The sequence below is a fragment of the Mesorhizobium sp. Root102 genome, from assembly GCF_001425625.1.
In the GTDB taxonomy this organism is placed as follows: domain Bacteria; phylum Pseudomonadota; class Alphaproteobacteria; order Rhizobiales; family Rhizobiaceae; genus Mesorhizobium.
Map to the genome: position 1 here is coordinate 224,658 of NZ_LMCP01000044.1, position 115,343 is coordinate 340,000.

The 115,343-nt window shown below is 59.6% G+C and carries 102 protein-coding genes and 6 pseudogenes (2 of these 108 cut by a window edge); 42 read left to right on the top strand and 66 right to left on the bottom strand.

Going from position 1 to position 115,343, the window contains the following annotated elements:
* From ASD12_RS25745 to ASD12_RS25795, 12 genes are all read right to left on the bottom strand, one after another.
* Positions 1-4,989: the 5' portion of an STY4851/ECs_5259 family protein gene (locus ASD12_RS25745; protein ID WP_162252285.1), read on the bottom strand. 342 nt of this gene lie to the left of the window's left edge; the window shows 4,989 of its 5,331 coding nt (coding positions 1-4,989); it begins with the start codon at positions 4,987-4,989; its stop codon lies off the left edge, out of view.
* A complete protein-coding gene (locus ASD12_RS25750; RefSeq protein WP_244482971.1) occupies positions 4,986-6,875 on the bottom strand; it encodes a 3'-5' exonuclease in 1,890 nt (629 codons plus the stop codon). The genes ASD12_RS25745 and ASD12_RS25750 overlap by 4 nt, the downstream gene beginning before the upstream one ends.
* A 215-nt stretch (positions 6,876-7,090) precedes the next feature.
* Positions 7,091-7,600, bottom strand: a complete 510-nt coding sequence (locus ASD12_RS25755) for a hypothetical protein (protein WP_200953721.1) — start codon at positions 7,598-7,600, stop codon at positions 7,091-7,093.
* Positions 7,601-7,716: 116 nt separating this feature from the next.
* Positions 7,717-9,390, bottom strand: coding sequence for a DNA methyltransferase (locus ASD12_RS35590; protein ID WP_348271736.1), 1,674 nt, complete (start codon positions 9,388-9,390; stop codon positions 7,717-7,719).
* Positions 9,391-10,695, bottom strand: coding sequence for a site-specific DNA-methyltransferase (locus ASD12_RS35595; RefSeq protein WP_244482972.1), 1,305 nt, complete (start codon positions 10,693-10,695; stop codon positions 9,391-9,393). It abuts the gene before it with no gap.
* Positions 10,696-10,717: 22 nt separating this feature from the next.
* Positions 10,718-11,101 (bottom strand): hypothetical protein, encoded by a 384-nt coding sequence (locus ASD12_RS25765; protein ID WP_156398651.1) that lies wholly within the window; start codon positions 11,099-11,101, stop codon positions 10,718-10,720.
* A complete protein-coding gene (locus tag ASD12_RS25770) occupies positions 11,098-12,138 on the bottom strand; it encodes a hypothetical protein (RefSeq protein ID WP_056593087.1) in 1,041 nt (346 codons plus the stop codon). Before ASD12_RS25770 ends, ASD12_RS25765 begins: the two co-directional genes overlap by 4 nt.
* A complete protein-coding gene (locus ASD12_RS25775; protein ID WP_056593095.1) occupies positions 12,138-12,728 on the bottom strand; it encodes a hypothetical protein in 591 nt (196 codons plus the stop codon). Before ASD12_RS25775 ends, ASD12_RS25770 begins: the two co-directional genes overlap by 1 nt.
* A gap of 9 nt (positions 12,729-12,737) precedes the next feature.
* Positions 12,738-13,544, bottom strand: coding sequence for a PD-(D/E)XK nuclease family protein (locus ASD12_RS25780; protein WP_056593097.1), 807 nt, complete (start codon positions 13,542-13,544; stop codon positions 12,738-12,740).
* Complete coding sequence (locus tag ASD12_RS25785; protein ID WP_056593100.1) at positions 13,537-16,575, bottom strand: DEAD/DEAH box helicase family protein; 3,039 nt, start codon at positions 16,573-16,575, stop codon at positions 13,537-13,539. The genes ASD12_RS25780 and ASD12_RS25785 overlap by 8 nt, the downstream gene beginning before the upstream one ends.
* Positions 16,576-16,984: 409 nt before the next feature.
* Positions 16,985-19,105, bottom strand: coding sequence for a hydantoinase/oxoprolinase family protein (locus tag ASD12_RS25790; protein WP_056593102.1), 2,121 nt, complete (start codon positions 19,103-19,105; stop codon positions 16,985-16,987).
* Positions 19,106-19,109: 4 nt separating this feature from the next.
* Positions 19,110-20,765 (bottom strand): hydantoinase B/oxoprolinase family protein, encoded by a 1,656-nt coding sequence (locus ASD12_RS25795; protein ID WP_056593105.1) that lies wholly within the window; start codon positions 20,763-20,765, stop codon positions 19,110-19,112.
* A gap of 85 nt (positions 20,766-20,850) precedes the next feature.
* On the opposite strand from ASD12_RS25795, the gene ASD12_RS25800 reads away from it, so the two are divergent.
* The gene (locus ASD12_RS25800) at positions 20,851-21,732 is read left to right on the top strand and encodes a LysR substrate-binding domain-containing protein (RefSeq protein WP_056593108.1); all 882 of its coding nucleotides are present in this window, start codon (positions 20,851-20,853) and stop codon (positions 21,730-21,732) included.
* 38 nt (positions 21,733-21,770) lie between these two features.
* Here ASD12_RS25800 and ASD12_RS25805 read toward each other — a convergent pair whose 3' ends face one another.
* From ASD12_RS25805 to ehuB (ASD12_RS25830), 6 genes are all read right to left on the bottom strand, one after another.
* Entirely contained in the window at positions 21,771-23,171 is a 1,401-nt protein-coding gene (locus tag ASD12_RS25805; protein WP_082525680.1) for an amidase, read from the bottom strand.
* Entirely contained in the window at positions 23,158-23,373 is a 216-nt protein-coding gene (locus ASD12_RS25810) for a hypothetical protein (RefSeq protein WP_056593113.1), read from the bottom strand. Before ASD12_RS25810 ends, ASD12_RS25805 begins: the two co-directional genes overlap by 14 nt.
* A 29-nt stretch (positions 23,374-23,402) precedes the next feature.
* Positions 23,403-24,173: an ectoine/hydroxyectoine ABC transporter ATP-binding protein EhuA gene (gene ehuA / locus ASD12_RS25815; RefSeq protein ID WP_162252286.1), complete on the bottom strand. Its 771-nt coding sequence runs from the start codon at positions 24,171-24,173 to the stop codon at positions 23,403-23,405.
* Positions 24,170-24,820: an ectoine/hydroxyectoine ABC transporter permease subunit EhuD gene (ehuD, locus tag ASD12_RS25820; protein WP_200953723.1), complete on the bottom strand. Its 651-nt coding sequence runs from the start codon at positions 24,818-24,820 to the stop codon at positions 24,170-24,172. The genes ehuA and ehuD overlap by 4 nt, the downstream gene beginning before the upstream one ends.
* Positions 24,820-25,479: an ectoine/hydroxyectoine ABC transporter permease subunit EhuC gene (gene ehuC / locus ASD12_RS25825; protein ID WP_056593444.1), complete on the bottom strand. Its 660-nt coding sequence runs from the start codon at positions 25,477-25,479 to the stop codon at positions 24,820-24,822. Before ehuC ends, ehuD begins: the two co-directional genes overlap by 1 nt.
* A gap of 82 nt (positions 25,480-25,561) precedes the next feature.
* Positions 25,562-26,446 carry an ectoine/hydroxyectoine ABC transporter substrate-binding protein EhuB gene (ehuB, locus tag ASD12_RS25830; RefSeq protein WP_056593122.1) on the bottom strand — a complete coding sequence of 295 codons (885 nt, stop codon included), beginning with the start codon at positions 26,444-26,446 and terminating at the stop codon, positions 25,562-25,564.
* Between the two features lie 284 nt (positions 26,447-26,730).
* Here ehuB (ASD12_RS25830) and ASD12_RS25835 point away from each other — a divergent pair, with 284 nt between their 5' ends.
* The 15 genes from ASD12_RS25835 (at position 26,731) to ASD12_RS25905 (ending at position 41,305) form a co-directional block, all read left to right on the top strand.
* Entirely contained in the window at positions 26,731-27,882 is a 1,152-nt protein-coding gene (locus tag ASD12_RS25835; protein ID WP_056593126.1) for an aminotransferase class I/II-fold pyridoxal phosphate-dependent enzyme, read from the top strand.
* Positions 27,883-27,889: 7 nt separating this feature from the next.
* Positions 27,890-29,017: a 4-oxalomesaconate tautomerase gene (locus ASD12_RS25840; protein WP_056593130.1), complete on the top strand. Its 1,128-nt coding sequence runs from the start codon at positions 27,890-27,892 to the stop codon at positions 29,015-29,017.
* On the top strand, positions 29,014-29,730 hold the full coding sequence (locus tag ASD12_RS25845; RefSeq protein ID WP_056593134.1) for a PIG-L deacetylase family protein: 717 nt from the start codon (positions 29,014-29,016) through the stop codon (positions 29,728-29,730). The genes ASD12_RS25840 and ASD12_RS25845 overlap by 4 nt, the downstream gene beginning before the upstream one ends.
* A complete protein-coding gene (locus ASD12_RS25850) occupies positions 29,727-30,434 on the top strand; it encodes a 4-carboxy-4-hydroxy-2-oxoadipate aldolase/oxaloacetate decarboxylase (protein WP_056593136.1) in 708 nt (235 codons plus the stop codon). Before ASD12_RS25845 ends, ASD12_RS25850 begins: the two co-directional genes overlap by 4 nt.
* 11 nt (positions 30,435-30,445) lie before the next feature.
* Entirely contained in the window at positions 30,446-32,566 is a 2,121-nt protein-coding gene (locus ASD12_RS25855; RefSeq protein WP_244482973.1) for a hydantoinase/oxoprolinase family protein, read from the top strand.
* On the top strand, positions 32,563-34,113 hold the full coding sequence (locus tag ASD12_RS25860) for a hydantoinase B/oxoprolinase family protein (RefSeq protein ID WP_056593142.1): 1,551 nt from the start codon (positions 32,563-32,565) through the stop codon (positions 34,111-34,113). The genes ASD12_RS25855 and ASD12_RS25860 overlap by 4 nt, the downstream gene beginning before the upstream one ends.
* Positions 34,110-34,628: a thiamine pyrophosphate-binding protein gene (locus ASD12_RS25865; RefSeq protein ID WP_056593144.1), complete on the top strand. Its 519-nt coding sequence runs from the start codon at positions 34,110-34,112 to the stop codon at positions 34,626-34,628. Before ASD12_RS25860 ends, ASD12_RS25865 begins: the two co-directional genes overlap by 4 nt.
* Entirely contained in the window at positions 34,625-35,236 is a 612-nt protein-coding gene (locus ASD12_RS25870; RefSeq protein WP_056593146.1) for a thiamine pyrophosphate-dependent enzyme, read from the top strand. Before ASD12_RS25865 ends, ASD12_RS25870 begins: the two co-directional genes overlap by 4 nt.
* A gap of 41 nt (positions 35,237-35,277) precedes the next feature.
* Positions 35,278-36,705, top strand: coding sequence for an aldehyde dehydrogenase family protein (locus ASD12_RS25875; protein WP_056593149.1), 1,428 nt, complete (start codon positions 35,278-35,280; stop codon positions 36,703-36,705).
* A gap of 121 nt (positions 36,706-36,826) precedes the next feature.
* Positions 36,827-37,702 (top strand): ectoine/hydroxyectoine ABC transporter substrate-binding protein EhuB, encoded by an 876-nt coding sequence (ehuB, locus tag ASD12_RS25880; protein ID WP_056593155.1) that lies wholly within the window; start codon positions 36,827-36,829, stop codon positions 37,700-37,702.
* A gap of 54 nt (positions 37,703-37,756) precedes the next feature.
* A complete protein-coding gene (locus ASD12_RS25885; protein ID WP_056593158.1) occupies positions 37,757-38,155 on the top strand; it encodes a RidA family protein in 399 nt (132 codons plus the stop codon).
* A 223-nt stretch (positions 38,156-38,378) separates the two neighbouring features.
* Positions 38,379-38,993 carry an urea carboxylase-associated family protein gene (locus tag ASD12_RS25890; RefSeq protein ID WP_056593162.1) on the top strand — a complete coding sequence of 205 codons (615 nt, stop codon included), beginning with the start codon at positions 38,379-38,381 and terminating at the stop codon, positions 38,991-38,993.
* A complete protein-coding gene (locus ASD12_RS25895) occupies positions 38,990-39,772 on the top strand; it encodes an amino acid ABC transporter ATP-binding protein (RefSeq protein WP_056593165.1) in 783 nt (260 codons plus the stop codon). Before ASD12_RS25890 ends, ASD12_RS25895 begins: the two co-directional genes overlap by 4 nt.
* A gap of 59 nt (positions 39,773-39,831) precedes the next feature.
* A complete protein-coding gene (locus ASD12_RS25900) occupies positions 39,832-40,476 on the top strand; it encodes an amino acid ABC transporter permease (protein WP_056593166.1) in 645 nt (214 codons plus the stop codon).
* Between the two features lie 28 nt (positions 40,477-40,504).
* Positions 40,505-41,305 (top strand): transporter substrate-binding domain-containing protein, encoded by an 801-nt coding sequence (locus ASD12_RS25905; protein WP_027049115.1) that lies wholly within the window; start codon positions 40,505-40,507, stop codon positions 41,303-41,305.
* Between the two features lie 110 nt (positions 41,306-41,415).
* On the opposite strand, the gene ASD12_RS25910 is transcribed toward ASD12_RS25905, so the two are convergent.
* From ASD12_RS25910 to ASD12_RS25925, 5 genes and pseudogenes are all read right to left on the bottom strand, one after another.
* A complete protein-coding gene (locus ASD12_RS25910) occupies positions 41,416-42,030 on the bottom strand; it encodes a glutathione S-transferase family protein (RefSeq protein WP_056593169.1) in 615 nt (204 codons plus the stop codon).
* Positions 42,027-42,815 carry an FAD-binding protein gene (locus ASD12_RS35900; protein ID WP_348271735.1) on the bottom strand — a complete coding sequence of 263 codons (789 nt, stop codon included), beginning with the start codon at positions 42,813-42,815 and terminating at the stop codon, positions 42,027-42,029. The genes ASD12_RS25910 and ASD12_RS35900 overlap by 4 nt, the downstream gene beginning before the upstream one ends.
* Before the next feature lie 122 nt (positions 42,816-42,937).
* Positions 42,938-43,594, bottom strand: a pseudogene (locus ASD12_RS35905) (FAD-dependent oxidoreductase); the annotation flags it as partial.
* Between the two features lie 69 nt (positions 43,595-43,663).
* Positions 43,664-44,152, bottom strand: coding sequence for a VOC family protein (locus ASD12_RS25920; protein WP_082525681.1), 489 nt, complete (start codon positions 44,150-44,152; stop codon positions 43,664-43,666).
* An 18-nt stretch (positions 44,153-44,170) separates the two neighbouring features.
* Complete coding sequence (locus tag ASD12_RS25925) at positions 44,171-45,319, bottom strand: Xaa-Pro peptidase family protein (protein ID WP_056593447.1); 1,149 nt, start codon at positions 45,317-45,319, stop codon at positions 44,171-44,173.
* A gap of 182 nt (positions 45,320-45,501) precedes the next feature.
* Here ASD12_RS25925 and ASD12_RS25930 point away from each other — a divergent pair, with 182 nt between their 5' ends.
* Both ASD12_RS25930 and ASD12_RS25935 read left to right on the top strand, forming a co-directional pair.
* Positions 45,502-46,407 (top strand): NAD(P)-dependent oxidoreductase, encoded by a 906-nt coding sequence (locus tag ASD12_RS25930; RefSeq protein ID WP_056593174.1) that lies wholly within the window; start codon positions 45,502-45,504, stop codon positions 46,405-46,407.
* 9 nt (positions 46,408-46,416) lie between these two features.
* The gene (locus tag ASD12_RS25935) at positions 46,417-47,139 is read left to right on the top strand and encodes a GntR family transcriptional regulator (protein ID WP_082525682.1); all 723 of its coding nucleotides are present in this window, start codon (positions 46,417-46,419) and stop codon (positions 47,137-47,139) included.
* Between the two features lie 544 nt (positions 47,140-47,683).
* Here the strand turns inward: ASD12_RS25935 and ASD12_RS25940 are convergent.
* The 6 genes from ASD12_RS25940 to ASD12_RS35600 all read right to left on the bottom strand — a co-directional run bounded on the left by ASD12_RS25940 (position 47,684) and on the right by ASD12_RS35600 (position 52,397).
* Positions 47,684-47,917 carry a hypothetical protein gene (locus ASD12_RS25940; RefSeq protein WP_156398653.1) on the bottom strand — a complete coding sequence of 78 codons (234 nt, stop codon included), beginning with the start codon at positions 47,915-47,917 and terminating at the stop codon, positions 47,684-47,686.
* Positions 47,918-48,664: 747 nt separating this feature from the next.
* Positions 48,665-49,177 (bottom strand): hypothetical protein, encoded by a 513-nt coding sequence (locus ASD12_RS25950; protein ID WP_056593183.1) that lies wholly within the window; start codon positions 49,175-49,177, stop codon positions 48,665-48,667.
* Positions 49,178-49,191: 14 nt separating this feature from the next.
* Entirely contained in the window at positions 49,192-49,374 is a 183-nt protein-coding gene (locus ASD12_RS25955) for an AlpA family phage regulatory protein (RefSeq protein ID WP_056593187.1), read from the bottom strand.
* Positions 49,375-49,460: 86 nt separating this feature from the next.
* Positions 49,461-50,117: a hypothetical protein gene (locus ASD12_RS25960; RefSeq protein WP_156398654.1), complete on the bottom strand. Its 657-nt coding sequence runs from the start codon at positions 50,115-50,117 to the stop codon at positions 49,461-49,463.
* A 28-nt stretch (positions 50,118-50,145) separates the two neighbouring features.
* Entirely contained in the window at positions 50,146-51,354 is a 1,209-nt protein-coding gene (locus ASD12_RS25965) for a site-specific integrase (protein WP_082525683.1), read from the bottom strand.
* Between the two features lie 449 nt (positions 51,355-51,803).
* Positions 51,804-52,397, bottom strand: coding sequence for a hypothetical protein (locus ASD12_RS35600; protein WP_244482974.1), 594 nt, complete (start codon positions 52,395-52,397; stop codon positions 51,804-51,806).
* Positions 52,398-52,489: 92 nt separating this feature from the next.
* Here ASD12_RS35600 and ASD12_RS33635 point away from each other — a divergent pair, with 92 nt between their 5' ends.
* The 3 genes and pseudogenes from ASD12_RS33635 to ASD12_RS25980 form a co-directional block, all read left to right on the top strand.
* A complete protein-coding gene (locus ASD12_RS33635) occupies positions 52,490-52,705 on the top strand; it encodes a helix-turn-helix transcriptional regulator (RefSeq protein WP_082525684.1) in 216 nt (71 codons plus the stop codon).
* 304 nt (positions 52,706-53,009) lie between these two features.
* Complete coding sequence (locus ASD12_RS25975) at positions 53,010-53,900, top strand: FHA domain-containing protein (protein ID WP_056593192.1); 891 nt, start codon at positions 53,010-53,012, stop codon at positions 53,898-53,900.
* 332 nt (positions 53,901-54,232) lie between these two features.
* Positions 54,233-54,574 (top strand): annotated as a pseudogene (locus ASD12_RS25980) (integrase); the annotation flags it as partial.
* A 75-nt stretch (positions 54,575-54,649) separates the two neighbouring features.
* Here the strand turns inward: ASD12_RS25980 and ASD12_RS25985 are convergent.
* The 3 genes and pseudogenes from ASD12_RS25985 to ASD12_RS25990 form a co-directional block, all read right to left on the bottom strand.
* Positions 54,650-55,681: an HD-GYP domain-containing protein gene (locus ASD12_RS25985; RefSeq protein ID WP_056593195.1), complete on the bottom strand. Its 1,032-nt coding sequence runs from the start codon at positions 55,679-55,681 to the stop codon at positions 54,650-54,652.
* Between the two features lie 444 nt (positions 55,682-56,125).
* Positions 56,126-56,326, bottom strand: coding sequence for an AlpA family phage regulatory protein (locus tag ASD12_RS33640; RefSeq protein ID WP_057142440.1), 201 nt, complete (start codon positions 56,324-56,326; stop codon positions 56,126-56,128).
* 119 nt (positions 56,327-56,445) lie between these two features.
* Positions 56,446-56,829 (bottom strand): annotated as a pseudogene (locus tag ASD12_RS25990) (Ti-type conjugative transfer relaxase TraA); the annotation flags it as partial.
* 86 nt (positions 56,830-56,915) lie between these two features.
* On the opposite strand from ASD12_RS25990, the gene ASD12_RS25995 reads away from it, so the two are divergent.
* Positions 56,916-57,233 carry a hypothetical protein gene (locus ASD12_RS25995; protein WP_156388893.1) on the top strand — a complete coding sequence of 106 codons (318 nt, stop codon included), beginning with the start codon at positions 56,916-56,918 and terminating at the stop codon, positions 57,231-57,233.
* Positions 57,234-57,319: 86 nt separating this feature from the next.
* Here ASD12_RS25995 and ASD12_RS26000 read toward each other — a convergent pair.
* Positions 57,320-57,625, bottom strand: a pseudogene (locus ASD12_RS26000) (substrate-binding domain-containing protein); the annotation flags it as partial.
* A 37-nt stretch (positions 57,626-57,662) separates the two neighbouring features.
* On the opposite strand from ASD12_RS26000, the pseudogene ASD12_RS26005 reads away from it, so the two are divergent.
* Positions 57,663-58,243, top strand: a pseudogene (locus ASD12_RS26005) (glucoamylase family protein).
* A gap of 62 nt (positions 58,244-58,305) precedes the next feature.
* Here ASD12_RS26005 and ASD12_RS26010 read toward each other — a convergent pair.
* From ASD12_RS26010 to ASD12_RS26045, 8 genes are all read right to left on the bottom strand, one after another.
* Positions 58,306-58,752 (bottom strand): pyridoxamine 5'-phosphate oxidase family protein, encoded by a 447-nt coding sequence (locus ASD12_RS26010; RefSeq protein WP_056593223.1) that lies wholly within the window; start codon positions 58,750-58,752, stop codon positions 58,306-58,308.
* A gap of 341 nt (positions 58,753-59,093) precedes the next feature.
* Complete coding sequence (gene nuoB, locus ASD12_RS26015) at positions 59,094-59,633, bottom strand: NADH-quinone oxidoreductase subunit NuoB (RefSeq protein ID WP_056593224.1); 540 nt, start codon at positions 59,631-59,633, stop codon at positions 59,094-59,096.
* A gap of 11 nt (positions 59,634-59,644) precedes the next feature.
* A complete protein-coding gene (locus ASD12_RS26020) occupies positions 59,645-61,159 on the bottom strand; it encodes a nickel-dependent hydrogenase large subunit (RefSeq protein WP_056593225.1) in 1,515 nt (504 codons plus the stop codon).
* Between the two features lie 20 nt (positions 61,160-61,179).
* Positions 61,180-62,631 (bottom strand): hydrogenase 4 subunit F, encoded by a 1,452-nt coding sequence (locus ASD12_RS26025; protein ID WP_056593226.1) that lies wholly within the window; start codon positions 62,629-62,631, stop codon positions 61,180-61,182.
* Positions 62,628-63,290, bottom strand: coding sequence for a hypothetical protein (locus ASD12_RS26030; protein WP_056593227.1), 663 nt, complete (start codon positions 63,288-63,290; stop codon positions 62,628-62,630). Before ASD12_RS26030 ends, ASD12_RS26025 begins: the two co-directional genes overlap by 4 nt.
* Positions 63,290-64,246, bottom strand: coding sequence for an NADH-quinone oxidoreductase subunit H (locus ASD12_RS26035; protein ID WP_056593232.1), 957 nt, complete (start codon positions 64,244-64,246; stop codon positions 63,290-63,292). Before ASD12_RS26035 ends, ASD12_RS26030 begins: the two co-directional genes overlap by 1 nt.
* Positions 64,237-66,258, bottom strand: a complete 2,022-nt coding sequence (gene hyfB / locus ASD12_RS26040) for a hydrogenase 4 subunit B (RefSeq protein WP_156398655.1) — start codon at positions 66,256-66,258, stop codon at positions 64,237-64,239. Before hyfB ends, ASD12_RS26035 begins: the two co-directional genes overlap by 10 nt.
* The gene (locus ASD12_RS26045; protein WP_056593462.1) at positions 66,255-66,569 is read right to left on the bottom strand and encodes a helix-turn-helix transcriptional regulator; all 315 of its coding nucleotides are present in this window, start codon (positions 66,567-66,569) and stop codon (positions 66,255-66,257) included. Before ASD12_RS26045 ends, hyfB begins: the two co-directional genes overlap by 4 nt.
* A gap of 270 nt (positions 66,570-66,839) precedes the next feature.
* On the opposite strand from ASD12_RS26045, the gene ASD12_RS26050 reads away from it, so the two are divergent.
* Complete coding sequence (locus tag ASD12_RS26050) at positions 66,840-67,610, top strand: fused MFS/spermidine synthase (protein WP_056593239.1); 771 nt, start codon at positions 66,840-66,842, stop codon at positions 67,608-67,610.
* A gap of 57 nt (positions 67,611-67,667) precedes the next feature.
* On the opposite strand, the gene ASD12_RS26055 is transcribed toward ASD12_RS26050, so the two are convergent.
* The 6 genes from ASD12_RS26055 to ASD12_RS26075 all read right to left on the bottom strand — a co-directional run bounded on the left by ASD12_RS26055 (position 67,668) and on the right by ASD12_RS26075 (position 72,031).
* Positions 67,668-68,138: a BA14K family protein gene (locus tag ASD12_RS26055; protein WP_056593247.1), complete on the bottom strand. Its 471-nt coding sequence runs from the start codon at positions 68,136-68,138 to the stop codon at positions 67,668-67,670.
* Positions 68,139-68,248: 110 nt separating this feature from the next.
* On the bottom strand, positions 68,249-68,413 hold the full coding sequence (locus ASD12_RS33645; protein ID WP_082525686.1) for a DUF3309 family protein: 165 nt from the start codon (positions 68,411-68,413) through the stop codon (positions 68,249-68,251).
* 304 nt (positions 68,414-68,717) lie between these two features.
* Positions 68,718-68,891 carry a CsbD family protein gene (locus tag ASD12_RS26060; RefSeq protein WP_056593465.1) on the bottom strand — a complete coding sequence of 58 codons (174 nt, stop codon included), beginning with the start codon at positions 68,889-68,891 and terminating at the stop codon, positions 68,718-68,720.
* 402 nt (positions 68,892-69,293) lie between these two features.
* Positions 69,294-69,674: a response regulator gene (locus ASD12_RS26065; RefSeq protein ID WP_056593253.1), complete on the bottom strand. Its 381-nt coding sequence runs from the start codon at positions 69,672-69,674 to the stop codon at positions 69,294-69,296.
* Positions 69,658-70,713: an HWE histidine kinase domain-containing protein gene (locus ASD12_RS26070; protein WP_056593256.1), complete on the bottom strand. Its 1,056-nt coding sequence runs from the start codon at positions 70,711-70,713 to the stop codon at positions 69,658-69,660. The genes ASD12_RS26065 and ASD12_RS26070 overlap by 17 nt, the downstream gene beginning before the upstream one ends.
* Positions 70,714-70,924: 211 nt before the next feature.
* Positions 70,925-72,031 carry an HWE histidine kinase domain-containing protein gene (locus ASD12_RS26075; protein ID WP_156398656.1) on the bottom strand — a complete coding sequence of 369 codons (1,107 nt, stop codon included), beginning with the start codon at positions 72,029-72,031 and terminating at the stop codon, positions 70,925-70,927.
* Between the two features lie 797 nt (positions 72,032-72,828).
* Between ASD12_RS26075 and ASD12_RS26080 the strand changes: the two genes are divergently transcribed.
* Positions 72,829-73,134, top strand: a complete 306-nt coding sequence (locus ASD12_RS26080; RefSeq protein WP_280139600.1) for a cupin domain-containing protein — start codon at positions 72,829-72,831, stop codon at positions 73,132-73,134.
* 108 nt (positions 73,135-73,242) lie between these two features.
* On the opposite strand, the gene ASD12_RS26085 is transcribed toward ASD12_RS26080, so the two are convergent.
* The 3 genes and pseudogenes from ASD12_RS26085 to ASD12_RS26095 all read right to left on the bottom strand — a co-directional run bounded on the left by ASD12_RS26085 (position 73,243) and on the right by ASD12_RS26095 (position 76,577).
* The gene (locus ASD12_RS26085; RefSeq protein WP_280139599.1) at positions 73,243-75,201 is read right to left on the bottom strand and encodes an ATP-binding cassette domain-containing protein; all 1,959 of its coding nucleotides are present in this window, start codon (positions 75,199-75,201) and stop codon (positions 73,243-73,245) included.
* A 226-nt stretch (positions 75,202-75,427) separates the two neighbouring features.
* Positions 75,428-76,168: pseudogene (locus ASD12_RS26090) on the bottom strand (YoaK family protein); the annotation flags it as partial.
* A gap of 136 nt (positions 76,169-76,304) precedes the next feature.
* A complete protein-coding gene (locus ASD12_RS26095; RefSeq protein WP_056593278.1) occupies positions 76,305-76,577 on the bottom strand; it encodes a helix-turn-helix transcriptional regulator in 273 nt (90 codons plus the stop codon).
* A gap of 99 nt (positions 76,578-76,676) precedes the next feature.
* Between ASD12_RS26095 and ASD12_RS26100 the strand changes: the two genes are divergently transcribed.
* On the top strand, positions 76,677-76,889 hold the full coding sequence (locus tag ASD12_RS26100) for a hypothetical protein (RefSeq protein WP_056593281.1): 213 nt from the start codon (positions 76,677-76,679) through the stop codon (positions 76,887-76,889).
* Positions 76,886-77,098, top strand: coding sequence for an alkylphosphonate utilization protein (locus ASD12_RS26105; protein WP_056593284.1), 213 nt, complete (start codon positions 76,886-76,888; stop codon positions 77,096-77,098). Before ASD12_RS26100 ends, ASD12_RS26105 begins: the two co-directional genes overlap by 4 nt.
* Before the next feature lie 650 nt (positions 77,099-77,748).
* Here ASD12_RS26105 and cyoD read toward each other — a convergent pair.
* From cyoD to ASD12_RS26135, 6 genes are all read right to left on the bottom strand, one after another.
* A complete protein-coding gene (gene cyoD, locus ASD12_RS26110) occupies positions 77,749-78,150 on the bottom strand; it encodes a cytochrome o ubiquinol oxidase subunit IV (protein ID WP_056593286.1) in 402 nt (133 codons plus the stop codon).
* Positions 78,147-78,818 (bottom strand): cytochrome (ubi)quinol oxidase subunit III, encoded by a 672-nt coding sequence (locus tag ASD12_RS26115; RefSeq protein WP_082525687.1) that lies wholly within the window; start codon positions 78,816-78,818, stop codon positions 78,147-78,149. Before ASD12_RS26115 ends, cyoD begins: the two co-directional genes overlap by 4 nt.
* Positions 78,815-80,818 carry a cytochrome o ubiquinol oxidase subunit I gene (gene cyoB, locus ASD12_RS26120; RefSeq protein WP_056593290.1) on the bottom strand — a complete coding sequence of 668 codons (2,004 nt, stop codon included), beginning with the start codon at positions 80,816-80,818 and terminating at the stop codon, positions 78,815-78,817. The genes ASD12_RS26115 and cyoB overlap by 4 nt, the downstream gene beginning before the upstream one ends.
* A 1-nt stretch (position 80,819) precedes the next feature.
* On the bottom strand, positions 80,820-81,770 hold the full coding sequence (gene cyoA, locus ASD12_RS26125; RefSeq protein ID WP_082525688.1) for a ubiquinol oxidase subunit II: 951 nt from the start codon (positions 81,768-81,770) through the stop codon (positions 80,820-80,822).
* 133 nt (positions 81,771-81,903) lie between these two features.
* Positions 81,904-83,130 (bottom strand): oxalate decarboxylase family bicupin, encoded by a 1,227-nt coding sequence (locus tag ASD12_RS26130; protein WP_056593293.1) that lies wholly within the window; start codon positions 83,128-83,130, stop codon positions 81,904-81,906.
* Positions 83,131-83,396: 266 nt separating this feature from the next.
* Positions 83,397-84,065: an HdeD family acid-resistance protein gene (locus tag ASD12_RS26135; protein ID WP_244482975.1), complete on the bottom strand. Its 669-nt coding sequence runs from the start codon at positions 84,063-84,065 to the stop codon at positions 83,397-83,399.
* A 343-nt stretch (positions 84,066-84,408) separates the two neighbouring features.
* Between ASD12_RS26135 and ASD12_RS26140 the strand changes: the two genes are divergently transcribed.
* From ASD12_RS26140 to rpoH, 4 genes are all read left to right on the top strand, one after another.
* Complete coding sequence (locus ASD12_RS26140) at positions 84,409-85,800, top strand: ATP-binding protein (protein ID WP_162252287.1); 1,392 nt, start codon at positions 84,409-84,411, stop codon at positions 85,798-85,800.
* Complete coding sequence (locus ASD12_RS26145) at positions 85,800-86,468, top strand: response regulator (protein WP_056593302.1); 669 nt, start codon at positions 85,800-85,802, stop codon at positions 86,466-86,468. Before ASD12_RS26140 ends, ASD12_RS26145 begins: the two co-directional genes overlap by 1 nt.
* 115 nt (positions 86,469-86,583) lie before the next feature.
* On the top strand, positions 86,584-86,958 hold the full coding sequence (locus ASD12_RS26150) for a response regulator (RefSeq protein ID WP_244482976.1): 375 nt from the start codon (positions 86,584-86,586) through the stop codon (positions 86,956-86,958).
* 135 nt (positions 86,959-87,093) lie between these two features.
* Positions 87,094-88,044: an RNA polymerase sigma factor RpoH gene (rpoH, locus tag ASD12_RS26155; RefSeq protein WP_082525696.1), complete on the top strand. Its 951-nt coding sequence runs from the start codon at positions 87,094-87,096 to the stop codon at positions 88,042-88,044.
* A 300-nt stretch (positions 88,045-88,344) separates the two neighbouring features.
* Here the strand turns inward: rpoH and ASD12_RS34440 are convergent, their stop codons facing one another.
* Positions 88,345-88,560, bottom strand: coding sequence for a hypothetical protein (locus ASD12_RS34440; protein WP_162252288.1), 216 nt, complete (start codon positions 88,558-88,560; stop codon positions 88,345-88,347).
* A gap of 361 nt (positions 88,561-88,921) precedes the next feature.
* On the opposite strand from ASD12_RS34440, the gene ASD12_RS26165 reads away from it, so the two are divergent.
* Positions 88,922-89,218: a hypothetical protein gene (locus tag ASD12_RS26165; protein WP_156388896.1), complete on the top strand. Its 297-nt coding sequence runs from the start codon at positions 88,922-88,924 to the stop codon at positions 89,216-89,218.
* Positions 89,219-89,342: 124 nt separating this feature from the next.
* On the opposite strand, the gene ASD12_RS26170 is transcribed toward ASD12_RS26165, so the two are convergent.
* From ASD12_RS26170 to ASD12_RS34445, 4 genes are all read right to left on the bottom strand, one after another.
* Positions 89,343-90,848: an efflux transporter outer membrane subunit gene (locus tag ASD12_RS26170; protein WP_244482977.1), complete on the bottom strand. Its 1,506-nt coding sequence runs from the start codon at positions 90,846-90,848 to the stop codon at positions 89,343-89,345.
* 41 nt (positions 90,849-90,889) lie between these two features.
* Entirely contained in the window at positions 90,890-92,404 is a 1,515-nt protein-coding gene (locus tag ASD12_RS26175; RefSeq protein ID WP_244482978.1) for a DHA2 family efflux MFS transporter permease subunit, read from the bottom strand.
* A gap of 68 nt (positions 92,405-92,472) precedes the next feature.
* Positions 92,473-93,774, bottom strand: a complete 1,302-nt coding sequence (locus ASD12_RS26180) for an HlyD family secretion protein (protein ID WP_082525689.1) — start codon at positions 93,772-93,774, stop codon at positions 92,473-92,475.
* Positions 93,775-94,157: 383 nt separating this feature from the next.
* Positions 94,158-94,685, bottom strand: coding sequence for a hypothetical protein (locus tag ASD12_RS34445; RefSeq protein ID WP_056593322.1), 528 nt, complete (start codon positions 94,683-94,685; stop codon positions 94,158-94,160).
* A 207-nt stretch (positions 94,686-94,892) separates the two neighbouring features.
* Here ASD12_RS34445 and ASD12_RS26190 point away from each other — a divergent pair, with 207 nt between their 5' ends.
* The 4 genes from ASD12_RS26190 to ASD12_RS26210 all read left to right on the top strand — a co-directional run bounded on the left by ASD12_RS26190 (position 94,893) and on the right by ASD12_RS26210 (position 102,033).
* Entirely contained in the window at positions 94,893-96,065 is a 1,173-nt protein-coding gene (locus tag ASD12_RS26190; protein ID WP_056593325.1) for an efflux RND transporter periplasmic adaptor subunit, read from the top strand.
* Positions 96,062-99,202 (top strand): efflux RND transporter permease subunit, encoded by a 3,141-nt coding sequence (locus tag ASD12_RS26195; protein WP_056593328.1) that lies wholly within the window; start codon positions 96,062-96,064, stop codon positions 99,200-99,202. The genes ASD12_RS26190 and ASD12_RS26195 overlap by 4 nt, the downstream gene beginning before the upstream one ends.
* 1,352 nt (positions 99,203-100,554) lie before the next feature.
* On the top strand, positions 100,555-101,463 hold the full coding sequence (locus ASD12_RS26205; protein ID WP_056593334.1) for a hypothetical protein: 909 nt from the start codon (positions 100,555-100,557) through the stop codon (positions 101,461-101,463).
* Positions 101,464-101,700: 237 nt separating this feature from the next.
* The gene (locus ASD12_RS26210; protein WP_156398657.1) at positions 101,701-102,033 is read left to right on the top strand and encodes a hypothetical protein; all 333 of its coding nucleotides are present in this window, start codon (positions 101,701-101,703) and stop codon (positions 102,031-102,033) included.
* Positions 102,034-102,443: 410 nt separating this feature from the next.
* Here the strand turns inward: ASD12_RS26210 and ASD12_RS26215 are convergent, their stop codons facing one another.
* On the bottom strand, positions 102,444-102,617 hold the full coding sequence (locus ASD12_RS26215; protein ID WP_156388899.1) for a hypothetical protein: 174 nt from the start codon (positions 102,615-102,617) through the stop codon (positions 102,444-102,446).
* Between the two features lie 271 nt (positions 102,618-102,888).
* On the opposite strand from ASD12_RS26215, the gene ASD12_RS26220 reads away from it, so the two are divergent.
* The gene (locus ASD12_RS26220) at positions 102,889-103,947 is read left to right on the top strand and encodes an AraC family transcriptional regulator (RefSeq protein ID WP_056593343.1); all 1,059 of its coding nucleotides are present in this window, start codon (positions 102,889-102,891) and stop codon (positions 103,945-103,947) included.
* A gap of 25 nt (positions 103,948-103,972) precedes the next feature.
* Here the strand turns inward: ASD12_RS26220 and ASD12_RS26225 are convergent, their stop codons facing one another.
* From ASD12_RS26225 to ASD12_RS26235, 3 genes are all read right to left on the bottom strand, one after another.
* Positions 103,973-104,911 carry a 2-hydroxyacid dehydrogenase gene (locus tag ASD12_RS26225; RefSeq protein WP_056593345.1) on the bottom strand — a complete coding sequence of 313 codons (939 nt, stop codon included), beginning with the start codon at positions 104,909-104,911 and terminating at the stop codon, positions 103,973-103,975.
* 304 nt (positions 104,912-105,215) lie between these two features.
* Entirely contained in the window at positions 105,216-106,742 is a 1,527-nt protein-coding gene (locus tag ASD12_RS26230; protein WP_056593348.1) for a Do family serine endopeptidase, read from the bottom strand.
* Positions 106,743-107,009: 267 nt separating this feature from the next.
* On the bottom strand, positions 107,010-107,306 hold the full coding sequence (locus ASD12_RS26235) for a hypothetical protein (protein ID WP_056593351.1): 297 nt from the start codon (positions 107,304-107,306) through the stop codon (positions 107,010-107,012).
* A gap of 639 nt (positions 107,307-107,945) precedes the next feature.
* Here ASD12_RS26235 and ASD12_RS26240 point away from each other — a divergent pair.
* Genes ASD12_RS26240 through ASD12_RS26255 form a run of 4 tightly spaced genes read left to right on the top strand, consistent with a single transcriptional unit; the run spans position 107,946 to position 112,160 of the window.
* Positions 107,946-110,390, top strand: a complete 2,445-nt coding sequence (locus ASD12_RS26240) for a PAS domain-containing protein (protein ID WP_056593354.1) — start codon at positions 107,946-107,948, stop codon at positions 110,388-110,390.
* Positions 110,387-111,034: a response regulator gene (locus tag ASD12_RS26245; RefSeq protein WP_056593357.1), complete on the top strand. Its 648-nt coding sequence runs from the start codon at positions 110,387-110,389 to the stop codon at positions 111,032-111,034. The genes ASD12_RS26240 and ASD12_RS26245 overlap by 4 nt, the downstream gene beginning before the upstream one ends.
* Positions 111,031-111,420 carry a response regulator gene (locus tag ASD12_RS26250; protein ID WP_056593359.1) on the top strand — a complete coding sequence of 130 codons (390 nt, stop codon included), beginning with the start codon at positions 111,031-111,033 and terminating at the stop codon, positions 111,418-111,420. Before ASD12_RS26245 ends, ASD12_RS26250 begins: the two co-directional genes overlap by 4 nt.
* Before the next feature lie 2 nt (positions 111,421-111,422).
* Positions 111,423-112,160, top strand: coding sequence for a response regulator transcription factor (locus tag ASD12_RS26255; protein WP_244482979.1), 738 nt, complete (start codon positions 111,423-111,425; stop codon positions 112,158-112,160).
* A gap of 304 nt (positions 112,161-112,464) precedes the next feature.
* Here ASD12_RS26255 and ASD12_RS26260 read toward each other — a convergent pair whose 3' ends face one another.
* On the bottom strand, positions 112,465-112,683 hold the full coding sequence (locus tag ASD12_RS26260; protein ID WP_056593362.1) for a hypothetical protein: 219 nt from the start codon (positions 112,681-112,683) through the stop codon (positions 112,465-112,467).
* A gap of 272 nt (positions 112,684-112,955) precedes the next feature.
* Here ASD12_RS26260 and ASD12_RS26265 point away from each other — a divergent pair, with 272 nt between their 5' ends.
* Positions 112,956-115,343: the 5' portion of a winged helix-turn-helix domain-containing protein gene (locus tag ASD12_RS26265; protein ID WP_162252289.1), read on the top strand. The gene runs 402 nt beyond the window's last position; only the first 2,388 of its 2,790 coding nucleotides appear in the window; it begins with the start codon at positions 112,956-112,958; the stop codon falls past the right edge of the window.

The following is a 115,343-nucleotide window of genomic DNA, read 5'->3' on the forward strand; positions in this document are numbered from 1 at the left end:
CCGGATGAATCCTAGGCTCTGAAATATCGATGAAAGGGCGGGTTCCAGATCGCAAACCGCGGATATCAACGCAATCATCCGCTCTCCGCACAGTTTCAACCGCAGATCATCTGCGAGACCCGAAATTGCGCTTTCGTATGTGTGATACTCCGCCGTTAACGCCGCCTTCCATGAATCCTTCGGAAATTGCAGCCAGAGGAATGGAAGCTGATTCTGGAGACTCCAAATCAAGTTTCGCTCTACGTCATCTCGGCAGCCCAGCAATAGCCGGATCAGGGCGACGGGAGATCTCGGCAACAGCCGAAGCACATCGAAGGCGGAAGCGGGCAAGCCATTCAGATGTGCGATCAGTTCGGTCAGCCAGTTGATGTCTAAGGTTGCCGACGTGCTCCCTGCAATATCAGCCAGCGCCGACAGGACTGCGGTCTGGCGTTCCGCATGCGCGGATTTTGCCATTGCAGTCAGCAATATGCTTGAGGATGGCATCGCCTCGCTCTTTCCGATGACAATCGGCTTCGAAATGACCTCCGTTCCGTCACGCAGATAGACAAGGCACGGACCAACGCATCTCTCCGGGAGCGTCCACGTGTTGTCGCCAGCCGGGTCAAGCGCGTGATCGTGTCTCGGGGAGAGGATCATGCGAGCGACAGGGCGGGTCGTGTCGTTCAATCCAAACGTGCTGAAGCGGATCTGCCCATCAACATATGCCGGGGGCGGATAGCGGTAGCGGCCGATCCGGAAAGGCATCTGCTGGCCAAGGAAGACCATTTCTGCCACGGCGTCGTGTTCTGTCGCTCCAGCCAGAATTTCGTCGATCCCATTGCGCAAAGCGCCGAGGGGATATTCCTCATCGACCTGCACAGTGAGGCCGGACGAGCGAGACCCTTTGAGCGTGACGTCAAGAGCCGTGCGGGAGGGCGATACCGCCACGGCCCCGCGGAGCATGCCGATGTCGATCGACTGACCTGCAGCCAGAACAGTGCCATCGGAAAGGACGATTGCGGCATCGCGACCGGCAATCTTTAGCCAGACTGAGAATCCGTGTCCCTCTGGCGGGATGAGAACCGCTCGTATCCGGTAGGCTGGTCGGCTCCGAAACCGCATCTTCATCTGATTGGCAGATGTTACAGATTGCTCGAAGAGATCTTGCGGGAACTGGATTGTCCAGTCGTCTAGGCCCCTTACCGATATCTCGCACGCCTGCGCGGAGGTCATGCGCCCCGATATGCCCGCAAGCGGTGTTATCATGGCGACTTGGCGCTTTTCGAGCTGAATGCTCGCTTCCGGATCCCTCCATGAGACGTCAATTCGACCGACTGCCTTGATAGGTCGCACATATTCCGTCCACTTGTCCCCCGGTCGCCGCCAGAATATCTCTCCCTTCCGTGGCTGCCTCAGACCCCCGTTCTCGACGATCGAGGGCGCAAGCGGACCTTCTATCAGGTCACAATCCGGATCCGCGCTTTCGAATTGCCCAGACGGCTTGCCGCCGAGATCAAGTTCCGCATCACGTTCGTCAGAGTTGGGTTCAACGCGATATCGCGCAGCGCCGCTCTCGCCACTTTCAAAATAAGTGGCGCCTGAAATCGTGGCGAGACACCGGTGCAAATGGGGAAGGAGTTCGATGTCTGGAATTGTGTCCGGATCGGCGGGCCGAACGGCCCATCCTTCCGGATATAAAACATACAGTCTGTGGGCACTGCTCCGGTGTGATCCCCTGCCAGCAAGGCTCAGCGCCTCCGCGCTGCCGGCCTCCGTTGGGACTTTCCGCAACACCAATATCTCGGAGTTGACGGCCTCGCCTCGTGGCCAGACGATAGGGCAGTTGACTCCATTCGTCGTCAGGTTTGCCAATATCGGCATCGAGAACGGGATATCCGGAATTATTTTGTCGAGCCGAACGAGCGGCCGTACACGCCAGCGCTTTTGTGTGCCAGAGGGGGGTTCGAACAAGGCGAACTCGCCGGAGACCTTATTGGCCAGCGCGCCCGATGCGACCGCGCGCAATCGGCCAAGTCCGGTCGACGCATGTGGTATTCGAGCTGCCGGCATATCTCCGTCGGCCCGGATCTGGATTGCGGGTTGCCACATACCGTCGATCTTCACGAGGAATCGGGTGGCTTCTATTCCAGAGGTGGGGAGCCCAGCGGCGGGCTCATTCATTAGTCCGGAAAGGATTTCGCTCGCGATCCCGGTTTCGCCTGCGGGAATGTATAGTGGCAGGTCCTCTCGCCATTCGGGATGCTTCAAGTCGAGCAACTGGGCATGGGGGAGATTGGCCTGGGCCTCGCTTTCGGCCTTTCTCCGCCAAAACAGTATCCGTTCGACCAATTCAGCGCACAGCGCGACAAACTCGTTGTGGCGGTAGCTTTTGCGCATTTGCCCCTTTTCTTCATGGGCAATACTCTCGATTTCACTGGTCTCGGGTTGCAGTAGGCCCAGTGCTCCTCGGAGAATCGATCGCAAGTATTCCTTCAGCCACCCGCGCGATGACTCATCCAAAAGCCGGACCGGAAATCCGCCCTCGAGTGCGAGCGTCAGCAGATACTCATGCGTTGAGCCGTTCATGCGTAGGTCGCGCCGCCAATGGATGAGCCCGCGACTCGTCAGATCGGCCTTTTTATTTTGAGCCAGGGTATCGAAAATGTCGGGCGCAAGGTCGTTCCAACGCAGGAAGGTGGAACTGCTTTCGCGCCGAAACCATTCTGCACAGTAGATGACAAAAAGCGCACCGGATCGATCGTCTGGCCTGTTCAGCCTTCCGTCGCGGCCAAGCTTGACGAGCGTTGATTTGGCCTTGGCGTATTCCTCATCCGACATGCGGTACCGATAAAGCGGCCTCCCGTCGGCATATGTTAGTCCCCGCGCCGACAGGAACTCGCGGATCCAGTCACGCACAGGACCGCTTCCTGTGGCGACGATCGCCGGACGCTGCTGACGATTGTCGAGATGGCGCAACTGGCGCAGTGCTTGCTGGACCTCGATGTGCAGATCGCTGGCCGCATCCGAGTTGCGCGATTTGAGTACCTCGTTCAGCTTCCGCAACTCTTCTGAACTTTCACGGTGCATTACGAAATGCTGTGCGAGCCCTAAATCCGAAAGCCTGGACAGATCGAAGGGTGTTGAAGATTCAGAAGTAGACCACGCGATTTGAGGGGCGGCGGACGCCTCAGCTTCAGACGCGTCGAGCGAAGTCCCTACTGGTTCATCAATTTCACCAGCGAGTTCATCCGGATTATCGGTACTTTCGATTAAGTGGGAAAGCTCATCTTCTTCAGGGGATTCAAAATCTGCCGCGTCGGAGATCTCTGTTGCAGGCGCGTCAAATGAAGAGCCTGTGTCATATGCGGCGGACTGGATGTCGACGCCGCCTTCATCAAGTTCCGAAACTGAGGTTGCAAGGGTGGGGGAGTCCGGCTCCTCCGGCGACAGGGGATCGAGAAGTCGCAAGGCACCTGTCGACGCGTGATCGGCGAGGGCAGCCTCTTCGGAGGCAGTAGGCCTGACCGCAAGCTGTTCGTTGTCAGCGTCACTTTCCTGATCCGCCCAACTCGTAGTAAGGCGAGGAGACGTTGCACTTTCGTCCGTCGGTTCGGCAACAATGACGTCCAAGTTGGCCGAGTGTCCCGAAGGTCCAATCGATTCTTCAACGTTTGACGGCGAAAGTCCGTTGTCTTCCAGCAGATCCCGGGATTCGCTCCGGTCGAAATGCTCGTGGCGTGCGGCAGTCAGCTCGGCTGGAATACTTTCGCCTGCGCTTGTTAGTACCGCCTGCTCTGAGGTTTCTGGCGGCACATCCTCGGGATCGTCAACCTTGGCAGGACTGGCGACCTCCGTGTCCTTGGGGACCGGGAGCACTTCTTCTGTGGGCGTAGGGAGTTCGTCCTCAATGAAAGCACCGTCTATCGCCTCGACGAGGTCGGGTGCTTTCCTTTTCAATTCTCCTGCGGAGACAAGCTCATCAACCCCGAGGTCGTCGATCGCCTTCTTGAGGCGCTGGAGTTCGAGCCACTCGGGCAGTCGGTGCATTTCGGCTGCCATTCGCTCGAATCGAAACGCGACCTTGTCGAGCCGGGCGGCTGAAAACTCCGACGCTCCGAAGAACGCGAGCGGGTCAAGGCTATACGCCTTCGCAAGAATGCTCAGCTCGCGTTCAATCCTGGCACTCTGATCTTTGAAGTAAGAAATCGACTTCGCGACAATTTCGCGTTTCGCGCTCAAGGCAATCAGCTTGAGCGGATTTGGCAGCAAGCGTGTGCTATCCAGTGATGCGACCCAATCGCAGGCTGCAGCTACCTGTTCAAAATCCGTGGCTTCTCCACGGTAGTGCTGGCCAAGCGTCCGCTCCAGAAGCGTTTCCTGTTGCGAGAGGACGGATTTCGCGGCCTGGATTGCAGCCAATCGCTCTACGAGACCAATTCGGTCAAGGGCGGACGCAGGCAGCCGACCGTTCAGATGAGAAGCAAGTTCCATGCTCGCGTGGCGGTAGGCTGGACCAATGCGCCGGATCAACGAGGATCGCCCTGCCTCCAGCGGCTTGCGAAGGTGCACGATCTCAGCCACGTGTGCCGATCGCTGAAAAATCGCCTGACTTTGGTTGTACAGAACTCGCCAGGCTATTCCCGCCGCGGCGGCGGCAGCGATTTCCCGGTGCTTTCCGCTGTTGACGATACGTATAAGCAGGTCATGATCAAGGTCGGCACCACTTGCGGCAAGCCGCAATATTGGGTCCAAGCGGGCGATCGCTGCGAGGGTCGGCGCGGTTGCGATTTTAAGAAACGATCCCACTTTCTCGTAGTTCGTGAGAAGCGCGCCAATGCGCGTTACAAGATTCCGCTGACGTGTCTGTAGACCGTCCCTTTCAACAACATCGACGCTGGATGCGTATACGCCATTGAACGGGTGGTCGTCAGGCGCTCCCCAATTCTGCAGCGCCAGCGCATACCGCCCGAGTGCGTCGGCTATTTCCGTTGCTCGTGTCACTGTCACGTCTGCAAATCATCCAGAAACTCCGAGCCCGGCATGATGCCGGACACGAACAGCATGTCTCGCGCCCGCGTCGCGGCCACATAGAGAAGTTGTCGCTCCGTCGCGATGACCTCGTCGAGTTCGAACTCGTCGGCCACGTCCGCCACCCGGGCAGCGAGTGGCAGAACACCTTCGTCGCAGGCGACTACAAGGACGGCCCGAAACTCCAGTCCCTTGGCCAGGTGCATGGTCCCGACCAGCGCCGCTGCATCTTCGCCGAGCTTTCCGGAAGACAACGTCCGATAGGGCAACGCCGCAGCCTCGGCGATGGCACGGGCGCGAGGAAGCTCGGCGGCGGAGCGGACGAAGATAGCGATCTGGTCTGCGGGGATGCCGTCTTCGATCGCTTCGCGGATGAAGGCGGTAGCTGCCTTCCGCTCTGCGTTTTGATCATTGGCGATGACGACCGTCGGCTCCAGCCCTTCGAAGACGGACACAGTGCCCCGGCGGTCTTCTTCGAGCCCATCGATATCGCGGATCGTCTTCGGGATCAGCCGATCAGCCATCGCTCGGATCTGCTGCGATGTGCGGTAGTTGACCTTCAACGTGGATGAGCGGCCGCGCACGTCGATCCCCAGTCCTTTCCAGGAGAATGGCTGCTGGAAGATCCGCTGGCCGATGTCGCCGGCGAAGAAGAGCGCGTCAGGCCTGTGGGGGGCGATCGCCGCGAGGAAGCGTAGTTCCGGCACGCCGAGATCCTGTGCCTCGTCGACGACAATGTGGGTGAAGGGTTTTTCGGTTCTTTCGGAATAGGTCTCGGTCACAGCGGCGAATAGCGAAGCGGGCGTGAACAGCGCCTGCTGCCTGAGGGCATCGTGGACGTGCAAGAAGACCTGCCACAGCCCCTCGCGTTGCTTCTGACCTAGGCGGTTCTTGCGACCCATGCGCGGCACCTCGGCGTAGGCATCGGCGCTGCCGATCCGCCAGGCGTCGATCACGTTCTCCCATTCGGAGATCAAGAACCGCAGGGAGAATTCCCGCACGCCCGCATCGTCCGCCGCTCTCTCGATCATCCCGCGTACCGTATCGCGCTTCGCAATATGCGCCTTGCGCCCCGTAGAGAGCGCAAACAGTTCCTCTGCGATCCTACGGAAGGAGGCGACAGTGACGCGGTTCTCAATTTCGGCGCGACCGCCGGAGAGCACCGCCAGCTTATGCTGGAGTGCGGCCGCCAGTGGATCGGAGAAGGTGGTCAAGAGGACGCGAGCATCTGGATCAACCCGAAGAATCCGCATCACCCGGTGAAGCGCGACGACCGTCTTGCCCGTGCCGGCCGATCCGGCGACGCGCGCTGGGCCGGAATAGTCGCGCTCGACGACGCCGCGCTGGAGAGGGTGCAGGAAAACCGCCCACTTCTCGAACGGCGCGTCGAGGGCGGCCTGCAATTCCTCGAGCCCTTCGAGAACGCGGAAGCGGCGCATCGTGTCCGGATGCGCCATCGGGTCTTCGACGTGCGCCGCTGCGGGTTTCAGGATTCCAGTCGCGGCGTATTCGAGCAGTGCCTCGGCCGCCTCCTGTGGCAGGCGGGCAGCAAGCGGGAAGAAGGTATCTTCGGTCGCCACGGCGACGTCGGAAAGCCAGTCGGCTGGAACCCCGACGGAGAGCAGGTCGCCCTGCGCCAGTTTCGCGAAGATCGGTGCGGCGGATACAGCGGGGTCTCCTCCTATAGGGGCTACACCGAAGGGCAGGTCGGCCTGTTTGAACGCAGTCGTTGCGGGCGGCGCGATCTCCTCAACCAGTTCCCGCACCTCGACCATCTGCATTGCACCAGTCGTCGGGTGCGTCTCGATGCGTCGCCGTTCCGCCCAGGAATAGGCGTCGTCGTGATGGCCGACATAGGCGAGCATCAGGCTTCCGCCGGCCTTGTGCACGATGATGCGGATATCGCGGCTGACCCGGACCGACCAAAAGTTCGGATCCTTCGACTTGTCGATACGATGGAACTGAAGACCCGGCTGATCGGGATTCGCTTGCAGGTCGAACGCCGTTAGCTTCGCCTGCTTCTGCTCGTCATTGGCGAGTTTGGCCAGCGCGGTGGTGAAGCTGTCTGCGAGGATTGTGGTCATCTATGCCTTCGTACTTGCGGGCGAACTCTGTCAGCATCGATTCCCTCATCTCCGATACCGACCTTGCAGAACTCGATGCCTTCCCTCTCGCAAACCATCTCGAGAGTGTCGAACAGAGCCTCATTCATTCGATGGCCGGCAATGACTCGCCTGACGACGATATCGTTGTAGTGCGTCTGGTTGGACAAAATTCGGATCTCTTCTTCATAGGACCATTCCTGATATTTCGAGAACAGAATAGTTCTAGCAGCTTCGTCCTCCGTGAGAACTTGGTCCATATCCAAAAACGCAAAAACACCCCTGTACTCTAGTCGCCTGACATTTGGATCATTGTCGGGAAGCTCTACTTCTATGGCCAGACCATCAAAGCCGCTAGCATAGTGAGCCCACAGAAGGTGAGACTGAAAGCTCGCCGAGAGAGAGCAGACCCTGTAAATGGACTTAGCGTCGCCGATCCCCTTGATACGCTCTTGTATACTCGGGACCGGACCCGTGGTCGAATACATGAATAGACCTTCCATCGGGTCATTCATTGACCGCCAGTCACCGCAATAAAGTCGGCGCCTTAGAAGGATGTCCAAGGCAAACTCAATTTTTGCCGCAGAGCGAAACTTGAAAGCTCTCACACCCCAAACACCTTAAGCACTTCATCCCCGAAATGGTTGATCACCTTCACCGCGATCCTGCCCGTGCTCGGTCTTGGAAACGGTCGTGAGGTGTCGGAATAGAGCGTCTCCCAGGCTTCCTCGTCGATCTCGGCCTTCAGTGCCGTCTTCAGCGATTTGTAGGGATCGTTGGCGCCGAGGAAGTACGCGTGGCGGACGAAGAAGCTCTCTTCGTTGTAGTCGGTGTCGATGAACCAGGCGGCGATGCCCTTCACGTCGTCGGAGCGGATTTCGCCCGTCGAGGGATCGAAGATGTCGATGCCGTTGACCTTCACCTGCAATTCGCCCTGCGCCGTCTCGATCAGGTCGACATCCGGCTCGCCGAACACGACGAAGAGGTTGCCCTTACCCGTGTTCTTCAAGTCCTCGGCCATGTGCAGGTCGGGATTCATGCGCGCCTTCAGGATGGCCAGCGGGCCGAGCCTGTTCAGGTCGCTCGCCTGGGCTTCGAAGTTGAAGGCGCAGGCGATCAGCGCGTCGAAGCGGGCATCGGAAGCCTCGCGGGCGGCGGCCGTGATTTGGCTACGCGTCAGCGTGCCGAATTCCGGGCCGATCAGGATTCCCGCGCGTTTTTCCCGACCGTCCCCGTCATTGTAGCGGCCTTCCGCGGCAAGGAAATTGCCCGGCCAGGGTTCGACCGAATTGAAGCGGATCGTGTCGCGCTTTTCCTGTTGATGGACGCCGGCCGTGCGCAGATGGTCGAGCACCATCTGGCCGAAATCGATCTCCGGTACATTTTTCGGGTCGGGCTGCATGCCGCCTTCTCCAGCGCGGATTTCGCCGGCTAGTGTGTCGTCGCGCGCGGTGACAACGCGGTGCGGCGACAGACTCTCGACCGTGAACGGTCCGGCGACGCGCACCTTCGACTTGTCCTCATGGGGGCGGTCGTAAAGCATCTCGACATCGGCCGCCCTGGCGATCGAGGCGTCGATCTCTTTTTGCCGCGCGATGCTGCCTTCCCACCAATCCTTGTGAAGTTCGCGCACGCGGGCGTTTACCAGCGCCGCCTTGGAGGCGCCTTCCTTCGTTCCCAGCCAGTGGTCGAGGTTGCGCGGGATTTCCCACTCTTCGAATCCCGTTGTGAGCTTCTCGTTCACCTCCTGCCGCAGGGACTCCAGCACGCCCTGCCAGCGCTCCCAGATCACGTCGATCTCGGCATTGTTGGCGATGGATTTCAGCGTGATGTGCGGCGCGCGCTCGTAGACGAATCCTTGGCGAATATCACCGGATGTTAGCCCCTGTGGCTGGATCCTTCCGGAAACCTTCTGCTCTTGCGCCCGGCCTTCCGCGCTGTCGGCCAGTAGATAGAAAGGATAGCGCGCCGACATCAGTCGCGTGCGTGCGAGAGCCAGCGCCACGCGGCTTGTGTCGATGGTTATCCAGCGCCGGCCCCATTGTTCGGCGACCGTCGCCGACGTGCCCGAGCCGCAGGTAGGGTCAAGAACGAGGTCTCCAGGGTCTGTGGTCATCAGGATACAGCGTTGGATAACCAGCGGATTCGTCTGTACAACATATGTTTTTTCTGTGCCAAACCCTGAAGTGACTGTGTCATCCCAGGTGTTATTGAAAGGGATCGCTGGAAAATCATCAATATATCGAACATAAGATGGCGTGTTTCCAATCGCAATTATTCAACTTGCGCTCAGTAATCTGCCCATCCCAGTTCGACTTGTCTTCCACCCGCTCGCCTTTGGGGAGAAGGTTCGCCCGTTCAATGAAAAGTCAAAAAATTGTGGGCCGCCGGAACTCTGTGACGTCAGTTGGTCCCCACGGAACACTCTAGAACCGATGGGCGGGTTCTCAAAGTCACTTTGGGTCGCTCGACGTCGAGCGCCGCTAGTATCTTCGATGCTGGTGTACTGGCCGCCGCCCTCACCACCGGCTGTCTTGCGTCTATAGAGTTGTCGGTATTTGATAGCTCTTCTTCGCTTCGAATACCAAATAACATAGTCAACCACAGAGGCTAGGACATCCGTCCCGCCTGAAGGGCTACCAGCACCTGTCGTTTTCTTGAAAGGTATCAAGGAGACGAAGTTCTCATCACCAAAAACTTCGTCCATCAGCGCCCGTACGCGGTGAACATTCTCGTCACTGATCTGGACAAAAATCGAGCCAGACTCTGACAAAAGTTCGCGCGCGACCATGAGCCGGTCGCGCAGATAGGTGAGGTAGGAGTGGATGCCGTCCTTCCAGGTGTCACGAAAGGCCTTCACCTGTTCTGGCTCGCGCGAGACGTCGGCGACCTTGCCGTCCTTTACGTCGCGCGACAGCGTCGAGACCTGCCAGTTGGAATTGAACTTGATGCCGTAGGGCGGGTCGAAATAGATGCACTGGACCTTGCCGCGCATCGCCTCGCGCTCGGCGAGGCTCGCCATCACCTGCAGCGAGTCGCCGAGGATGAAGCGGTTCGTCCAGTGCTGCGGATGCTGGTAGAACTCGGCCCGTGCTTCAGGGTCGGTGATGCCATTGAAGTCGGAAAACAGGCTCGGTTCGTCGGTCTTTTCTTCACGCGCTCTGTCGGACCTGCGCCTCAGATCGTCGATCAAGTGCCTCGGATGAATCGCTTCCTGCCGATAAATCGGCGGCGCGTTGACGACGAGGTCGGACCAGTCCTGCGAATCCTTGCCCTTCCAGACGAGTTGGGCGTCGCCGATCTCGATCTCGCCGGTCTCGGCGAGCTTGCGCATCTGATCTTTGGTGATCCTGATCTTGACGCCGTTCCAAACGATCTGCGGGTCGAGATCGCCGTCGCGTTGCCTGGTTTCGTCGTTGGCTAGCGGCCGCGAGCGCGGCAGCGAAATGGAATGATCCACGCTGCCCAGGATCTCCTCCTGCTGCTCGAACAGCGAGGCCATCTCGGCGGTGGGATTGTTGATCCGCCGCGCTTGGTCGTGGGTCAGCGCGTCGATATTCTTCTGAGTCGGCGTCTTTGCCATAGGGCAGTCCAATCAACGATCGTCAGAGAAATTTCTTTATGAGGAAGTGATAGACGGCAACGATCTCATCGTCGCGCTCACGCTCGATGCCCTTGATGGTGAAGTCCGTGACTTTGCCAACAATTGAGCCGCTTCCCTTGCTCGACCCGTTTCTGACCACGCCATCCTTGATGTTGCCGATGGCGGTTCCTGAGCCGACGGACGAGCCATTCCGGATCACGCCGTCCTTCACATTGCCCAGGGCCGTACCGGAGCCGGGCGACGATCCGTTGCGTATGATCCCGTTCTTGAGATTACCCAGCGCTGTGCCGGACCCGATGGATGAGCCGTCACGGATCACGCCGTCCTTATAGTTTGCCATATTTTCCCCCATGTGGTCCGCCTGAATATTTAGATCACCAGTCACGTCAATTTCGAAGTTGGTATTTGTGCTGTGGGCATTTCATTTGGGGAGGAGCTGGCCGGGTCGGCCAAGAAGACGTAGCGACTGCGGAGATACTTCGCCCAGGCATCGCCTGCCAGCGCTTCGGCGATTAGCGGCGAAAACAGGGATTCAGTCGAGCGGCTGATAAAGTCGTCGGCTTCGGTCAGCAGCGAGCGGTAGACCTTGAAGGCGTTATCGCCAATCGGACGCATTGCAGGTGAGGTGACACGGGTCAGGCGCCTGTTCGTCGCCGGAGCGATGTGGAGCACGCGGACACGCTCAGCGCCATCCTCCTGGACAGCTTGCATGCGAGACGCCAGCATTTGCTGGCGGAATAGCTGATAGAACGGTTCCCAAAACAGGTCGGGAAGTTTCAGGTCGGCATTGCTGCGCAACGGGCCGAACGGTGCGAAGGCAATGTTCTGGTAGCGGCGAAGACGCTCCGCTTCGCGCTTCGGTTCGGGCGGAGCGCCGTAGGACTCGGTGTACTTCCACTCGATCAGCAATGTCTCCACCCGGCCCGCCTGTCGGAAGCGCACAATGGCATCGGCGCTGGTGACGTTGGCGCCGCGCTTCGGCGATCCAGTTCGGGGCCATTCGTTGAGGTAATCCTTGCGGCCGATCCATTCGAAGCCGACGAACCAGGGTTCACCGTCTGGTCCTTTCTCGACCTCCAGCATTTCCGGCAGGTCACCGCCAAGCGCGCTCTGGACGAGGCGCGCCAACATCTCCGGGCGCGTCGCGAGCGGCATCAGGAAATTCAGGCAGCAAACCTGTGACGAGAGGCCATGAGCCGCATGCTGATGCCAGGCGATGGCATTGTCGGAGTAATAGCGCTCGGCAATGTTGCGGATTGCGGGGTTGAGGTTCGAAAGGCGGTTCGCAGGAGCAAGGCGATAGGCGCTGCCCTCGAAGCCGCTTTCGCCGGGAAGATACGTTTCGAAGAAAGCCGATTGACGCGCACGTTCCTGTGCCACGAAGTGGGCCTCGTGTGGATCGATCATGGTGACTTTGACCATTAGGCTTTCCTCGCCTTAGCGAGCAATGTTGAAAACAGAGTCTTGGCTTTGTCTGCTCGTTCCAGTGCCTCCAGTAGCGGCGTCATCGCCTCCTCAAGGCGGCCATCCGCGAGCGCGGCAGCAACTGCTTTTGAATCAAGGCTGCACACCGTGTAGAAGTTGCCGCTATCGCTGAGATGGAAATCGGCCTCGGCCAAAATCCGAGCGTGATCTTTCGCGAGGGGTTTCCATTTCCTCATGCCTGCGGAGTCTTGCCCAAACCAAAGACAAAGTTGGCCGCCTGCGACACCAAGATAGCGGGAGAGCCAGAAGTAGGGCTCCTGACCTATACCTTCGCCGGTATCATCCGGTCCTTTGTCAGGATAGAACCAAGCCTCCGGCTGGCCTTCTAGAAACCATTCTTGGGGAGCCGTCCAAAGATCATCTTTCTCGAAAGCTCCCTTCCAGCCTTGTTTCTTTGCCCAATCATCGAGATGCTCGATGATTGACTCCCAGATGTTTTCACCAATGGCCTCAATTCGCTTCGCAGCGGCATCGAGGTCCAACAAGTTTTCTACGATCAATCCATCAAGTTCTGCGTTATCGGACATTCAAACTCCTTAGTGAAGTCGGCCGACGTGCGCTGCGAAAAGCAGCGCCAGGCGCGTGGAGAAGGCTTCCGCGCCGAGATTTCGCGCGACGGATTTAATCGCCCTCGAAACGTCTGCCCACCGAAGCTGGATGCAATTTGTGGGATCTGAGGGCGAGGTCTCTGAGAGGTACAGGACGGCCCAGTGCTGCTTGCGAAGACTCACAGCCTTGGTGGCTGCCAACTGCGCGTACAGAGCTACTTGATCCTTTTTGCTTTCCAACGCGTCAATCTTGATTTCCAGGAAGAGTAGGAAGTTTGCACCTGTAATCTCGATATCGACACGGTGATCCCCATTGCCAAGTGGATAGCTCTCACGAACCGCACCTTGAACATCCTTGAGCTGGAAGCCGGCCTTGCTCGTTCCGTCGATTCGGTTCCAAATCTCAATTAGGTAGGCATCCCCGGCCCCGTGGGAGCCACCGGGGTCAAGCAGCCATGTTAGAACCCTCGCTGTACGGACCTCGTTGCGACCAAGCCCCGCGACAGACCAGACATCGATTGCGTCGCCGCGCTGTCGGGCCTGTCGCAGCGCGGGCGACAGTGCGCTCAGCGCGTGGTCGAATTGGGCTCGCACGAGCGTTTCAGGGACCGAGACAAGGGGGAGGCGGTTGGCTTTCAACCCCGGTCGAATCCGCAGAAGAACGTCGCGCAAATTCTCGACGTCGACTGTTCTGTGCGGCTCTCGGCTCTTACGCCAGTCCTTCAGAAATGAGGCGAGGCGTGCAAATGACGCCGAGGGCTGAAGAATCGGTCTGGGCAAAGAATTGTCAGGCATCAGCCTTACACTCAGCACATCGCGCCACCAGCTTCTCCCATTGATCCTTGATCGCGAACGCATCCCGAAACTCAGCAAAGGCCCAGCGGCCGAAGATCTTCAGATTGTTCACGCCCGGCACCCAGAGCGTTTCCATCGTCTGGGCCTTGATCTGCGCGTCGAGACCGCGAAACCCCTTAATCTCAACCACAAAGTTCAGAGGGTCATCGGCGCCGTGACCGTCGTCGAGCTGGACGATAAAATCGGGCAGATAGCGGCGGGTGACGGAGCCGCTGAGATATGGCACCTCGAAGCCCAGCGCCTGGTTCTTCACATAAGAAAGCGTCGCCGGATGGCCTTCCACGACGCGGGCGAACTCAGCCTCCCAGTCACTGTCGCATACGACGTAGTTGATGTGGCTCTTCAGGGGCGACGTGGTCCAGAGATTGGTCTTGGTCGTGTTGAAAGCTACGTGGTTCGTCGAACCGTGCGGATTGTAGGGGTCGAGCATTGCCTTGACGATCGGCGAACCATCCGCACTCGCCTCGCGCACGATCGCTTTGTAAATAAGCCCAGCCGCTTTTTCGGCGATCTCGGCATAGGTGAGCATGCCGATCTTTGTGCCGCCTGTAGTCTTCAGATGGTTCTGGATCCAGCGCCGGGTGATTGGTTGGATGAGATTGTAGAGGTGGTAGGGCGGGTCCTGATCACCGTCGCGGAAATAGCGTTCGACCAGCCGCTTGGTGAGATGCACGGCAACCGAGTTCGGGCGCATGTCGTCGAGGGCGTCGGGCGAAATGTCGTGGCCCTCGCCAACCAGTCCTTCCAGGCGTGTCTCACAGGGACCGACCAACTCCGGCGTCAGCGTCAGTGTCGAGTCCGGTGTGAAGGTTGCTGAGATGCGGTCCGGCGGCAATTCGCTGCGATAGCCAGCAACGCGGGGGAAGCGAATGGCGAGGCGCTCGCGCTCCCGGATGGCGGCGACGCGCGTGACGGGCTTGGGCGGGTTCTTCTTTACCTGCTGCGGTTCGGTGGCGAAGTCGAACGGGATGCCGAGGATGTCCGCGTATTCGGTGTCGAACAGCCCGTTGTCGTTAAGCTCGTAGGACTGGCGGCGCAGACCGCGACCGATCACCTGCTCGCACAGAAGCTGAGTGCCGAAGGCGCGAACGCCCAGGATGTGAGTGACGGTGTTGGCGTCCCAGCCTTCGGTCAGCATGGATACTGAAACGACGCAGCGAATTTGCTCGCCGAGGCGACCCTTCTGCCCGACTGTGTTCATCACCTCGCGCAGGAGTTCACTATCGGAAATGTTTCCCGCCGCCGCTCCTTCGCGCTCCTGCTTCTCGCGACGGAACTGATCGATCTCAGCCGCCGCCATTTCATGAAAACTGGCATCCAGCGCCTCGCCGGACTCGATCTGCTGGGAATCGATGAGAAGCGTGTTCATGCGAGGTAGCGGCTCGCCCGTGTTCTTGTCGTAATTGCTGAACAGCTCAAGATGCCCATGATGGATGGTTTGCATCTGGCCTTCGCGCTCGCGTTGCCATCCAGAGACCCATTCATAGACCAGCTTGGAGCTTGCGGTGTTATTGCAGACCACGATAAAGACCGGCGGCACCGAAATTCCAGCGCGCTGCCATTCGTCATATTCAGTCTTGTAGTGGCTGTAGAGGGAGATCAGCGCGGTCTGGAGCTGGGCGGGGATCGAAAGCGGATCGAGTTCGCCGGACTTGCCGGCCCCCTTTTTTGGCATCGCCTTACCGATGTGGTCCCACAAATTGCGATAGACTGGCGTCTCGGCATTGACGGCGTTGTCCGAGACGGGCACGCGCGGCAGTTTGACGATGCCGCATTCGATCGCGTCAACGAGGCTGAAATCCGACACCACCCAGGGAAAGAGCGTGCCTTCCTCGTAGCCCGAACCACGCAGGAAGAAAGGCGTGGCGGAAAGGTCGTAGACAGCGCGCAGGCCTACCTTGCGCTTCAGCGCCTCTAGCCCGGAAATCCAAAGCCGCGCGGCCTCGTTATTCTTCTTTGCCTCTTCCTTATCCTCGCCCTTCGCCTCTGACTCCTCGTCCGTGCCTGGCCGCTCGCGATAGCAATGGTGCGCCTCGTCGTTGATGACGACGATGTTCTTGAGGTGAAGGAGCTCGCCGCAAGCGCGGGCGAGCATTTCGCCTTCGCTTTCCTGCTTCTCGATAGGCTGACCGGTGCGGCCCTGCATCAGCCGTTCGCCGACGGGATTGAGGTCGTGTGCCTTGCGGCGCTGGAAGGCATGGTAGTTGGTGATGACGATCTTGGCCTTGCCGAGGTCGGTCATCAGTTCAGCTGGAACCAGCTCGCGCGTGCGATAGTAATTGTCGGTGTCTGAGGGATTCAGCACCCGCAGCCGATCCTTGATCGTAATGCCTGGCGCGACAAGTAGGAACCCTCGCGAGAAGAGCGACGAGTTCGGCTGCCGTGCTGCGTTGATCGACTGCCAGGCGATCAGCATGGCCATGACCGTCGTCTTGCCGGCGCCCGTCGCAAGCTTCAGGGCAAGGCGAAAGAGTTCCGGGTTTGCATCGCGATTGGCCTCCTGCAGGTGGCGAAAGATGTGCGCGTACTGCTTTCGCCCACGCGCCACCTCGGCCAGCCAGATCGCCGTCTCGACCGCCTCGATCTGACAGAAGAACGGCTGCTGGTTGGAGAATTCGTGATGCCGCCAATGCTGCAGCAGACGCTGGGTCACCGGCGTCACGCCCCAGTCGTTGGGATTCGGCAGTGCGCGCCAGGATTCGATGTGGCCTCGGATCTCGTTGATGATCGGAGTGGGGTTGTAGCCGCTTTCGCTGGTTTCCTCGGCATCGAAGCCGAGCGAGGTCTGGCCTCGCGCCGAACCCGACTTCCAGCGCCGCGCCTTGGGCACCGGCGTCACATATTTCGACCGTCTCCGCCCTTCGATCGGCGGATGTTCCAGCGGCTGACCGTCGTCCCCCAGTGCGTGATGCCGCGTGGGCGGCAAATACGGAGAATTAAGGATAGGCTCCGCGTAAAATGGTTTTGTCATAGCCCCCCCAGAGCGAATCCCGCGTATCTTGTACGGGAAGGGATTCGTTTATCAACCTTGAGGAGGCTGTTCTTTCAAAATAGTGCTTACTAAATCGCAGTTTGTGTCGTGCAAGGCGTTTGACTATGGCAGAGGGAGTATCGGAACCCGTGGCTCTTTTTCTAAAATTCCCTGGAACGCCCTTGATCAGACCTTGGGGGGTCGTCATCAGTGATGTCGACCCCACTGGAGTTAAATCTACTTCGATACAGGCCGGAAGGACGGGACGCTCCAGAAAAACGATATGTGGTCATCTTTATAGACAGTCCGCATCTTAAACTCCATCGATCGCAGGGCCAACCCGCAGGGTGCCGGCAGGCGCAGCCGGACTGGCGCCAGACGCCTTGGGATGGCGCAAGCTACAAGCTTCTCAATTCACGAACCACAAGTTGATTATTAGGTTCCTTGAGCTGTCGACCGATACCACTGAGTCTGGCCCGATCACGCAGGTCGATTCCCGTTCCTCGACAAGGGCAGGGCCTGAAAACTTGCAACCGGCCGGGAGCATATACCGGTTATATACCGCGCAATCCAACCAACCATGGCCTTCGAACTTGACCTTTCGGGTTCCGCGGCGCGCGCCCTCAAGCGTCGCGTCGGCCACGGCATGGCCTTGGCCAATGCTGATGTCGGTGCCCGCTGCAGAGCATGCCAGCCGCCAGTTCAACACCTCGATTGGACTGTCTTCCAAGATCCGCCCGAACTGAGCGCGATAGCTCATGAAGAACGTCTCCCGTATCGCATCGAGATGCTCGTCGGATAGAACAAGCGACGGCAAGGCGACCGGGATTTCAAACCCTTGCCCCCGATGCCGCATCTCAGCCGTTGCTTTGAATGTGATCTGCTCCTCGATCGCGCCGGCCTCACAGAGCAAACTCACGCCTTCGGCTTTCATGTCGGCGTAAAGCGCGTTGATCGCCGTCCAGTCGACCGCGTCCAGACGAGAGACCATGGTGCGGACCATATCCGTAGCCGGCGGCGCGACCAGGAACCCGAGCGCCGATGCGACACCTGCGCCGAGCGGCACCACCATCTTCTCGACCTTGAGCAGTCTGGCCAGATTGAAGGCGTGGACGGGACCGGCGCCGCCAAAAGCGATCAAAGTGTATTTGCGGGGATCCTTGCCCTTTTCGGCAAGGTGCATCCGCGTCGCGGCGGCCATCGTCTCGTCGACGATGCGCTGGACCCCAAGGGCTGCTTCATCGACGTCGAGATTGATAGCGGTCGAGATCTTGCCGTCGAAGGCGCTGCGGACAAGGTCCACATCAAGCTCGAGCTCGCCGCCGAGGAAGTAAGCTGGATCAAGACGACCGAGCACCAGATCGGCATCGGTGACGGTCGGCTGGTCACCGCCGCGGCCATAGCATACCGGGCCCGGCACCGATCCGGCGCTGCGCGGCCCAACCTTGAGCAATCCGGACGATGGATCGACTCGCGCCAGGCTGCCTCCACCCGCGCCGATCTCGATCATGTCGACGACCGATACTTTCAGCGGCAATCCCGACCCCTTCTGGAAGCGGCGGACACGGCCGGCCTCGAAGTCGAACTTATGGTCCGGCTGGCCATCCTCAATCAGGCAGATCTTGGCGGTGGTGCCGCCCATATCGAAGGAGATGACGCGATCGAGGCCGGCGATCCTGGAGATGAAAGACGCCGCCATGGCGCCGGCGGCCGGACCCGACTCGATCAGACGGATCGGAAAGGCCTTGGCTTCGCGTACTGTGGTGATGCCACCGCTCGATAGCATGATGTGGAGACGCCCGGCAAAGCCCAGTTCCACCAGTTCCGCCTCGAGCTTGTCGAGATAACGGTGCATCAACGGCTGCACATAGGCATTTGCGCATGTCGTGGTGGTGCGCTCGAATTCTCGGATCTCGGGCGCCACTTGCGACGACAGCGACAACGGCAGCGACGGATACAGCGCACGCACGATCTTTGCCGCGCGCTGCTCATGCCGGTCCGAGCGATAGGAATGCAGGAAGGAGATTGCCAGCGCTTCCGCCTTGCTGTCCTCGACCAGCCGGCGGGCGGCCCTGGCAACGGCATCTTCGTCGAGATCGACGAGGACATCGCCTTCGGAGGTGACGCGCTCCGCAACCTCGAGCCGTCGCGCGCGCGGCACGATCACGGGGGGCATCTCGAGGAAGAGGTCGTAGAGGTCGTAGCGGGTTTCACGTCCGATCTCGATCGTGTCTCTGAAACCCGACGTGGTTATCAGCCCAACGACCGCGCCGGTTCGCTCAATGATGGTGTTGGTGACCAGGGTCGTGCCGTGGACGACGCTGTGAAGATCGGAGGGTTGCAGACCGGCCTCGGAGAGGATGCGCTTGATACCGTTTATGATGGCGATCGACGGATCTTCCGGTGTGGTCAAAAGCTTCCCCGTAAGCGCCAGCTGACGGGACGGGTCATAGAGGACCAAATCCGTGAACGTTCCGCCGACATCTACGCCGATGCGCGCCAATCGCTGTGTTGGCTGTGTTGAAGTCATGATCTCACTCCACCCCGTAATGCAGCTTGGCTGCGTCGCTGGACACATAGCCGTCAGCCAGGTCAGCCAGCACGGCGGCGCGGTCGCGGGATCGCGGATCGCCATAGCCGCCGCCGCCGGCATAGAGCAGCGTAATCCGGCGGCCCGGTTCGACGACGCTGCGCGACTTCGGATGCGGCTTGGTACCGTCCTCAAAGGCGATCACGGACGGCGCGCCTGGCAGCCCGCCGAGAATTCCCACGGCGGGATGATTGTGCCGATCGGACAGTAGCGAAAGGCGAGCGGAAGCATCGGTGCGCAGCTCAATTACAACCTCCTGGCCGAGACCGCCACGCTGCCGGCCCGCGCCACCGCTGTCGGTCCGCAACCCCTTCTTCCAGACCAGGAGCGGCGCTACGCTTTCATAGGCCTCGATGCTGCCGGCACCGACATTGGTCGGGAAGGCGGTGGTGGAAAGACCATCCTGATGCGGCCCCGCGCCCATGCCGCCGCTGGCGAACAGCACTTGCGAAAACGACGAGCCGTCCTGGTTGGCACCGCTGAACAGCGCACGCATGCTGGGCGCCCCGCCGCAATCGGCGATAATCTTGTCGGGCAGAGCGGTGCTGAGTGCCTGATAGATGACGCCGGCGAGCAGATGTCCGGTCAACTGCCTGGCGCCTACAGGGGCGGGAAAGACCGGATTGAGGATCGACCTTTCCGGCGCAGTAACGGTGATCGCGCGATAGGATCCTTCATTCCTCGGCGAAAGCGGGTCGAGCGCGCATTTGATCGGATAGACAGAATAGGCGTGTGTGTAGTTGAGGACGCAGTTGATGCCGCGATTGATCTGCGGCGACGTGCCGGCATAGTCGATATGCATCGTGTCGCCCGACACCGTCACGGTGCAGACGATGCGCGTCAGCTGCTCGTCAAATCCGTCAGCATCCAGCGTGGCGCTGTAGACCCCATCGGGAACACTTTCGATTGCCTTGCGCATGGCTGCGTCCGATCGGCGCTGCAAGGTCTTGGAAAGCGCCAGCAGATCGGGCAGGCCCGTGTCATCGAGAAACTCGACGATACGGCGCACCGCAACATCATTGGCCACGACCTGGGCTTCGAGATCGCCGAGAACCTGGCGCGGCACACGCACATTACCGAGCAGGATGTCGAGCAGCGTGCCGTTCCATTCGCCGGCACGCAGCAGGTGGGCCGGCAGGATACGAATGCCTTCCTCGAACAGTTCATGGCAGTCCGCTGCCCAAAGCGAGCCCCCGACATCGGGCGAGTGCGAGATGCAGCCGGCAAAGCCGACCAGCAAGCCCATGTGGAAGATCGGCGTGACGACGGTGAAATCCGGCAAATGGCCTGTCGCCAGCCATGGATCATTGGTGATCACCGCGTCACCTGGCCGCCAGCTTTCCAGCGGAAATCTGTCGAGGAATATCTTGGTCGTTTTCGGCAGGATGCAGGAGAACGAGGCGATGCCGCCGGTGTTCTCGCAGATGCTGTCACCGTTGCGGTCCATGATAACGGTGGCGTAGTCGTTGGACTCTCGCACGATCGTCGAGAATGCGGTCCTGACCAGGCTGGTCGCGGCTTCGTCGGCGATCGATATCAGCCGGCCCCAGTATATTTCCAGCGAAATCGGGTCGAAGGTTTCTGTCAATCGATCGGCCATGGGGTTCTCCTTGAACTGGCCGAATTTGACGCTCTTTCCTGATACTGTATAATACATGATACGTTCGAATTGATATGTTTTGCATATGGAACTCCGGCACCTCCGCTACTTCATCGCTGTCGCGGAGGAACTCCACTTCCGCCGGGCCGCCGAACGCCTCAACATCTCGCAGCCGCCGCTCAGCCAGCAGATCAAGCTGCTGGAGCTTGAACTGGGTGCCGCACTTTTCGAACGAACCAACAAAAAGGTCGAGCTGACGCAGGCGGGACGGCTTTTCCTGCCGGAGGCGCGCGCAACGATCGAGCGCGCCAACCGCGCCGCGGAGGTCGTCAGGAAATCAAAGCAGGGCGAGTTGGGCGAACTGCGCATCGGGCTCTTTCCCTCGGCGCCGCTGGTGCCCGAAATATCCAGATCGATACGTGCCTATCGCGAACAGTATCCCGGCGTCAGCCTTGTCCTGAACGAACTCGAAAGCCAGCAGCAGACACTGGTTCTCGTCAATGAGGGGGAGGACATCGCGATCGTGCGCAGTGTCGCCGCGCCCGCTTTGCCCAAGACAATCCTGTCGCGCCGGGTCGTCGACGAGCCTCTGGTCGTGGTCATGCGGTCCGACCATCCGTTGAACCGGCAAGCCGGTTCGATTTCGATGGCGGATCTGACTGACGAGCCGTTTGTCTTTTACGGCGAGAAGATGGGAGCAGTCCTGCCGCGCATCGTCTACGATCTCTGCCACGACGCCGGTTTCGAACCTCGCATCAGCCAGTTGGCGAGTGCAAACACGACGATGATCGGCCTCGTCGCGGCAGGGCTCGGGATTGCCATCATCCCCAATGCGCTCGCACGGCTCACACATGCCGATATCGCGGTTCACCCGCTTAAACAGAAGAACGCGACGGTTTCAGTCTGGGTGCTTTGGAACGCGCGCCGGCGTTCACTGCTGATCGACGCGTTTCTCAAGCTGATCTGAACTGACCTGAGCTGGCCGCAGACGAGTGTGGATTGGCATCAACCAATCGGCGGACGCAGCCGGTGCCAGTCGGTCACCTGCTGATAGAGATGGGCGGCCGAGAGGATGCCGGCTTCATCGAAATGGCGGCCTACAAGCTGGAAGTTGACGGGCAGACCATTGGCGGTGAAGCCGGCAGGAACGCTTGCCGCCGGAACGCCGAGATAGTTCAGGGCCCGGGTGAAATCCATAATGTCGGCTGCTCCCGTGCCTGACGTTCCGTCGGCGTCGGACGATCTCAGCGGCACCGGGGACGGCATGCAAGGCAGGAGCAGGAGATCGGCTGAAGTGAACGCCTGTTGCGTGAAGCGCCGCGTCAGCTTGCCACGCATCGTCAGCGCCTCGACATAGCGCGTTGCCGGCATGTATAGCCCGGTTTCAAGGCGACTACGGACATGGGCGGAAAAATCCAGTGGCCGCTCGACCAGGCTGCGGCGGTGGAACGCGGCGGCCTCGACGATGAGCACGACGCGATTGAGCTGGTTGACCGGGTCGAAATCGTCGATATCAACGGTAACGATCGTTGCCCCCGCAGCCGCGAAGGCCCCAAGACTTTGCCGCAAGATCGCGAGAATCTCCGGATCCACCTTGGCCAAGCGGTGGTCCGGCAACATCCCGATCACAGGCGCTCTGCGTACCTTTTGCAGGGCGGCCGTGTAATCGATCCTGGGCGCCAGCGCGGTCGACGGATCGGCTGTGCCGGGGCCGGCAATGATGTCCAGCAGCAATGCACAATCCGCAGCCGTCCGCGCGACCGGACCAATGCAGTCCAAGGACGGTGCCAGCGGCGTCACGCCATCCTTCGGAACCAGCGCATAAGTCGGCTTGATCGCGGTCACGCCGCAAGCGCCAGCCGGAACGCGAATCGATCCACCGGTGTCGGAACCGAGTGAAGCCGGCACCAGACGTGCGGCAACGGCGGCCGCCGAGCCGCTTGATGAACCGCCGGTGACATAGTCCGTGTTCCAGGGATTCCGGCAGGCGCCGAGATGCGCGTTGTAGCCAGTCGGGCTCAGCGCGAATTCCGACATGTGGAGCGCGCCAAGATTGATCGCGCCGGCACCGGCCACGCGTTGCATCGCGGTGGCAGTGCCCACCGCACGGTAAGCGTCTTGAATCCTCGAGCCTGCGGCAACGATGCGCCCCGCGACATCAAACAGATCCTTGTGTGCCATCGGCACGCCATGCAACCGGCCGTGGTTTTTGCCGTGCGCCAGATCCTCATCGGCTTGGGCGGCGGCCGCCATCGCCTCATCACGATAAATCGCGACTGTGCAATTTAGGTCGCGGCCGACCGTGTCGAGGGCATCGAGACTGCGAGCCGTCGCCTCGCGCGAACTGATCTCGCCGCTGGCGATGCGTGCTGCAAGCTGCGTCAGGTCCAAGTCAGGAATTTGCATTGTCTTGCGCTATCCGTGCTGACTCGGCCAGAAGCCCGGCAAAGTCGGTGGATGACAGGCCCGGCTCCATCTCGGCATCGGCAACCGCGCGGGCCTTTTCGTTGATCAGGCGGGCAAGGGCTGCATTCTCAGGCGTCGCCCAATCGGTGTCGACCAGGCCCTGCATCGCCAGGGAGGCAGCGTCGGCGGGCTCGATAGCCATGGCGTTTCTCCCGATTGTTGACTGGGCCATCATCCCTGCAGCACTGCATTGAGGAACGCGCGCGTACGATCGCTGTCCGGGTTGGTGAAGACCTTGTCGGGCTTGCCGGCCTCGACGATCCGCCCCTTCTCGAAGAACAGGACACGGTCGGCGATCTCGCGAGCAAATCCCATCTGGTGCGTCACCATGATCATGGTGAGATCATGCTCATGCGCGAGCAGCCGCAGGACGTTCAGCACTTCGCCCACCAGTTCCGGATCGAGCGCGGACGTCACTTCGTCGAACAGCATGATGCGCGGACGCATGGCGAGAGCCCGGGCGATCGCCACCCGCTGCTGCTGGCCGCCCGAAAGATTGCCTGGATAGGCGTTCAGCTTGTCCTTGAGGCCGACCAGTGCAAGCAGCTCCTCGGCGCGGGCCCGGGCATCCTGCGCTGAAAGACCGAGAACCGTGCGTAGCGGATTGACGACGTTCTTCAAAACCGACCAGTGCGGGAACAGGTTGAACTGCTGGAAGACCATGCCGACCTTCGAGCGCATCTTGCGCAGGTGCGCTTCGTCAGCCGCAACGAGCTTGCCATTCCTGCGCATATGCCAAAGCGCTTCGCCGTCGATCTCGATTTCCCCGCCGCTGATGGTTTCAAGCGTCATGATGGTGCGCAGGACGGTCGACTTCCCCGATCCGCTCGGCCCGATCAGCGCAACCTTTTCGCCCTGCGCGACCTCCATGTCGAGGCCGTCGAGCACGACGAGCGAACCGAAGCTCTTGCAGACATTGGTGAGCTTGATGATAGGGCTCATCGTGCGAGCCTCCCCTGAAGTAAGCGGACACATGCGGATGCCACAAGGCTCATGGCGAGAAAGATCAGGCCGACGAGCGTCATGGGTTCGACGTAGAGAAATTTCTCAGAGGCGATGATGTTTGCCGTCTGCATCAATTCGATCACCGTGATGGAAGCGAGAATGGGCGTGTCCTTGAACATCGCGATCATGTAGTTGGCCAGCACCGGGATGATCGGCGGGATCGCCTGCGGAAGAATGATCTGCACCATCGCCGCGGACTTCCGGTAGTTGAGGGCGGTCGCGGCCTCCCATTGTCCCTTGTGCACGGACTCAAGACCGGCGCGGTAGACCTCGGCGATGTAGCAGCTGTAGTGGATGCCCATGCCCGCCACTCCGGTGACGAAAGGCGACAGGGAGATGCCGAACCCAGGCAGCACGAAGAACAGGAAATAGAGCTGCACCAGAAGCGGCGTCGAGCGGATGAACTGCACGACCGCCCAGACGGGCCACCGCACCGCTGCGAACGGCGCGCGCATGCCGAGCACAAGGACGAGACCACCAGCAAGCGCGGCGGCGAAAGAGACCACGGTAGCCGCGATCGTCACCAACGATGCCTCGAGCAGCAGCGGCAGGATCGAACGCGCATAGTCGAAATCGAAAGGGATCATCTCGCCCCCCGGCCCAGACGCGCATTAGTCTGGCGTTCAGCGAGGCGGAACAAGCCGGTGATGACGATCGCGATCAGGAAGTAGCCGGCCAGCACCACGGTGAACGGTTCGATGGTGCGCATCGTCGTCTGCTGCAGGGTGAGTGCCTGAAACGACAGATCATGGACCGTGATGAGGGAGACGAGTGCTGTTGCCTTGAGCAGTTCGATCGCCAGATTGCCGAAGGGCGGCAGCATCATCGGTATCGCCTGCGGGATGAGAATTTTCCAAAGCGCCTGCTGGCGCGAATAGTTGAGGGCGCAAGCCGCCTCGCTTTGGCCGTGGGGCACGGACTTGATCGCGCCGCGCACGATTTCCGCTCCGTAGGCGCCATTGCACAGGCCCAGAGCCAGGACCGCGGTCACGATCGGATCAAGCACGATACCGAAGAAGGGGAGCACGAAGAACATCCAGAACAGCTGCACCAGAAGTGCAACACCGCGAAAAACCTCGATATAGACGAGGGCCAGCCAGCGTAGCGGTGCGAACGGCGAAAGCCGGCCGAGCCCCGCCAGGAACGCCATCGCAAAAGCCAGCAGGCTGGCGGCGATGGTTATCTTGATGGTCGTCAATATGCCTTCGAGGAAGACCCAGCGCGCTTCGTAGATAAGGGACATCATCCAATCCGTTCGACGTGTTGAAAGGCGAATGCGCGGGCCGTGACCCGCGCATTCGCCACCGCGGCGTTGGGAGGACGCGTTACTGGGCGCAGGCTTTCGCCGTCGTCATCCCCGGCTGGACAGCGTCGTCCTTGGTCAAGGCATACTTGTCCATCAGGGCGGCATATTCGGGGGTATCACGGAAAGCGACAAGCCGCTTGTTGAGCTCGTCCAGAAGCGCCTTGTCAGCCGGGCGGACCGCGAAGCTGGCGACGCCGTAGCGCGGCTTGCCGTCCACAACAGGCTGCTGGAAAGGGCTGGCGCGCTCAAGGCTGCTGTCGCTGAGGTTGCGCAGCTGCGTTTCCAGGACGGTCGAGACGTTGGTGTAGGCATCGGCGCGGCCGGCCTTCACCGCGGCGTACCCGCTCGCGTCGTCGGGAACGATGACGATCTGCGCGTCCTTCACACCCAGCGCCTTGGCATTGTCGCGCAAACCGGTTCCGCCGGCCGTGTTGGCGAGCTTCAGCGTCGGATCGGCAGCGATATCGCCATAGCTGTGGATCTTCTTGGGATTTCCCGCCTTGACCGCCAGCGCATCGCCAAGAACATAGAAGGGCTCGCCGAAGGCCACCTGCTTGCAGCGGTCTGGCCGGATATAGATGGCTGACGTCACCAGATCGAAACGGCCTGCGATCAGCCCGGGGATCATACCGCCGAAATTGGTAACGCCACCGTCGAAATCCTTGATCCCGAGGTCGGCGCTGATGTGTTTCAACACCTCGATGTCGAAACCGGTGAGTTCGCCATCGGGCGTGGCGTAGGCGAACGGCGTCTCATTGGCGAAGCCGATGCGCAGGCTGCCGCTTTCCTTGGCTTTTGCCAGCGTATCCTGGGCGTGGGCTCCGGCGCCCATCAAGGCCAGAGCCGAGGTCAGCGACAGCGCTGCCGCAAAGACCCGCCCGTTGCGCGAGATAACATTAAACATTGAGATTCCCCTTTCTTGTTTGTTGTTCCCGGCCAAGGCCACTGTCAACCCTCCGGTCCGCAGCTCAGCATGCGAGTCAAATTGACGACAATCTTGTTAGCTTTGTCAAGCCAAGATTGGATAATTGCAAGGGGCACCGGCTAATTTCATTGTTTTTGTTGACATTTATGGACGATCCGCAGAATTATCGTTCCGCCATATCCGTAAAAATAACGGCGATGGATTGTTGACAAGAATGCTGACAGTTCTTTAGATGAGCCCATCGAGGCAATGAGGCCAACCAAATGAAACAGCAACGAGCCATCTCCCAGCGCATCGCACGTCTGCGCCCTTCGGCGACGGTGGAGATGACGGAAAAGGTGCGGGCGGCGAAGGCCTCGGGGCGCAGGATTTACAGCCTGGCGAGCGGAGACCCGCAGATCACGACCGATCCGCGCATCATCGAGGCCGCGCACAAGGCTTTGCTGGCCGGTGACACCCATTACGGCCCCGTCCTTGGTGATCCCCGGTTGCGGAATGCGCTCGCGGCCCATGAACAGCGGCGTTCCGGCGCCCGGTATGACGATGCCGATATCATCGTCACGCCAGGTGGAAAGTTCGCCCTGTTGACGGCGCTGATGGGAACGGTGGAGGCGGATGACGAAGTGCTGGTCCCCGAACCGGGATGGGTCAGCTATGGCCCTTGCGTCGAGATGTGCGGCGGCAAGCCGATCCTCTTGCCGATGCTCGACCGGATCGATCTGGCGGTGATGGAAGCGGCGATCACGCCACGCACGGTGGCTGTGATCGTTAATTCACCGGTCAATCCCAGCGGCCGTGTTCTCAGTCAGAAGGAAATCGACGGCGTTGTCGAGCTGGCGGACCGCCACAACCTCTGGATCATCTTCGACCAGGTCTATTCCGACCTTGTCCATACGGCGTCGTTCCCCTCGCCCCAGGCGACGGCCAAGGGACGTGCCTTCACCTTCGTCGTCGACAGCTTCTCCAAGACATTCGGAATGACAGGGTGGCGGCTTGGCCATCTGGTGGTGCCGCCGGGACTGTCGAAGCCGGTAAGCCGCTTCATCCAGCATTCGATCTATTGCGTTCCCGGCGCGATCCAGGCAGCCGGTCTCAAGGCGCTGGAAATCTACGATGAGGTCGTGCCGGGATATCGCGAGATGTTTCGCCGACGCCAGTCCGACGCCGCCGCGCGGCTCGACGCGATCCCAGGCATAAGCTGTGCGGCACCCGACGCCTCCTTCTACCTGTTTCCGGCTGTCGACACGGATGACAGGGCGCTCGCCGCCCGCTGGCTCGACCTGCACGACGTGGCCACCGTGCCTGGATCCGCCTTCGGCGGCGCCGGCGCTGGTCATTTGCGCCTGACGGTGACGGCGCCCGATCGCGAGATAGACGAGGCCCTCACACGGATTGCCTCGGCCGGCATTTTGTGAGGATGATATGACTTCCGGTCTCATCGAAATCCCCTCGACGCTGATGCGGGGCGGGACATCCAAAGGCCCGTTTTTCCTTGCCTCGGATCTCCCTGCCGACATTGCAGTCCGCGATCAGGTGTTGCTGGCGGCCCTTGGATCTCCCGATGTGCGGCAGATTGACGGCGTCGGCGGCGCTGACCCGCTGACCAGCAAAGTCGGCATTGTCTCCCGTTCGACACAAGACGGTATCGATCTGGAGTTCCTGTTCGCGCAGGTCAGCGTCACCAAGGCCCTCGTCGATACCACGCCCAATTGCGGCAACATGCTGGCCGCCGTCGTGCCCTTTGCCATCGAGCAAGGGCTGATCCGGGTGGCTGGCGAGACCACCACCGCGCGTGTTCTCACCGTCAACACCGGAACCGTCGCCGACATCACCCTGCTCACGCCGGGCCTGAGCCTGACCTATACAGGCGAGGCTCGCATCGACGGCGTTCCCGGAACGCATTCGCCGATCTCCATTGCCTTCCGCGACACCGCCGGATCTGTCTGCGGCACCTTGCTGCCAACCGGCAATTTGCTCGATGTCATCGACGGCATTGGCTGCACGCTGATCGACAATGGCATGCCTGTCGTCGTGTTGCCGGCCGAGCGTTTCGGCATCACCGGTTATGAGACCCGCGATGAGCTGAACGGCAACGGGCCACTGATTGCGAAACTCGAGCACGTCCGGCTGCAGGCCGGCCATATGATGGGCCTTGGCGACGTCGCCGCGAAGCCTTTTCCCAAGATGACTCTGATCTCTGCGCCGCGGGCCGGCGGCGTAATCAACACGCGGACGTTCATCCCCCATGTCTGCCACGCCAGCATTGGCGTGCTTGGCGCGGTGACGGTGGCGACGGCTTGCGCGCTCAAAGGCTCGGTCGCGCATGGCATGGCCGTGCAGCAGTCCGGGTCCCTGATGTCGATCGAGCACCCGAGCGGCGAATTCACCGTAGAACTCGATATCCGCGACACGCCGGACGGGCCTCAGGTGATGAAGGCAGCCCTGCTTAGAACCGCGCGACGACTGTTTGCCGGCGCCATCGCCGTCCCCGCATCCGCATGGCCGGAACGGGAAGAACCCATAAGAAAATCGAAGGGAGAAGCCGCATGACGGCAAAAACTGGAATCGTTGTCAGCGCGCATTCGGCGGACTTCGTCTGGCGCGCCGGCGGCGCGATCGCTCTGCATGCCGAGCGCGGCTATCACGTGCGAGTGATCTGCCTTTCGTTCGGGGAGCGCGGCGAATCTGCCAAGCTCTGGCGCGAGAAAGGTATGACCGAAGAGGTCGTCAAGCGCGAGCGCAAGCGCGAAGCCGAAACCGCCGCCAGTATCCTCGGATGCGAAGTGGTGTTCCTGGATCGTGGCGACTATCCGTTGGTTTCGGATAAGGAACTGCTTTTCACCCTGGTCGACCATTTCAGGGAACTGCAGCCGAGCTTTGTCCTGTCGCACTCGCTGGCTGATCCTTATAATTTCGACCATCCGCTGGCTACCCATCTCGCTCAGGAAGCGCGCATCATTGCGCAGGCGCATGGTCACAATCCCAGCCAGACAGTGCTTGGCGCGCCGCCCGTCTACCTGTTTGAGCCACACCAGCCCGAGCAATGCGAATGGAAGCCGGAAGTCTTCCTCGACATTGGTCCGGTATGGGACAAGAAGCGCCAAGCGTTCGAATGCATGGCCGCGCAGGAACATCTCTGGGAATATTACACCCGCGCCGCACTGCAGCGCGGCAATCAGGCGGCCCGCAACACCGGCCGCAAAGTGGTTTATGGCGAAGCCTATCAGCGCGTGTTTCCCGATCTCATGGAGCAGTTCGGATGAAGCCCGTCGCCATCAGGAACATCTTGCGCGCCGATCCGGACGTGATCGCGCGCCTCGGCGCCGCCGGTGTCTCGACCGCACACGAGGCTCAAGGCCGCGACGGCCTGGCCAAGCCTTATCTACGGCCCGTCTGGCAAGGCGGAATTGCCTTTGGCAGCGCGATAACGGTGCTTGGACGGCCAGGCGACAACTGGATGATCCATGTCGCGGTCGAGCTTTGCCGGCCCGGCGACGTGCTGGTCGTGGCGATGAGCTCGGACAACTCGGACGGGATGTTTGGCGAACTGCTGGCGACATCGCTGCAGGCGCGCGGGGTGCGCGGCCTGATCATTGATGCGGGTTGCCGGGATGTCGCAGCGCTCAAGGAATTGAACTTTCCGGTCTGGAGCAAGGCAATCAGTGCGCAGGGGACGGTCAAGGCTTCACTGGGCGCCGTCAACGTGCCGGTCGTCGTTGCCGGCGTGGCCATCAATCCCGGCGACGTGATCGTCGCCGATGATGATGGTGTGGTCGTGGTGCCGCGCCAGGATGCCGCCTTCGTCGCACAGAAATGCGATGAGCGCCTTGCCAAGGAGGCGACCGTGCGCCAACGCCTCGCCGCCGGTGAGCTCGGCCTCGACATCTATGGGATGCGAGATGCCCTGGCGAAGCAGGGCCTAGTCTATATCGATCATGCCGACGAACTGAAGGCAGACGGGCGGTGACGGACATCATCGTGAAACGCCCGTCTCCGTACCGGATGGCCGTGGATATCGGCGGCACCTTCACCGACGGCATCACCGAGGATGTCGCGCGAGGCAGGATCTGGGTCGGCAAATGTCTGACCACACCGGAAGACCCCGGCATCGGCGTGTCTGACGTCATCGATCAGATGCTGCTGCAGATGAAAGCCGCCGCCAGCGCCATTTCACCGGCAAGCATCCGTGACATCGTGCATGCCACGACCCTGGTCACCAACACGCTGATCGAGCGGCGGGGCGCGCGGGTCGCGATGATCCTGACGGCGGGCACACGAGATTTGCTCGAAATCGCCCGCGAGGTTCGCTACGACCTCTACGATCTCGATCTCGAGCTGCCGGCGCCTCTTGTCGCGCTCGACGATTGTTTCGAACTGCAAGGCCGCATCGACGCCGACGGCACGGAATTTCAGACCATCGACGGCAATGAGCTGAACGAGCTGCTTGGCAGCATTTCGACCGGCGACTACGAAGCCGTGGCGGTCTGCCTGCTTCATGCCTATGCCAATGACCGCCACGAAAAAATGGTCGAGGCCGCGCTCATCCAGCACCTGCCACGGATGCGGGTCAGCCTTTCAAGCCGCGTCGCTCCGCTGCCCCGCGAATATGAGCGTGCTTCGACAGTGGCCGCGAACGCATACGTGCAACCGCTTGTCGCTGATTATCTCAACGTGCTGCGCGGCGAGCTTGGCAGGAAAGGCATTGAGAGCAATCTCAGTGTCATGCTGTCTAGCGGCGGTTTCACCAGCGCGGAAGCCGCGGCACGCTCGCCGATCCAGCTGCTGGAGTCCGGGCCGGCTGCCGGTGTGCTGAGCGCCAACAATGCCGGCGGCAGCATCGGCGAGGCGCAACTGCTGGCCTTCGACATGGGCGGCACCACCGCCAAGGCCTGCGTCATCGCCGATGGCGAACCGGGCATCATCCATAGCTTTGAGACAGCCCGCGTCAAACGCTTCAAGAAGGGCAGCGGCCTGCCGATCCTGGTGCCTAGCATCGACCTCATCGAGATCGGCGCTGGCGGTGGCAGCATCGCCGCCATCAGCGCGCTTGGCACGCTCGCCATCGGCCCCCGCAGCGCCGGATCGGTGCCGGGGCCCGTCTGCTACGGGCGTGGCGGCGTCGAGCCGACCGTGACCGATGCCGACTTGATCCTTGGCTATCTCGATCCCCTGCGCTTCCTGGGTGGCGAGATGACACTCGACCTGGCGGCCACGCAAGACGCCCTGGCCAGACTGGGCAAAGGTCTCGGCCTGTCGGCAATGCAGACGGCATGGGGCATTTGCAGCATCGTCAACGAGAACATGGCCAATGCCGCGCGCGTCCATATCGCCGAACGCGGTTTCGATCCACGGCGCTTCGCGCTTGTCGCAACAGGTGGCGCCGGCCCGGTGCACGCTGTCGACGTCGCGCGGCGGCTGCGCATTTCGCGCATTCTGTGCCCGATGGCGGCGGGCGCGGGATCGTGCATCGGATTGCTGGCAGCAGCACCGCGCGCGGAGCGCAACCTGCCGCGCAGGGCCCCACTTTCGAACGTCGAGTGGAATGACGTCGACCAGCAACTCGACTTGCTGCGCCGGGACGCGGCAGCCGAACTTTCCTCGGCCGGAGCCGACACGGCCAATGTGGAATGGTCGCTTGTCCTCGACATGCGTTACGAAGGACAGGGGCACAATGTCGACGTCACGCTTTCCTACGAGACGATCGACGCCGGCCTTGCGGATACTATCCGCGCCTTGTTTGACCAGCGCTATTGTCATCTCTTCGGCGGCCTCGTGCCCGATGGACGGCTCGAGATCGTCAACTGGCGGCTGATCGGCACCTCACCATCGATGCTCAAGCAGTTCACCTGGGCCGATGGGCGCGCGGAGCAGATGACTGACCGGCCGAGGGGACGCCGCGACATATTCCTGCCGCTCGAAAACAATGTCGGCATGGTCGATATCTATGACCGCTACAGCCTGCCCGCCGGCACCAGGCTGCGTGGTCCCTTGATCCTCGAGGAGCGTGAGTCGACCTTTGTCGTGCCCTTCCCCTGCGATTTGCTTGTCCACCCCAATCTGACCATCGACGTGCGCCTTGACGAGGAGGTGGTGCGATGACCGAATGTATCAATCCTGTCACGCTCGAAATCGCCTGGGCTCGCCTGGTCAGCATCGTTGACGAGGCTGCCGCCACCTTCATCCGCGCCTCGTTCTCGACCTTGGCGCGCGAAGCCAACGATTTCGCCGTGGTGTTGACCGATGCCGCGGGCCGCTCGATCGCCCAATCATCGATGAGCGTGCCCTCCTTCATCGGCACGCTGCCGGCGAGCGTCAGGCACTTCATAGAGCGATTTTCCATCGCCGGCATGTCGGATGGCGATGTCTTCATCACCAACGACCCCTGGAAGGGCACCGGCCATGTCCATGACGTGACGGTCGCCACGCCGATCTTCATGGCTGGCAAGGTCATCGCGTTTGCCGCCATTACCAGCCACATGCCCGACATCGGTGGCCGCCTGCGCAGTGCCGGTGTCCGGGAAATCTATGAGGAGGGCCTGCAGATCCCCTTGCTCAAGCTGGTCGAGGCGGGACGCACAAACGAAGCGGTCGTTGCCTTCATCGAGACCAATGTGCGGGTGCCCGATGCGACCATGGGCGATATATGGAGCGAAGTAGCTGCCTGCCGCAAGGTCGCCGAACGGCTGGTGGAGGTGCTTGGCGAAGTCGGGCTTGATCTCGACGATATCAGCGCCGAAGTACGCACCCGATCCGAGCAGGCAATGCGCGGCGCCATCGCCGCCTTGCCGGATGGACGCCACGCCTACAGCCTGCTTCATGATGGCTTCGAGGACCGGGTGCGCATCGAGGCGACGGTGGCCATCGATGGCGACCGCATCCATATCGACTATACCGGAACCTCGGAGCAGTTGGCGCGAGCGGTGAATGTCGTGCCGATCTATACATTCGCCTACACCGCCTATGCGGTGAAAGCCCTGCTTTCTCCCGACATTCCCAACAATGAGGGCAGCTTCCAGCCGGTCACCACCTGGGCTCCGGAAGGCACAATCCTCAATCCGCGCTTCCCTGCCCCAGGCGGCGCGCGCAACATGATCGGACACCTGCTGCCGGCTGTGGTGATGGGAGCGCTGGCGCCGATCCTGCCGGACCGCATCTGGGCGCCGGGCGCCTCGAATTCGTCCGTCACCATCGCCGGCGAACACAACCGGCAGCGCTATGCCGGCATGTTTTTCTTCAATGGCGGCCAGGGCGCCTCCTCGCGGCACGCCGGCATGCCGACGTTGAGTTTCCCCTCCAACCTCGCCAACACGCCGATCGAGGTCATCGAACAGACGGTGCCTGTGCGCATCCTTCACCGCCGGCGCAGGCCCGGCAGCGGTGGCGCCGGCTTTCGGCGCGGCGGCGACGGTCTCGACGTGGCGTTCGAGTTTATCGGCGACGCGCCAGCGACCTGCTCCGTCATCCTGACGCGCTGGCGCATCCCGCCGCCTGGATTGAATGGCGGCGAGGCCGGCGCGATCGCAAGGCTGAGCGTGAACGGACAGACGCGCGATCCAGCCGAGCCTCTGCTGCTCCACAGAGACGACAGGGTCACGATCGAGACGGCCGGTGGTGGCGGACTCGGGGTTCAGGAGGATGTGCAATGAGCCGCTGGTATGACGTCATTGTCGATGTGCTGAAGCGGAACCAGATCCGCCTCGTCACCTACGTTCCCGACAAGGTGCTGACGCCGCTCATCAAGGCCATCGAAGCCGACGGTTATTTCACCGTTTTCGCGGTCGCGCGGGAGGAAGAGGCCGTCGGCATCGTCTGCGGCAGCTGGATGGGCGGCCTGCGCGGCATCGTGCTGATGCAGACCAGCGGCTTTGCGACGCTCGGCAATGTGCTGGCCTCGCTGGCCGTGCCCTATCAGATTCCGTTGCTGATGATCGTGTCGGAACGTGGCACGCTGGGCGAGTTCAACCAGGGACAGGCGCTGGTCTGCCGAACGATGCGGCCGTTGCTGACTTCACTGGGCATCGAGACACACACGCTGAGCCGGTCCGATGAACTCGATTTCACCGCCGACCGCACGATCAGCCAGGCCATCGCGACTCAAGCGCCAGCAGCGCTGATCCTTTCGCCCCTGCTGACGCACGCCAAACGACAGGAGCTGCAATGAGCACCAGACCAAGTCAAGGCGAGGCGGTGCAAAGCCAGTTGCTCAACCGTTTCGATCTCACTGCCAGGCTGCTGTCGAGATTAACGCGGGATGAAGCTGTGATCGGCGGCATCGGCAACACCAATTTCGACCTGTGGGCAGCCGGACGAAGGCCGCAGAATTTCTACATGCTGGGCAGCATGGGACTTGCCTTCCCAATCGCGCTGGGCGTCGCGCTGGCGCAGCCACGGCGGCGCGTCGTCGCGATAGAAGGCGACGGGTCGCTGCTGATGCAGCTTGGCTGTCTCGCCACCATTGCCGAGCGATGCCCTGCAAACCTCACGCTGCTTGTGATGGACAACGCTTCGTACCAGATCACCGGTTCGCAACCGACAGCCACGCATTACGGCGCCGACCTGGTAGCCATCGCAAAGGGTTGCGGTTTGGCCGACAGTTTCTGGGCGCACGCCACGGAAGCCTATGAGGGCCTGCTGGAGACGGCACTTAGCAGCGATCGCCCGCATCTCATTGCGGCAAGGATCGACAAGTCGCCTGGACAGGGATCAACCGATCGCGACCCCTCTTGGATCCGCGACAGTTTCATGCGTGGCCTCGGCACCCGGCAGTAGACATTTCAGCGCCCAGGCGCCCTCCAGACAAGGCAGGTCCTATGCCCGAAGCGAGAAAATTACTTCCCTTCATCGGCGGGGACTTCCACGGTGGTGGAAGCAGTTTCGAGGTCCGCGACAAATATCTCGGCAGTGTGATTGCTGAAGTCGAAACGTCGACCGCCTCGAACGTCGATCTGGCTCTGTCCCTTGCCCAGCACACGTTGCGTGCCGGTGTGCCGGTACCGTCGCGACGCTTCGAGATTCTCTCGAATGCAGCTCTGATGCTTCGCGGCCGAAGGGCCCTTTTTGCCGAGACACTGACCGCCGAGGCAGGCTTCACCCTCGCCGATGCAACGGGCGAAGTGGATCGGGCCGTGACAACGCTTAGCCTGTGCGCGGAAGAATCCCGCAACATCATTGGCGAGACGGTATCCTTCGGGGCGACGGCCGGACAGGAAGGCCGCGTTGGCTTCACCATCCGCTCAGCCATCGGCATTGTCTGCGCCATTACCCCGTTCAATTCGCCATTGAATGTGGTGCTGCACAAGATCGGGCCGGCGCTGGCCGCCGGCAATGCCGTGGTGCTGAAGCCGTCGGGCCACACGCCGATCACCGCGGTGATGATCGCGCAGCTTCTGCTCGAGGCGGGGCTGCCGCCCGGCCTCATCTCGGTGCTGCACGACATGCAAGGCGAAGCGGCACGCCTGCTGCTCGCCGACCAGCGCATCGGCTTCTACACGTTCACGGGAAGTACGCAGGTCGGACGGCTGATCCAGAATGCCGCGGGCCTGCGGCGCACACAGCTCGAGCTCGGCAGCATAGCCAGCACAATCCTTTGCGCCGATGCGCAAATCGACAGGGCGATCCCCCGGATCGCCAATGCGGCGTTTCGCAAGGCGGGCCAGGTCTGCACTTCGGTGCAGCGCCTGTATGTCCAGAGGTCACGCCACGACGAGGCGCTCGACGCGCTGGTTCGAACCGCTGCGTCGATACAGGCAGGCGATCCACGCAGTCCGGCGACGCGTGTCGGCCCGCTGATTTCGCTGGCCGCTGCCGAGCGTGTCGACTCGATGGTGAACGAAGCAGTGCTGGCCGGCGCCGTCGTCGGCTGCGGCGGCACACGCGATGGTTCCGTCTATGCGCCGACAATTCTCACCGGCGTTGCCAAAGGCGCCCGCGTGCTTGACGAGGAGATTTTCGGACCGGTCCTGTCGATCATTTCGTTCGATGAACTCGACGAAGCAGTCGATGCCGCCAACGCTACGCCGTTCGGCCTCTCCGTCGGCATCTTCAGCGGGGACGTGATGTCCGCTTTGTCCGCCGCTGCCAGGCTGCGATTTGGCTCGGTCCACATCAACGAGACGTCCAGCGCGCGGGCGGACGGCATGCCGTTCGGTGGTGTCAAGGACAGCGGCTTCGGGCGCGAGGGGCCGAAATATGCCATTCGCGAATATACCGAGGAGCGGCTTGTCACGCTCAATCCCTAAGCCCTGCCGTCAAAGGACGATGTCGCGTCGCTTGACATCGCCAACATAATTGTCAACAATAATATTGGCTAAATTGTCACCCAAGCACAATAGGCCGGAGCTCAACAATGGGAGATTGAGAATGTTGGGAATATGGTTTGGCCGAAAGGCAATTCTGGCGGGCGTTGCGGCCGCTTTCATGATTGGCGGCGCCTCGGCCCGAGCGGAAACGACACTCGAGAAAATCAAATCACGAGGCGTTATCCGGATCGCCTTCACCAATGAAGCGCCCTTTGCATACGCGCAACCCGACGGCGAACTGACGGGGGTCGTCATCGAGGTGCTTCACCACGTCTTCGATGATATGGGGGTGAAGGATTTCGACGGTGGCCTCACCACGTTCGGCGGCCTCATTCCGGGCCTGAAGGCCGGCCGTTTCGATCTCGTCACATCGTCGATCTACATCAAGCCCGACCGGTGCAAGCAGGTGGCTTTTGTCGAGCCGCTCTACGTTCTGGGCGATGGCATCGCGGTGAAGGCCGGCAACCCACGCAAGATCCATAGCTATACCGACGTGGCCCGGGACCCGGCGATCAAGCTCGCCTATACGGTGGGTGGCACGGGCATTACTGACAATGCCAAGGCGATGGGCGTGAAAGCCGACCAGCTTGTGGCCGTACCCGATGACCACAGCGGTTATGCCGCCGTTCAGGCAGGCCGGGTTGACGGCTTCGCCAATCCGGCGGTCATCCTCGAAACCGAACTTCGCGCGCTGAAGGATCCCGAGGTCGAACGCGCATCTCCCTTCGAGCAACCCGTTGAAGACGGCAAGCCGCGCTACGGTTTTGCCAGCTTTGCGGTGCGGCTGGAGGATCAGGATCTGCTGGCGGAACTCAACAAGAAGCTGGCGACATTCCGCACCACGCCGGAGTTCACCGCCATCATGAACAAGTATGGCTTCACCAAGGACGACATGGTCCCAAAAGGTGTGACCACCGCGAAGATTTGCGCCGGCTGACCAGACGCGGACGACGACCGTCTTTCACGCAATCGATTCCCAGAGAGCAACACGATGTCGGGCCTGAAAGCCATTTCTCCAGCCAGCCTTGCCGCGCCCCTTCGGCGCTACAGCACCGCCATCGAAGTGCCGGCGGGCGCGCGCTACCTTTTCGTCTCCGGACAGGTCGGCCTCGATGAGGACGACAGGGTGCCGGAGAGCGCCGAGACGCAGGCGGAAATCTGCTTTGAGAAAATCCGTGTCATCCTAGCCGAAGCCGGCATGGACTTCTCCAACATCATTCGCCTTGGCGCCTTTGTGACCGACCGGGAATATCGCGAGGACTATATGCGGGTTCGCGACAAATATGTCAGCGACCCGCCGCCGACATCGACCTTGTTCGTCATAACCGGCTTCTCCCGGCCACTGCTCAAGATGGAGATCGAGTGCGTCGCGGCGAAGGTAGATGGCTGAGCTCCGGCGATTGGTGAACGCTCGTTTTGGCTGGCCACCACGATGCCTTCGGGCGCACGTCCGGGTAAAGCAGAGCTCGGCCAAGGCGCTATAGATAACAATATTGTCAACAATGTTGTTATGATATTAGAGCCTCTTGTCGTGATTAAGAGGGTGCACCGGGCCGCAGTTCATCGACCTGCAGGGTACTTAGCTGAGATTTCACTCATTGGGAGAATGCGTTTTGACAACACTCGGACTTGTTCCCGCAAAGCAGGGAAAGGCGGTTTTCCTCCGCAAGGGAGAGACCATCGAGATCATCAACACCCATGGAAACCAGGTTCTGGACACATGGGCGTTCAACGCGCACGACGTTACCGAACATATGTCGATGGAGCACACCCGTTCGGTTAACAGCTCCATCTACGCCAATGCCGGAGATGTGTTCTCAAGCAACCGCCGGCGGCCGATGCTAAAGTTCAGGAAAGACACCTCGCCAGGCAAGCACGACATGCTTCTGTGTGCCTGCAACAAGGAGCTGTACACCGAACTTGGCTGCACGGAGTACCACCGGAATTGTGAAGACAATCTGCGGGAGGCGCTGAAGGAATTCTACTTGGCACCACCATCGACGCCGTCGCCGTTCAACCTTTTCATGAATGTCGTCACAGGCGCCAATGGCGAGATCCTGAGAAGTACGCCAGCGTCCAAGGCCGGTGACAGCGTCGAACTGGTTGCCGAAATGGATTTGCTGATGGTGTTCTCCAGCTGTCCGCAAGACATCAAGCCGGTGAACGGTCCCGCCTGCACACCAAGCGACATGCACTACCGGGTCCTGGCGCCAGGCACGTCGGCATGATCCCCCTGCTGCAGATCCGGAACCTGCGAAAGGCCTATGGTCCGCTTGAAGTGCTGCATGGCATATCGCTGGATGTCGCCGCCGGCGAGGTCGTGGCGATCATCGGCGCCAGCGGCTCCGGCAAGAGCACATTTCTCAGGTGTCTGAACCTGCTCGAAATTCCGACCAGCGGCGAATTCATCTTTGACGGAACCAGCGTCGACTACAAGGAGGACGGCATCAATTGGGGTCGCGAGAAGCGCCTGCGTTGGCTTCGCTCGCAGATCGGCATCGTCTTCCAGAGCTTTAATCTGTGGCCGCACAAGACGGTGCTCGAAAACATCATCGAGGCGCCGATCACGGTCAAGAAGACCCCGCGCAAGCAAGCCATCGAAGAGGCCGAGGACCTTCTGCAACGGATAGGGCTCGCGCAAAAGCGTGATGAGTATCCTTCCCGGCTTTCCGGTGGCCAGCAGCAGAGGGTCGCCATCGTTCGTTCGCTGGCGATGAAGCCGAAGCTCATGCTGTTCGACGAGGTCACCTCATCGCTTGACCCACAACTGGTCGGCGAGGTCCTCGGGTTGATGGCAAGCCTTGCCCGGCAAGGGATGACCATGCTTGCCGTCACCCACGAAATCGCCTTCGCGAGGTCAGTGAGCACGCGAACCATCTTTGTGGATGGCGGCCTTATCGCCGAGGAAGGCCCATCGGAGATGGTGCTGAACAATCCGCAGCTCCCGCGCACCAGACAGTTTCTCAATCGTGCGCTCAGCGAACCGCATGCCGCGACCGTGATCTGACCCAGTCGCCGATGCCGCACGCAGATGCGGCGGACCAATGCCTCCGGAGATCGAAGCCGATGACCTCCCTGCTCGAATACCTGCCCGGTTTTGTCTACGCTTCATGGCTGACCTTACAGGTCACGGGCCTGGTTATCTTGGTGAGTTGGGTCTCCGGCCTTGTCGCCGCGTTCGGCAAGAGATCGCGCTGGATGCTCCTGCGCATACCAAGCCAATTCTACGTCTGGTCCGTGCGCGGCACTCCGGCACTGGTCCAGGTCTTCGTCGTCTATTTCGGCCTCCCTCAGCTCGGCATCAACATGTCGCCTCTCGTGGCTGGCGTGATCACGCTCGGCCTGAACAGCGGCGCTTATGTCGCCGAGATCATCCGCGGCGGCCTGATGGCGATCCCGAAAGGCCAGTACGAGTCGCCGATCGCTCTCGGGCTCAGCCATTTCCAGTCGATGCGACGGATCATTCTCCCGCAGGTCTCGCGGATTATTCTACCCTCTCTTACAAATGAAGCCATTTCAACTCTGAAGAATACATCTCTTCTTTCCTCCATTACCGTCGTCGAGCTTACGTTTCACGCACAGATAGTCATCGCAAGAACATTTCAGCCGTTCCATTTCTATATCATGGCCGCCGTATTCTATTTGGCCATGACCACCGTTCTAACCCAGCTCTCCGCATTTCTGGAGAGACGCAACGCCACCAACAGCTAGATACCACACAAGAAAAGGCAGGGAACTCATGAGCATTTTCAACAGACTGAAGACGTGCATAGTCGCATTGCCCCTCCTGTTTGCCGTTCACGTCGACAAGACGTTCGCCGGCGATCAACTGGAGCTGATCACACCGGGCGAGCTTACAGTGGCCACTGAGGGCACCTACCCTCCCTTCAGCATGCAGAATGACAAAGGCGAACTTGACGGGATCGACGTGCGACTGATGCGTGAGATCGCACGGCGACTCGGCCTTGAATACAAGCCGGTGTTGTTGAAGTTCGATTCTCTTCTGATCGGGCTTGAAGCCGATCAGTTCGACGTCATCGGCTCGCCGCTCGACATGACAGATCAGAGACGGGAGAAGGTTACGTTTTCCGACGCGTGGATCGAGTCAGGGTCAAGCCTTGTGGTTCAGCAGGACTCGCCGATAAAATCGCCGGCCGAAATTGCCGGGAAGACCATAGGCGTGCTGGCTGCTTCAACATGGGCGGATCAGGGAGCGCAGCTCAAGGGTGAAATTAAGACCTACAAATCCGTCACTGATGCCCTTCAGGATCTGGTCAACGGAAACATTGACGCGGTTGTCAATGACCGCATCTCGACCGGCTACAGCATCAAGAAATCAGGCCTGCCGCTTCGCATCATCGAGCCGCCGCTCACCCAGGCGCAAAAGGCCTGGTCGATCAAGAAAGGCAAGCCTGCATTGGTAAAGGCCATCAACAAGACGATCGCCGAGATCATCGCCGATGGAACCTACGAGAAGCTGACGTCCGATTACATCGGTTTCAATGCGGCGCCGAAGAATCCGATCCGAAGCAATCTCTGATCTGGCGCGTCACGTTTTAGATTACATCCGGGGTGGTGAGCAATCGCCACCCCCACTCAGATCGGCAAGGCGCATTTCGCCTGAATACCGACTCCTGCTGGCAGCTGAGGCTAACGCTTCGGAAGAGCCGTCTTTTCCATCGACGGGCGTATCGCGAAACGCTCATGGAATGCGGCGAGGCCCGGCCTTTGGTCGCGCCATGCCCAATGGCCAAAGCGATAATCCAGATAGCTGAGAACCACTGCCACGGCGATCGAGCCGACGGTCGTCTCGCCAAGCTCACTTGCCCAGCTCCGCTCCAGCGCATCCAACGCCGTGTCGATCCGCAGTTGCAGACGGTCCAACCAGGCTTGCCAATGCAGCGCCTGCGGGCGCTGCGCGATCTCGTTGCGGTAGCTGACGGCCGCATCTGCAATGCCTTGGCCGATAGCCTGCAAAGTGAGCACGCGGAAACGGGCTGGGCCTTCTGTCGGAAGTAAGGCGCGGTTGTCCGAAACGTGGCAGATATAGTCGACGATGACACGCGAATCGTGAAGCACGTGGCCATCGTCTGTCACCAGAACCGGGATCTGCGCGATCGGCGACAGCCTTGCCAGCGGCTCATTGGCCGTCGCTATCCTGACGTCGGTTGCAACCAGTTCAAGCCTGTCGCCGATGCCGGTCTCGTGCCCGGTGACCAAGCATATGCGTACGTAGGGCGAGACGATATCGCCATGGATTTTCATGCGATCTCCAGCCCCGGCGAGGTCTTTGCGGCCGAGGCCGTGGACAGCGCTTCGCGTCCGGCGGCGGCACCAGCAATTTTTCCAAAAACGGCTCCATTGGTCAGTCCGGTGCCGCCTGGGTAGTTGAAATAGAAGATGCCGCCGACCATTTCGCCTGCCGCATAGAGACCGGCGACCGGAACACCACCAACATCCAGGACACGCGCCTGCTGGTCGATCTTCACGCCCCCGAACGTAAAGGTAATGCCACAGGTCACGGCGTAGGCTTCGAATGGAGGCTCATCGATTGTGTTTGCCCAGTTGGTTTTCTCCACCCGCAGGCCTTTCGTTGCCCGACCATCCTTCACGGTGGGATTGAAAGGCACCGATGTCTGAACCGCGGCATTGTAGCTTTTGATTTCACCCAGCGCCCTTGTAGCCTCGACATCATCAAGCCTTGCGACCAGCTCTTCCAGGGTGGCGGCAGTCACCTTGGTGACCTGCTTGATCCGGTACTCATCACGAAGCAGGTGCGTGACCTTGCTGTCAAATATCTGCCAGGCAAACTGGCCCGGTTGCTCGAGGATTACCCTTCCATACTTGGCGTAGGTATAGTTTCGGAAGTCGGCCCCTTCGTCGACAAAACGCTCACCCCGAGCGTTGATCATAATACCGAACGGGTAGCTATGCTTCTGAAAGCCGTCACCGACTGCGAGGTCACCATATTCAGGCGCATTGCGTTCCCAACCGACAGCGTGGCAGCCGGACCAATTGCCGGCTGCCAACGCGCCGACGTCGAGAGCCATCCGCAAACCGTCACCCTGATTAAAGCGCGAGCCTCTACCTTGGCCAAATCCCACCCTGGCCCAAGATAGCGCGTTCGCCACTCGGTGTTTGCCTCAAAGCCGCCAGCGGCAAGTACCACCGCCGAAGCCCGGTACTTAATGCGTCTGCCGGCTGTCGTTGCGACGACACCGCAAACTCGGCCATCCTCCAGGATCAATTGTGTTGCACGACGATCGTATTCGACATCAACATTTTCCCTTGCGGCTGCCGCGAACAACGACTCGATAAGGCCAGGACCGCCACCCCACGCCTCGACGGTCAAGCCGCCCCAGAACTTGAACTTGCCATCGACTTTGAAAGCCTGGCGGCCGTACATCGGGGCAAAACGGACTCCTTTGCTTCGCATCCAACACATGGTTTCGAAGCTTTTCTCAATGAGAATTTCGGCAAGGTCGGGGTCCGTCCGGTACTGCGTTACACGGCCCAGATCGTCGAGGAATTGCTCGCGCGTGTAAGCGCCAAAATCTGTCCGGGAAATGTCCTTATCCGTCAGTTCTGGGATCAGTGCCTGCAGATCGGATATGCCGCGATAGACGACCCGCATCGCACCGGCCGTGAAACGGGTGTTGCCGCCGCGCTCCGCCTCTGGAGCGCTTTCAAGCACAAGCACATTGGCGCCCTGTTCACGCGCGGACAGCGCCGCACACAGCGCCGCGTTCCCGGCACCAATGACGATAACGTCGTGGACAATAGCTGGACCCTCGCGGCCCGGCACGGCGCGATATATTGGACTTTTCATGTCAGCTTATCCGTGTTGTGTTGCAGTAGGCAGCAAGTTCGCAGCGCGAGCAGCGATACTTCAGTCCAATCATGCCTCATCGGATTGGAGTGATTGTTTTGTCCTTTCGCTGTACGGATTTTGCCTCACCGTCAGGTTTATGCCGATGGTGTCGGCGGTATCGAAATAGGTGAAACCCCATCCGTCTTCGTGGCGGCCCTTCTGCTGGACCTCAAGCCCAAGTTCCTTGCCCTTGGCCTCGGCCGCATCAACATCATCCACGAGAAAGCCGACGCTGTAGACTCCTTCGCCGTGGATATCCAGAAAGGTCTTATGTCGGCTCGCGCGATCATCCTTTGGCGACATGAACTGCAGATCGACATCATTGATCCTCGCGAACTTGTAGTGGATCGACGCAAGCGTTTCAGCGTCGTTGCCCTCGAGAACGGTGTATCGTCCGGGGTGGTCGTAGTCGACAAGGGGAATGCCTATCGACCGCATGAAAGCCTCCACCTTTTCCATGTCACGAACGACGACGTGGATGTGATGAATTCGAGTAAAGGGATATTGTGAGGCCATCGAATGATCTCGACTGCTCTAGCTTTCGGTTGCGAACGTGATTGGAGACTTGCCAAGCCTCTCGCTGCCGGATTCGGTGACCAGGAATGTCTCGCCTGGCACAGCGCTTACACCTCTATCGGTTATGGGCAGGAACATGAAGAACACCATTCCGGGCTCGGCGATTACCGGATTGTCGCGATAGAGCATGGGCCAATCCATCCAGTTCGGAGAAAAGGTCGTGCCCAGGCTGTAGCCGCAGGCGTTTAGATTGTTCTCCGTGAATCCGGCTTTCTCGATCGTCGAGATATAGGCGTTGAACACATTTCCAACTGGTTCGCCGGGCCGTAGAGCGTTGGAACTCGCCTCCAGTGCGTCCATCGCGTGTTTATGCACCTCGGCCTGACGGGGAGTCGCCTTGCCAATGGTGACGACACGCATCAAACATGAATGATAGTGCCGATAGACCCCCGCGAATTCGAGCGCCAACTGTTCTCCGGCGGCAACATTTCGGCGGCCGGACGTGTACCTCCCGAGATGCGCTGCCGGACCCGATCCGATGATGAATTCGTTGCCCGAATAGTCGCCGTCACCCTTGAATATTTCGCCCTGAATAGCCGCCAGAATATCGCCCTCAAAGGCGTCTGGTTTAGCCAGCTTGAGACCCTCCGCCAACGCCAGGTCAGCAAGCTCGGCGGCCTTGCGGACATAGACGATTTCAGCGGGCCTTTTGACCACCCGCTGGCGCGTTATTAGCAACGAGGCATCATCGAGACGGCAGAACCCCTCTAGGGCGGATGAAAGCCTGCGGCCGTTTTGGGCAGTCAAACCATAGGCATCCCACTCGACACCGAGACGGCGGCCAGCGCAGCCGTGCTCACGCAGTATCTCCTTGAGGTCCTTCGTCGGTTCGGCGTCCGGACCGTCGGCCCAGATACGGATGTCCTCGATGTTGGAGGTAAAGCGGGCAGCCCGGGCATCGGGCGCGCGCGTCAGCAGCGTCATTCGCCCGTCGGCCCCCAGAAAAAGGCACTGGAAAAAGACATATCCAAACGTGTCGTAGCCAGTCAGGTAGTACATACTTTCCTGACGAAACAACAGCATGCCGTCCAGTCCCTCACGGTCCATTCGCGCAAGGGTCTCGTCCTTGCGTTTCGCAAATTCCTGGTCTGTGAAATGCAGCGGCACTCGATCCTCCAGCATAATCGGCTGCAGCCATAGAACATCCTGTCGGCAATTTTGTCAACAATTTATCTCGGGATATCTCGCAGAGCGTGTCATACCCAGGGCGATGATCGAATTGACATTTCGCGAATATTGACGACAATAATGTCGTCTCAATTGACAGTGATCGGCATCGAAAGAATCACATGAGTGGCACCATCTGCATCATCGGCTTCGGCGAGGCGGGGACGGTGTTTGCCAGCGAACTGGCGTCACTGACGCACGTTCGCGTCTATGATATCCTCAGACACGCCGCTGAGTTCAATTCAAGCCTTGCCAGTTTTCAGAAGCAAGGAATTGAATTCCCCGTGTCCGCAGCGCAGGCAGGTGATGGCGCGAAGCTGATCGTCTCGCTGGTAACCGCCTCTTCCTCGCTGGATGTTGCGCGCGAGGCCGAGGCATATCTGCAGCCTGGGCAAGTCCTCCTAGACCTGAATTCTGTGTCGCCCGGTACCAAGAAGGCAAGTGCCGTAATCGTCGAGCGGACAGGAGCGATCTATGTCGACGGCGCTGTGATGGCGCCCGTACAACCGCGTGGACTTGCCGTACCGATCCTGCTCGCGGGAAAAGGTTCCGCATTGGCGGTGGACCTGTTGGCTGGTTTCGGCATGAACCTCGAAATCGTAGCGGACGAGGTTGGCGTAGCCTCAGCCACCAAAATGTGTCGGAGTGTGATCATAAAGGGCATCGAAGCTCTGTGCTCGGAAGCATTTCTGGCCGCCCGCGCCTATGGTGTCGAGAGCCGCGTGCTGTCCTCCTTGCATGATACGTTTCCGGGTATCGACTGGCCGCGCTTCGCAGGCTACCAAGTGGGCAGATCACTCGTTCATGGAAGGCGGCGGGCCGCCGAGATGCGTGAGGTGTCGACCACCATGAGAGAGGCCGGCATTGCTCCGCTCATGTCCTCGGCCACCGCATTACGGCAGGATTGGGCTGCGGACTTGTCTGATTCCAACCCGGATCTGAAGGCTAGGCGGGATGATGAGTGGCTGGATACGCTGGACTTGATGTTGGCGATTGGCTCTCGCAATGACAGAACTTCCGATTTTTAGTAAAAGGCGATGGTCATTCGTCAAACGGTCTTTTCCGTTGAAGAATTGCGGCAGGAAACGAGGGACAAAGTGGCAAGAATAACTAAGGAGAAGGCCGATCCCACGGCCACATTGCGCAAGGCTATCGAAAGCGGTCACTTCTTACCGAGCCAACGCCTCGTCGAAGCCGAACTTGCAACATGGCTAAACACCAATCGCTCGATCGTGAAACTCGCGCTGGGCAAACTTGAACAGGAGGGACTGGTCGTCTCCGAGCCCAATCGTGGTGCTCGAGTGCGCGTGATTAGCGAGCAAGAGGCGCTGGAGATCCTTCAGGTGCGCGCGTCCCTCGAATCGCTGATCGCGAGACAGGCCGCGATCAAGTCGACTTCTACAGATCACAAGCGCCTGCGAGAGATCTTACAGAGTCTGCGAAGCGCGATTGATAAGGAGGATTTCACGACCTATTCCAGCCTGAACGGCCAGCTTCATGCCGAAATACGCAAGATCTCCGCCCATGCCACCGCAAGCCGGCTGCTTTCGACACTGAATTCGCAGATCGTCCGCTACCAGTTCCGAACGGTCCTGTTCCCGGGCAGGATCCATCAATCGATCCGCGAACACGCTGAAATCGTAGAGGCCATCTGCGCACGCGACGCGGACCGCGCCGAAAGGGCGATGCGGGATCATCTGGCAAATGTAACCGATACGCTCAGCAAGAGCCTTGCCGCCTTGGCACAGCACGCTGTTTGATTGCACACGAGAACGAAAGGCGGCAACTTATGAGCCGGCGCTGCACCCGGACTATGGAGCCTGAAAGGCCCAACGAACCTTCAGTGGCTTGCCCGTCGTATAGGCGAGAGTCTGCCGATATGTTGACCCCGACCGAGTTGGAGGCCCTCCGCCAAAAGTCGGAAGAGACCGCACGCTTCGCACAAGCGGCATTCGCTCATCTTCGTAGACAACCAAAATCTTAGAAAACTTCCGCATATCACCCCGATCAAACCGCTATCATTCTTGGAATACAAGAAGGGGGTTCCACCTCGTAGATTTCTGCAATCCCAACGCCGCAATCTCGGAAAAATGACACTTGCTAGCCCATCGAACGAGAAAAAAGGCGGACCCGATACGGTTCGAACCACCAGCGAGCGAGCCGAAAAAAACGAATGATTTTCAGGTCAACATTAGTCAACAATCTGGCTGACCGCGGGACGTATCCAACGGACGCCAGATAGATCCGGCCCATTCCGAAATTCCACCCATTTTGTGTACCGCATTTCAGCACCGATTTTGTTGACTACAGGTTGGAGGCATGGACCACCTCCGACAGGACATTCAGAGGTACTTCCATCGAAGCGCGATATTGGCCGTCGGTTAGTATCGACCAAGGTAATCCTAGGCGCGGGCCTGCTTCGCGCTCCACGCTGTGCAGTTCATTCTCGTCGAACGCGCCATCGTCGACCGAGTTCTCAAAGACCGGTAGGTTCTCGGGCTGATATAGCTGCGCACGGCGATCAAGCGCCTGTAGCATGACCCTAACTTCGTCCATCTCTACGCCACTGGCATACACCCCGCTAAAGGCTGCGCGACATCCTGGCCGGCATTATCGAGTCGAGCGGCAGCATCAAGTTCAGAGAGTCGCTGCCAGGCGAAGTGAATGCCATTCATCACGTTCTCGACCAAGCAGGGCTTGAGGCCCCCAAATATGGCGCACTTGGAAGAATGAGATTTTATAGGCCATTCAACGAAAAAGGTGGCAAAAACCGATGCGGCTACACCATCAATCAGCAAGCGGAAAAAAATAGATTTTCAAGTTAGCATTTGTTAGCAAAACGGGTGACCGCGTGGCTGATCCAAAGGGCGCCAGATAGATCCGGCCCATTCCGAAATCCGAACTATTTTATGCACCGCATTTTAGCGCAGGTTTCGTTGCACTTTTCAGACTGGGGGCATGGACGTCCAAGAGGAGGTTCTGAGGTCCAAAAACGTCTATCGAAGCGCATTGTTGGCCGTCGGCTGGTCAGCGTCATATAATTTGGCCATTTCGGGGATCGCTAGTCGGTCATCCGGCCCTCATCGCTAGATCTGAAGCGAATGGCCTAACCCCAATAGCTGGGGGCGCCTTCTTCAAAGCCTATAAAGTGGCCGGAAGTCTCGGTTTTGGTTTTGGTCTGGTCTAGGTATGTCCACACCTTCTCAAAGCGAATATTTCACGCGGAACACCGTGTCGACACGGTGCCCACACGGTGTTCCGATATCGTGAAGTAAGCTATCAGCCTCAGCGCCTTCCGCTCTTTTCAAGGATGCGTTGGAGTCGATGGCCGTCTCCCATTTCGATTTGCTCGGCGGTTCTTTTTAAGTCACGATCCGCTTTCTTTTTGGCTTCCCTCGCCATCCTTAGCGCGTCAGCCTCTGCGAAAAACGAAGCCACCTTTTCGCGCAACCTCTCGCTTTTGACCTGTTCAATAAGCCGAAGCGTCCCGGTGCTGTGGCTACAATTCATTGGCGGATTATGCTTGAACCAGCCTTCGATCATGAGGAAATTGTGCTCACTGTCAAAGTCAATCATCTGCGCGCTTATAAGCATTGTGCGGTTCTGATGATATGTGGCCAGCTGGAAGCCAAGATCGTCGACGGCATAAGCATCTTTGAGACGGTAGACGCCACAGGAGTTCACATGCTCGTTTGTCGCGTAGTAGATGAACTGAAGCTTCGCATCATTTTCTAAGCTAAGAAATCGACGCGACGTCCAGATCGCCGGGGAAATTTTACTGAAGTCTCGGGCACTCATCCAAGGCGCCTTAACTAGACGTTGCGAGGGAGACGGGAATTGTGATCGTCGATTTCCGTCTTGCGCCAGCCAACGCTGCGCTTGCCCAGCTTGTATGACCGCGGGAAAGCTCCGGCATCCATCATCGCATAGATGGTTGAACGTGACAGACCGATGATGGCCTTCACCTGGGGAAGGCGGAGGTAGTTTTCAGACATTTCAAGACCTTTCGGGTTGTCCTTGTAACAACTCGAAACTGCCCATTCTCAATGGCGCAATCGAACTTTTTGTTCGCCTGAGGTTGTTAAGTTCGAACAAACAGGGTGTTCCAAGATTGCAAGTCCGGTATCTCGTCCCGACCATTCCAGACGTTAGCTACCCCGTCATACGTGATGATGTTACCCAGTCCCCGCCAAGCCGCCGCTATCACATCACACGCTGACTTGGCTGGTTCGGTGGCCTTATTCCGAGTGGGGTTGAACCCCACCTTTATCAAACGTTTGATTTCCCCTACCATGAATGTGTCTCTAACCAAGTTCTTATAGCGTGATTGACCGCTGTCTTTCGGCGGCTCGGAGAGAAGTCCAGCAACGAATCCGGAGCGCCAAGCCCTGAGGCGGGTTGAAGACTCAACATTTGTTTCAATTTGGGCAATGAACCTAACCGCCTGAAAAATGTCGTACGATTGGTCCGAAAGCTCAATCATTTTTTCGATAGATGCTTCATCCCATTCGCCTGGGCCAAGGTGCTTCGGCTTGTAGCGTTCTGCCTCGACGCTTCCGACAATTAGGTGGAGATGATTTTTTTCATGTGCAATTATTTGACCTAAGCGCAGTGTGGAAATCTCGACGGCAACGTCAAAAGGAATCGTCCCCCTATATTCGTCAAAGACACAGGCATACAAATTCTCTTGCGTCCTCCTCATTTCTAATCTGTTTGCAAATTCCAAGAGGACGTCCAATGTATACTCCATAAAAAGTGTATAATATTTATTTTCCGATGTACTTTGCCCACTCGTCCATCATCGAACGGCGCTTTTCAAAAAGGTCGCTGCGGGCATATGCGCGCTCCGCCGCATCCTTCACCGAATGCGCAAGCGCCGCCTCAGCGACCTCTCGCGGAAAATCCGTGAGATCTTGTGCCCAGGTACGGAAGCTTGTCCGGAACCCGTGAATATCGACGTCGAACCCTAACTCCTTGATCAATTTTGATAGCGTCATGTCCGAGAGCGGCTTGCCATCCTTGTTTCCCGGAAAGACAAAATCCGACGAAGGCTGGAGTTCTTGGCAATGTCGAACGATCCTCGCGGCGCGCGAGCACAGTGGTACCCGATGAAGCCGTTTCATCTTCATCCGCGCAGCCGGTATCTCCCAGGTTCCGACAGTTTCACTGTCGTCACTACTCAGATAGAAGCTGAATTCGTCCCACCTCGCCCCGCGAGTTTCGCCAGAGCGACTCGCTGTGAGGACAAGAAACTCGATTGCGAGTTTCGTGAATATCGATGCGCGTGAGGATTTCACAGCGGCTAAGCATGCGGCAACCTCGGTGTATTTTAGAGCTTTGCGATGAGAGACAATTTTCTCTACTTTCGGCAGCGCTAGGGCCTCTGCAGTTGCAGGATTGTCTTGACGAAGACCCTCAGCGATAGCCCATCGGAACACGGAAGCCACGCGGATCGCCAGCTTACGTGCGGCCTCGGGAGTTTTCTTGCGTACGCCGAGGATCAGTTGCCTAATATCTGCACTCGTAACTTCTGAAACCGGAACACTGCCAAAACGCGGGAATGCATGGGTTTGCAGTGTCGAAAGGAACGCCGCTCGATCCTTCGGGTTTTTCCACGTAGGTGAAAGCTCCTTGTGAACTTTCCCAGCCGCCTCCTCGAAGCTGAGCATAGCTTTAGATCTGCGCCTGTCCGACAGGGGATCCCCACCTGATCGGGCGAGTTTGCGATTCACCAGTGCTAGTTCGCGCGCTTCTGCAAGCGAGACAAGCGAGGGGTTTCCGATCCCAATTTCATGTCTCCTGCCTCTGATTGTCAGGCGCTGAAACCAGTATTTCGCTCCGCCGGCGCCAACCCTTAGGATCAGTCCGTGGCCGTCGAAATATTTTCCTGGCAATGAGACCTGCCGGACGAACGCAGCCGACAGAACATTTTGGCCGCGTCTGACGCGCGCAACTGAATTCAAAGGAAATGTCAAAGGCGTTCCTATTCATCCACCGAAATGTCCACCCTTTTTGTTAGGATGAGCGCGCACCTAGCTGGAACTGCCTAGACCTTGTAGCGCAGAAATTTCAATTTAAACAAGGGTTTTACGGAACTCTCCGGACACTTCCGGACATACTGGTGGCGCATGTCGGGTGCGCCAGTTTTATACTGTGAAAACAGCCGGTTAGCAAGACCATGTTTCTCTGCGAAGGGGCCGGGAAACACGTGGCGGAAGCACCACGGAAGCAGTCGGCAGGATGTTCGGGTTAGCTATAGCCCGGACGCTACCCAGTCAGCCGCCGGCTTCCCTTCAAACAAACCAGCGATTTCGGCAATAGCTACGCGTATGGCCGTGACGATGCTTTTGCACAACGGCCAGTTTCAACAGGCCCACGTTGGGGAATTTGGCACCGCGCCAAGCCTTGGACAGCCTAGCGAGATTTATAAAGCGGAGTCGCTCGACCGAGCATCCTCGTCCGCAAGCGCCCTGACGAGCTTGCAAGCATCCTGCCAATAACGCGCTGCATCAGCCCTTGTCGAGGCGCGGTCCGGCCGATAAGGAGGCAATTCGCCCGCAACGGCTTTGAGGTCACGAAGCACCGAAGTAATATGCGGCCACGGGAAGTCAGTCGGGTCACCGATATCTCGATCTGCGCCGACGATCATCTCCAACTTGGCTATGACACCAGCGAGCGACGAAGCCGTCACCTGGGGGATATTATCTTGAAGCTTTAGAGTTGCGGTCATCGCGAAGACCTCGGCCTCCCGCGCAATCGCATACGCCCTTGGATCACCGAGAATGTGCTTCGCTCGGCCTTTCGTTCGCTGCAGGGAATCTCCGGTCAATCCCCGAATACTGGGATTGACCATTATTCGGCTCTCCAGCCGCTGCTGCGCGCGGCATAACACCAGGGAGACGTACCGAGCCATCTGCCAACCGTTCATCAGCTGGAGTGCGTCGTCGTGTAGCACTGCAGTTTGCGGCTGCTTGTCATGGCAGGTTGCGACGAGAACATTTGGCTTTGTCGTCGACACGGTATGGCCTCCTTCAAAAGGCGAATTTAACCAACAGCTAATACATATTATAGTTGATAAACCTAAAGTGTGTAAACCTCGATTGTCGACGCATGGACATGCGTCAGCTTGTTGGAAAAAACTTCGCTCGTATTAGGCGAGAGAAAGGCCTGACGCAGGAGGAGGTCGAAGCACGCTCCGGATTCAGTCAGCAGTATCTAAGTAGCCTTGAGCGCGGCCGGCGAAATCCCACCGTGATTACTCTCTACGAACTTGCCCAAGCGTTAGGAGTAAGTCACTTGGAATTGGTCAAGCCAGACGGCTCCTAGTCCTGGCATAGTTACGAGCTGCTCGCGAGCGAGCGTTGAACGGACCTGTAGCGACCGAGCGGCAGCTTCGCGCCGCATGTCGGACGTCAAGATCGGCCTCGCCGCCTCCTGTGAACCAGCCGCTGCTTTCTATCTCAAAAGCCTTTGCCGGTGATATGATTTGGAGAGATGAGTGAAGCATACACCCGTCCGTCCGTGACGATCGCCCGAAGCATGGCCCCGGTCTCCCAGCGCTCAAGTAGATATGTTGCAGGCAACCTCGTGTGTTATACACGCTGGGCTTTTCGGGTCGGACACAAGATCGATGGATCAGGAAACGCTTCTTGCCGCAGTCCTCTTAGCTGATGTCGTGGGCAGCACGCCCCTCTATGAGCGCATCGGCGACGATGCCGCTTTGCTGCAGCTTTCGGACTGCCTGGACGCAATGCGGGCGATCGTCTCCCAATACGGCGGTGATTTCATCTACTCGAAGGGCGATGACGTACTCAGCCTCTTCGAGAGCCCGGAGATGGCGCTGGCGGCCGTTTGTCAAATCAGCCACCAACTGACGAAAGGGCCGTTGCTCGCTCGTATCGGATTGCATTTCGGGCGGGTCATTCGCGCGCGGGGCGCGATATTCGGTGACGTTGTCAATGTCACCGCAAGGTTGTCCACCACGGCCAACCCCGGGGAGGTGCTGATCAGCCAGAGCTTCTTCGAAGCCCTTTCCGCGGGCAGCCGCAAGGGCCTGCGGCTCCTCGACAAAATGGACTTCAAGGGAAAGCAGGAATTTTTCGATGTCTATACCCTGTGGAGCAGCAATGGGGTCCTCAATACTCAGGTCGCCACCCGTGGCGCCACTACCGATAGGCGCTCCGTCCCGCCGCGGCAGATTCGTCTGGTGATCCGCTATAGAGATCAGTTGCGATCGTGTCGAAACAACGAATCCGTGACAATCGGCCGATCTGCGGAATGCAATATTATCGTCGAGCGGCCCTGGGTGTCGAGGCGCCACGCGACCTTCACCATTTCGAATGGCAGGGCCCGGCTTGTCGAACGAAGCTCTTCGGGCACATTTGTGTCGATGGGACCCGGCCATGAAGTATTCGTACGTCGCGAAGATATTCTCCTCTTCGGCTCCGGCGTCATCTCGCCCGGACTGAAGTCTTCACTCGGCGACGCCCAGGTTCTTCACTACGAAATTGTCTCGGACTGACCCGGCCGGGAGCCGCGACCGGTTTCGAGCTGGTTCGCTGACGCCGTCGATGTCGCGCCCTATCTTTTGACAGCCATTGAGATCAACCCTTCACAGCTGGGGGCCAAGGACGAGCCTAGGAACGTCTGCTTTCAAAGTTGGACTGCGAAAAGCTGACCTTCCGTTTCCGGCCCCCAAGCTGCAATGCCGGCGATCCCGTTTCTCATCCGGCTAATCAAGGCCGAGGAGAACTTACATGGGGTCACTCTCAATACGATGATGCTAGTCGCGAGCGCGCAGCTTGGAACGCTGGCAAGAAGGTTGGACCGAAGCGGCCACTCACGCACAAGCAGATCTCGGCCGTTCGCGCCTTTCTCGACCGCGAGAGACGCGTTCGAGACCGTGCATTGTTCGATCTTGCAATCGACAGCAAGCTTCGCGGCTGCGCCCTGGTCAAGATCAGAATTCGCGACCTCGTTGCCGGACCGGAGATCAGGACTCGTGCGCTCGTCGTTCAGCAAAAGACGGGGTGCCCGGTCCAGTTTGAGATCACCAGCGACGTCAGGGCCAGCCTTCTGGTTTGGCTTGAGAGGCGTAGAGGCACGATCGAGGACTATGCCTTCCCGAGCCGGATCGATCACGCGAGGCAGTACGCCCGCCTGGTCGACGAATGGATGACGGCGATTGGCCTGCGCGATCTGAACGTGTAGCGTTCAGTATTGAGATGTGACACCTTGGCGGCGGGCTCAACCGTGCGCGCGATAAGTGAATTAGAAGTTGTTCAAGTCCGCCTGAGCAATGTCCCCCATCTCATCGGTGGTTTGCAGGGTTTGATCTGGTCCGCTCGGCCACCTCAGGCCCATGCAATCAAAGAACTGTTTTAAAAGCGCTCGATCGAAATGACCGCTCCACGTCCCCATCATCTCCGCGGCAGCCTCCGGAGTGAAGCCCTTCTTGTATGGCCGAATAGACGTCAAGGCATCGAAAACATCGCAAATCGCGACAATCCGTGCCGCGGCACCGACCTGTCCGTCTTTTAAGCCATCCGGGTAGCCGGATCCGTCCAGCTTTTCGTGATGATGAAGGCAGATTTTTCCCACGATTTCCGGTAGACCCTTCGTCCTCGCCAGCATTGCATATCCCTCGCGCGGGTGGGTCTGCATGACCGCCATCTCATCAGCCGTGAGCTTGTCGGTCTTGGTCAGAATGGCAGTCGGGATGCGAATCTTTCCGATGTCGTGTAGAAGACTGCCAACGGACAGTATCCGGACCAGATTACTGTCAAGCTTGAGATGTCGCGCGAATAAGCCGACAAGGGCACAGACTGCTACTGAATGTTGAAAGCTGATCTCGTCCTTTGTCTTGAGCTTGGTGAGGTTCAAGACGCTTGCCGGGCGAGTGTACAGGAGCTGGTCGACGACATCGACAACCGCTTCCACTTGCTGCCGGTCAATGCATATTGATGAGGCTGCGTTGCTGAAGATCGAGCGGACCATCCCGGTCGCCTTCGTCAACGCCGCCCCAGCGTTGGCGGGCGTTGAGCTCCCATTGGGTTTTGGTATCTCGGCCGTCGAACTGGTCGGCCCGATCCCCGTCGAACTGGTCGGCCCGATCCCCTTTGAAAGATCGATGACAAGCGTCGTTACGGAACTTTCGCGAAGCGTCTCCAGCTCGGCCGGGCTGGATAGTTTGAACTGGCTGGCTGCAAATGGGCTGCGTAGCCATTGCTTGCCGAACCCATGAATAAACATGCCGAGACGGGCATCATTCTTGTCGATCTGAAGAAGCGTGGAATTCGTCATGCAGTGCTCGCTCGGTTGGCCTTTCGCTCGAAATCGTCGGAGCGACCAAATGCTTGGCTGGGGCGTCCACTTGAAGGCATAGCGTATACCTGCCTGGAAATTACTCTCTCGCGGCTCTCAATCCTCGTCGCCGTTCAACGTTACGGCATGTTAGTAAACTTTCCTTACTCTATTGAGCAGGCGACAAGATCTTCCCGCAGTCATCCCGGTACCATACGAGAACGCTCGGTTCGATTTCGGCCCCGGCTCTGCCGATCGGCCTAACAGGACAAATAGCGAGTCTCGGGTGCTGACCGCGGCGTGGAGAACGTCCGACAACGGGTCGGCCGCAGAACGGCAGTTGTTGGCCCAAGGTCAGCCAAAAGCCGCCAGTCCGGAGACGGCCGCATATTGGACATCCATCAATCGGCAGATCGTTGGTCAGCTCCGGACAGTAGTGGCGCGTTATTTCATTCGAACACACCAGCCGGTGGGACTCTCAACCCATCGATTGACATCGGATTCGTGCCAGCCCGCCCCGTTGACGCTAATCCTGATCTGAGCCGGGAAAGTGCCTTCGGCGATCTTGCGATAGATGGTTGAACGGGACAGGCCGGTCCGGGCAAGGACGGTTTTGAGGCGTATAATACGATCCGGCTCGGGCATAGCTTACCTGCACCTCACTGGTTGTTGCTGATTTCTGCTGGACAGAACCCATGCCGGAGACAATCAGGTTTGTTGCCTCGGCCGCCTGCGGGGTGGAAACGGCGGCAAATCGGCATGCCTTAGATTCCAATGCCTCTCCCCTTACCGATGCCGTGGCTGAATGCGAGTTCCGCCCCGAGTCGGCGGCCGGAATCGACGTTGATGCCAAGCTCGTGTTTGCGGTTTGCCAGTAGGGATTCAAGTTGAGGATCGCGTTCAAGGCTCTTGGCCATCTCGGACATGGCAGAACGCGTTGACTTGTAGCCGGACATGTCGCCGGCCTGATATTGTTCCTGTCCCGTACGGTCGAGCTTTTGCCAACGTTCCACGAACCGGTCGGCGCGGCGGCCGGGATTGATGTCCATCCCGGTGCGGATTTCCGTTTCAAGCTGGAGAGCAAGCACGGTGCGGCTGACGCGGCCGGCCCCCGCCTCCCGCACAAGTTCGGGATTTTTCACATAGCTCCACCCGCCCCCTCTGGATGCGGGAGAGAGCGGCGGAAGTCCTCATCTCGAAAGCTACCGAGATGAATGGGACGCAGAGGAGCCTTTTGGACGATCTCGCCACCATGACGGCGGACCGTGGCCAACTGGCAATCCGTGCCCGTATCCTGGCGGTCAGGCCTACGGAAGATATTCTATTTGCCGACCTTCATGCGCTGCTGCTGGACTTCGATAGCTTGCCGGCGGAAAGCCAGGATGGAGATGATGTCGACGACATCGGTCCGTTCATTTCTTTGAGTATTAAGCTTGGGCGGTCCCCGCGACCGGATTTTTTCGATGAGGGTATCTTACAAACGAGGGGAGGCATCCGTCCCTCCGTATCAGGAACCTTTCCGAAGACTGGCTGGGCAACCGCATCTAGGTAGCTGTCGGGAATGAAATATTCCAAGGCCGGCCTTCTATCCAGTCCATGGCTCCCGGATCGGCGCCTCGCTGGCCAGCCGCGCCGCCGTCACCCCACCACCCCCCTCACGCTCTCCCCTTCCACCAGCGGGCACTCCAGCTTCGTAATCGGATACCGCCCCCTTCCCGGCGCCGCCGGCGCTTCCAGCTGTTCGATCGCCCATTGGCCCATCGCCCTGTGCGGCAGGATCGAGGTGGTCAGCGGCGGGAACAAGTGGCGGGCGATTTCCTCGTCGTCGTAGCCGACGACGGATATGTCTTGCGGAATGTGCAAGCTGGCTTCCTTCAGCGCTTCGTAGCAGCCGATCGCGGTGCGGTCGTTCTGGCAGAAGATGGCGGTCGGGCGGTCTCTCAGCGTTTGGATCGATCTTCGCGGCGTGCAGGACGCCTTCATGCGCAGCAAGGGAAGCGACTATTTCGAGAACAGCCGGCGAGCCACACTGGTTCAGCACCGCTACGCCATCGAGAACCCGCGAGGTTTGATGACTACGGCGAACATTGCTGGGGCATTACCGTGAGTGATGGCCCCGGCCCCTGCACACTCAAGTTGAAGGGCATCGAACGTAGATTCCTCTCCTATGCCGCGCGTGGCGTTCCCTACGGTCCCGACGACGGCACGCTCGCTCCATGGGCAGTCGTTGCGTCCTTGCCGTTCGCTCCGGAAATCGTGCGGCCGACGATCAGCTTCTGCATTCACCAGGCCAAGCTCAAGGCCGCCAAAGCCTATGGTTTCAAGGCGGCATTCAATCCGACGCATCAGGGAACGGCCGGCAGCGCCTTTGATTGGTGGATCTCGCCCTCGCACTTCGGCCTCGATGAAGGCCCGGTTGTCCTGATGATCGAGAACGAGCGCAGCGGGCTCGTGTGGCGGTTGATGCGCTCGTGCTCCCATAGTCGCAGCGGCCTGCAACGGGCGGGATTCGAAGGCGACTGGCTGAGAGAGTTCGATCAGGAACCGACGCCAGCTGCTTGATCGGCTTGGACGCGCTGCGGAATGCGCCGGCTGCCAACGGCTGCGCGTAGGGTGGAAACAGCCTACTCACTGGCTTCCCGGCCAGACATCTCTTCTATGACTATCCGGAAGAAAACGTGCGGCAAGCTATCTGACACGGGAGGCATGACAGGCTTGAGCGCGCCGGGCTCCCACCAGTCCGCGTGCTTGCTCAGCACTGACCATGCGTGATCGCGCTGAAGCTTGTGGCCGATCTGGTCAGGCAGTTCTTCGAAGCGGCCGTCGACAATCACGCTTCTCCATCCGCGTCCCTGGGTGTGTTCGACGATCTGGACGCAGACCAGGGAGTTGGCCCGCATCCAGTCGATCTTCTTGCCCGGCAATGAGAACGCGTAGATGTGACTGTCGGCGTAGGCGTAGTTGAAGCAGACGACGTAGGGCTGTCCGTCCTTTGCGCATGCTAGATGGCCGACACGATTGGCAGCCAGCAACTTCGCGCATTCCAAAGTGGAGAACGTGCGGATCAGCATCGATGCGACCCTCCTATTTTCTCGCATTTCACGCCTTGGCAGCTGAACGCGCTATGACGTGGATCAAATTGGCGCGTCTGTTTGGTCAGCAGGAGTCCAGCCACTCTTTCGGGACGCAGCAATTAGCAGGTGCCGCCAGACCGACCGCGAGGGACCTGGCAGATGGCTGACATAACGACGGCCGGACCGTTGCTCCACCAGGTCGACCGCTTGTTCATGCGGATCCGGGCGCGGGATTGGCGGGATTGCTACTAGCAAGATTCCAAAAATCACCAACTCAAGGCTACGCATTGGATGCATGCAGCGACAAGGCGGACCTGGAAAAACCTCCGCATCAAGATTCAATCTGGGAGCACACCGGCCTTTGAATTTACACCCTCAAGCAAGCCGAGCAGGCCTTTCAGGATTTCGATTGGTGGCGGCGGACAGCCTGGAATGTGCAGATCGACCGGCAGCACCTCGGATACGCCTCCCACGACCGCATAGCTGCCAGCGAAACAGCCGCCGTCCTTGGCGCAGTCGCCAATGGCAACCACCCATTTGGGGGCTGGTGTCGCGTCATAGGTACGCTTCAGTGCCTCGCGCATGTTCTTTGTGACCGGGCCCGTGACAAGCAGCACATCGGCATGGCGCGGCGACGCGACGAAGCGGATTCCGAAGCGTTCGACGTCATAGAAGGCATTGCTCAGCGCGTGCATTTCGAGTTCGCAGCCATTGCAGGAACCGGCGTCTACCGCCCGGATCGATAGGCTGCGGCCCAGCCGTTTGCGGGCCGCGCCGTCCAGAGCGCGGGCGAGTTCCTCGATCGCCGTCCGGCTCGCCTCGGGCGGACGCTCGGTGAGAGGGGTCCGTGCGAGGCCTTCGAAGAGGTGCTTGCGCATGACAGAATGCCTTAGAGATCGTGCCCGGAATAAGAGCAGTTGAACGATTTGTTGCAGAGCGGAAAGTCGGCGACGATATTTCCCTCGATCGCTGCTTCAAGAAGCGGCCATTGAAACCATGACGGGTCACGCAGGTGACAGCGCTCGACAATGCCGCTCTTGCCAATGCGCAGCCAGGCCAGAATGTCGCCCCGGAAACCTTCTACGAGCGCCATGCCTTCATATGGTCCGCCTGTCTGCGCAAAGTCGATACGGATCGGCCCGTCTGGCAGTTGTCGCAGGATTTGTTCGATCAGGGACAAGCTCTGCTCGACCTCGTGGATGCGAACCCAGACCCGGGCGTTCACGTCGCCCTCCTGAAGGAGAGGCACATCGAAGGTGAGCTCGCCGTAGGGAGGGTATGCGAGACCGCGCCGCGCATCGAAGTCCCGACCCGAGGCCCGGCCGACATACCCTCCGGCGCGATACTGTCGAGCGAGTTCCACCCTCAGACGGCCGGTTGCGACTGTCCGATCCTGCAGCGACGCCGTATTGTCGTAGAGTTCGACCAACGCGGGAAAACGCTGCCTGATCTGTGCGATCAGGGACCAAATCGCGGTCGTCCCCTCATCACTCAGGAAGCTTGCCACCCCTCCGGGCACGATGCGGTCGCGCATCAAACGATGGCCGAAGGCGGCATCGCTTGCCCTCAAGACGCGCTCACGCAGCACCCCGCAGTGGGCATGCATGAGCGAGAAGGAGGCGTCGTTGCAAATGGCGCCGATATCGCCCACATGGTTGGCCAGACGTTCCAGTTCGGCCATGAGCGCTCGCAGCCAGACCGCGCGTGGCGGAACCTCGACGCCCAGCGCCGCTTCGACCGCACGAGCAAAAGCTAACGAATACGCCACGGTACTGTCACCGGAGATCCTGCCCGCCAGTTTGGCAGCGCTGTCGATATCGGACCCCGCCATCAGGCCTTCTATGCCCTTGTGCGCGTATCCGAGGCGCTCCTCCAGCCGGACGACCGTTTCGCCACTCGCTGTGAATCGAAAATGCCCCGGTTCGATGATGCCGGCATGCACAGGCCCGACCGGGATCTGGTGCAGGCTAGCCCCTTCTGCAGGCAGGAAATGATAGGGGGATGCAGTCGGAGAGAACGTCCGCTGTGTTCCCAGTGGATAGCTGACACCCCACTGGCCATGATCGAGCCACCGTCGTGTATCGGGTGCGCCCTGGGGCAAGAGTCCGAACAAGTCAGCGGCTGCACGTTCGAGCCGCAATGCGGGCGGATGCCGTCGGCCGACTGATGGGTAGCGCCCATCCGGACATACCAGGCTGACAACGCCGATGTCCCTGGCACTTTCATCGAGAAGCGCCATGTGGACGACACCTGGCTCACCCCAAAGACCGAGCAAGCCCCAGTGACCCTCGACAAGTTGTTCAACAGCAAAGCTCCACATTTTCGGAGCCACCACGGCGCGGGCCCACGGAAAATGGTTGTCGACACGTTCGCCGGCAAGGATGAGGTCGATCAGAGCGGGCATGCTTCTTTCTCCCTTCGGCTTCATCCCAGAAGATTGGCGACATGCTGGAACCATGTGACCAGTGGTGGCGGCAGATAGATGCCGGCGGCGAACACCAGCGCCAGGTGGGAATACATCGGAATATAGGACGCCTTGGCGGGCGCAGCGCTACCTCGCGGTTCGCCGAAAGCGACACCGGTCAACCGAAGCAGCAGGGCGCCGAAAGCGAGCAGAATCCCGAACACCAACGGCATCGCCAAAAAAGGGTGTCTTGCAAATGTCGAACTCACGACCAGGAATTCGCTCATGAAGATGCCGGACGGAGGGAGGCCGGCAATGGCGACGACGCCGATGACGAGCGCCCAGCCAAGCGCCGGATGCGTCTCCGTCAGCCCCCTGATCTCGGTTATGTTCTGTGTTCCCTTGATTTGTGCGATGTGTCCGACCGTGAAGAAGATCGCCGACTTGGTCAGGCTGTGCATCACCATGTGCAGCAGGCCGGCAAAGTTGGCGAGCGGGCCACCCATGCCGAAAGCGAACACGATGATGCCCATGTGCTCGATGGAGGAATACGCGAACAGACGTTTGATGTCGCGGCGGCGGTAGAGCATGAAGGCCGCGAAAACAAGCGACGTCAGCCCCATCGTGATCATCAATGGCCCCGTCGCGATCGCTTCCGGGCTTGCCGCGAGCAACATCTTGAAACGCAACACGGCATAGAGCGCGACGTTCAACAGCAAGCCCGACAGCACCGCGGAAATCGGCGTCGGGCCTTCCGCGTGCGCGTCGGGCAGCCAGGCATGCAAGGGCGCAAGGCCAACCTTCGTACCGTAGCCAAGCAGCAGGAAGACGAAGGCGACATTCAGCAAAGCCGGGTCGAAATGTGCCGCGTGTGCGATGAGCACGGTCCAGACCATGGCATTCGTGCCCTCGCCAACAACTGGTTGCGCGGCCATGTAGACGAGGATGGTGCCGAACAGGGCCAGCGCGATGCCGACGCTGCCCAGGATGAAATATTTCCAGGCGGCTTCCAGCGCTGCATGCGTGCGATAGATGCCAACCATGAGCACGGTGGTCAGCGTGGCAAGCTCCACCGCCACCCACATCAAGCCGATGTTGTTCGACACGAACGCCAGGTTCATGCCGAACATCATGATCTGGTACATTGCATGGTAGAATCGCAGGTTCGACGCGGTCAGCCGTCTGGTATCCAGTTCGTGCGCAATGTAGGAGGCGCTGAAGACGCTGGTCGTGAAGCCGACAAATGCATTGAGCACGATGAAAACGATGTTGAGATCGTCGACGAGCAGGTATTGACCGGGCAGCGGCCGATCCGTGACGAAAAGCGACATTGCGGCGAGCAAGGTCAGCAAGCTGGCGGCGACATTGAGGCCAGCCGCCAGCCGGTAATTCGGCAGCGCCGCCAGAAGCGCGGCCGCGATGACTGGTATCAGCAAAATGGCGGCCACCGCATCGAGGGAAAACGCGGTCAACGGTGTTCTCCCCTGTAGTCGTCGAGCGCGCCGACATCCACTGAGTCGAACCTCTCGCGGATGCGGAACAAGAAGACTCCGATGACGATGAAGGCGATGAGGATCGAGAAGGCGACACTGATCTCGACGACCAGAGGCATGCCCTTGGCCCCTGTGGCGGCGAGGACCAGGCCGTTCTCGAGCGACATGAATCCGACAACCTGGCTGACGGCGTTTCGACGGGTGACCATCACCAGAAGTCCCAGCAATATGATGGACAGCGCGAAGGCAAGATCCTCGCGGGCGAGGGGGTCGGCGTCGGGAGTGACCCGCAGCATCAGGACCATGGAGAGGGTCACCAGACCTATTCCGGCAAGCATGGTCGGACCGATCCCGACGGCTGTCTCGATGTCGCGATGGATACCGAGCCGTTGAATGATGCGGTGAAGCCCGACTGGAATGACGATCGCCTTGAAGATGAGGGCGATCGCCGCCGTGACATAGAGATGATGGGCGTCCTGAATGTAGGCCTGCCAGGCCACTGACAGGGCGAGCACGATTGCATGAAGCGCGAAGACGTTGATCAGGGCAAAGAGGCGATCCTGATACAGCATCATGAAGCTGACCAGCACCAGGCCACCGGCGAGCAGATGAGCGATGTCGAAGGTGAGGCCGTTCATCAGAGGCTCCGTGACACGAACAGCAGGAGCGTGCCGAGCAGAGCCAGCATGAGCGCGGCTCCGAGGAAATCCGGGACGCGGAAGACACGCATCTTGGCGATGGCCGTCTCAAACAGGGCGAGGAGAACGCCACTTGCGGCAAGTTTGCAGATGTAGAAAATGACGCCCAGGACATAGGTCCAGGGTCCGGCCCCGGCGGTTGCGAGCCCCCATGGAACGAAGACACAAGAAATCAGCGAGACGTAGAGCAGAAGCTTCAGGAAGGCTGCGAAATCGATCATAGCCAGATGGCGACCGGAATACTCCAGGACCATCGCCTCGTGGATCATGGTCAGTTCCAGATGCGTCGCGGGGTTATCCACCGGCACGCGGGCATTTTCTGCGATCGCCACTATAACAAGAGCGATCAGTGACATTCCGAGCGATACCCGCAGGCCGACCTGTGGCGAGCCCATGAAGGCTGCGACCGTGGACAGTTGCGTCGCTCCGGCAACGAGTGCCAGGCTGAAAACGATCAGGAGCATGGCGGGTTCGGCCAGAGAAGCGATCATCACCTCGCGGCTTGCGCCGATGCCGCCAAAGCTCGTGCCGACGTCCATCGCCGCAAGCGCCAGGAAGAACCGTGCGCTTCCAAGCAGCGCGACGATCGCTATGAGGTCAGCGGTCCAACTGAATTTAAGGCCGGTAGCGAACGTCGGGATGAGCGCAGCGGCGACCCAGGTGGCGGCAAAGATCAGATAGGGTATGACGCGAAACAGCCAGGATGCATTGTCGGCCAGAACGACCTCCTTGCGCATGAGCCGCAAGAGATCGCGATAGGGCTGGACGAGAGGAGGACCCTGGCGGCGCAAGAGTCTTGCCTTCACCTTGCGGACGAAGCCAGTCAGGAGCGGCGCCAGCAAAAGCACCAGCATCATCTGCGTGCCTTGAACCGCCAACTCAAGGATCAGGGCCATAGTGCGAGCACCAGGAGCAAGACAATGAGAAAGAGAAAGACAAGGGTCAGGTAGCGCCTGATCGTCAGGAACTGCAGATGGTTCAGATGGTCGGTCGCAAAGTCGAGGGCCTTGCCGATAGGCAGATACAGCGTCTCCCAGATCACATCATGGATTTCCAGATTGAAACGAGCCGGACCGGTTTCGCCGGGTGCCGGCATTTCAACCCTTTCGGTCGCACGGAACACGAATGTGCCGAAGACCCGGCGGATAGGCTGTGCGAAGCTGACGCCCGTGTACTGCGAGCCTGGGACCGTGTCCGCGAAGCCGCAACCCCAGGCTGGACCTCGACGCAGTGCGTGCGACGCGAAGCGATGGATGACATAGGCCGCGGCGGATGCGGAAATGGCGATGAATACAAAAACCAGCAGGCCGTTGTAGGAACTGCGGCTCTCGGCAATCGGCACGATCGAAAGCCAAGGCTGCGCCATCTGCACCGGCATGCGGCTGCCGATGAGCGAAAGCGTCACGGGGGAAAGGCCATCTATGACAAAGCCCGGCAGAATGCCGGCAAGCAGACAGAGCGCGGCAAGGATGAGCATTGCCGCCAACGAGTAGCGGTCAGCTTCGTGCGCGTGTTCCACCGCCGAGGTCCGTGGTCGGCCCAGAAACGTAATTCCGAAAGCCTTTACGAAGCAGGCCGCGGCCAGCGCCGCCGACAGCGCCAGCAGGCCGCCGACGGCGGGCACCATCACCTTCAGGCCCCATTGCGGCAGATCCGGGCTCTGCAGGACAGCCTGGAAAGCAAGCCATTCGGAGACGAATCCGTTGAAGGGCGGAAGCGAGGAGATCGCCACGCAGCCAACGAGAAAGACGAAGCTGGTCAGCGGCATCCGATGGATAAGACCGCCCAGCTTCTCCATGTCCCGTTCGCCGGTTGCCGTGAGCACGGCGCCCGCGCCAAAAAAGAGCAGGCTTTTGAAGAATGAATGGTTGAGAACGTGGAACAGCGCGGCGGTAAGCGCCAGCGCTGCAGCCGACGGCATGGCATTCGCCTTGAAGGCGAGCGCGAGCCCAAGGCTTACGAAGATGACGCCGATGTTTTCAATGGTGCTGTAGGCAAGCAGTCGCTTGAGATCATTTTCCATCAACGCGTAAAGAATCCCCAAGACAGCGGTGAGACCTCCGAAGAAAAGGACGATGACGCTCGACCACCATGTCGGTTCACCGAGCAGGTCGAAGATAACGCGGATGAAGCCGTACACGGCGACCTTGGTCATGACGCCGCTCATCAGAGCCGAGACATGGCTTGGCGCGGCCGGGTGAGCGAGTGGAAGCCAAACGTGTAGCGGAACCAGACCAGCCTTGGAGCCAGCGCCCAGCAACATGAGAGCCAGGACGAAAGTGGCGACGAGCGGGGTAGGCCCCGCGGTACGCATCGCCTCGAACGTGTAGTTTCCGCCCGAGCCGGACAACAAGCCGAACGCAAGCAGCAGCGCGAGCGTGCCGAAGCTCGCCATCACGAGATAAATGTAACCCGCCCGTGCATTGTCCTTTTCGCGATGGTGGACGATGACCAATGCCCAGGAAGAGAGCGACATGAATTCCCAGGAAAGCAGGAAGGTGAAGGCGTCGTCCGCGAGCACGACCAGATTCATTCCGGCGAGGAAGGCAGGGAAGAACGGCAGCACCCGGTGCGGCGAGGGCTCGTGGCTGCCGTAGCCGAGACCGTAAAGGCTGGCCATGGCGCCGCCGAAATTGATGACGACGAGGAAGAAGGTCGAGAGCGCATCCAGGCGGAAATGAGCTCCAATCCAGGGCAGCCCGACCGGCAATACGGCAGTCGACGGGGTGATGGGGTCTTCGAGGATGCGGCTCACGAGAACCAAGAGCGCGGCGGCCGAAATACCGAGCGTCAAGCCGTAGACGAGGCGTGTTCCCGAGTCCGGTGTGCGGCTCAACGCAATCGCAAGCACCGCTGTCCCCAGGAGCGAAGCAACGCCCCATAGGAGGACCGCGGCGTCCAAAGTCACGCCACGCTCCTCGCAGCGAATTTGGTGCCCGCATCGACACCGCCCAGAATTTTGGCGGGGTCGAAATCCGCTTTAAGCCGCACGCCACGTCCACCGATCTGGCTGGAAGCGCCCTCGGCGATCAGCTCGACGCCGGAAAGGTCAAGGGCTCCAATCAACTTCATCAGGGAATCGACGTTGCCCCGGATAATCGATTCGCTGGCTTCCATGCGCTGAATTGTCGGCACCGAAAGGCCGGACAATTCGGCCAGCCTGCGCTGGTCAATGCCAAGGAGCGCCCTCGCGGCACGCAACTGTGGAGCAGTTATCACGGGTCGCATCCCTCATTGTTAACTTTGAGATATTGTCCCTGCCGGTTGCAGCATATATTAAAATGCGGTGCATTCAACAAATGATGCGTGACACATCTATCCATGTGCCATGGGAACCCGCGCGACATGAGCCGGAATTGGACGCTCCGCGGTGCTCGGCAAGTGCAAAGCGGGCCTGCAATGACGGCGGCAGCGAAACGCCCTGGCAAAAGGCCGCTCGAGAGACGAGTTGTGCGGCGGATTTAGGAATTTGACAGTGGTGACCAGGTCATGATCCGGGTTGCGAAATATCATACCGATTTCGGCAACATCGAGGTTCTGCGGACCAAGGATTCCGGTTCGTTCATCTATCGCCAAGGCGGTTGCTATCAAAGCGAGTGCGACCCCAATGGCATCAGCGTCGTGCCCTATATACACGCAATCTTTGGTCTTCTCGCGCAAGCGGAAGTGTCCGACGTCCTGATGATCGGTTGTGGCGGCGGCAGCCTGGGCACGATGCTGGACAGGGTTGGCGTGCATGTCACTATCGTCGACATCAACCCAAAGGCTTTCCAGATCGCACAGCAATATTTTGGGTTGCCTCGGGGCGTTCACTGCTGCACTTCCGACGGGCGGGATTTTTTGCGCGCCGACCGTCATCGCTACGACGCCATCGTTCTGGACGCATATTCCGGGCGGCGCATTCCGGATCACCTGTGCGCCGAGACATTCTTCGGTCTGGCGCAGACACGTCTCAAAAACTCATCCGGCATGCTGATCGGGAATGTCCATGCTCGCCACGACCTTGACACCATGCCGGATCGGGTTGCCGCGAAACTCAGCAATATCTGGGCGAATGTCAGACTGCTCGATACCCGCGGCGCCTCGGACCGCAACGCGCTCGTCATGGCAGGCAAGGTGCGTGATCTCGTCCAGCCGACGATGCTGGTACCGCCGTCGGTCGGCGCTGACGAGATCGCGCATGACCTGAGCCTCCTGGCGTTCAGACCCTGGCATGTGCCACGCCGAGCAGCGCAAAGCGTAGGGCGGGACGCCAGTTAGAGGCTGGTCCTCTCGTGTGCTTCAGGACCAGCCCAACGAATGGCACGCGGCGGAACTTCAATAGGGCGAATGACACTGCCGACGCGGGCCGTTGTAAGGCTGGAAGGTATTATCCGACGCGCGATACGACCTGTAGTGGTCGTAGCACCACTGCACATGGGCGTTGCCTCCGTAGACACGGTTGTTCTCGCTGTTGACGATTGCGCTGCCGATCAGTGCGCCGGCGGTAAAGGCAGCAAGCGGGAACCAAAGGTCGCCGTGCCGGCGATAGCCCCGATGGTACTCGCGGTAGCCGCGGTGGCCGTTCCAGTACATGCCGTCGTTGTGTATAACACGGCGATGCACTCGGTTGCCGTGGCGACGTATCCACCGCGGGTCGCCGTTGCGGGCTTCCACAGTATGAACGTCGCTTGAAGCTGACGGCGCCTGGGGTACGAACATCTCCACGGCATTGGCCGGCAAGGCGGCGGAAGCCGCGAACGAAGCCGACAATGCGCCGGCCAGTATGCCCGACATGATCTTGTTCATGATCTTCTCCTAGAGGGGATGGTTACCCCTTGTGTGTGTGAGCGATTAAGTGGGTATGCCTGTGCCTGTATTAAATTCGTTGAGAAGCGGGCGGAATTTTCGCCACGGACTCAAACTCGTCCCATGAGAACCAAGACGATGACGACGATCAGAATCACGCCAAGAATACCGATGCCGCCGTGGCCGAACCCGTAGCCGTATCCACCGAAGCGGCCACTAAATCCGCCGAGCAGGAAAATGATAAGCAAGATGATAAGTATGGCTCCAAGCGACACAGAATCTTCTCCTTTGATGCCTTTGGTCGGACCTTGCCGACGATCACCTTATTCCCACAAACTCGATTAACTGGCCTTTCAATGTTCGAATGGCCATGCGTGCACCAACTGGCTACTTGCCTTCTACGGAGGCACCGTCTTTACCGATACTCACAGTAATCCTGGTTTGCTGCTCTCTGTAGAGCTGATAACCTACTACAGTCACAGCGGCCGGGAGCGCGCCGATTACCAGATAGAGTATGTTACGGTTCATTAAGAGCGGCCTCTGTCGATTTGCGATCTAAAGAATTGCCAGAAATAGTGCTTATTTCTCCTTGATGACGTCTTTGATGCCGCCGACGGCATTCTGGACCTTGCCTTCGAATTTGTCGGCCTTGCCCTCGGACTCCAACTTGGCGTCACCGACCGCCTTGCCAACGGCCTCCTTTATCTTCCCTTTTACGACCTTCGCAGACCCGATTACCCTGTCTTTGTCCATCATCCATTCCTCCAACTTTCTCTTCTGCTTGATAAAGTTATGAGCAATGCGCCAGTTGTCTTTGATTTCGATCAAGCGAACTGCAGACGCAGCGCGCCTATGCCAGGGCACGGGATTGCGGAGCAAGCAGGGCGTCGGCAGCCGACACGGTCAATGCCTGTGCGTCTCACACAAGCTACATACCAATCCGGCATCCGCGACTTAGGCACTTGGGGCCGCCTCAAGCTGGCGATCCCCTCGAAAAAACCGCAACCTGCCCAAAGCTTCCGCTTGGTGGATCGAGAATTGTCTCTGAGCTTCTGCACGAACACCATAGTCGAAGCCAGCGATATGTCTTCAAACGTCAGCGGTGCCATTCACGCGTCAGTTACGCGCTGCACTGGTGGTTTTTCGGAATGTGAGTTATTTTGGTGCCGAAAGCAGACCAGTAAGCAGCTCTTCCAGCGCGACATAGGCAATGGGCTTCACAAGCAATGGTCGCTCCCGGTCGCCCTCCCTGAGACCGCCGACACCGTAGCCCGTCGCGAACGCAAACGGCACGCCGCGCTCGGCTAGGACGTCCGCCACAGGGTAGCTTCTGACGCCATTCAGGTTCAGGTCGAGCAGCGCGGCATCAAAGTGCTGGGCCTCGATGAGGGCAATGGCTTGCTCATTTGTTGCGGCCGCGATGACGACGTCGCAACCGAGATCGGCAAGCATGTCCTCTATTCCCATAAGGACGAGCATTTCATCCTCGACGACCAAAATCCGCTGACCGGTGAGGATCTTACTCACCACGATCATCGCGGGGTGCTGCCATGTCGATTGTGCAGATCACGCCGTCCTTGGGGTAGTGCAGGTGCACCGTGGCTTCCAGTTCATGGGTAAGGCCGTCTTCGACCACCCGGGAGCCGAAGCCCTTTTTCGAGGCCGGCGTCACCGATGGTCCGTCCTTCTCACGCCAAACCAGAATCAACCGATCGCCAGATGGTTTCGGCTCTTTTGTCCACGACACCATGATCGATCCGCTATCGTTGGAGAGCGCACCATGGGTCACCGCGTTTAGCACGAGCTCGTGAAGTGCGATGCCCAGGGCCAATGCGCGCCTGGGGGGAAGGCGGATATCATCACCAGTGACCTCATATCGCCTTGATCGGTCGCCGCCGACATTGAACGGCTGCAATGCATTGTCAACAATGTCGCGCAGCCCGGCCCTCCCCCAATTCCCATGGGCCAAAAGGTCATGTGACCGAGACAGCGCGGCAATGCGTAACGCGATGAATTCGCGGGTGGCCATTGGATCGACGTTTTTTCGGAAGGCTTGAGAGACGATCGATTGCACCGCCGCGAGCATGTTCCTGACTCGGTCGTTCAACTCATCAATCAGAGTCTCCGACCTCGCCTGCTCTTCCTTATGTCGTGTGAGATCCACAAACGAGGCGAAATGCTGGACGGTGTCGCCGCTCTCGTCCTGCACCGGACTGATGAAGACGTCGGCCCAGAACGTACTGCCATCCTTTCGGCGGCAACAAATCTCCGCTCCCCTGCACGAACCTTCCTCAAACTCGGCCTTTATCGTCGCCAGCGGTGCAGTGTCGGTCGCGCTTGCCAGAACGAAGTTGAAGTCTTGCCCTAAGATCTCGTCGCGCTGGTATCCGATGAGGGAAATGAAGCTGTCGTTGGCAAAGATGATTGCATTGTTGGCCTGCTTGGCATCAGTGAAAACCATCGGCATTCTGGTGGTTTCGGCAGCGACGACGAAAGGCCCAAGGTCTTCCTTGAAGCCTTCAACGTCGGCTTCGGCGTCGTCCTGTTGCTCAGAAGGTGAAGGTGTTTCCGACATTCTTGGTTGGCTCCGGGCAAGGCCGCTACGAAAGTCGGGTGGGTAGAAACCCCAGCGTCCTCGCTGTTAATTGACGGTGCGGCGAGCACTGCAAGACTGTAACCGCCTGCTCCCCCGGTTTGTTCCCTTTCTGAAGCCGTTGATCCAATGGCGCTGGCCACGGCAAGTTCGAGCGCCGCTGCATTGGGATATGAACTTCGCCGCTATTGTCTCAGCTGGCGCGAAACGTTCGTAAAAGGGCCAGAGGAATCTCGAGTCGGTAAACGACGCCCCCCGGCTCGTATCGCACCCGGACATCGCCGTGAAGCTGAGTGGCAAGAGCGCCGAGCAGACGCGTTCCAAAACTGCGCCGGGTCGGCTCCTGGACCGTTGGGCCACCCGATTCCGTCCAGGTCAGCGTGAATAGCTGGGTCTCTTCATTGACCGTCGAGGCGATGTTGACGCGTCCGGTCTCGCTGGACAGTGCGCCATATTTGACCGCGTTGGTGCACAACTCGTTGAGGGACATGGTGAGGGGCAGAATCGCCCCCGGACCGATCTCGATCGGCGTATTCTGAACAACAAACCGTTGAATCTCGTGGCGATCGAAAGGCTCGATGGCAGCGCTGACAACATCAGCCAGTTCCGCGCCGGTCTCACTGGCTTGGAGCAAAATGTCTTGCGCTCTGCCCATGGCGACCAAACGGCTCGAAATAGCTTGTCGCCCTTCTTCCAGGGTCTCGGCTGTGCGCAAGGTCTGCGACGCAATTCCGACGACCATCGCGAGCATGTTCTTCATGCGATGATGCAACTCATCCAGCAGAAGACGTTGCAATCGCTGGGCGGCCTCGTGCTCGGCGGCTTCGATCCCAGCCTGCGCCATCAGGCGAGCGGAATCGAGCCGGGCTTGTCCCAGCATATCCCGCAGAGCGGCGTTTTCAGATTCGACAATGCTCTTGCCGGGATGCAAAGCCTCGCGATCCCGCAAGGCCGCGATCACGAACAAGCCGTCTGGGGCCTGATATGGGCTAAGGCTTATCTCGCTCTTGAACTCGCTACCGTCCTTACGACGTGCGAAAAGCTCAAGTCCCCCGCCCATCATGCGCGGTGTGGGTTCGAGCATAAACCGGTGCACATGAGCCGCATGACTGTCGCGGTACCGCGCTGGCATAAGCACACTATGGGGCTTTCCGATGAGTTCCGGCGGGCTGTATCCCAGCAGGGCCTCAACCCGGCTATTGGCAAAGAGAATGTGTCCGGTCCGGTCAATGACGACTACGGCGTCTGGACTTGCCTCGTAGAACTCTCCGAACGGGACCTTATCCACCAGCTGAGCCATAAAAATTAGGTCGGGAGACAGTAGATCCACAAGTTAGCTGGACTTGGACGGCTGCGGCTTCGCGCATCAATTCTGAAATCAGAGATTTCCACTGCATCCGGTGCTATCCTGACGTCGCTTGTCACCCCCGTTTGGCCACAAGACTGGCGCAAAGGGCTTCGCCGACAGGATAAGCGGGTTCAGCGCGGTGCGTCAACTTGGCCTGCTGCCAAGCACCGGGGGGGGAACCTGGGGCGTTTGGCACCGCATAACCAAGAACGCGGCACGGTTAGGAGGAGCAGATCTCCTTAACTGCACATGCCAGCGAACCGAGGTCGATGTAAGTCCTCACCAGGAATTACCCGAGGTGGATTGGATACGCTGGCTCCTTGCACGCCCAGAAGCCCCCTCTGGCGCCGATTGGGTGCGCTTTCTCGAGACACTACGGTCCACCGGCGCCAAACCCGACACGCCGCGCGAGCGCCTTCGAGTTACATGTTGCTGGCCGGCCGAACCGGAGGCGATGCGCGATGCGCTGGCCTCTGGTGCAGCTTGAGTGGAATGTCGGCCAAAGATGCTCGGATCGGTCTGACGGGGCACCGATAAGCCACCGAAAAGCCAATGGCACGGCTCTTCAGCAGCGTCGCCGCCATCTTGGCAACGAGGTCTCTTCCATGGGCGCCCCCCCCGCCGTCCTTGTATTAGCACACGGCCAAACCTCGCACTAAACCTCGATATATGAGCCCGCGCCGCCATACGTCTCAGTTTCCCGCCAATGACGTCCCGCCCCGGGTCGAGATGAACGTTGGCGCCGCGCGCTGCAGGGGGACCTTGAGTCGGGGCAGGACATTGGGATGGAAACGCACAAGACCCGCGACCAGTTCTTTCGGGTCGAGAAGGGCAAGGGCGAGATTGTCATCGACGGGATCACGCACAAGTTAAAGAGCGGCGACGCAATCCTTGTGCCCGCAGGCGCTTCTCACAATCTGATCAATGTGGGTGCGAAGAGTCTGAAAGTCTATACCATCTACGGTCCACCAAATCATCGCGACCAGCTGGTCCAAAGCAAGAAGTCGGTCGCCGAGTTGTCGTCGGAGCATTTCGACGGCAAGACTACCGAGTAGCGCGCAACGGTATGGACGCCGTGGTAACGGCCCTTGCGCTGTCCACCTGCTCGTCATTGCAGTGGATGCCTCGCGAAAACGGCGCGCAGCGTACCCGATAAAGTAGAGCTATCCTTGTCCGCTGGGCCGCGGCCGCACATCTTCGCGCTCTTTTGCCTTGGGAACTGGCATCACCCGCGCCGGACCCACGGGACCGCCTTTCGTATCAGCGAGCGGCTCCTTTCTGGTGGTGCCGTTTGCGATGGTGACCACGCTGTCGTAGAAGCCCTTGCCGGTGACGGATATCGGAGGAGTGGCATCATGCATGATGCTGATCACCGTCGCGCTCGGACAAGCATCCTTGATCGCCTGGTGGAAGGCAACCGTGGCGTCGGGGTCGAGGGCGCTCGTCGACTCATCCAGAAACAGCAGACCCGGCTGGAGCAGGAGTATCCGCGCGAGTATGATCTTCTGCTTCTGACCGCCGGAAAGAAGCTGGTCCCAGCTATGCCCGTTGCGCCCCTCCTGCGCGAGGTCGCCGGCGAATTCGGCAAGGCCTGCCTTGGTCAGCGCGACGGCGACGTCGACATCCGAATGGGCCTCAACTAGATCAGGCATGCAAATCAGTTCTTTGAGGGAAATGGGGGGTAGGTTCACATCCTGAGCTGCATAAAGACTTCGCACGCTCTCGGGCAGAATTGTCGTACCGCGACCATGCGGCCAGAGGCGGTTGATGGCCTTGAACAGAGACGACTTGCCGCTGCCCGACTCTCCGACGAGCAAGGTCCATTCTCCTGGCTTGAAGTGGTGCTCGCCGGTCCTGATAAAGGGCGCATCATCGCCCTCATGCATCAGTTCCAGATCGTCGAGGGTCAGGCCAAGTTTGGGATCCTGCGTGCTGTAGCGCAGTTCGGAAAGGCCGGTGCGCGCGTAGAACTCGCGCGGCCGTTGCACATCCTGGATCGCCCTTGCAAGTTCGGTCAGGCGACCTGAATTCGCCTTGAGCGTCGATATGTCCGGCATAACGTGGATGAACCAGGAACAATCAATTATCAGGGCGTTCGCCAGTTCCGCCCCCGTGATGTAGACTTGCAGGCTGATCTCGTTGTCGACATAGGGCAACAGGCCCGGCGCGTATGCAACAATCCGAGAACCCAGGAAATTATAGAAGAGCTCAAAAGCCATGTACCCGGAGACCAGCTTGTTGAGCCTCGCCCAGGTGCGATCAATGTCGAGATAGCGGCGTTTGTGGATGCCCTTCTGCGCAATCTCGCCCGAGGCGGCGGCAGTGTAAAAGCTGTTGTGGAGAAGCGTGTTCAGCGCGCCGCGGTAACTGCCCTCGGCCCTCTGCATTGTGTTGTCCAGCACCTGCAACACACCTCCCAGCTTCGTCGCGACGAAGGTTGCAATCGGGACGTAGGCAACGACGGCAACAAGCGTCAGGAAGGCGCTGCCATAGCCGCCGAAGAAGGGCAGCCCATCAACCGGAGCGGACGTTTCGACGATCTTGCGGCCAACAAAGACAAGTGACAGCAGCACCCCCGCGATACCCATGGCGACGCCAATGGCACCGCCGGCCATTCCCTTGATCGATTCCTGGACACGCTGATCAATATTGTCGGGAACCGGGATATTGGGCGGTATGGCATGGGTGGCGCCATGTTGGAGGTGATAGTGCGTATGGTTGCTGTCGAGCAGGGCATCGTTTAACCGCTGATCAAGCCACGCACGCCACCTTCGGTGCAGCGTCGTCGAGAAATAGTGGCGGACGGCGATGAAGCCTACATCCTTGAGCACCACAATCGCGGCAAGTGTCGCGGCGCTTTCCAGGATAGTCCTCAGCGTCGCGGGATTTTCAGGACGGTGAAGAAGAGCGATCGCGCTGACGAGCTGGCCCGACACCTCTGCAAACCAGACACTGGCCAAGGCCGACAAGGCTGTAAGTATGATGATGACCGACGTCAGCCCCCATGCCTCCGGCCATTTCTTCGATCGCCAGTAAGCGGCCATCAGGCCGGAGAAGCTGCGCATCGAGGAAACCGGAGTTGCCGGCTTCTGCTCCACCGAGCGACGGCTCAACCAGCGCAACGCGACCTCCCGCCGTTGATGAGCGGGTGTCCACGCACGCAACGCTCTTCGCATATGAAACAGGCTCTTCCCCCCGACAGGATGAGGGGCACAAAGAGGGAGAATCTGTACAAGGCATGTCGGGTGACGCCAAGAGACAATTTGCTGTCGCCGATATGGTGCCGGATTGCCGACGGCCAAATCCGGCACGTGGCAAAGCTCCATGGGGCTACTGCCAGAGCCGCCTCATGCGAACGGAGACATCCTCCAGGACTGGCATGGACGCCAGCACGAGGAGAATGGCAGCGAGAAACAACGTCACCGCAAAGCCGACGTGTTTGAAACCCACGGCGCCCATGACGCCGCCGATAAAGAACAATGCGACAAGCGACGCAAGCAGCCTCAGCTTCCTTCGATCCGCTTTCACGAACAGTTCGTCCGAGTCATTCCCCGAGATGTTCCAATAAAGCAGCTTGCCGAGTTCGATGCCCGTGTCGGTCACCAGGCCAGTGACATGCGTTGTCCGGATTCTGGCTTCCGACAGCTTGGTGATAATGGCGTTCTGCAACCCCATGATGAAGCAAAGCAGCATCACCGTCATCGGCACGAACAGCGCTTCGTGACGTGCGAGATGGCTGCCGAGCAGACCGAAACAGATCAGCAGGATCGCTTCCAGGACAAGCGGGAACGCGTATTCGCTCTGCAGGCCCTGCCGCCTTCCCCAGTTGACCAGGACCGCCGAACAGGCCGCGCCGGCGACAAATGACAACAAGGCCCCCAATCCGGAAAGCACCAGCCCGACATTGCCGAGTGCCACGTGGTCCGCCATCGACGAAACGATACCGGACATGTGCGATGTGTACTGCTGAACCGCCAGAAAGCCGCCAGCATTGGCGGCTCCTGCGATGAACGTCAGAAAACGAGCGAGATGCCGATCAGTTCGTTCGCTTCGTTCCTTTCCGGTCAACCGGCGCAAATACAGAATCATGAACGAACCTTGCCTTTCCGTGCGGAAAAGCGGGACCGCATGCTGCCGTGCCGGGAGAGGCTCATTGGGTGTTTCTGGAAGAAAGGGAAGTTGAGGGACGGTGAATGTGTGGCGCAGAAGGTGTACTCAGTATGGTCTAGTTCGGCTTGCCCAACGGCGCATCGGGATGCCGGAACCTGACGCCGCGGCCGCCGTCGTCGCTGCGCACATGTTCGCTGAGTAGTTCGACGCCGGCGCGGTTCAGCGCGTTGATCACTTTCATCAAACTATCGACAACGCCTCGCACGTTGCCTTGGCTGGCTTCCATGCGTTGGATCGTTGGAACGGAGACACCAGCCATTTCCGCCAGGGTCTTCTGGTCGATGTCGAGAAGGGCGCGGGCGGCACGAAGCTGGAAGGCTGTGATCATCGAGGTATCAGTGTCTGGGTATGAGAAATGATAATCTCGATGGTATCATTGATGCATGAAACATCAATACAAAACGAAAAAGAATGATCTGCCCTTGGCATGGCGAGCCTCGGCGATTATCGTGTCTGTATGACTCAACGCTACAAATCCTGTCAGGAGCCGGCTGGCACCTGGATCGTCAATGATGCTCTTACCGGCCGGCCAGCCGAGATGGGCAGCAGAACCATCGTTGGAATGAACCGGCAGGATGCCGAGGAAATCGCCGATCTTCTTAGCAAGCTCGATGCACAAAGACGGGAAACAAGATCATGAGGGTCAAAGACAGCAATGGCACCCCACTGAGCGAGGGGGATTCCGTCACGGTCATCAAGGATCTCAAAGTCAAGGGCACCTCCGTGACCCTGAAACGTGGAACGCTGATCAAGAACATCCATCTTACGGGTAACGAGGATGAGGTCGAATGTCGGGCTGAAAAGGTCAAAGATCTGGTTCTCAGGACGGAATTCCTGAAGAAAGCTTAGAGGGCCAGCCCTTCTATGGGCGATATTGTCTGAACCTTGCCCGAGCGTGCGGTTTAAACGCAGCAAGGGCGCGGATCCCGACAGTTTGGCGGACCGTATTGAAGAAGCACTCGCACGTTGCGGCATCGCCGATGCAGGATTGGAGTGAGGAAGGCCCCATCCTCAAGGTTCCGGAGTTGCGGCAAGTCAGGCCGAGAAACGCGGCACATGGGCGACGCCCCGCACAGCCACGCCCGGACGCCGAGTTCGCGTGCGGTCACCTGCCGGGTCCAGCCGCCGCCAGACAGTCCGATATGGGCATCGTCGAACGAGAAGCGCAGATTCGGCAGTTCACCCGAATCCGTGCTCGGTGGGACCGTACCTATCCCTGAAAACGCAACCCAATCCCAAGCCAGATGGCGCCTGGGCTGGAGGCCCACCCAGAACCGCAGAATGCCTGCCGCAACTGATGTAATGTGATTGCCAGAACAGGCGTGAAAGTCGAGGCAAGCTGTGGATTGTGAAACGCGGCAACCCCGGCGATTGTGTAAGCGAATCTGCTCCACCGGTTGCGCCACGAAACAAAGGAAAATGTGCTACGCATTGGCTGAGCTTTGACTCTACGCGCACGGCACCTCTGCCGCGATAAATCGCGTCCGCCTCGCTATGGGTCAACTTTGCATCTGCATGATCTGATCGATGGGCATCATATTGTGGTTCATATGTGCCATGATCCAGAGCGATCCGACGATGACTAGGAGAACGATCAACACACCAAAGGCAAGCGCCAAGACGTTGTTGACGTTGTCGGGGCCGGTGGTGATGTGGAGGAAAAAGACGAGGTGGACGCCCATCTGCGCGATCGCGAGGACGGCCAGCGCGACAGGAATGCTTGGTTCCCAAACCAGCGCGGTGCGATTGATAAAGAAAGACACCAGGGTAAGCAGCGTTGCGAGCCCTAGCCCGACCAGGTAAGTCCTGATTTCTTCGGCAGCCTCGTATCCGTCGAGGCTCTCGTCACCCGGCGCGGTGTCGACGTAGTGCGAGTCTTCGTCCTGCTCGGCGTGGCTCATTGCGTGACTCCCATCAGATACACCATTGTGAACAATCCGACCCATATGATATCAAGGGCATGCCAGAACAGGCTGAAGCAAAGCAGGCGCCGCAGAATGTCGGCCCGGTAGCCCTTTGCGAACACCTGCGCCATCATCGTAAGCAGCCATAACAAGCCGATGGCCACATGCAGGCCATGGCAGCCAACCAGCGTAAAGAAGGCCGACAGGAACGCGCTCCGCGTTGGGCCTGCCCCGAGCGCAATCATGCCCATGAACTCGCGGATCTCGATGCTAAGGAATGCAGCTCCCAGCATGAAGGTTGCGGCCATCGCGCCATAGAACCAGAATCCGTTGCGCGTCCGGGCGCCGATGCCTGCGAGGCCGCAAGTGAAGCTCGACAGGAGAAGGCAGGCCGTCTCGATGCCGACATTGCCGAGGTCGAACAGCCCCTGCCCACTCGGTCCGCCGGCCGTCGCGTCAACCAGCACCGCGTAGGTCGCGAAGAAGGCGGAGAACATGACGATGTCGCTCAGCAGGAAAATCCAGAAGCCGTAGCCTGCGATGATACGCTTCGACGCCAGCGCATAGGCCGCATGCTTCGCGCTGTGTTGGATATCCGGCGAGCCCTGGGCACGCTCGACGTGGTTCGGGCCGTCCCGGCCGACGGCCGCGTCGAACGCGCTCATGACGGCGTCCCCGACAGGGCGAGTGTCTCGCCGCGCGCGGTTCGGTTGGCCCGGTCGATGCGTGCGACCACGTCAGCCGGAATTACATATTCGACTTCATCCCGCCAGGCGAAGACGACAAAGGTTGCGAACGCGCACACCGCAGCCAGGACTACGATCCACCAGATATGCCAGATCAGTGCGAATCCCATGAAGGTGGCGAAGAAGGCGCAGATGAAGCCCGTGGGACTGTTCCTCGGCATCTCGATGTCCGCATAGGGAGGTTCCTCGCCCAGCATGGCCTGCTGGCGCGCGCGTTGCTTCATGTCCCAGTAAGCCTCGTCGCCCTCGACGCTCGGGAGCACCGCGAAATTGAAGGCTGGTGGCGGAGAGGGTGTCGCCCACTCGAGCGAGCGTCCATTCCAGGGGTCGCCGGTCTCGTCACGAAGTTCTTTACGCCAGCGAATGCTGATGGCAAGTTGCGCGATCTGCAGGATTATTCCGGCCAGGATGATGGCCGTGCCGCCGGCCGCGATCAGCAGCCAGGGACGCCAATCGGGGACATCGTAGTGCTGCATGCGACGCGTCATACCCTTTAGGCCTACGATATAAAGCGGCATGAAGGCCACATAGAAGCCCACGAGCCAGCACCAGAACGATGCTTTGCCAAGCCCTTCGTGCAACCGGAAACCGAAGGCTTTCGGAAACCAGTAGGTGTAGCCGGCGAAGGCACCGAAGAGCACGCCTCCGATGATGACGTTGTGGAAATGGGCCACAAGGAAAAGGCTGTTGTGCAGGACGAAGTCCACCGGGGGCACCGCCAGCAGGACGCCAGTCATCCCGCCGATGACGAATGTGATCATGAAGGCGATCGACCACAATATCGATTGGGAATAGACGACCCGGCCACCGTACATCGTGAAGAGCCAGTTGAAGACCTTTACGCCCGTGGGCACCGCGATAATCATCGAAGCGATACCGAAAATCGCGTTGACGTCGGCGCCGGCCCCCATAGTGAAGAAGTGGTGCAACCACACAGTGAAGGAAAGTGCGCAAATGGCCATCGTCGCCATGACCATCGACCGATAGCCAAACAACGGCTTGCGGGAAAAGGTCGAGATCACTTCCGAAAATATGCCGAAGGCCGGCAGGATTAGGATGTAGACTTCAGGATGTCCCCACGCCCAGATCAGGTTCATGAACATCATCACGTTGCCGCCGGCTTCATTGGTGAAGAAGTGAAAACCGAGGTAGCGATCCAGCAGCAGCATCGCCAAAGTCGCCGTTAGGATGGGAAATGCCGCGACGATCAGCAGGTTGGAGGCGAGCGTCGTCCAGCAGAACATCGGCATCCGCATCAAGTTCATGCCGGGTGCACGGATCTTCAGGACCGTCGTGACGAAGTTGACGCCTGTGAGCAAGGTCCCCACACCGGATATCTGGAGCGACCAAAGATAATAGTCGACGCCGACCCCGGGCGAGTAGGCTATCTCCGACAGGGGAGGATACGGCAGCCACCCGGTGCGCGCGAACTCGCCCACGACCAGCGAAATATTGACGAGCAACGCGCCGGTAGCGGTGAGCCAAAAGCTGACCGAGTTGAGGGTCGGAAACGCCACGTCGCGGATCCCAAGCTGCAGCGGCATGACGAAGTTCATCAGCCCGATCACGAAGGGCATAGCGACAAAGAAGATCATCAGCGTGCCGTGGGCGGAGAAAATCTGGTCGTAGTGCTCGGGTGGCAAGTAGCCTTCGGAGCGGAACGCCAGCGCCTGTTGCGACCGCATCATGATCGCGTCGGCGAAGCCGCGCAGCAGCATCACCATCGCGAGCAGGATGTACATGATCCCGATCCGCTTGTGGTCCACGCTGGTGATCCACTCGCGCCAAAGGTACGGAAGCCAGCCCTTCAGCGTGACCCATGCGAGGACGCCGACAATCACCACACCCACCAGGGCGGCCGTGAACAGTGGGATCGGCTGGTCGAGGGGAATAGCTGCCCAGCTGAGTTTGCCCAACATGCTAGTCCTCCGTCTGTGGGGATACGCTCGGATTGGGCCGGCCGGTTTGCGGGCCAGGCCCAGGCGGCAGTTGCTGTGTGACGATCTGCTGGAAGAGGTCAGGATCGGCCGCACGGAAGGTGAAAGGAGTGGTGTTCACGCTTTGCCTTGCCAAGGCAGCGTAGCTCTTGGCATCGAGGCTTGGCCCCACGTCGCGCGTGGCATCAATCCAGGCAGCGAACCGCTGCGCAGACACGGCCTGCACCTCGAAATGCATGTCCGAGAAACCATCGCCGCTATAGTGGCTCGAAAGGCCGTGGAAAGTGCCCGGAGCGTCCGCGCGCAGGTTCAACTGGGTTGTCATGCCGTTCATCGTGTAGATCATGCTACCGAGCCGCGGTACGAAGAACGCATTCATCACGCTCGCGGACGTCAGCGAGAAATGAATGGGAGTGCCGGCCGGAACGACAAGATGGTTCACGCTCGCTATACGCTGGCCTGGGTAGATAAAGAGCCACTTCCAATCCAATGCGACCACCTGGACCTCCAGCGGTGGCGTGTTTGATGTCAACGGTTTCGCGGGATCGAGTTCATGGGATCCGATCCAGGCCACTCCGCCTAGGAGCATGATCACAAGGAGGGGAATGGACCAGACGATGAGCTCGATACGGCCCGAATACTCCCAATTCGGCAGGTAGGTCGCTCTTGTGTTGGAGGCTCGAAACCACCAGGCGAAGATAAAGGTGGTGACGATCGTCGGCACCACGATGGCAAGCATGATGGCGAGCGAATCTATCAGGATCGTTTTCTCTGCAATCCCGACCGTCCCTTGTGGATCGAGAACCGCTGGCTGGCATGCAGTCAAAACGATCGGCGCCAGGAGGACGGCGCATCGCGCCACCCTGGCGCTCGGCGATCGACGACCCGGGAAAAGCCGTTCGCGGGCTGGCAGTCCATCCGACCTGGCGGGCATCACTGAGCTCCCTCACGCCGTCGTGAGCATCCTGGACGATGCTTCGCGTCCGAGCAGCGGGTCCGGAACGACAACAAGAACTGCAAGAGAAGCGAGGGCAGCGTCACCGGCTCGCGCACCCGGCTGCGCGATGTTAAGCCGGCACGACGGGCGACTTCTCCTTGCGCAAGGCGTGCAGAAACTGCGAGTCGACACGCAAACTGGCGCGAACCAGCTCCGGCGGTGTGAGGGCAAGCCACTGGTTCAGTGACACATCGGCGAATTGGTCGCTCTTGAATACCTCCAGATATCGCAGTGTCGTGTTGCCTGTGTTCTCGATGTAGTGGCCCATGGCAAAGGGTACGTAGCCGACGTCGTTGGCCTGGAAGTCGAATGTGCGGGCGGCGCCCGACGCCGCGAACACTCCCATGCGGGCCTGACCCTGAATGTAGTACTGCCATTCATTCGTATTCGGATGCCAATGCAACTCGCGCATCGCTCCCGGCTCGACCTCGACCAGGGCCGCCGCGATTGTTCTGGAAGCTGGGAACACGTTGCTGTCGGTAATCCGCGCAGTGCCATGTTTCATCTTGATCGGAGCCTGTGCCATCATGCGGTGGCTGAAGCTGTGCGGGACCTCAGCCGCGCCCGCGATCTTGTCTGCGCTGAGGGGCCCCGGAACCGGCGCGGGAAACATGTAAAGCTCGCTAGGATCGGGGACGTTCGCAAGGCTCGATGCCGGAACGCCGAAATTCTTGGCGAGCACCTCGGGAGGCGTGTGTTTCAGAAAGTCGCTTAAGAGGAAGGTGTTGTCCTCGTCGAAGTCGCCGTCATCGAACACCAACAAGAATTCAGTCCCGTCTGGATCGAGGCCCTGGATCGAGTGCGGAATGCCCGGCGGGAAATACCACAGGTCGCCCGCGCCGACGTCGTCGACGAAATTGTGGCCATTGGCATCGACCGCCGTGATGCGTGCTCTTCCGTACAGAACATAGGCCCACTCGGCGGCCTTGTGCCAATGCAACTCACGCACGCCGCCGGCATTCAGTCGCATGATCACGCCGGCAATGTCCTTGGAGACGCTGAGTTCGCGTGCGGTCACCTGCCGGGTCCAGCCGCCGCCAGACAGTCGGATATGGGCATCGTCGAACGAGAAGCGCAGATTCGGCAGTTCACCCGAATCCGTGCTCGGTGGGACCATTAGATCCGGATTCTGGGCTATTCGGGAAGGATTCATCGGACCAGGGTTGGTGCCGCCGCGACCGTTGGCTATCGGGTCGCCTTTCTGCGCCTGGGCCAGTGTCGCCGTCGTGAACAAGCCGCCAGCCGCAGTCGCAGCCAGCAAGGTTCGACGGGATATCTTATCGGCGGCTATGCTCATTTTGTTTCATTCCTTGCTACGGGGGCTTTGCGACGGCGCCAATTGGTTGGGACACGGACCGCATGAGTGTCCGCCTGGCGCGTAAGACACACGGTATCGATCGGGCGCTGACGAGGTCTTTCTTGTTGACACACGCAATAGCTGAATCGCACGCTGATCGTGGCGGTCAGAGGTGGAGCGGTGCGGAGCACGCTGCTCGCGATCGTGTCAGGTGGCTTTCGGCAAATGGAACCGCTCAAACTATCACGCTTGCCAGCTTCTATTTTTTACATCCACGAAAGCGCGCTGCTCTTCAGTCCAAAACCGAATGCCAAGAGCGTCGCGCCTTGCATGGTCAGGTCGATTGCCAGAATCGCGCCTGGCGTCGCCAGAGTATTGAGTGGCCGCCCGAAGAGGATGACAAGGCCCGCAAGAAGCGTGACTACCCCTGAAAACGCAACCCAGCCCCAGGCCAGATGGCGCCTGGACTGGAGGCCTACCCAGAACCGCAGAATGCCTGCTGCAATGAGTGTGATTGCCAGCACGAGCGTGTAGGCCGAGGCTGCAAGCAGTGGGTTGTGGAATGCGGCGATGCCGGCGATTGCATAGGCGAAGCCGCTCAGTAGCCAGAATGCAAACGATCTCCATCCCTGAATATTGAAAGCGTGCACGACCTGCGCGATGCCGGCGACCGACATCAACACGCCAATATAGAAGACGGATAGCACCGTCGCGGCGAACAAGTTCGCGAATCCCAGAAAGCCCAGGCTCAACAGCGCGATGCCAAGCATTATAAAAAGCCAGCATTTTGCACGCAACTCCGGCAAGGTTGAGCCGAGACTGCGGGACCGTTCGATCGCATGTACCATGAGTTCCTCTTTCAGTTCAGTCGAGAAACGCCGCCGGATGTAGATACAAGAAGGCGAGCGGTGGGTTCCGCCCAGGGCGTTGAACATAATCCTGTTTCGTGATACCGCTCTCGTCGCTGCCAGGACTTGCTCGTTGTTGCCTTGGCCGGCTCTGATTTGCGTGTTTTCAGCCAGATCTTGGGCTCGCTCCCAAGCCTGTGTCGTTGATGGGTCGCTCGGTCTCTAGGGGATTCGCTGCGAGGTGTTGCGGTGACAAAGGTGCAATCAGGCACCTACGACCGCAATTTCCAACAAGCAGAAAGGATCTAGTTGCCTAGGTTGGACGGCGCGCCACGGAGAGTCGATTAGCAGCGCAAGCGTCGACCAGGAACCGAGCAGAGACCTTATGCGGCACAGACTATCTCCGCCAGCATCCGGCAATTCGCGGCTAGTGGCCCCTCTGGCCATCCTTCTGGCGGCCGGGATATTCGTTGTCGATACGATTGATCCATTTTCTGGGGCGGTAGCGGTCCTCTATGTGGTCGTTATTCTGCTCGCAGGTACCGCCTTCCGTAGGCGTGGCATTGTCTTGTGTTCGGTCGGCTGTGCAGCGCTCACTTTGTTGAGCTTCTGGATTGTTCACGGAGACGAAGCCAGTGGAGGCGCGCTCAGCCGCTGCCTCATGAGCATCTCGGCCATCGCCATTACCAGCCTTCTTGTCCTTAAAAACCAGTCGACCTCGACCGACCTTTCTGAAAAAGCCCAACTGCTCGATTTGACGCATGATGCGATTTTCGTACGCAGCATGGGTGATATGATCACTTATTGGAATCGTGGTGCCGAAGCCATTTACGGCTGGTCCGCCGAACACGCGGCGGGAAAGTCCAGCCATCAGTTCCTGCAGACCGTCTTTCCAGCCGAACTGAACGAGATCAATCGGGAACTGCTCAGCTCCGACCGCTGGGAAGGTGAGCTCATGCACACGAAGCGGGACGGATCCGTCGTTGTCGTTTCCAGCCGCTGGTCGCTGAAGAAGGATGCCGATGGCAAACCGTTGGCGGTTCTCGAAACGAATACGGACATATCACAGCGCAGGCGAGCCGAAACCGAGGTGCTGAAGGCCCAGGCTGAACTCGCCCATGTGACACGCCTCACCACCTTGGGTGAATTGACGGCCTCGATCGCGCACGAGGTAAATCAGCCGCTTGCCGGCATCGTTATGAACGGCGAGGCGTGCCTGCGATGGATCGATCGCGACAAGCCCGATCTGGATGAGGTCCGCAGCGCGGTCAGGCGGAGCATCGCTGACGCCCAACGCGCCAGCGATATCGTCCATCGAATCCGAGCGTTGTCCAAGAAGGGCGACATCCAGATGACCCTTGTCGACGTGAACGAGATCGTCAACGAGTCAATCGTGTTGGTGCGGCATGAGTTCGTTGCAAATCGCATCACTCTGAAACTGGATCTGGCCCACAGGCCGCTGCCCGCACTTGGCGACCGTATCCAGCTTCAACAGGTCCTGATCAATTTGTTGATCAACGGGATTCAGGCAATGGCCCCTTGTAAGAGCGACTTACGGGAAATTCTCGTCACGACGTCGATCGATGGATCCAACCAGGCAAATGTGAGAGTCCGAGATTCTGGACCAGGCATCGATCCCGAAAGTGCCCGCCAATTGTTCAAGGCTTTTTTCACCACCAAGGCGGATGGAATAGGCATGGGGCTGTCTATCTGCCGGTCGATCATTGAGTCACACGGAGGCCGTGTGTGGATCGTGCCTAATCCAGGCGGAGGCGCGATATTCCAATTCTCCCTGCCACGCGTTGAAAAGGATGCCGGGTGATGATCCGACGCCCCGCCCCTCCCTCCCAATCAGAAGGCAACGACGGCGCTGTGCCTCCGACCGTTCTGGTCGTGGACGACGATTCATCGTTACGTGAAGCTTTAAGCAGCCTCTTCCGATCTGTTGGTACGCGCGTCGAGCTTTTCGGTTCTGCTCCCGAACTGCTGAACAGTCGGCTTCCCGACGGTCCGAGCTGCCTTGTGCTCGATATCAGGCTGCCGGAGGTGAGCGGACTCGAATTTCAAACGCAGTTGGCCAAGGCAGGCATTCATCTGCCGATCATTTTCATGACCGGTCACGGCGACATTCCGATGTCTGTGCGCGCCATGAAGGCCGGCGCTGTCGATTTCCTCACCAAGCCCTTCCGAGATCAGGATATTCTGGATGCAGTCGCCGGCGCTCTGGAGCGCGACAGGCAACGGCGAGAGAGAGACCGGGCGCAGTCGGAGCTGCAAAGCCTTCTGCGCACCCTGACCCCTCGGGAGCGCGAGGTGATGGCATTTGTCGCGACTGGATTGATGAACAAGCAAATCGCTGGCGAGATGCAACTCAGTGAAATCACGGTGAAAATCCACCGCGGTCGCCTGATGAAGAAAATGGGTGCCAGAACTCTGGCCGACCTGGTGAAGATGGCCGGCGCCCTGGGGATAGACGCTCCCGGGAAATAAATTGTTACACCTCTGTATAACTTTCGCTTTCACGACCGCAGGCGCAATCTCTCGCTGAGAAACAGTCGTTGAACAGCAATGCTTGGGTCATCGGCAAGCACGGAGGAATAGTGAATTGACCCGTAACGCGATGATCTCGATCATCGACGACGATGAGTCCGTTCGACTTGCGACCGCAAGCCTCGTTAGATCGTTGGGCTTCATCGCATTTGCATTCGAATCGGCCGAGGACTTCCTGAGGTCATCTAATCTGGAAGATACGTCGTGCTTGATCTGCGATATCCAGATGCCCGGAATGACAGGAATAGAGCTGCAGGATCATTTGATCGAACATGGCTATCACATACCGACCATTTTGATCACCGCCTTTCCCGAGGAACGCGTCCGCAAACGCGCTCGGGAAACGGGCGCGATCGGCTTCTTCCGCAAGCCTTTGGATAGCCAGGCCATGATCAGCTGTATCGCTTCTGTACTTCATGGCACGCGCTAACGGCGCCTGGGTGCATCTTCGCCCTTCAAGCGAAGAGCGCGGCCAACAGGGCAGCGTCGAACAGAGAAGCCAACATCGAAAGCTATGGGCGTCAGGAAGCAACTGATCCCCTGCGACGCAAGCAAGGAGTGCTGCATGGCACGTGCAACAACAACAAATCTGTCGAGCGAACGCGGGCTTAGCCGTTATCTAGGCACGATCAAACATCTCCCCATGCTGACGCCGGGGCAGGAACAGGCGCTGGCAAAACGCTGGCGCGAGCACAACGACCCGGAGGCCGCTCACCAACTGGTGGTGTCACATCTTCGCCTGGTTGCCAAGGTTGCCATGCGTTACCGGGGCTACGGACTGCCGATGTCGGAGGTAATATCAGAGGGCAACATCGGTCTGATCAAAGCAGTCAATCGCTTCGAACCGGAGCGCGGCTTTCGTTTGGCGACCTATGCTGTCTGGTGGATCAAGGCGGCCATTCGGGAATATGTCCTGCGCTCCTGGTCGCTGGTGAAGATGGGCACGACGCCCAATCAAAGAAAGCTGTTCTTCAATTTGCGGCGGCTCAAGGCTCGCCTCTCGGCGCTTGACGATAACGACCTGCATGCAGATCAGGTGGAACTCATCGCAAGCAACCTTGGGGTGACGGGACAGGAAGTTGTCTACATGAACAGCCGCATGGGCGGAGACACGTCGCTCAACGCGCCCCTGCGAGGTCGAGCCGAAGGCGAATGGCAGGATCTGCTGGTCGAGGGCGAGGACAATCAGGAGTACAAGCTCGTTCAGATCGAGGAGGCCTCCAACCGGCATAGAGCGCTGATCGACTCGCTTGGCGTGCTCAACGCACGCGAACGGCGCATCCTTGAGGCGCGTCGGCTTGCGGATGACCCGAGGAGTTTGGCGGATCTCTCAAGCGAATTCGGCGTTTCGCGCGAGCGTGTGCGTCAGATTGAGATGCGCGCCTTCGAAAAATTGCAAAATGCAGTGAAGGTTGTCTATGCGAAACGGGACGCCATGCCCGTCGGCGAACGCATGAACCTTGGAGTTGCGTCCATCGCACATCCTGATCCCGGAGCGTCTTGGGGCAGCCCATAGGTTGCCAGCGCATCCGATGCGACGACCGGTCCCGCTCTGGTCGGAGCGGGATACCTTGCAGCCGAGGCCTCAAAGGCGCTGCCTGGCACATTTGCCGGCAACACATGAAATCAACAAGTAATATATGTAGTTAAAAGATATATAAACGTCAAACAATCGTATTATGTCGAGAAATGACTCCTGTATCTATATCAGTATGGCTTTCAACGGCTACGAAAGCTTAAAATACAGGAGTGTATTATGAAAAGAGCAACAACAGTCTTGGCGACGATCGCCTTGGGCGCAATGCTGGCGGCTGGATCAGCGACGGCCTCGATGGCGCACGGCGGTGGCGGCGGTCACGGCGGCGGCTTCGGCGGCGGCGGTGGTCATGGCATGAGCATGGGCGGTGGCGGCCATGCCGGAGGCTTTGGCGGCAGCCGCGGCGAAGGCTTTGGCGGTAGCCACGGCATGAGCCCTGGCGGCGACGGTCGTATCGCAAGCATGGGTGATGGCGCCCATGTCCGTGGCGTCCATGTCGGCGGCGGTCATAGGTTCAGAAGGGGTCGCGGTTTCGGCAGTGACTTTTATGACGACGGCTACTGTGGTTACCCGTATCCATACTACGGCTATCTCGGGTACCCATATTGCCCGTGATCCACCAGAGTCTCTTCGAATCCGGGCTCCACAGCGTGAGTGGGGACCGGATTCGAACGCCGAAAGGTTTGGCGCGCACGCCAACCGAACTGCGGCCCGGCTGAATCTCGTTTCACAGCCGATACCAGCATAGATCATGATATATATGCATCAAACTTAGATGCTATTCCGAGAAGTAAGCACATGACTAATATAGATTCTGTTCAACAGTCTTGGAATTCTCAATCTGAAGGAGCGTATCGTGAGAAAATCAGCCACAACATTGGCGAAGATTACTTTGGGCGTGATGCTGGCGACCGGCACGGTGACGGTTTCCATGGCGCGCAGCGGCGGCAGTGACGGTCATGCCGTACACTCTGGCAGCGGTGCCATCGGCAACCAGCACCACAAGGTCTTTTTTCGCGATCGGGAACTTGGCGATCTGCAAAATGACAACCAGACCTGGTTGAACGACGACACAGACACGGCTTACTGCTCGTTTGATGCCGTGGACCCGAGTTACTATGGATCCAATGGAATCTGGCACTCTTGCCTGTGACCCAATCTCGCCAACTGGAGTGGTTTGGATTGAAGCGGTCCTGTTTCCGCTCCAATTGGCAAGTTGACCGATTTCCGAGCCAGCTTGCCCAAAGGTCGACGTCGAGCCCTTCTCGCTGTCGAGGTCATGCCGGCTTTCCTGCTTTCGAAGTTCGTTGAGCATTGATCGGCGGTTTGGGCGGTGCGTTCGGATACGTCAATTCCCAACCGCCACCGAGCGCTTTGTACAATTGGACGAGGTCGATCGAGATGTTGGTCGTGCTCTGTGCGTGATCCTGTTCGGCTTGCAGCAGTGTGCGTGCGGTGTCGAGCACCGTGTCGAACTCGGTGACTCCGTTATTGTAGCGGTCACGGGCCAGCGACAAGGCCTGACGCAGATGCTCGACTTGCCTGGCCAGTCGGGAGCGCCGCTGCCGTTCGGCGCGGTAGTCGATGAGGGCATCGACAACTTCGTGCCAGGCTCGCAGCACCGTCCTGTGGTAGGCGATCGCCGCCTCGACCTGCTGGGCCTTGCGAAGATCCAGTGTCGCCTTTAGCCGGCCGCCCTGGAAAATCGGTATCGAAATGCTCGGGCCGAGATTGGTTGTGATCGCCCTGGCAGTCAACAAGTTCCCGACCTTGAGGGCGTCGAAACCCACCGATCCATTCAGCTGGATGGAGGGATAGAATTCGGCCACTGCGACTCCGATGTCTGCGGTGGCCGCGTGAAGCTGCGCTTCCGCAGCGCGAATGTCAGGGCGCCGCCGCGCGAGATCGGAAGGAATGCCGGCCGGAACCCGGGCAGGCATCGGCACCACCTGTTTCCCGGTGGCGAGTTCGCCGCGCAGCGCATCGGGCGGCAGGTCGAGCAGGAAGCTCACGGCGTTGATCTGCTGCGCTTCCTGTTGTTGCAGGCTGGGCAACTGGGCACGGATGGCTTCGACCTGCGCGGCGGCGTTCTCGACGTCCAGACTGGTCGTCAAACCTTGCAGCTGGCGCGTTTGCGTCAGCTGCAAAATGTCTCGCTGGATCTTCAGATTGTCGTTGGCGATCCTGATTAGGGTCTGCGTGCCGCGCAGCTGGATGTAGTCGCGTGCGGTTTCAGCGAGGCTCGAGACGAGCGCGTCACGCCGCCGTTCCTCGAAAGACTGAACCTGCGCATCCGCAGCTTCGACCTGGCGGCGGACATGCCCCCAAAGATCGAGTTCCCAGGATGCGTCGAAGCCGCTGGTAAACAGGTCGGCCGGCTTTGCGGAAGAAATGGTGCTGCCCGGTGAACCAAGCAGGCCGCCGATCAGGCTGCCTTTGGCACTCACATCATCAAGACTCTGATGTTGGTATCTGGCGCTGCCATTCAGGCCAGGCAGTTGAGCGGAGGCCACGGCAGCGCGCTGAAAACGGCTTTCTGCGAGCCGGATGGTCGCGGTCTTCACATCGAGGTTGGCATCGGCGACGCGCTGCATGAGCGAGGTAAGAGCCGCGTCTCGAAAGGCCTGCCACCAAGCGGGGTCGACAGGCTCGAGAACCGCAGCGCTGGATTCCCTGGAGTTTTCCAGCGCAGTTGCCGCGCCGTTCGCAAACCAGCGTTTCGGCAAGCCGGGATCAGGCCTAACGAAATCCGGTCCGACAGTGCAACCTGCCAGCGCGAACATGACTGGAATCGCTGCAACAGCGCGCAAATTTTGGCCCATGATCAACCCGCGTGGCTGGCGCCCTCGCCGTTGGCAGCCTTCTTGCCGGATAGCAGGAGGCAAAATGGGACGGCGAGGAAGGCGACAAAGGAGAAGAACAGAAAGACGTCCGAATAGGCGAGGACGGCAACTTGCGTCTGGAAGACTTGGTAGACCTTTCCAACCGCCATTCCATGGACTGATCCCGCGGCATGCCCGGTCGCCGTCAACACACGTTCGTATTGATCAACCAACGCGTTGTAGGGTTGATGAAAGGGCGAGGCCCATTCCGACAGGTAGGACTGCCGGATCTGGCTCCGCTCGGTGACGAGCGAGGTTGCGACGGAAATCCCTATCGAACCGGACACGTTGCGAACCATCGAAAAGAGGGCAGCCCCGTCGCCGCTCAGTTCGCGTGGCAAACTGAGATAGGTGGTCGTGCTGATGGGCACGAACAAAAACGCCAGCGCGGCCGCCTGCAAGCTGCGCATCAGCACGAGTGTCGGGAAATCGACGTTCGGTGCCAGATGACTCGAAAACAACAGCGCGCCTCCCATCACCAAAAAACCGGCAGCCACGACGAACCGCGTCTGGACGATTGTCATGAGGCGTCCAACCAATGGAATGAGGATGATGACAATGATGCCGCCTGGAGAAAGAATGAGCCCCGCCCAGGTTGCGGTATAGCCAAGAACCTGTTGTGCGAGCTGTGGGATGACGACGGCGCTCGCGTAGAGGATACTGCCCATCGCCGCGATCATTGCGCAGCCGGTGGTGAAATTCCTGTCCTTGAACACGTCGAGATTGACGATCGGTTTCTTGGCAATTAGCAGCCAGCCGATCGCGCCAGCGATTCCCAGGAAAGCGAGCAGCGCCATCAACACGATGAAGGGCGAACCGAACCAATCGTCGTCCGTGCCGCGATCCATCATGATCTGCAGGCATCCGAGACCAAGCGTGATGAGCGACAGGCCAATGTAGTCAAGCCCCCGGCTCTTCCTGTCCTTCACCCAAGGCGGATCTTCGACGAGGATCGCATTCAAGAAGACGGCGAAGATGCCCACGGGTATGTTGATGAAGAAGATCCAGCGCCACGTCGACTGATCGGTGATAATGCCGCCCAGCGTCGGGCCGAGGACGGGGGCGACGACGGTTGCGATCGCCGTCACGCCGAATGCGGCCGCGCGCCTGGCCGGTGGGAACGTGTCGAGGATGATCGACTGCTGGTTCGGTTGCAGGCCGCCGCCAAAAAAACCCTGCAGCAGCCGGAAGACGATCAGTTCGCCCAGACTGGTCGCCGTCCCGCACAAGAACGAGAAGACCGTGAACATGGTGATGCAGATCAGGAAATAGCGTTTGCGCCCTAAGAGATCGCTCAGCCAGCCAGAAATGGTCAGCACGATCCCATTTGCCACCAGGTAAGAGGTGAGCGCCCAGGTCGCCTCGTCATTGCTCGCCGACAGACTGCCGGCGATGTGCGGCAAGGCAACATTGACAATCGTCGTGTCGAGGATTTCCATGAAGGCGGCAAGGGTCACCGAAACCGCGATGAGCCAAGGGTTGTAGCGAGGCTTCCAGGCTGCGCTGGCCTCGGCAGGAGTGCTGCTCATCGAACTGAAACCGTCGGAACCACCGAGATCCCAAGCGGCAGCGGACGCTTGGGATCGAGCCCGCTGTCGATGACGATCTTGACTGGCACGCGTTGGACGATCTTTACGAAATTGCCGGTGGCGTTTTCGGGTGGGAAGGCGGTGAACTTCGAGCCGGACCCCATCTGCACACTGTCGACATGGCCATGCAGGTCGAGCCGAGGATAGGCATCCACGTCGATCTTCACGCTCTGGCCGGGCCGCAGACCATCAAGCTGGTTTTCCTTGAAGTTGGCCGTGATCCACATGTCCGGCGGAACGATCGAGAAGATCTGCTGGCCAGGTGTGACGTAGTTGCCCATTTCCACGTTGCGCCGGGTTATCCAGCCATCCTGTGGCGCCGTCACGACCGTCCAGGAGAGGTTGAGTTCGGCTTGATCGAGCTGCGCTTGAGCCTGCTCGACTTTACCGTTCAGCTGTTCGACCTGCGTATCGCTCTGGCCGATGTGCTGCTCGACCGGTGAACTCAGCTGAACCTGGGCTTCGGCTTGCGTGACTTGCGCTTTGCTTTGGCGCAGCGCCGCCAACGCGGCATCGACCTCCTGCTGCGTCGTCGCGGCTTTCGGCAGAGTGCTCTGCCGGTCATAGTCGGCCTGGGCCTTTGTCAAATTGGCCTTTGCAGTCAGCAATTGAGCCTGGGCCTGTTGGAACAGGGCGGGGAAATTCTTGCGAGCGATCTCGGTCGCCAGCCGTTCCCCCGCAGCTTGCGCCTTGGCGCTGTCCAGGGTGCCCTGCGCCCGGTTCCGCTCGCTCATGTAGGAGCGCGGATCGATATGGATCAGCGGATCACCCCTGTGTACAAATTGGTTGTCCGTCACGTCCAGCGACACGACGAGGCCCGAAACCTGCGGCGCGATGGTGACAACCCGCCCATCGACATAGGCGTCATCCGTGCTCACCAAGTTGCGGGTCGCGTACCAGTAGTAGGATCCGCCGAGGACAAGAGCAGCCAGGACAATGAAACCGATGATGAAGACGGCTGGCCGGCGGTTTCGGTGTCCGGTATCTGAACCGCCTGGTCCGCGCACGTGCTCGCTTGCGACGGTCGCCTCGGGCTGCTCGTTCGCCGGCAGCGGGCCTCCAGGAGCTTGTTGGCCATGATCGCCTTCACCAGGGCGGCTATCGGCGGTTATGGGGATAGTGGAGTTCGGAACGCGAGCGATCGCAAATGTCTCACCGATAGGGGCGCTCGCCGGCGGCGGCACCTTGGACCCGCCACCGGCTTGGCGGAGTACACTGATCCTGGCGGTCTGGGACATCGGGCGCCTCTCTCATGCGAACTGACCTGAGACGTTTCCCGAAATCGTCGATTTCGCCTGTAGCAACCGCTATCCGTTTGCAGGACCGCTCAAACCCCTCGGCGCAAGCCAGGTTGCCATGCTGGCCCGCTGTCTCGCCTTCTGCCCACATTAAAGTGCCAGCGACCATGCGATCCATCCCGCAAAGGTATACGGGAATGAAGTAGAAGTCTGAGTGGCTCATACATTGGTTTGTAGCCGAGACGACGAACCGTCAAATGCTCGGGGTCGGCGTGCGAATAGGGAAATCCGGCCGCCTTTACGGAAGAGCGCTTCCCCCTCCATCTGCCATCATCTCCGATCTGACCGGGCGAAATGCGTTCCAACGGCCCAACGACGTTCCTTTACGCATGCCTCACCTGGACATACGAAACGACGGTAGTTCCAATGCGAAATGACAATGATGTTGCGATGCCAATCTTGCCGATCGCCATTGCGATCGCTCTCTTGTTCAGCGGGCCGAGCCTGGCGCAAGTCAGCACGACCACGCCGCCAATAGGAATGACCTCGCCCCTCTCTGGCATTGGTTCGCCCCTCAATCCGGTTGGTATTCCGCTGGGCGCGGTCGAACTCGATCCTGGTGGCTTGACGACGCCTGGCTCTGTAATCACGCCCAATTCCGGGTGTACCAATTTCCTGGCGCCTGGTGTTCTGGCGTCACCTTCCGAATTTGCCGGAACGACCTCCGCCCTCTCCACTTTCGATGGCGGAGGCGTTGACGGAACCACGACCATGAGCGGGACGTCTTCTGTGAACCCGATGCCTTCAACAGCATCGGGCACCTGCAGCACGACGGCGTCGAGCGCGTCGCCTTCCGGCACCACATCGATACTATCCACCACCACGGGCACATCGTCTGGGACATCGTCCATGGGTGTTGGGATTCCGCTGGGGTCTTCGGAACTCGGCAATTTGGGAGTGAGCCCGATAATTGGCATCCCAACACCCGAATTAGCCGATCCGGTGACAAGCCCACTGGTAACGGTTCCAACCTGCGGCAGCACGGGCGTGACCGGCACAAACACGCTGTTGGCGTCCGGCTGCTGAAAAAAGCGATCCCGTCTTTGTAGGAGCCTTCGATGCGCAAGCGACCCGTCATTGTTGCCGCGCTGCTGATTTTGATCGGCGGCGTTGGGGTTGCAGCCAAGCATGTCTACGATCCTTCCGAACCCGCGGCAGCCTCTGTTCCTCCGCCGGCGGTTCCGGTCGTTGCCGGCGAAGTGGCCAGTCACGACGTGCCGATCTACCTTCGTGGAGTGGGAACGGTGATCGCCTACAACAACGTGGTGGTGCATAGCCTGATTTCAGGACCGATTACGAAGATCGCATTCACGCAAGGTCAGACAGTGAAAAAGGGCGATCTGCTGGCGCAGATCGACCCAGATCCCTATCAGGCACAAATCGATCAGATTACCGCGACCCGCGATCGCGACCAGGCGCAACTCGTCAACGCGCAGGCAAATCTGGACCGCTACACGCCACTGCTGGCGAAAGGCTTTGCAACGTCCCAGCTGGTGGCCACGCAGAAGGCTCAGGTCATCCAGCTCCAGGCAACAATCAAGGCAGACGAGGCTCTGTTACAAGCCGCCCAGATCAATCTGAGCTACTCCCGTCTGACCTCGCCGATCGACGGTGTAACGGGTATCCGGCAGATCGACGAAGGCAACATCATTCATCCGACCGATACTTTTGGTCTGGTCGATGTTGCGCAGGTCCAACCGATCTCGTTGATCTTTACGCTGCCCGAGGACACGCTCCCACAAATCCAGCAGCAGATGGCCAAGGGGCCGCTTACGGTCTTTGCGTACAGCCAGGACGACAAGACCAAGCTCGACGAAGGCAAACTCCTGCTTGTCGACAACCAGATCGTCCAGACGACAGGGACCATCCGCCTCCGGGCCACGTTTCCGAACGCCCGGAACCAACTCTGGCCCGGAGCGCTCGTGAATGCGCGTTTGCTTCTCGATACCCGCACTGGGGGACTGACGATCGCAGGGTCGGCGGTGCAGCAAGGTCCGAACGGCTCCTATGTTTACGTGATCGCACCTGATGGAACCGCGCAGATGCGGCCCGTCACTGTTGCACAGTTGAGCGGGGGGCAAGCCCTCATCGATTCGGGTCTCAAGGCCAACGAAACGGTCGTCGTCGACGGACAGTACAGGCTCGTGCAAGGCAGCCGCGTTCAAGTGCTGGAGGGCAAAGCCGCTGATGAAGCCGCCCTGCAAAGCGCAGTGCAGCAAGCGATCCCGTGAACGTCTCGGCCCCTTTCATTCACCGGCCGATCGCGACAAGCCTGCTGATGGCGGGTCTGCTGCTGTGTGGGCTCGCCACCTACCAGCTTCTACCAGTCGCATCGCTGCCGAACGTCAACTTTCCTACGCTTCAGGTATCAGCGCAGTTGCCTGGCGCCGATCCCGAAACCATGGCGTCGTCGGTGGCCACCCCGCTTGAGCAACAGATAAGCCAACTCCCTGGCGTGACCCAGCTGACTTCGACCAGTGCGCTTGGCAGCACACAGCTCACCATTCAGTTCGACCTCAGCCGCAGCGTCGACAGCGCGGCGGTTGACGTGCTGTCGGCGATCAATGCCGCCAGCCCCTTCCTGCCGCAGGGCATCCCCTATCCGCCAACCATCCGTAAGGTTAATCCGGCGGATACGCCGATCCTGGTGCTCGCACTGACATCCGATACCTTGCCGCTGACGACGGTCGATGCCTATGCGGAAAACATCCTGCTGCCGAAGATCTCGCAAATCTCCGGCGTGGGTCTTGTAGGCATCGGCGGCCAGCAGAAGCCGGCGATCCGTGTGCAGATCAATCCACAGGCGGCCGCGGCTCGCGGCATTGGGCTTGAAGATGTTCGCAACGTGCTCGGCGAGGCCAATGTCGATATTGCGAAGGGCACGCTCAACGGCCCGCGTCAAACCTTCACGCTCAACACCAACGACCAGCTGCTCAAGCCTGCCCCCTACAATGATATCGTCGTTGCCTATCGCAATGGCTCGCCTGTGCGCATCCGCGACATCGGCACCGCGATCGACGGGCCGGAGAACCAGTTTGTGGCCGCCTGGTTCGGCAAGAAGCCCGCCATCTTGCTGGCTATCCGGCGTCTGCCCGGTGCCAATGTGATCGAGACGGTTGGCCGCATCCAGGCCCTGTTGCCCCAACTACAAGCCTCGATCCCGCCCGGCATCAAGGTATCGGTCGTTTCGGACCGCACACAAACCATCCGTGCCTCGGTCGAGGACGTGCAGTTCACCTTGATGCTGACCATCGCCCTGGTGGTGATGGTGATATTCCTGTTCCTGCGCAATTTCTGGGCAACGGTCATTCCCGCAGTAACCGTGCCCCTTTCGCTGATCGGCACCTTTGCCGTGCTCTATGTGTTTGGCTACAGTCTCGACAATCTGTCGCTCATGGCCTTGTCGATCGCGGTCGGCTTCGTCGTCGACGATGCAGTCGTGGTGATCGAGAACATCGTCCGCCACGTCGAAGAGGGCCTCACCCCGATGCAGGCTGCGCTAAAGGGCTCGGGCGAAATCGGGTTCACCATCGTTTCGATTACGCTGTCGCTCATCGCGGTGTTCATTCCACTATTTCTGATGGGGGGCTATGTCGGCGAACTCTTCCAGGAGTTCGCCGTGACGGTGAGCGTTTCACTGATCCTGTCGCTGGTGATCTCGCTGACGCTGACGCCAATGATGTGCGCGCATCTACTCAGGCATGAGGCCGACATCAGGCACGGGCGGCTCTATGATATTTGCGAAAGCGGCTTCGACGCGCTGCTTGGAGTGTATGAACGGGGCTTACGGATCGTCCTGCGGCACAGTTTCGTTACGCTGCTCGTCATGCTGGGAACGATTGCCATCACCGGCTATCTCTACCTTGTCATCCCGAAGGGTTTTTTCCCGCAACAAGACACCGGCTTGATTATCGGCCTCACCGAGGCCGATCAGGACATCTCGTTCCCGGCAATGGCCGAGCGCCAGCAGGCGATAATCGACACTGTGCTGAAGGACCCGGCCGTAGCATCGGTCGCAGGCTCGATAGGAGCGACTGGCGGGAGCACGCTCAATCGAGGGACAATGTACATCGCCCTTAAGCCCAACAACCAACGTGACGTCAGCGCCGATCAGGTGATCAGCCGTCTATCATCCCAACTCGCCAAGACCCAAGGCATAACGCTCTACATGCAAGCGGCGCAGGACATCACTATCGGCGGTCGCGTTTCGAAGACGCAATATCAATACACTCTGGCCGATGCCGATTCCAACGAGCTCAACCATTGGGCGCCGATCTTCCTCGACAAGCTTAAAGGCTTGCCGGGAATCGTCGACGTCGCCACCGATCAGGAGAATGCAGGACCACTACTCGATGTGACCGTCAATCGCGAAGTCGCGTCGAGTTTCGGCATCCTTCCATCGACCATCGACAACACGCTCGATGATGCCTTCGGCCAGCGCATCGTCTCCACGATGTTTACCCAACTCAACCAGTATCACGTCGTTCTCGAGGTCAGCCCGGAATTCCAGTACGGTCCAGAAGCGCTCAAGGATATCTATCTGAATTCTTCGACAGGACAGCAGGTGCCGTTAAGCGCCCTGGTGACCAGCGTGACCAAGGCCGCGCCGATCGTGGTCAACCATCAAAGCATGTTCCCGGCGGTCACGATCTCCTTCAACCTGAAACCCGGGGCGGCGCTCGGAGATGCGGTTGCCGCTATCCAGCAGTTCGAACGCGATGCCGGAACGCCCGCTTCGCTCGCAACCAGCTTCCAGGGTAGTGCGCAGGCCTTTCAGTCGGCGCTCTCAGGCACACCAATACTGATCGGAGTGGCGCTGGTGGTGATCTACATCATCCTCGGGGTGCTCTACGAAAGCATAATCCATCCGATTACCATTCTGTCGACGCTGCCTTCGGCCGCTATCGGCGCCTTGTTGTTGCTGATGGCGGTCCATATGGACTTCAGCGTCATCGCCATGATCGGCGTTATCCTGCTGATCGGCATCGTCAAGAAGAACGGCATCATGCTTGTCGACTTTGCGCTCCAGGTCGAGCGGAGCGAAGGTCTCAGTCCACGGGAGTCGATCTACCGCGCTTGCACGATACGTTTCAGGCCGATCCTAATGACCACCATGGCGGCGATGCTGGGCGGCGTGCCGATGATGCTGGGCTCCGGCGCCGGATCGGAAATCCGCCAGCCGCTCGGCTATACGATCGTGGGTGGCTTGGTGCTGTCGCAGATTCTCACGCTCTACACGACGCCGGTGATCTACCTGTATCTTGAGCGGCTCAGTGAATTCCTGGGTGCCTTGCGAGGCGCGAGCACACTGCCCGTGGAACCCGAGCAAGGCGAACTCTTCTCCGAAACGACGCACCCAGCCGGCTAGGCTGGAGGTTCAGGTCCCGTTGTCGGGGGGTATGAAGCAGTAGACGGTGTTCCCAGCCGCGCAAATGTGGGCCGTTTCGTTCCATGAGTAGGGGTGTTCAGGAACCCTTTTGGGCGGCTCGATCGGCGTCCATACTCCATTGAGTTTGCCCCACCACTTTCCCCCCTCGAACTTGGCGACCGTTGGCCGACAGTCGCCGCCGTTGCAGCATGAGCCACCCAGCGTGTTATGCATCCCTCTGTAGATGTTGTGCCACTTCTCGTGCCCCTGGCCGTAGTTGCCCTCGGGCGGGCCAGCCGGGGCGTGGGAAGTGTGGTCCTGAGCCAGTGCGGGGCTGGCCACCAGCAGGAAAACCAGTAGGCGGAAGTCCATCGCTCAACATCCTCCATTCGGTGTTGTGGGTTGTCTCATCGAAACATTCCCGAGAGCAAAAATAGTACTGGTGAGGTAGTTCCACCTCACACGCGCAGCTTAGACATTTCATTCGTTGCTCCTTCTCTTCCCTGGAAGCATGCATTGGTTTTGCCATCGGCTTGAATCATCCATTGGTATGGCTGCGCAAGCTAATTGGTGAAACGGTTACTTATGGTGTCCTGCCGAGTAGATCAGACGCAACGGGCGAAACTCGAACTTGGGCGGCGTTTGCGAAAGATATTTTTTTTGCTTGAGCGCAACACTCGACGCTCGATCACGGGGATTCAACGCATGGCGACCAGGAAGTCGACGCGGCCCTACAAGTCCTCTGCCGGAGGTTGGGGCGTGCTGCGGGCGACCGGCCTTGCCCGCACAGAGCAAGGCATCGCAATGGGCGCTGTCCGGCTCGGGTGCTTCTTGCCCCTGGGTCGCGGTCGGCATGGTTCGGTGCCTGGCTCCGCGGTTCCTGCCGACACAGGCCCGCTCGACTCGCCGGTCATCGACGCGCTGTCATGGCACGAGCGTCTCGGTAAGTCGCGCTGGTTCGAACTCTTTGCCGTGATGGCACCGCCCTGTCTTTTCGCCGTGCTCGCGGGCAGCACCACGGACGCGGGTGCCAGATCGTTTTTGGTTTGCCTCGCCATCTATTCGGATGCGCTGATCGCCTTGCTTTGGTTTGTAGAGAAAGACGATGTCCAGACTGAACCGCCCCTGTCTCGTGCGCGCCCCTGCCGGACGGTCCGATCCGTGAAGGGCCAAGGGGATCGTCCCCAATTCCTGCAGTCAGTGGATGTAAGCGAAACCCATGGACGACGAAGCGCTCGGCATCGGGCGCTTCGAGGTGATCGAGGAGGTGATCGAGGCCGAATCCTGGATCACCGTCGCCCTCGATTGCGAGCGCCTGGCCTGACGGGTCAATTTTTCGGTAGGAGAGTGGGATGGCTAACCGGGCCTGGCACCTGACGGTGCCCAGCTTTTTATTGTCTCTCGTTGCAAGTTCGGAAGCATCGGCGTCCTACGTTGGGGACCGCTTCTTACCCTCGACTCTGGCGACCGTCGTTCCCACCCCGGCCGATTTCGTCAATTTTCCCCAATTGACGCAGTTGCCTGACACCGCCTCGCGCGAGGTCGATTTTCCTTTCTCCTACAGCAAGCTCATCACCCCGGATTGGTCGGTCTCGTTCACCGCGAACTACCGCATGATCGATCAGAAGGGGAGCGCACGGGCGGGCTTCGACGATCTGGTGCTCGGCACACAGTACGAACTCTATTCCAGTGCCGAGCATGAGTTCGTGCTCTCGGCAGGCGGCACGCTGGCGCTGGGCGGCACCGGATCGTCCGACATCGGTGCCAAGTCGTTCTCCGTGCTGACGCCGACCGTATACGTGGGCAAGGGCTTCGGCGATCTGTCGGATTCTATGGCGTGGCTGCGACCGGTCAATGTCACCGCGACCCTCGGAGTCGCACTGCCAACCGAATCCGCCACCGTGACCGGCACCACCTCGGTCGACAACCCAGACATCCTGCAATGGGGCTTTGCCCTGGAATACAGCCTGCTCACCAATTCACATTCCGCAGGCAAGGGGAATGCTCATCGCTTCGCCGAGGGTTTGGTGCCGCTGGTGGAATTTGCGATGCAGACGCCGCTGAACGGACCGTCGGCCGGAGAGACCGCGGGCACGATCAATCCTGGCGTCATCTGGGTGGGCGAGTACGCCCAACTCGGGGTAGAGGCGATCATTCCGATCAAGGAGAGCTCGGGCCGCGACATCGGCGTGCGTGCACAGCTCCACTTCTATCTAGGCAACATCTTTTCGAACGCGATCGGAAAGCCGATCTTCGACTGATCGCGCGCCGCGTTGTGTATGAACAGACCAGGATCCTCAGCGGCCAGAGGCCAGGCCGCCATGCGAGGGCCTCGGATCAATCCGACGACGAGGGGCGCCCTGGTCTTATGCCCCGCATCACTTCTTGTTGGTCGAATTATACTCCAATGCTATGAAGATAAACAATTACAGCCACGTCGGATGTGTTTCGTATACTGCCGCGAGACGCGTTTCAAAACCTATGTAAACGTCACCGGCATGAGCGACAATTCTGTCGCCAATTCGAGTTTCGCCGGCTGCGCAACAGAACAACAGGTGAAACACATGAGCTCTCTTCCAATCGCGGCTGCATTAGCGGCAGTCCTCCTGTCGACCGCTTGGGCCGCCGCCGCAGGTTCGCCTCCGGGACACACGCAGGTGAAGTTCAATCACGCCGAACGAAAAACGAACAGCAACCACTCATCGTTGCCGCGGCCCGTTCAAGAACCGACAAGCAGATCGGCCAAGAAGCCCGTATCGCAGCTCGATAACGACGGGGACAAGTATCCCTCGACCGATTCCGGCCTCTTTTCGGGCATGAACGGGTTTTGATGCGAAGGCGTCACGCGACGTGGTGATTGCGGCTGAGGCTGCCTTGACCGCGCCGTCGACTTGAGTTGGCCCCATCTGTGACAGAGCTTGGCGAACTGCCGACAGCGCTGTCCATTCCTTCCTGTCCGGGACGTCGCTAAGAGGCGGTCGAGCGCCCGTGGCGACGTCGGATATCTGTCTTCGAAATCGCGCGACACATCGCGCCGCAAGCAGGTCGCATCGCCGAAGGTGTCGACGCCGGCAACACTTCGGCGATCGACCGTAAATCGGCTCTGCTCGGGAGGCAGGAGAAAAATGGGCCGATGACAGCATGTCATCGGCCCAAGAACTCGAGCGGTGAGAAACGCTCCTGGGGGGAAGAGCGCCTTCACAATCGATCGGCGGGCGAGGGAGGGGAGAGGCCCGCAGGATCAATCTGGCACGAGTTGGAGCGCTGCCACGATGGTGGACGGAAATGGGATCGAAACCACCGATCGCAGCGCCGACTTGAAGCCTAGCGCTTCTTGCTGCCGGTGCTTCGTCGTTCTTGCCGGCTTTGCATCCAGCTTGCGGATTTCGCGCGGAACGTCAAAAGTCCAGGCCATGCAGGGATCCTCGTTCAGGGTCATCAAGACGTGACGTCCAGTAGCGCAAAATCGACCAATCACCTGGGATCGGCCGGGATTAAAGAACCGGCCAATTGGTCCGCGCGGCACAAGCACCATTACTATCGATCGCGATGTCCAATCACAAACCAAAGTATGAGTGGTTCAAACCAATACTCTATTACCGCCGACGGATGTAGGATGGGATAAATCATCGCCGGCGCCTTAGGCTGACATCAAATGGGATAACCCGAAGGATGTGCGCCAAGCCATGTTGATGAATCCTGCCTCCAGCGACATCGATACACTCGCGATTGCTGCCTTCGCGGCCAATGCTCGGCGGCCGGAGCAAAGGGGACCATTCCTGTCGGCGGATTGGCGTGCTCCGTTCAACGGCGGAAAGGCACACCGTACCAACTCCGTGGCGCATGCGCAGTTTTGGCGCCGGAGTGCCGATGGGGCCGACTACCGTGTCGAGATATCTTCAGCCGACGCCGTGAGTAGTCGCACGGCGATTTCGGATGGGATAGTTGCCGAGGTGGTCCAGGCCGCCGGCCATGACAAATTCGAATTCCGGTTTCGCGCGCCCATGCACTTGCTGGTGGTCTACGAGCAGGGGACGCGGCGAGATGGTGATACCTTCGTCGAAGGTTTGCCCCGATCGAAACTGCGGGATTTTGGTCGCCGGCTTACCTTGGTGCCCGCCGGTTGCGAATATCTTGAATGGCATGCGCCGCGGACGTTTGCGCGTCTCATGTTTGTCTATCTTGATCCTGCCAAGCTGCAAGTTCCGTTCAACGCTGGCATGACAGATGTGACGTTCGCGGCGAAGCTTTTCTTTGAGGACGCAACGCTTTTGGGCACGGCCCTCAAACTGATGAGGTCGCTAGAAAATCCTACCCCGGAGAGCCGGTGCTACCTGGAAGCACTGGGCATCGTCCTGGCTCATGAGCTGATCCGTTTCCACGAGGGGACGCCGAGAGCCGAACCTCAGCTTCGAGGCGGGCTTGCGGCTTGGCAGCAGCGGGTGGTCACGGCGCATATCGAGGCGCATTTGGGCGAACCGGTACCGCTCGCCACTCTCGCGCAGCTTGCCAGGTTGAGCCCATGCTATTTTTGCCGTGCCTTCAAGCTGTCTTTTGGGATGCCTCCGCATCGGTATCTTACCAGCCGTCGAATCGAGCATGCCAAAGGTCTCCTTGCGACGCGCGCTCATTCGGTGACGGACATCGGATTGACTGTCGGATATAGCGAGACCAGCTCATTCACGGCCGCTTTTCGCAAGGCGACCGGCCTGACGCCGAGCGCCTACCAGCGGAGCCTAGTCTAAGTCTAGACCACAGGACGCCTTGGGATCAGGCTGCGGCCTCAACGGGGGTTAGCACGGGCTCTCCATCAAAGAAGGCGTCGAGGTTTGCACGCACGAGCGTCCCCATGCGGCTCAGGGCCAAATCGGTAACGCCGGCAATGTGTGGCGATAGAAACAGGTTGGGAATGTCAGCCCAGCGCCTGGGTGAGGCCGGCTCATCCTGGTAGACGTCCAGCGCGGCAGCTCGCAGCGCACCGCGCGTGAGCGCATCGATCAGCGCACTCTCGTCGACTAGCGATCCTCGGGCCACATTGACGATGGCGCCTTGGGAGCCAAGCGCCTGCAGCACGCTCGCCGAAATCAGTCCGCGGTTGCCCTTCTTGGCGGGCGCGGCGACCACCAGCACATCACTTGCCTGTGCAAGTCCGAGAATGCTCGCTGCCTTCGGCCAAGGGGTGCCAGGCTTGTCATGTGGCCCCCACCACGAAGTCACCATCCGCAGCACATCCGCCCTATGAGCGATCGCACGTCCGATGCTGCCCAGTCCAACGATGCCGAGCCGGAGCCCCGCGACGGAACGCGTTATCATCTTCCGGCCTGATCGCCATTCGCCGGCGCGAACCCAGCGATCGCCGGTGGAGATACTCCTGTAGATGTTCAATATCTGCGCGATCGCAAAGTCGGCCACGTCCTCGTGGTTGACGTTCTGGGCATGCGTCACAATGATGCCGTGCTCTCGGGCCCAGTCCACATCTATTCCGTCATAACCCGTGTTGAAGCAGGCTATCAGGGCAAGGTTCGGCAGGACCTGCAGAAAGTTCGTATCAAATGGACGGCTTCCGTCGACGATCACGGCACGGGCGGAACACGAGCCAGCCTCCGAAATGGGAGAGGCAAGCTCGACGATTTGATACTTGGCTCCGAGCATGTCGCGTAGAAACGGCGCGAGATATGGGTGCGCCAGAGCCACCAACTCCTTTTCCATCACAGACTCGCCTCCGATTGGGGATCTCCAAGCGTCGGCAAGTTTGGCTGATCTTGACCGATCTGCGAATAATCTTGGAGCGCTGGCCGAAGGATACATCAGATGGATCAGGCCCATACCCATGGATTAGGCGCTGTCATCGCTCTATGCGCTGTTCGGGCCGGGTAGCCGCGAAAGCCGACGGCTCGGAGTTCTTACGGCGCCGACGGCTGCTGCACGCGAGCGCATCCTCGTTCTCGACGGCGCCCTAGGGCCGCCTGGCAATACCGTCGTCCCGGCGGTTTTTGGCATCGCACACGTCATCTCAGCCGTTACCGGACGGCACAGCGATGAAGGTCTGCCGTTCGCCACGCTTGATCAGCAGCAGCACCGACTTCTTGCTGGATTTTGTTGCGGCACTAATGGCCTGGCTCGTCTCCTTGGCAGTCTGTACCGGCACGCGATTGACCGAGACGACGATGTCGCCCAATTCAATGCCGGAGGTGGCTGCCGGCTCGTCCGGATCGATACCCTCGACCACGGCGCCGCGCACCTGCGAAGGCACATTCAGGGCCTGGCGGACGGTTTGATCGAGGTCACCAAGCGCCAGACCGAGTGTTGGAAAACTGGAATGCAGCGGCTGGGAAGAGTTGATCGCGGCCACCTGTTTGACGCTGTCGTCATTGCCGCCGACGACCACCGACAACGCAACTATCTTCCCATTGCGCCAAACGGACATCGCCTCCCTTTTCCCCGGCAAGAGATCCGCCACGGCTCGAGACAGGGTCTTGGGCTCCTTGATGGTTTGACCGGCAAATCCGGTGATGACGTCGCCGGTCTCGATGCCCGCATGAGCGGCGGGCGATCCATCGCCGACATGAGCGACCAAAGCACCCTCAGGCGTCGGCAGACCGAGGGCGCTGGCGAGGTCGGTTGTAATCGGCTGCATCTCGATGCCGAGCAGCCCATGTTCGATCGAACCGTTCTTCACCAGCTTGGCGACGATCTGTCTGGCCTCATTGGAAGGGATCGCAAATCCGACGCCGACGCTGCCGCCATTGGGTGAGTAGATCGCGGTGTTGATACCCACGACAGCGCCGCTGATGTCGACAAGAGGCCCACCCGAATTGCCGTGGTTGATCGGCGCGTCGATCTGAAGGAAATCGTCGTAGGGACCACTGTTGAGGTCACGCCCGCGGGCGGAAACGATTCCCGCAGTGACTGTCGTTCCGATGCCGAACGGATTGCCAATCGCCAGAATCGGGTCGCCTGCCCTGAGTCCGTCGGAATTACCCCAGGCTACAGTGGGAAGGGGCTTCCCAGCCTTTACTTTCAGGACCGCAAGGTCCGACTTTGCGTCGTGGCCGACAAGGGTCGCCGGCAGCTCGGTTCCATTATCAAGCGTCACCATGATATCCGAAGCTCCGTCGATGACATGGTTGTTGGTGACGATGGTGCCGTCTGAGCTGACGATGAAGCCGGAACCAAGGGCCTCTGCCAGTTGCGTCGCTCCTTGCGGTGGAGCCTTGGGTGCCGGGATTCTCCGATTGCCGAAGAATTGCGGCAACCGCTCATCGGACGACAGACCGCTGTCTGAGGGTTGAGTTTGATCATCGGGCGCCGATGACGTTTTCATGATCGATGTGATCGTCACAACCGCCGGCTTGTCGGCCGCCACGATCGGAGCATAGGAGGTGGCCGAGGCGCCAATGGCGGAGGCAACCGGGGACGAGCCCGCTTGTGTATCGGCCAAACTCGCGTTCAGAGCGACCCCAGCGGCGAGCGGCGTTACGAAGACGGCGGAGAAAAGCAGCACGGCGCGGTGCCTGCGGGGGATGTTGAAAGTTGACATGATCGCGATCCGTGCGAGGCCTTGGTCCTGGCGCCGTGGCGTGTTCCTCGTGCGGAACCGTCTATCCGGCGTATGGCCGATCGGATGCGCTAGCCTCGCTGATGAACTTCCGATCGCGCCGATTTACTTGAGCTGGTGCCGGTTGCCTCCGGGTTGTCTTCTTGTTTGCAAGACTGGCCGTCACTTGCGGGACGACGCGGTTTCTTTCTAGAAAGATCGGCCATTTCGATTTTGGAAGTGTCTCCTCGCTGGAGTCCGCATTGGGCTTCAGTCAATTTTGGCCACTTCAGCTGCCTGATCTGGGATCAAGAGCACCCGGTAGGTCGTGCCCTCGCACTTGAGCAGGTAAGCGGTCTGATTTGGGACGGACTCGGCCTCAATGCGATCCGCAGAACTCGGATTTTTGCAAGGGAAGCCCTGGCTTCGCACTTGGTCGGCAACGACAGCAGTCACGGTGTCCTGGTCCTTGGCTGTGGCGGTCGCTACAGTACCGGCGAGACAGATCGACAAAAAAACGCCGGCGCCAATGGATGAAATCCGCAACAGCGCTCGATTACAGCCCATTTGTAGTCTCCTCGTCATATTTCCCCGGCAACCGCTTCCGCGGAAAATCGATGGCTTCGACCTTGGAAGCCGTGCGTCGTAGGCGGTCACGATGTGACCGACTCCAACAGGTTCGCTGCCGCCAGCGGCTTTGTCCCCAAGTCGACGGATACGACGTTCATCTGCCCGACATTCATCTGCTTGCCACTCGGGCCGTCTTCGATTGGGCGCCTTCCATCATGATCGACAGCAGCCTACGGGCTGGTTTGTGGAACGGCTTTGTCTGCTTTGCGGCTACTGGCGCTTCCTTGCGGTTATCACCCTGGTCGCAGAGTGACCTATCGGTGGATGCTGCGTGTCCAGTCCGGGTCTGTCGGTCCCGAGGGATGCTCGGCAGACCGGTGTCAGTTCGGCCGGTGCGCCGGGGATCCACGTATCTGAGCGTCACCTGGTGCTGTCCGCCCAGTTCACGGTGTTACGGCAGCGGCGGGCGACCGGCTGTCTATCACATCTTTCCATTATGCCTGGGCGGCATTCAGTTCTGATATAGTGTGGTAGAAGTCCGACATCTCGGGGGACCGATTGTGTTGTCTTCTTGCGAGGCGAGGCCCTGATGCCGCTTGGCTCGGCAGCAGTGGCCGCGCCGGGAGGTGTCCAAAAATGAAAGCAATGCCGCCGCTGCGGAAGTATGGCTCGACAATAGCCATTTCCGGCGCTGGCTTGTTGGTGTTCTGGCTGTCCAGCGAACTGGCAGCGACCGCCGGACCGAGTGTTTATGTGCGTTCGGCTCTCCTCGCCGCAACGGCGATCTTGACCGGGGTTTTCATTCAAGGGCCGCAAAGGCAGGGTGCGTTGGATCGCACTGGGTATGACGCGCGTGAGTTCTTGGAGGGCATTCCCGGACTGGCATGGATCGTCGACACGGAAGGCCGGTTGACCAAGGGGAACACGAGCCTTCGGGATTATCTCGGCGCCGTCGACACCAGCAATCTCCATTGCCGACAGGTTATTCATCCGGAGGACTTCGACCGAACTGAAGGCCTCATGTCGCAATGCCTGGAGAATGGCCAGCAATTTCATGGCGCGTACCGGCTTCGTCGCCACGATGGCACCTATCGCTGGTTCCGTGTCGCGGCTTGCCCCAGGCACGATCGGGACGGCGAGTTCATCGGGTGGTGTGGAATCCTGCTCGATATTGATGACCAGAAGGTCGCGGAGGAAGCCCTGCGCGCGACCGAGCACAGTCTCCGGTCAATACTCGACAACATCCCGGGGCTGATCATAACGGCTGACTCCGAAGGCAATCAGGACTACGCCAACAAGACGCAAAGGGACTATTTTGGACCGGATCTCTTCGATCTGAGTGGGCTGGGTTTCCTCAGCATCATTCATCCCGACGAACGCGACGGCGTTGCGGCAGCGCGGGTCCGTAGCATTCAAACCGGCGAGCCGATGGACCGCGCGTACCGCATGCGGCGATACGATGGCGTATACCGCTGGTTCCATGCGCGCGTCGAACCAATCTTCGACGAAGATGGCAAAGTCGTATGCTGGTGCGGCCTGTTCACCGACATCGATGATTTGAAGAGAGTGGAACGGGCTTCGGAGATCAAAGAGTTTCAGCTCCAGCGGCTGATCGACGCTCTTCCGACACTGGTCTGGTCCGCCCACACAGACGGGTCCACCGAATTCTTGAACCGGAGATGGCTCGAATACACGGGGCTGTCGCAGGAGCAGGCAACGGATTGGAATTGGACTGCCGTCATACATTCGGACGATCGAGGCCGGCTTGTGGAATACTGGCGATCTCTCCTGGCGGCTGGTGCGCCGGGCGAGATCGAGGCACGGCTGCGCCGCTTCGATGGCCAGTACCGCTGGTTCCTTTTCCAGGCCGAACCAGTGCGCGACGCCTCCGGCACTGTGATCCACTGGTTTGGGAGCAACACCGACATCGACGATCGCAAGCGGGCCGAAGAGGCATTGCGAGCCAGACAGTATGAACTCCAGCAGCTTGTAGACACCATACCGACACTCGTCTGGTCGGTTACTCCCGAAGGTGAACCAGCCTACATCAACAAGCAGCTGGAAACCTACTATGGCCGCAAGATCGACCACAGCCAGCCCAAGGAAGGCTCCAAGCTGGACGGGGCACTTGGACGACTTATGCATCCCGATGACGTGGAAGCTGTAAAGGGAAACCTGATGCAATCACTGAAGACCGGGGAGCCTTTCGCCATGCGGTACCGCAACCGCCGGGGCGATGGCGTCTATCGTTGGGTTGATAACCGCGCCCAGCCCCTACGGGACGACGATGGCCGCATCGTGAAATGGTATGGCGTCATCATCGACATCGATGACGAGATGAGAGCACATGATGTCGTTCGTGCGACGCAGGACAAGCTTTCGCGCGCTTCGCAGCTTGCGAGCCTCGCCGAGCTGTCGGCATCGATCGCGCATGAGGTCAATCAGCCCTTGGCGGCTGTCATCACCAACAGTCATGCCTGCCAACGCTGGTTGTCGGCGGATCCTCCAAACCTCCAGCGGGCACGCATTACCGCGGAGCGAATGGTTCGCGATTCCATGGCAGCTGCCGAGGTTGTCGACCGAATACGAGCACTCTTCAAACAGACCGCTTCGTCCAGAACTTCAATCAATCTCAACGAGGTGATCGGCGAGGTGCGTCAGTTGATGTTCGATGAAATAATCTCGCAGGGCATCTTCGTTGAGGCGGATCTCGATGCGGGCCTGCCGCCAGTGCTCGCGGACCGCGTGCAGATGCAGCAGGTGCTGGTCAATCTGGTCCGCAACGGGATCGACGCAATGAAGTCGACAATCGACGTGTCGAAATCACTGAAGTTTGGATCACACCGCTATGGAGAGAATGCGATCCTGGTCTACGTCCGCGACAACGGCGACGGAATTGCCGAACCAGAACGAATTTTCGAACCGTTCTTCACGACGAAGGCGGGGGGGATGGGTATGGGCCTGGCAATCTGTCGCTCGATACTGGAATCACACGACGGCCGGCTTTGGGCAGAGAGCATCGAACCAAGGGGAACGGTGTTCTCGTTTACGCTGCCGATCCAATCGGGCGACGCCGCATGACCCAGGACGACTGTATCGTTTTCATCGTTGATGACGACCAGCGCATATGCGAGGCGCTGTGCGAGCTTCTGGCGGCAAGAGGTCTGGCTTCCGTCGCCTTCAACTCGATTGCCGACTATCTGGCTTTTCCCCGGCCGGACCTGTCCGGTTGCCTGATCCTTGATGTCGAACTCCCGGACATCAACGGGCTGGAATTCCAGAAACAGACCGACCGAGAGCAACATCCGCCTATCGTCTTCATCACCGGACACGGCGACATTCCATCTTCTGTACGCGCCATCCAGCGCGGTGCCGTGGACTTCCTCACCAAACCGTTCAGCGAAACCGAGTTGATGAAGTCCGTACACACGGCGATCGATCGGGATTGCGGCGTCCGCCTGGAGCGGGCCGAGCTTGTGACGCTACAGCGCCGCCTTTCCTCCCTGACCTCTCGCGAACGCCAGGTTCTGCCGCTGGTCGTCAGCGGTCTGCTCAACAAGCAGGCGGCCGCGGAACTTGGGATCAGTGAGGTGACGCTGCAAATCCACCGCGGCAAGATCATGCACAAGATGCAGGCAGCATCGCTGGCCGATCTCGTGAGGATCGCCGAAAGGCTGCAAGTACCAGTAACCCATTCTCGGCGCGCGGGAACATCTTCGAAATGAATGCTGCACGGAAATCAACGATCGCGGTTGTCGATGACGACGTTCGGGTCCTTGAGTCGATCGAGGACCTCCTGGAGTCGGCGGGGCACTCGGTTCGTTTGTTCTCATCCCCTCAGTCTCTCCTCGAACGCGACGTGTTGCGTAAGATAGATTGCCTGATTGCCGATATCGGCATGCCAGTTGTCGACGGCTTCGAGCTTCGCCGGCGAGCGCGAAATGTGCGGCCCGACTTGCCCGTCATTTTTATTACGGCGCGCCATGAAGCCGCAGACCAAAGGCGCGCGGCTGCTGAAAGTCATCACGGTTTCTTTCGAAAGCCCTTCGATGCTTCAGCACTGCTTGCGGCGGTCGCCCTGGCCGTTTTGGCCTCATCCCGAGGGGAGTGATGATGACAAGTGATCTGATGATCCGAAAATATGAACGCCTGCTGCGGCCGACGCAGTCAGTGGCTGCCCCCATCTATGCTCGGACTCCCCAAAATGCGTTCGTCTTCATCGTTGAAGACGATGTTTCGATGCGCGAAGGGCTGGTCGATTTGTTGGAATCCGTCGGTTTGCAGAGCGAGGCGTTCTCGTCTCCGACCGAGCTGTTGAACATGGAATTGCCCGACCTTGCGAGCTGCTTCGTGCTGGACATTCGTATGCCCGGCATCAGCGGTCTCGACTTTCAGGCCCGCCTTGTCGCAGCCGGCGTCCGTATTCCGATCATATTCATGACCGGCCACGCCGACGTTCCGATGGCGGTGAGAGCCATGAAGGCAGGTGCCGTCGACTTTCTGACGAAGCCGTTTCGCGAACAGGAAATGCTGGATGCCGTCACAAGAGCCATCGAGCTGGACGGCATGCGCCTCGATCGCAGTCGACAGGCGATCGAGACATTCACCCGGTTTCAGACGCTAAGCGAGCGCGAACGCGAGGTCATGGATCTCGTGACGGCAGGATTGATGAACAAGCAGGTTGCCGGAAGGATTGGCGTGGTAGAATCCACGGTCAAGATTTATCGTGCTCAAGTCATGAGAAGGATGGGCGCGCAATCCCTGGCAGACCTGGTCAGGATGGCCGAACTGATGCGCTCTGCGCCTGGTCCCATAACCAGTCTCAGTGCTATTCTGGATAGACCTAAGTAGTAGACCAACCCGCCGATCGGACACGAATCTGCACCAAGCCACAATGGAGACTCGGACATGCTTCCTTTATCCTTGCGTTTTCTCCGCAGCAGCGCGTGGAACGACATTGTAATCGATCGCTGTCGAAGGGGGCTTAGAGCGGGGGCATCGATGTCGGAGTTGCAGGGCATTGTCGACTGGATCGTAGCCGAAGAAGATTGCCGTTCGTTGTCATTCGCTCATCCGGTTTGCTCGGCCATGGCTGTCTCCAGCGCGCAAGGCTACCCGAACACACTTTCCGTATTTTCTCGATATCGAAATCGATTTAGCGCGTTTCAAGAAGCGCTACGGCGAGTTTGAGCGGGCGGTCCGCTCCCAACTGCCACAGGAGCATTTCCAATGCGACGATCAGAAAGAGGCTTGCCAGCGTCAAATGCAATACGGATTTGCGCGAGCAAAATCTCTTACCTTCGACCTCGCCTTTCAGCTTTGAACGGACCTCGGTGCCAAGCCTCATCAACAAGCACTCGCGCATGGATTCCATTTTGCCGCCTACGAATTGTAGTTTCTTCGCGACGCGCGGCGCAGCCCCGGTTGGTGGCTCTCGTTCGCTACTTCCTTCCGACGCCGCTCGACCTGACCCCGCATGGCGGGTCTTGACAAGCTAAAGGTCGTGAAAAGATGCAAACAAGGCCGACCGGATCTTTGAGCATCAGAGTGCCGGGAACCGGTTCGGCTGTCGTCACAAGTAGCGACCAAACAGAGACCGGTGAAATCCTATTTTTCGGCCCTTTTCGGTTGATCGGGGCAACTCGGGTGCTCGTCAGGGATGGCAAACCCGTCGCCATCGGAGGCCGCGCTCTCGACGTTCTGATTGCGTTGACCGGCCGGGCGGGTGAGGTCGTGAGCGGGCGAGAACTGATCGATCTCGTTTGGCCGGGCGTCTTCGTCGAGGAAGCCAATCTTCGCGTGCACATCGCCGCCCTTCGCAAGGTGCTGGGGGACGGCAAGGATAATGTCCGCTACGTCGTCAATGTTCCCGGCCGGGGCTACACCTTCGTTGCGCCGGTCCGGCGCAACGGCGCGGGCGGCGGCACTGCCTCAATTGCTGCTCCTGCAAGCACGGCGCGATCTCCGAATTTCCCGACGCCATTGCAGCTGCTGGTCGGCCGCACCGAGACCGTCGCCACAATGTCCTCGCTGCTCTTGTCTCGGCGCTTTGTCAGTGTGATCGGACCAGGTGGGATAGGCAAGACGACCGTCGCTGTGGCGGTCGGCAACGCACTGCGCCAGGAATTCGGCGACGACGCGGTTTGCTTTGTCGACCTTGGGTCGCTCACCGACCCGGCTGACGTACCCAGTGCCGTGGCTTCGGCACTCGGCTGCTTTGTCCAGGGCCCGGATCACGAGCCGTACATACGAGCCTTCCTGGCTGACAAGCGGATTCTCATCGTTCTCGACAATTGCGAGCATGTGATCGAGACGGCCGCCCAGCTCTGCGCACGCCTCTTTCACGCGGCGCCATCGGTGCACTTGTTGGCGACCAGTCGCGAGGCGTTGCGTGTTGAGGGCGAGCATGTGCAGTTGCTGATGCCTCTCGACAGTCCGCCTGACGAAACGCCAACTGCCGTTCAAGCTCTGGCCTCGCCCGCCGTGCAGCTCTTCATGGAGCGGGCGGCAGCGAGCGGGCACCATGCCCAGCTCAGCGACACCGATGCTCCAATTGTTGCGAAGATCTGCCGTCGGCTAGACGGGATCGCTTTGGCAATAGAGCTTGTCGCCAGCCGTGTGGGTACCCACGGTATTCAAGGAACCGCCGGACTCCTGGAAAGCGGGGCTGGGCTGCTCCTGCCAGGCTGGCGTAGTGCAGTGCCTCGGCATCAAACGTTGCAGGCCATGTTCGACTGGAGTTTCAGGCTCCTGTCGACGGACGAGCAGAGAGTTCTCTGCAGGCTGTCCGTGTTCGTTGGCAATTTCACGCTGGCGGCGGCGCATGCGGTCGCCGGGGGTAAGATACAGACGGTGACCTCCGCGATCGCCAGCCTGGTCGACAAGTCACTCATGCGGGTCGTGCCGACGAGCGGACTTACTCATTACCGATTACTGGATACGACACGCGCTTATGCTGCGGCCAAGCTCGCCGAAGACGGGCAAGCGGTAGCTGCCGAACGAGGTCACGCAGGCTACTTCACAGGCCTTCTCAAGCAGGGCATGGCCAAAGGCTCGGCTTTTGATGGCCACAATGTTGCCGTTCACGCTCCCCACATCGATAACGTTCGCAAAGCGCTCGCATGGAGTTTTTCGAGCTTGGATGACCGGTCCCTCGCCATTGAGCTGGCTGCCCTCGCAGTCCCGCTATTTCTGGGACTTTCACTGCTGGATGAGTGTCAGCAATGGTGCCGGCGAGCCCTGTGCGCGCTGCGGGAAGCGGATCACGGGACGCGATGGGAACTGGAACTCCAGGGGGCACTGGCGATGTCATCCATGTACTCCCGCGGCAACAGCCTGGAAGTCAGGGCCGGGATCGAGCGCGGCCTGGAACTCTCCGAAATCTTGCAGGATGGAAGGCATCAACTCCAGCTACTTTCCGGACTCTACATCTTCCTCATGCGCCAGGGGGAGTTCAGCGGCGCGTTGGCGGCCGCCAAACGGAACGCTGCCGTTGCCAAGGCCAGCGGAGGCCCGATCGAAAACGCAATGACGGAATGGATGTTAGGTGGATCATATCACCTGACCGGCAATCAGGCGGCAGCGCTACGACACTGCAAGCAAGGCTCGAAGCTGGCTTCGGATTTCAGGCTGGGGAGGGTGAGCTTCTTTGGCCACGACCACCATGTATCGGGGCTCGCGACGCTCGCCAGGTCCTTGTGGCTGTGTGGCTTCCCGGATCAGGGTTGCAAAGTCGCCCGTCAGGGAATCAAAACGGCGCAGAGCCACGATCACCCGGTATCAAGTTGCATTTCCCTCATCTATCTCGTCCCTGTTTTCCACTGGAGTGGCGACTTTAGAGCAGCGCAGGAGTATACTGAAATCGTAATCGAGCAGGCTACCAAATACTCCCTTGCTCCCTATCGCGCAGTCGGCCTCGCGCTGAAAGGTGAACTCATGGTCGCGCACGGCGAAGCGTCGTCCGGCGTTGCGACCTTGCGGGCGGCCTTGAAGGCGATGGATGCCGATCAGTACCGGATCGTGACGCTGCCGACG

What these genes read in the sequence shown, in the direction of transcription:
- ASD12_RS26205 (WP_056593334.1), top strand. Translation starts at nt 100,555, where the DNA reads ATGGCTAACCGGGCCTGGCACCTGACGGTGCCCAGCTTTTTATTGTCT.
- nuoB (WP_056593224.1), bottom strand. Translation starts at nt 59,633, where the DNA reads ATGCGCAAGCACCTCTTCGAAGGCCTCGCACGGACCCCTCTCACCGAG.
- ASD12_RS25770 (WP_056593087.1), bottom strand. Translation starts at nt 12,138, where the DNA reads ATGGTCAAAGTCACCATGATCGATCCACACGAGGCCCACTTCGTGGCA.
- ASD12_RS25780 (WP_056593097.1), bottom strand. Translation starts at nt 13,544, where the DNA reads ATGCCTGACAATTCTTTGCCCAGACCGATTCTTCAGCCCTCGGCGTCA.
- ASD12_RS25875 (WP_056593149.1), top strand. Translation starts at nt 35,278, where the DNA reads ATGCCCGAAGCGAGAAAATTACTTCCCTTCATCGGCGGGGACTTCCAC.
- ASD12_RS26035 (WP_056593232.1), bottom strand. Translation starts at nt 64,246, where the DNA reads ATGGCCCTGATCCTTGAGTTGGCGGTTCAAGGCACGCAGATGATGCTG.
- ASD12_RS26190 (WP_056593325.1), top strand. Translation starts at nt 94,893, where the DNA reads ATGCGCAAGCGACCCGTCATTGTTGCCGCGCTGCTGATTTTGATCGGC.
- cyoD (WP_056593286.1), bottom strand. Translation starts at nt 78,150, where the DNA reads ATGAGCCACGCCGAGCAGGACGAAGACTCGCACTACGTCGACACCGCG.
- ASD12_RS26115 (WP_082525687.1), bottom strand. Translation starts at nt 78,818, where the DNA reads ATGAGCGCGTTCGACGCGGCCGTCGGCCGGGACGGCCCGAACCACGTC.
- ASD12_RS25870 (WP_056593146.1), top strand. Translation starts at nt 34,625, where the DNA reads ATGAGCACCAGACCAAGTCAAGGCGAGGCGGTGCAAAGCCAGTTGCTC.
- ASD12_RS25790 (WP_056593102.1), bottom strand. Translation starts at nt 19,105, where the DNA reads ATGACTTCAACACAGCCAACACAGCGATTGGCGCGCATCGGCGTAGAT.
- ASD12_RS26245 (WP_056593357.1), top strand. Translation starts at nt 110,387, where the DNA reads ATGACCCAGGACGACTGTATCGTTTTCATCGTTGATGACGACCAGCGC.
- ASD12_RS26075 (WP_156398656.1), bottom strand. Translation starts at nt 72,031, where the DNA reads ATGGCTCAGCTGGTGGATAAGGTCCCGTTCGGAGAGTTCTACGAGGCA.
- ASD12_RS25865 (WP_056593144.1), top strand. Translation starts at nt 34,110, where the DNA reads ATGAGCCGCTGGTATGACGTCATTGTCGATGTGCTGAAGCGGAACCAG.
- ASD12_RS25805 (WP_082525680.1), bottom strand. Translation starts at nt 23,171, where the DNA reads ATGCAAATTCCTGACTTGGACCTGACGCAGCTTGCAGCACGCATCGCC.
- cyoB (WP_056593290.1), bottom strand. Translation starts at nt 80,818, where the DNA reads ATGTTGGGCAAACTCAGCTGGGCAGCTATTCCCCTCGACCAGCCGATC.
- ASD12_RS25860 (WP_056593142.1), top strand. Translation starts at nt 32,563, where the DNA reads ATGACCGAATGTATCAATCCTGTCACGCTCGAAATCGCCTGGGCTCGC.
- ASD12_RS25750 (WP_244482971.1), bottom strand. Translation starts at nt 6,875, where the DNA reads ATGCTCGCCTATGTCGGCCATCACGACGACGCCTATTCCTGGGCGGAA.
- ASD12_RS25845 (WP_056593134.1), top strand. Translation starts at nt 29,014, where the DNA reads ATGACGGCAAAAACTGGAATCGTTGTCAGCGCGCATTCGGCGGACTTC.
- rpoH (WP_082525696.1), top strand. Translation starts at nt 87,094, where the DNA reads ATGGCACGTGCAACAACAACAAATCTGTCGAGCGAACGCGGGCTTAGC.
- ASD12_RS26235 (WP_056593351.1), bottom strand. Translation starts at nt 107,306, where the DNA reads ATGGGCTGTAATCGAGCGCTGTTGCGGATTTCATCCATTGGCGCCGGC.
- ASD12_RS25985 (WP_056593195.1), bottom strand. Translation starts at nt 55,681, where the DNA reads ATGACGAATTCCACGCTTCTTCAGATCGACAAGAATGATGCCCGTCTC.
- ASD12_RS26240 (WP_056593354.1), top strand. Translation starts at nt 107,946, where the DNA reads ATGAAAGCAATGCCGCCGCTGCGGAAGTATGGCTCGACAATAGCCATT.
- ASD12_RS26130 (WP_056593293.1), bottom strand. Translation starts at nt 83,130, where the DNA reads ATGAGCATAGCCGCCGATAAGATATCCCGTCGAACCTTGCTGGCTGCG.
- ASD12_RS33635 (WP_082525684.1), top strand. Translation starts at nt 52,490, where the DNA reads ATGGACATGCGTCAGCTTGTTGGAAAAAACTTCGCTCGTATTAGGCGA.
- ehuB (WP_056593155.1), top strand. Translation starts at nt 36,827, where the DNA reads ATGTTGGGAATATGGTTTGGCCGAAAGGCAATTCTGGCGGGCGTTGCG.
- ASD12_RS26055 (WP_056593247.1), bottom strand. Translation starts at nt 68,138, where the DNA reads ATGAACAAGATCATGTCGGGCATACTGGCCGGCGCATTGTCGGCTTCG.
- ASD12_RS26225 (WP_056593345.1), bottom strand. Translation starts at nt 104,911, where the DNA reads ATGGAAAAGGAGTTGGTGGCTCTGGCGCACCCATATCTCGCGCCGTTT.
- ASD12_RS26230 (WP_056593348.1), bottom strand. Translation starts at nt 106,742, where the DNA reads ATGTCAACTTTCAACATCCCCCGCAGGCACCGCGCCGTGCTGCTTTTC.
- ehuC (WP_056593444.1), bottom strand. Translation starts at nt 25,479, where the DNA reads ATGTCCCTTATCTACGAAGCGCGCTGGGTCTTCCTCGAAGGCATATTG.
- ASD12_RS25755 (WP_200953721.1), bottom strand. Translation starts at nt 7,600, where the DNA reads ATGTATTCGACCACGGGTCCGGTCCCGAGTATACAAGAGCGTATCAAG.
- ASD12_RS25895 (WP_056593165.1), top strand. Translation starts at nt 38,990, where the DNA reads ATGATCCCCCTGCTGCAGATCCGGAACCTGCGAAAGGCCTATGGTCCG.
- ASD12_RS26210 (WP_156398657.1), top strand. Translation starts at nt 101,701, where the DNA reads ATGAGCGACAATTCTGTCGCCAATTCGAGTTTCGCCGGCTGCGCAACA.
- ehuB (WP_056593122.1), bottom strand. Translation starts at nt 26,446, where the DNA reads ATGTTTAATGTTATCTCGCGCAACGGGCGGGTCTTTGCGGCAGCGCTG.
- ASD12_RS25775 (WP_056593095.1), bottom strand. Translation starts at nt 12,728, where the DNA reads ATGTCCGATAACGCAGAACTTGATGGATTGATCGTAGAAAACTTGTTG.
- ASD12_RS25975 (WP_056593192.1), top strand. Translation starts at nt 53,010, where the DNA reads ATGGATCAGGAAACGCTTCTTGCCGCAGTCCTCTTAGCTGATGTCGTG.
- ehuA (WP_162252286.1), bottom strand. Translation starts at nt 24,173, where the DNA reads ATGAGCCCTATCATCAAGCTCACCAATGTCTGCAAGAGCTTCGGTTCG.
- ASD12_RS34440 (WP_162252288.1), bottom strand. Translation starts at nt 88,560, where the DNA reads ATGGACGCCACGGACATGGGCGCCATCACCCATGCTTGCGATACGACC.
- ASD12_RS26100 (WP_056593281.1), top strand. Translation starts at nt 76,677, where the DNA reads ATGGCGAGCCTCGGCGATTATCGTGTCTGTATGACTCAACGCTACAAA.
- ASD12_RS26220 (WP_056593343.1), top strand. Translation starts at nt 102,889, where the DNA reads ATGTTGATGAATCCTGCCTCCAGCGACATCGATACACTCGCGATTGCT.
- ASD12_RS26070 (WP_056593256.1), bottom strand. Translation starts at nt 70,713, where the DNA reads ATGTCGGAAACACCTTCACCTTCTGAGCAACAGGACGACGCCGAAGCC.
- ASD12_RS26260 (WP_056593362.1), bottom strand. Translation starts at nt 112,683, where the DNA reads ATGGAATCCATGCGCGAGTGCTTGTTGATGAGGCTTGGCACCGAGGTC.
- ASD12_RS26180 (WP_082525689.1), bottom strand. Translation starts at nt 93,774, where the DNA reads ATGTCCCAGACCGCCAGGATCAGTGTACTCCGCCAAGCCGGTGGCGGG.
- ASD12_RS26145 (WP_056593302.1), top strand. Translation starts at nt 85,800, where the DNA reads ATGATCCGACGCCCCGCCCCTCCCTCCCAATCAGAAGGCAACGACGGC.
- ASD12_RS26030 (WP_056593227.1), bottom strand. Translation starts at nt 63,290, where the DNA reads ATGAACGGCCTCACCTTCGACATCGCTCATCTGCTCGCCGGTGGCCTG.
- ASD12_RS26105 (WP_056593284.1), top strand. Translation starts at nt 76,886, where the DNA reads ATGAGGGTCAAAGACAGCAATGGCACCCCACTGAGCGAGGGGGATTCC.
- ASD12_RS26250 (WP_056593359.1), top strand. Translation starts at nt 111,031, where the DNA reads ATGAATGCTGCACGGAAATCAACGATCGCGGTTGTCGATGACGACGTT.
- ASD12_RS25930 (WP_056593174.1), top strand. Translation starts at nt 45,502, where the DNA reads ATGAGTGGCACCATCTGCATCATCGGCTTCGGCGAGGCGGGGACGGTG.
- ASD12_RS25920 (WP_082525681.1), bottom strand. Translation starts at nt 44,152, where the DNA reads ATGGCCTCACAATATCCCTTTACTCGAATTCATCACATCCACGTCGTC.
- ASD12_RS25885 (WP_056593158.1), top strand. Translation starts at nt 37,757, where the DNA reads ATGTCGGGCCTGAAAGCCATTTCTCCAGCCAGCCTTGCCGCGCCCCTT.
- ASD12_RS25940 (WP_156398653.1), bottom strand. Translation starts at nt 47,917, where the DNA reads ATGCTACAGGCGCTTGATCGCCGTGCGCAGCTATATCAGCCCGAGAAC.
- ASD12_RS25910 (WP_056593169.1), bottom strand. Translation starts at nt 42,030, where the DNA reads ATGAAAATCCATGGCGATATCGTCTCGCCCTACGTACGCATATGCTTG.
- ASD12_RS25950 (WP_056593183.1), bottom strand. Translation starts at nt 49,177, where the DNA reads ATGAGTGCCCGAGACTTCAGTAAAATTTCCCCGGCGATCTGGACGTCG.
- ASD12_RS25850 (WP_056593136.1), top strand. Translation starts at nt 29,727, where the DNA reads ATGAAGCCCGTCGCCATCAGGAACATCTTGCGCGCCGATCCGGACGTG.
- ASD12_RS25900 (WP_056593166.1), top strand. Translation starts at nt 39,832, where the DNA reads ATGACCTCCCTGCTCGAATACCTGCCCGGTTTTGTCTACGCTTCATGG.
- ASD12_RS25835 (WP_056593126.1), top strand. Translation starts at nt 26,731, where the DNA reads ATGAAACAGCAACGAGCCATCTCCCAGCGCATCGCACGTCTGCGCCCT.
- ASD12_RS25955 (WP_056593187.1), bottom strand. Translation starts at nt 49,374, where the DNA reads ATGTCTGAAAACTACCTCCGCCTTCCCCAGGTGAAGGCCATCATCGGT.
- ASD12_RS26255 (WP_244482979.1), top strand. Translation starts at nt 111,423, where the DNA reads ATGACAAGTGATCTGATGATCCGAAAATATGAACGCCTGCTGCGGCCG.
- ASD12_RS26020 (WP_056593225.1), bottom strand. Translation starts at nt 61,159, where the DNA reads ATGCCCGCTCTGATCGACCTCATCCTTGCCGGCGAACGTGTCGACAAC.
- ASD12_RS26050 (WP_056593239.1), top strand. Translation starts at nt 66,840, where the DNA reads ATGATCCGGGTTGCGAAATATCATACCGATTTCGGCAACATCGAGGTT.
- cyoA (WP_082525688.1), bottom strand. Translation starts at nt 81,770, where the DNA reads ATGCCCGCCAGGTCGGATGGACTGCCAGCCCGCGAACGGCTTTTCCCG.
- ASD12_RS33640 (WP_057142440.1), bottom strand. Translation starts at nt 56,326, where the DNA reads ATGCCCGAGCCGGATCGTATTATACGCCTCAAAACCGTCCTTGCCCGG.
- ASD12_RS26095 (WP_056593278.1), bottom strand. Translation starts at nt 76,577, where the DNA reads ATGATCACAGCCTTCCAGCTTCGTGCCGCCCGCGCCCTTCTCGACATC.
- ASD12_RS25905 (WP_027049115.1), top strand. Translation starts at nt 40,505, where the DNA reads ATGAGCATTTTCAACAGACTGAAGACGTGCATAGTCGCATTGCCCCTC.
- ASD12_RS26065 (WP_056593253.1), bottom strand. Translation starts at nt 69,674, where the DNA reads ATGATCGTGGTGAGTAAGATCCTCACCGGTCAGCGGATTTTGGTCGTC.
- ASD12_RS35595 (WP_244482972.1), bottom strand. Translation starts at nt 10,695, where the DNA reads ATGGCAAAGACGCCGACTCAGAAGAATATCGACGCGCTGACCCACGAC.
- ASD12_RS26215 (WP_156388899.1), bottom strand. Translation starts at nt 102,617, where the DNA reads ATGGCCTGGACTTTTGACGTTCCGCGCGAAATCCGCAAGCTGGATGCA.
- ASD12_RS26135 (WP_244482975.1), bottom strand. Translation starts at nt 84,065, where the DNA reads ATGTTCAACGCCCTGGGCGGAACCCACCGCTCGCCTTCTTGTATCTAC.
- ASD12_RS34445 (WP_056593322.1), bottom strand. Translation starts at nt 94,685, where the DNA reads ATGGACGATGTCCCAGACGATGTGCCCGTGGTGGTGGATAGTATCGAT.
- ASD12_RS25935 (WP_082525682.1), top strand. Translation starts at nt 46,417, where the DNA reads ATGGTCATTCGTCAAACGGTCTTTTCCGTTGAAGAATTGCGGCAGGAA.
- ASD12_RS25800 (WP_056593108.1), top strand. Translation starts at nt 20,851, where the DNA reads ATGGAACTCCGGCACCTCCGCTACTTCATCGCTGTCGCGGAGGAACTC.
- ASD12_RS26010 (WP_056593223.1), bottom strand. Translation starts at nt 58,752, where the DNA reads ATGCTGATCCGCACGTTCTCCACTTTGGAATGCGCGAAGTTGCTGGCT.
- ASD12_RS25785 (WP_056593100.1), bottom strand. Translation starts at nt 16,575, where the DNA reads ATGACAAAACCATTTTACGCGGAGCCTATCCTTAATTCTCCGTATTTG.
- ASD12_RS26170 (WP_244482977.1), bottom strand. Translation starts at nt 90,848, where the DNA reads ATGTTCGCGCTGGCAGGTTGCACTGTCGGACCGGATTTCGTTAGGCCT.
- ASD12_RS25840 (WP_056593130.1), top strand. Translation starts at nt 27,890, where the DNA reads ATGACTTCCGGTCTCATCGAAATCCCCTCGACGCTGATGCGGGGCGGG.
- ASD12_RS25810 (WP_056593113.1), bottom strand. Translation starts at nt 23,373, where the DNA reads ATGGCTATCGAGCCCGCCGACGCTGCCTCCCTGGCGATGCAGGGCCTG.
- ASD12_RS26060 (WP_056593465.1), bottom strand. Translation starts at nt 68,891, where the DNA reads ATGGACAAAGACAGGGTAATCGGGTCTGCGAAGGTCGTAAAAGGGAAG.
- ASD12_RS25795 (WP_056593105.1), bottom strand. Translation starts at nt 20,765, where the DNA reads ATGGCCGATCGATTGACAGAAACCTTCGACCCGATTTCGCTGGAAATA.
- ASD12_RS35900 (WP_348271735.1), bottom strand. Translation starts at nt 42,815, where the DNA reads ATGGCTCTCGACGTCGGCGCGTTGGCAGCCGGCAATTGGTCCGGCTGC.